Consider the following 114,208-nt stretch of genomic DNA (forward strand, 5'->3'; position numbering starts at 1 on the left):
GGGTTCAACGCCGTGGTGGGTCGGCCGGTGTCCGAGTACGGCTTCGAGCCGGCCAGATTCGACGAGATGCGCCGCGGCGCCTGGGATATCCACGCGCGCATCAAAGACATGGACCTCAACGGCGTATACGCCTCGCTGAACTTTCCCTCCTTCCTTCCCGGATTCGCCGGCCAGCGCCTGCAACTGACGACCGGCGACCGTGAGCTGGCACTGGCATCGGTGCGGGCATGGAACGACTGGCACCACGAGGTGTGGGCCGGTTCCTATCCCGACCGCATCATCGGCTGTCAGTTGCCCTGGCTACTGGATCCCGAGGTCGGCGCGGCCATGATCTACGAGAATACCGAAAGAGGCTTTCGCGCCATCACTTTCAGCGAGAATCCGGCGATGCTGGGGCTGCCGACCATTCACTCCGGGCATTGGGACCCGATGATCGCCGCCTGCGCCGAAACCGGCACCGTGATCAATCTGCACATCGGTTCGTCGGGCACCTCACCGTCGACCACCGATGATGCGCCGCCCGATGTCGCCGGCGTCCTGTTCTTCGCCTATGCCATCTCCGCTGCGGTCGACTGGCTGTACTCCGGGTTGCCCAGCCGCTTCCCCGAGTTGAAGATCTGCCTGTCCGAGGGCGGGATCGGCTGGGTCGCAGGGCTGCTGGACCGCCTCGACCACATGCTGAGCTATCACGAAATGTACGGAACCTGGAAGGCGCTCGGCGAGACGCTGTCGCCGGCTGAAGTGCTGCAACGCAACTTCTGGTTCTGCGCGGTCGAAGATCAGTCGTCGTTCTGCCAGCACGAACGCATCGGCACCGACCACATCATGCTGGAAGCCGACTACCCGCACTGCGATTCGACCTGGCCGAACACTCAACAGGTGATCCATGAGGAGATCGGCAACCTTCCTCCCGAGGTGATCCGGAAGTTGACCTGGGAGAACGCCTCTCGCCTCTATCAGCATCCGGTTCCCGAGTCGGTCCAGCAGAACCCGGATGCGTTCTGAACGTGGCAGCCTCCCCGTCACCACTACGTGTCGCGGTGCTCGATGACTACCAGGGCATCGCCGCCACGGTGGACTGGTCGCCCGTCCCCCGGCCCGTTGATCTGTTGGCGATCCGCGAACACCTTGCTCCCGGTGACGAACTGGTGGCCCGGCTGGCCGACTGTGAGGTGGTGGTGGCGATGCGCGAACGCACTCCGATCGGCGCCGATCTGCTGTCTCGGCTGCCGGCGTTGAAGTTACTGGTCACCACTGGGCCGTTCAACGCCGCCATCGACGTGGCCGCGGCCCACCGGCTCGGAATCACCGTGTGCGGGACCGGCGGCACCATCACGCCCACGGTCGAACTAACTTGGGCGTTGATCCACGCCTTGCAACGTCATCTGATCGCCGAGGACGCGGCGCTGCGGGCCGGTCGGTGGCAGCAGACCGTCGGCGCTGATCTGGCCGGCGCGACGCTCGGACTGGTGGGGCTGGGCCGCATCGGCCGGCTGGTCGCCGCGGTGGGCCACGCCTTTGGCATGCGAGTGACGGCGTGGAGCCCACACCTGACCCCAGAGCGGGCCGCCGAGGCGCAGGCGCAGCTGCTGGACCGGCGCAGTCTCTTCGAGAGCGCCGACGTCGTATCGATCCACATGGTGCTCTCCGAGGCGACCCGCGGCATTGTCGGTCGTGACGAGCTGGCCGCGATGAAATCCAGCGCGATCCTGGTCAACACCTCCCGCGGCGGCTTGATCGATGAGGCCGCACTGATCGACGCGCTGCGCACCAACCGGATCCGCGGCGCGGGGCTCGACGTCTTCGACCAGGAGCCGCTGCCGGCCGGGCACCCGCTCACCACGCTGGGCAACACCGTGCTGACCCCGCATCTGGGCTACGTGACCGAGAACTGCATGAACGTGTTTTATCGCGATATCGTCGACGACATCGTCGGTTACTGCGCCGGCACTCCACGCCGGCTGGTGAAACCGTGATCGCGCCGTTGAAGCCGTTTCCAATAACAGCCTTTTGTAACGGCGCAGTCGCACCGCAATAACGGTTCTACAAATAAATTCCTGTCAGGCAATTTCAGAATGAATTCGCAACAGAAAAAGACCCGCGAACACAATGTTCGCGGGCCCTCTTCCGGCACGTTTTATTTAGTGCCGCCAGCCAGGCCGATAGGGGCACTGGCGGCGTCCGCCGCCAGCCCCACGATAGGACTGGCTGCGGCGGCCCCGGCCGGTCCCGGCGCCACCAGCGGCACGGGCGGCGGCAGTCCGGGAACCACCGGAATCGGGGCTATCGGGATCGGGGGCACCGGTCCCGGCAGTCCCATCGGCACAGGGCCAGCAAGAGTGGTCAGGTCAGCCGCAGCTGGCCCACAAGGCACCCCGGCGGCAGCCGCCAACGTCGCGTCGGCCGGCGCGGCAATGGGCGCCGCGCCGTCGGCGGACGAGAGAGCGACCACACCACCCGCGCACACCGGCCCCCCAAGGGGAAGGTGCGCGACGGGAACAGCACCCGCCTGTGCGCTGAGAATCAACCCGCTTGCATAAAAGCCGATACCGGCGAATATCGCTTTACCGAGTCTCCCGAGGCTCTTCACGTAAACTCCGATGATTAGTAACCAGTCCCCCCGGACACGCAATCCTCTGACTGCAAAAAGAACCGTATCACAGGCGTGTAAGTTACCGGGCCGGCCAATTGACTCGTTACCGTAACGATGCGGCTCATGCTTTGTGACTCTATGTTCACCAAGTGGCCTAGCCGCAATTCCGCGCAATCAGCGCAGACCGAACGGGATACCCATCGAAATGAGTGGAGCTAAGGGGACTCGAACCCCTGACCCCCACACTGCCAGTGTGGTGCGCTACCAGCTGCGCCATAGCCCCGCGTTGTCGTGCTCATCGAAGCTACACCACAGCCACACCAAGGTTCAAAACAGCTCCTCAGTTGCCCTGTGTTCAGGCCGGATGCTGGGTCTGATGCAGCCCGTAGGGCACCGCGTCGAGCAGCGTCACCGTCACGTTGGCCCCACTGGGCACCTGGTAGGTGCGCTCCTCCCCGGGCCGGGCTCCGGTGATTGCCATGCCGAGCGGCGACTGCGGCGAGTAGACCTCCAACCCACTCTGGTCGTCGTCGCGCACCCCGAGCAGGAAGGTCTCGGTGTCCCCGTCGCTGTAGCGGACGGTCAGTACCATGCCGGGCTCGGCGACCCCGTCGTCCGGCGGATCCTGGCCGACCACTGCGACCGCCAGCAGGTCGTGGATCTGGTGGATCCGAGCCTGGCGGGCCTGTTGGTCACTGATGTCCTCACCACCCGGAACATCTTGCGGTGCAGACAGTTCCGCCAGCTCCGCCAGAAGCCGGTCCTTGGTCTGCTGGGTCATCCAGACACCGTGCGTATCAGTCATCGACAGTTCTCCTTTGCAACAGCATTTGATTCGAAAATTCACCGACCCGAGTGGGTCAGCGCAAGGGATCGAGGTCACGCAGCACGGCGGACTGCTTGCCGGTGGTGATCTGCTCGGCCAACAATCGGCCCGTCACCGGACCGTGCGTCATGCCCCACATGCCGTGCCCACCGGCGACGTAGACGGTGCGCGGACACACCTCCCCCACCAGGGGCCGCCCGTCGGGGCTGACCGGGCGTGGACCCACCCACACGTCGGTGCGCTCATCCCAGCGGACACCGTCGAGCAGGGGGCGGGTGGCGGCGACGATGGCTTCGACGCGGGCCGGGACGATCGGGGCGTCGGGGTCGCCGAACTCCATGGTGCCGGCGACCCTGAGCCGGGCATTCAACGGCGTGCAGGCCACCCGGGCATCGGGCAGGTAGATCGGCCCGGTGACCGGACCATCGACCGGCACCGAGAAGGAGTAGCCGCGCCCAGCGCGCACCGGCACCCGGATCCAGCGCGCTGCCAGCCGGGACAGCCAGGCTCCGCTGGCGATCACCGCTGCATCGGCCGTCAAAGTGCCGCCGTCGCTGCTGGTCACGGCCACCCCGTCACCGCGAGGCGACACGTCGGCGACGTCGAGAACGTGGAAAACGGCGCCGCGCTGCACCACTGTGCGACCCAGTGCGGTCACGAACCGGCCCGGGTCGAGGAAGCGCTGGCCGTCGATCTGCACCCCGGCAGCGACCGCCGAGGACGCCAGCGGCACCCGCTCGGCCAGTGCGGCACCGGTCAGTTCGGTGCCGAACACCGGCTGGCCGGCCTCGGAGAACCGGCGCAGCTCGTCGAGCAATCGCTCCGCGTCTGCCGAGGTGCGGAAAATCGCGGTGATCGGGGCATCGGTGACCGGGGCGTCCACCCCGTTTGCGAGCAGAACGTCATAGGCCTCAATGCATTCCGCGCTCAGAGGCGCGTTGGCCCGTACCGCGCGGCGCCAGGCCGCGGGACGGCTGTTCGCCGCGAAGCGCGCCAAGAACGCCCACAGCGCCGGGCCGGCGTTCAGTGGCACCTGCAGCGGCGCGGTCCGGCTCAACAGGGACCGCAGCCCGAAGCGCAGGTTGGCCGGCTCGTTGAGCGGAATCGCCAGAGCCGGCGAGATCCAACCGGCGTTGCCCCACGAGGACCCGGCCGCCACTCCGACGCGGTCGACCACGGTGACTTCGACGCCGCGCTCCTGCAGAAACCAGGCGGTGGACAGGCCAACGACGCCGGCACCCACCACGATCACCGTTCGTGGTGCGCCGTCGATTCGGTTGGCTGCACCCATCACTCCATGATGCGACTGCCCTCAGACACCTGGTTTAACCGAATCGCACAACAGCGGCGTCAGTGTTTGTCGAGTTCCGACATCTCACCCGCCGCGAGCTCGATCATTGCCGCGAATCGGGTCCGCGGATCCTCCAGCCCCAGGGGCGTCACCTCGGCCATCTTGCGCAGCCGGTAGCGGACTGTGTTCTCGTGCACGCCCAGCTGCTCGGCAGCCCGGGCCAGGTCACCTTGCGCGTCGAGCCAGGCCCGCAGCGTGGACACATAGGGCGTGTTGTGGGCCGCATCGTGGTGACGTAGCTCTGCGACCGGCCCGCGGGTCGGCACCCGTCCGGCTCGCGCCGCGGTGTGCAACCGGCGCAGCACGATCTCGTCCCAGGACTCGTCGTAGGCCGGCGGAACGCTCTCGGGCGGGCCGGCTTCGTGCAGCACGAGGCATTCCTCGGCCTCGCGGCCCGCCGCGGCCAGCTCGGCGACCGTGGCAACCGCACTGATCCCGGCCCACACGCTCGCGTGCGGCGGCAGGGCGCCCGCCAGGCCGCGCACCCACTGCCGGGCCGCAGCGGCGTCCTCAGCGGGCAGCAGGGTGTAGACGGTGTTGGCGGCCAGTGCGCTGCGACCTGGACGCGACCAGCCGAATCCCGTGGTGACCGCCTCGAAAGCCAACAGCAGCCCGGCATGGGGCTGCGTAGCGATCCGGGTGTGCACCGCAATCACCCGCAACGGGGCCTGCGGCAGTCCGAGCCTGGCAACCAAGGCGAGGGCATCGTCGGGTTCCGTCTGCTCATCCAAAAGCCTGGTCACCCAGTCGGATTCGACTTGACGCTCCAAGTCAGCACTAGCCCGCGACCGCAACATATGCAATGCCACCGTGCGGGCACCGTCGGCCAGTGCGGTCAGCCGCTCACCACTCAACGGGTTCGGGCAGGCCACCCATACCGCACCCAGCGTTTCGCGGCCGGCACGCACCGCCACCACCATCCGGCCGGTCAAGCCGTACTCAGGATCGGCAGCGACGAACAGCGGCTCGTCGTGGATATCCAAATGCGCTAAAACGCCGCGCTTTTCGAATAGCTCCCGAAGCGGCTCGGACTCCTGCCGGTTCAAGATCGTCGCCGAACGCGCCGGGTCGGCATGCCGCTGGCCGCGCGAGTAGGCCAGCACCCTGCCCAGCTGATCCTCGATGGTGACCGCACCGCCCACCGCTTCGGCGAGACTGTCGGCCACAGCGAAAAGATCCGTTGGCCCACGGCCGGATTCGGTCTCGCGGCCTTCGAGCACCAGGCCGTAGACCACCGCGGCCAGCTCGCTCCAGGACACCGCCGCGTCCACCACGAGCACGGCAAGCGACTCACCCTCGCCGGCGAATGAGGTTTTGTCTTCGACGTCGCGCACCAATACAGCGACCGCCTTGGCGGCCACCGCCCAGCGCACCGCCTCCTTTACCGAGCGGGCGCCGACCGCCAACAGGACGTCGCCGACAACGACACGCTCACCGGTCACCTCGTGCATCACGACACTGCTCAGCTGCGTCGTCCTCGGAATGGAGCAGAACCTCAGCCGAACCCCGTAGCTGCCCACCACGTTGACCAGCCGGTCCAGTGTCACCATCAACCGAGCCTAGCCACGTCTCGTCGGCGAGCCCTCCGATCGGGCTGCTCTCCCTGGTCTCCGGCGCCCACAGCCACGTGAGCGCCGCCACCAGCAACACCCCACCGCTGATCGCAAAACCCCACTCGAAGGACATCCGCTCGGCGATCTGGCCGACCGCAACCGAACCCACGATCGACCCGAAGTCGGCCATCATCTGATAGGTCGCCACCGCGGTGCCCGCCCGGGCTTGGTTTCCGACCAGGTCGGAGATGACGGCCTGCTGCGGCGACCCGTAGATCCCCGAGGCCACCCCGGTCAGATATGACACCAACAAGAACACCACCAGCGATGCGCTCGCGCCCAGCAAGACGGTGGTGACGCCAGATGCTGCCAGGCCGGCGATCAATAGCCCCTTGCGGCCAATGCGGTCGGAGAGCTGGCCGCTGGGCAGCACCGCACAGACATTGCCGATCCCGATCATGGCCAGCGTCAGTCCGGCGAAGGAGGGCCCGCGGTCCAGGACTTCGGTGACGAACAACGGCACCAACGCAACCCGCAGACCAAAGACCGACCAGCCGGTGGCGAAGTTCGACAGCAGGGCCGAGCGGTACGCGCGATTCCCCAGCGCTGTCCGTACCGACACCGTGGGCCCGGTCGACTCGGCCGCTTCTGCCAAGTGCGAGTGACGCAGGCTGACGAAGACGCCGGTGGCCGTCACGATCAGCACCGAACCGTAGAACAAGAACGGTGCGCTGAGACCGAAACCCGCTGTCAGACTGCCCAATATCGGTCCGCCGACAGTACCCAACAGGAACGCCGTGGCGAACAGTCCGGCGACTCGGCCGCGTGCGTCTTCCGGGCTGATCCGGATCATCAGGCCCACCGCGGCGATGAAGAACATCGTCGATCCGACGCCGCCGAGGGCACGGAAGAACAGCAGCTGCCCGTAGGTCTGCACGAAGGCGCAGGCCGTGGTGGACACCGAGACGATCAAGAGGCCGGCCACATAGACCCAGCGCTCCCCCAGCCGTTGAACCAGCAGACCGCTCACCGGCGCGAAGAGCAGCCGCGTCAGCGCGAACGCGGTGATGAGGAACGTCGTCGCGGAGATGCTCACGCCGAAATGACGCGCGTAGACCGGCAGTACCGGCGACACCAACCCGTAGCCGAGCGCGATCAAGACGTTGGCGATGAGCAGTACCCAGATCTCCCGCTGCAGCCGCGGTCGGGCGGCCGGGGAGTCGTTGGTCACCCGATAACTTTAGACAGCCTCGGTAATCTCTGAATCGGGAGGCTTGATCATGAACGACGCCGTCGATGCGGCCCGTGCCGCCGGCCCGAACGACTCGTCGCCGCGGCCGGTGTTGCCGCAGCTGGCCGAGCAGTGGGCTGCGGTCAAACCGTTCGCCCTAGCCGGCGCCATCGCGATCGTGGTCGGTGGCGCGATAGCCGCCGCCATCGCGGCCCCGGCGCCCACCCGTCACGGGGTCTGGGCGGTGGCCTACCTGGTCCTGGTACTCGGGGCCGGCCAACTGGCGATCGGGGCCGGCCAAGCACTGCTGCCGGCCGCCTCGCCGTCGCCGCGCGAGGCAATGCTGGGTGCCGCGGCGTTCAACCTCTCCGGCGCCGCCGTCGTGCTCGGTGTCGTCACCGACCACGTGGCGGTGTTCTACGCGGGTTCTGCGCTGTTGTTCGCCGTGCTGGCCTGGTTGCTCTACCGGGTTCGGCGCAGCGGACGTCGGGGTTGGGCGCTGCTCACCTACCGGCTTTTCCTGGCGGGATTGGTGGTGAGCATCCCGATTGGGATGGCGATCACCACCGCGGGTCGCAGCTAGTCACTGTCGGGCCAGCAGCTTGGCCAACACCGCCGCCTGACTTCCGTCCACGTCCCGGCTCGCCGTCACCAGCGTGACGGTCTTCTTTCCGCGGGCCAGCGCGCGCAGGCCGGCGAACCCCGCGGCGCCCTTCTCGGTCTGCAGTTCGTCTTCGTAGCGGGCGACGAACTCGTCGAAACGCTCGGGCTGATGGTTGTACCAACGGCGTAGCTCGCTCGACGGCGCGGCATCTTTGTACCAGTGGCCCACCCGGGGATCGTCCTTGCGGAAGCCCCGCGGCCACACCCGATCGACGAGGATCCGCTCACCGTCCTGCGCACCGGGTTCGTCGTAGACCCGGGCGACCCGGAACGTGGTTTTGGGACTCATACCCCAGGCTATCGCCGTCCCGCGGCGCACGTCAGCCGCCGTTCACCCCACCCACGACACCAAGAAATTAGGTTAGGCAATGCTATCTTGTTGTTATTTACAGTTTCGCTCGTAGAAATTGGTGTTGGCGTGAACGGTGGTTGGATCGCATCTCCCCCAGAGGTGCATTCCGCGCTGCTGAGCGCCGGGCCCGGTCCTGGTGCCCTACTGGCTGCCGCCGGCGCCTGGTCCACGCTGAGCACCGAATACGCGGACGCAGCCACCGAACTGATCAGCGTGCTGAGCACCGTCGGGTCAGCGGTCTGGCAGGGCCCCAGCGCGGATAACTACACCGCGGCGCACGCGCCGTACCTGCAGTGGCTGATCCGCGCCAGCATCGAGAGCTCCCACGCCGGAACCCAGCACGGAGTCGTCGCGGCCGCCTACAGCACCGCCCTGGCCGCCATGCCCACCCTGCCGGAGCTGGCGCTCAACCACACCGTCCACGGCGTCTTGATCGCCACGAATTTCTTTGGCATCAACACCATCCCGATCGCCATCAATGAGGCCGACTACGCCCGCATGTGGGTGCAGGCCGCCACCGCCATGGCGACCTACGAGGCCATGGCCGGCGCTGCCGTGACGTCGCTACCCGGCACGGACTCGCCGCCGCCGATCCTGGCTGCAGACACCGGAACCGGTGGCGACGACGAGCCGACCGATCCGATCGAGGAGGCCAACCGCTGGTTCTGGTTCATCTTCTGGAACATCGTGTTCTGGTCGACGTTCCTGTTCATCGTGACGATTCCGGTTCGGGTCCCGATCGTGCTGCCGCTGCTGATCGACGCCATCAACGACTTCATCGCATCCATGCAGGTGCCACCACCGGAGCCGGTCATCGAACAGCCCGCGCCACAACCCCTCCCCTTGGTGCACCCGGCCGTGGCCCGACCGGCGCACGAGCCGGTCGCCGTTGCCGTCGGTCTCGGGGGCGGTATCGCCGGTTCGGCGGGGACCTCCGCCGGCCCGGCCGCTGCGACGACCACCGGGCCGGCATTACCGGTGAGCGGCGCCGAGACGTTGGCCTATCTGGTGATCGGGGACCACGCCGAAGGCTTCGGGCCCACCCTGAGCGGCCGCGACCAGTCCAGGGCTCCGGCCACCGGCGTTTCGTCGACGGTCTCGGCTCGGGCGCCGGCAGCTCGCGCACCGCTGCGGTCTCGGCGGCGGCGCCGCGCCCAGATGAAGGAATACGCCAACGCCACCATGACGCCTGGCGTCGCCGACGACGGCGAAACACCTGACGAGACAACGACACCCACCTGCTCGGAATCCGGGGCGGGAGCGCTGGGATTCACCGGGACAGCGCAACGCAGCGACGCGGGCGCAGCAGGACTGGCCCGGTTGCGCGGCAACGTATTCGGCGCCGGCCCGGTGGTACCGCTACTGCCCGAGACCTGGGATCACGACTCGGACGAGCGGTCGCCGTTCTAATTGCTTGGCCGCGAACCGAACCGGCGCCGGCCTCGCGCCGCGAAGGCACGCATGGCCCCCAGCGCCACCGCCATCCGGCGCTTCGACGACGGGTACCACAGCAGTTCGGACTTCTGGGTGGGCAGCCGCGGCGACGTAATGGCCTGCTGCCGACAGTATTTGATGATTCCGGAGGCGCCCCCGGCGCGGTAGCCGATGCCGGACTCTTTCCAGCCGCCCATCGGCAGCCCCGGACAGAAGACATTGACCAAAGCATCGTTGACGTTCACCGCGCCGACTTCCAGCCGACGAGCCAGCCGCTCGCCGCGGCGGTTGTTGCCCGTCCAGACCGTGGCCGACAATCCGTACGGCGAGTCGTTGGCCAGCCGGATGGCCTCGTTCTCGTCGGCGACCTTGATCACGGGCAGGGTCGGCCCGAAGGTCTCTTCGGTCATGCACGTCATGGACGGGTTCACATCGGCGATCACGGTCGGAGCGAAGTAGGTCCCCACGCCGGTCGCTTTGCCGCCGGCGATGACCCGGGCACCGGCGGCGGTCGCCTCGTCGACGTGGCGCGCCACGATGTCGCGTTGCGCCGCGGTCGCCATGGCACCGGTGTCACCGTCCTGACCCTGCTGCACCTCACCGACCCGGGCCGCCAGCTTCGCGACGAATTCGTCATAGACCGGCGCTTCGACGTAGACGCGCTCCACCGACACGCAGACCTGTCCGGAGTTGAACATTCCGCCCCAGGCAATGCCGTTGGCGGCGCGGTCGAGGTCGGCGTCGGCCAACACGATCGCCGGGTCCTTCCCGCCGAGCTCGAGGCCGTAGGGAATCAGCCGCTGCGCGCAGGCCACCGCGACTTTGCGCCCGGTGGCCGTCGACCCGGTGAACTGCAGGAAGTCGGCGTGTTCGATCAGCGCCTGGCCGGTGTCGCCGTAGCCGGTGGTCAGGCCGAGCACTGGCGGTGCACCGATCTCGGCCCAGCCGCGCACGAACTCGACCGCCGACAGCGGCGTCACTTCGGAAGGCTTGAGCAGCACGGCCGCGCCGGCCGACAAGGCCGGTGGCACGTCGAGGCCGGGCATCGCGAACGGGAAGTTCCACGGTGTGATGATTCCGACCAGCGGGTAGGGACGGTAGGCGGTGGTGAACCGCTTGACGCGATAGAGCGGGCTGTGCGCCTTGGGATGCCGGTCGGCGAGAAACTCCTTGGCGTTCTTGGCCCAGTAGCCGATGGCGTCTGCCGTGGCGACCGCCTCCAGGCTGGCGTCGACGTGCGACTTTCCGGTCTCGGAGATCAACACCTCGGTGATGTGATCGGCATGGTCCAGAATCCAGTCCTGCCACGCCAGCAGCCACCGCTTGCGGCCGCTCGGCCCGAGCGCCTCCCATTCCGGTTGGGCTGAAATGAGTTGGGCGGCCTTGGCGGCCACCGTCTGGGGGTCGTCGATCGGCACGGTGCCCGACACGGCCCCGGTCGCGGGGTTGTGCACCGTGATCATCGACTCGGCCCTGGATTGCACTGCGGTCATGTTGCGCTCCCGATCTAGAACCTGCGGGGAGGCTGTGACCTCGCCGTATGTGATCGTCAGTTGCCGCGCGGGAGTTTGTCAAGGGTCCTGAACCTCGCCTAATGCAAGGGAAACCCCTGTAGCCGGTCTGCCCTGATCCGCCCTACCGTCCACACAGGCGAATTGCTACGCAGGTATTGGAGAGACCGATGGCCGATCAGAGGGCGACACTTCCTCATCGTTGGGTTACCGGCTTGGCCGGGACCGCGCTCAGGGCGGTCGTGATCGGTGCTGCCGCGGGCGTCGTGTTCGGCTTAGCGCCTGTTGCCTCCGCCGATCCAGAGCCCTCCACCCAACGGGAGCCGGCCGATAATCAGCAGGAACAGCAGGACGAACAGCAGCAACAGGGGTTCTCGCCGCCGCGGCCCGACGCCCCCAACAACAACCCGTCTAACAACAACCCGCCGAATAACAACCCGCCCAACAACAATCCGCCGAACAACCCCACCAACAATGACGCCTCCAAGAAGGGCGACCTGGCGGACAAGAACTGCTGGATGTACAGCACCGGCCCGGAATGGTTCGCGCCCGGTGCGATGCCCAGGCCGGGACTACCCGGGGAGAAGGTCTGGCCCTGCTATTACGTCGCGGGGCTGACGCCGCACTAGGGGTTCACCGTCCCGCACCATCCAGGCTATTGGGCGAGGTATCCCCCGTCGACGGGCAACACGGCGCCGGTGATGAAGGAGGCGTCGTCGGAAGCCAGGAAGAGGATGGCGCTGGCAACTTCGGCCGGTTCGCCGATACGGCCCATCGGGTGCATGCGTTCGACCGCCGCCAAATACGCTGAGCCACCCGGCTCCTCCGGGAACCGCTTGACCCGTTCGGTGCGAATCGTCCCGGGTGCAACGGCGTTGACTCTGATTCCCCGGTCGGCCCACTCGACTGCCAAGTGTTTGGTCAAACCGCTGGCGATGAACTTAGCGGGCCCGTAGGCCGCCTGCCGCTTCTGCCCGGCCAGTCCCGAGATCGACGAGAGGCACACGATCGCGCCGCCGCCGGTTGGCAACATTGCCTCGATTGCGAATTTGCACGTGAGGAACATGCCGCGGCCATCGATGGCCATCACGTTGTCCCAGTCGGCGGCGGTCACCTCTTGCGCATCGCCGAGCGGGATGATGCCGGCGTTGGCGACCAGCACATCGAGTCGTCCGAAGCGGTCGACCGCCGCGCCGATCATTCGCTGCGCGTCATTCTGAACCGAGACGTCGCCGACGACTGCCTCAACCTCCGCCCCGGCGTGCCGCAATTCCTCAGCGAGCGCCAGCAGCGGCTCGCCTTGAATATCAGTCACGACCAGACGCGCACCTTCGCGTGCGAAGAGCACGGCGGTGGCCCGGCCTATGCCAAAGGCTGCCCCGGTGATCACCGCCGACTTTCCCAGGAGGCGTCCTCGCCCTTCGGTTAAGCCGCCCGTCATCTGCGCATCATCCCGGTCACCACTGCCCCTACTTCCTTGCGCGCCGAGCTTTCTAACGCGGTAGATGGCCACATTGCAATCGAGGCCTCGCCACAGGGCGGGACGCGACCAGGATAAGTCCGAGCGAATGATCTCCCGGCGCAATCGCCACCGTGAGGCGAGAAGCGAGAGCCCGGCGCCTCGGTTGGGGTTGAGCTGAAACGGGAACGGGCCAGGACTTTTCGTCCTGGCCCGTTCCGCTTCGGTGGAGCTGCCGGGAATCGAACCCGGGTCCTACGGCATTCCCTCAAGACTTCTCCGTGCGCAGTTCGCTATGTCTCTACTTGGATCTCTCGGTCACGCGAACAAGCCAAGATGACGATCCCAGTCGCTGTTGGTGTCCCGATACATCCCGCGACCGGACGTATCGGTGGATCCCTCTAGTCGATGCCAGGGTCCGGGCCGAGGGAGCTCCCGGTCTGACAGGCCCGCCTCGCTTAGGCAGCGAGGGCGAAGTCGCTCTGAAGAGCGACCTTAGCCGGCGTAAGTGCCTTGGCGCTTACTTGTTTACAGCGACGCTTACGGTGGTCTCCTGCCTGCACCGGCACGCTTCCCTTGATTCGACACACGCAGTCGAAACCTTTCAGCCCCCTGTCTTGGGTAATTGCCACCGAACCTCGGCAGACACTTCATGGTACGCGGTTCCAACGACAGACCCACGCCCGTTCATTCCTTCGGCGTCGCACCGTCACCGCGCGGTGATCATGGCCACCGCCACCGCAGCCAGCACCATGCCGAGCACTTGTCCGCGGTGCACCCGCTCGCGCAGCACCACAATGGCCAGCACCACCGTCACCGCGGGGAACAGCGAGATCAGCACGCTGGCCAACGCCAGGTCCGATCCGCGCAGCGCAAGCAGCATCGCGACATTGGCTGCGGTGTCCGACAGGCCCGCCACCAGCGCCAGCTTCAACGGCGGGCCGGTGGGCACGTGCAATTCACGCGCCCCGGTCGCCGCGGTGAACACCAGCACGGCGGCGGCCACCCGCGCGAACGCCAACGGCCACAGCCCGGAGTCCGCCGGCGCCTCGTGGATGAACACGAAGTCCAACCCGAACGCCACACCGGCTCCCACGGTCAGCCAGGCCACCTTGCGGGTGAATCGGTGCGGCCGGATGTCCTCGTCGGTGGCTTGGCGGCTCACCAGGACCACCGCCAAAAGCGCCAGCACGATCCCGCCGTCGGCCACCGGCCCGGGCCGCTCCCCCATGACGAAGCCGACCCCCACCGGAACCCCGGCCGTCAGCACCGCCGAAATCGGGGACACCACCGAGATCGGCCCGGCACCCAGCGCGGCGTAGAACCACCAGCCGCCCAGCCCGAGCGCGACACCGGAGGCCAGGCCCCACCCGATCGCACCCGCGGGAATCGGTCCGCCCACCGCGATGGCGAGCGTGCCCAGCAACACCAGCGCCACCGGGTAGGAGACCAACACCACCCGCAGTGCGGGCACGCGGCGCGCAGCGAGGCCCCCAGCGAAATCGCTGACCCCGAAGCCGGCCGCTGATAACAGCGCTAGGACGGCGCCGGTCACATGCCCTTGGCGCGCCGGCCCAGCGCCCGAGTGACTTCCCGTTGCGCGTCGCGCTTGGCGAGGTCCTGCCGCTTGTCGTGGGCCTGCTTACCGCGCGCCAGCGCCAATTCGACCTTCACCTTGCCCTCGGTGAAGTACACCGACAACGGCACCAGGGTGAGATTGCCGTCGCGGATCTTGCCGATCAGCATGTCGATCTGGCGCCGATGCAACAGCAGCTTGCGGGTGCGTCGCGGCTCGTGATTGGTCCAGGTCCCGTGGTGGTACTCGGGAATGTGCATGTTGCGTAGCCACACTTCGCCGTCGTCGACGGTGGCGAACGCATCGACCAGTGAGGCCTGCCCGGCTCGCAGGCTCTTCACCTCGGTGCCTACCAGCGATACCCCAGCCTCGTATACGTCGAGAATCGAGTAGTTGTGGCGTGCTTTGCGATTCGACGCAACGATCTGTTTGTCCGGCTTCTTCTTGCTGCCCTTGTCCGCCGCTTTCTTAGCCATCGCTACCGCCGCACATACAGCCGAAGCGTCACGTATGCGGTCGCTCCGGCCATCGCCGCGCCCAGCAGCAGCAGGATCGGCGAGATGTAGAGGATGTCGGCGTAGTCGATTCGCGCGATCAGGTGTGCTTGATAGAACTGGCTGAGCGCATTGTCGAGGAACGCCGCTCGCACCACGAGTAGCCCGATGATCGCGATGATCACGCCCACCGTCGCGGCCAGCACCGCCTCCACCAGGAACGGCAGCTGGGTATACCAGCGACTGGCGCCCACCAGGCGCATGATCGAGACCTCGGTGCGCCGCGTGTAGGCAGCGACCTGAACCATGTTGGCGATCAACAGCACCGCCCCCACCGCCTGCACCAGGGCGACCGCAAACGCAGCACTGCTCAGGCCGTCGAGCACGGCGAACAGCCGGTCGATCAGCTTCTTCTGGTTGAGCACGCTGAGCACGCCCGGCTGGCTCTGCATCGTGGCGTCGAAATCCTTGCTCTGCTCCGGATTCTCCAGCTTGACGATGAACGACGCCGGGAAGGAGTCCTTGCTCGCCACGTCCTTGAACTCGGGGAACTTGCGGATGGCGTCGGCATACGCGTCATCAGAGTTGAGGTAGCGCACCGACTTCACGTCGTTGCGGGTCTCGATCTGCTCGCGCAGCGCCTTACACGCCTGGCCCTCGCAGTTCGGGTCATCGGCGGCGACGTCAGGGTTCAGGAATACCTGCGATTCCACCCGGTCCAGGTAGATGCTGCGGGACTGGTCGGCCAGGCGCACCACCAGCAGACCACCGCCGAACAGCCCGATCGAGATGGCCGTGGTGAGGATCATCGCCACCGTCATGGTGACGTTGCGACGCAGGCCGGTCAGGACCTCGTTGAACAGGAATCCAAAGCGCACGTCAGCGGTCCATTCCGTAGACGCCGCGCTGTTCGTCGCGCACCAGCCGTCCCAGTGATAGTTCGACGACGCGCTGGCGCATCGAGTCGACGATGTGGTGGTCGTGGGTCGCCATCAGCACCGTGGTTCCGGTGCGGTTGATCCGCTCCAGCAGATCCATGATGTCCTCACTCGTTTCCGGGTCAAGGTTTCCGGTCGGCTCGTCGGCCAGCAGCACCAGGGGCCGGTTGACGAAGGCCCGGGCGATAGCCACCCGCTGTTGCTCACCGCCGGACAGCTCGCCCGGCAGCCGGTTCGCTTTGCCGGACAACCCGACCATCTCCAGAACCTCGGGGACAACCCGGTTGATCATCTCCGGCTTCTTGCCGATGACCTCGAGGGCGAATGCGACGTTTTCGAACACGGTCTTCTGTTGCAACAACCGGAAGTCCTGGAACACGCAGCCGAGCACCTGCCGCAGGCTGGGGATGTGGCGTCCGGCCAGCTTGTTGACGTGAAACTTCGACACCTGAATGTCACCCGAGGTGGGTGTCTCCTCGGCCAGCAGCAGTCGCATGAACGTCGACTTGCCCGATCCGGACGGGCCGATCAGGAACACGAACTCGCCCTTGTCGATCTTGACATTGACATTGTCCAGCGCCGGACGGGCCGACGATTTGTACTGCTTGGTGACATGGTCGAGCGTGATCATCACGGCACGCAGTTTAGCCGTGCGAGGCGCCCGGACCGGGCGGGGACGCGGGTGTAGGCGGCCCCGGCACGGGTTGACGTGCATCCGGCGGTGCCGCAGCGGGCGCCTCGGGCGCCGGTGGGATCGGTCCGGGTTCCTCCGGCGGAGGCGGGGCCGGCGGCGGACACAGCGGCGGGCAGAACGGGAATCCCGGCACCGGTGTCGGGGTCGGCGGCTCGCTGGCCGGCAACTCCGTCGGCGCGGGAGGCTCGGTGGTGGTGGGTGTGGGTGTGACGGTCTCGGTGATGGTCACCGGCGGCTGTTGCAGCTTGGTGCGCGGCACCCAGGTATAGGCCGGGTCGGGGATAAATCCCGGCGGCACCACCTGCGGGGCCGGCGGCGGCGTCGGCTCCTGCCGGTAGGTGTCGTAGACCCACCAGACCGCGACGAAGGCGATGATCAGCGCCACCGTCGAGGTGCGGACCCGGCCGCCGAACAGGTGCGCCGGCAGTTTCCATCGCTTGGCGTCTGCCGGCTCTGGCTTCGCCGGGGCCTCATCGGGCTTTCTGATACTGAGTTTCACAGCGTCTCCACCGGCTTCACATCGCCGGCGGTGACCACCCCGGCCGAGGCCAGAGCCCGCACCACCTGGATGCGCAGCCGGCGTCCCACCTCGAATTGCTTGCCGGGCAGGGTGCGGGCCACCATCCGCAGGTTGACGACACCGAGCTCGATACTCTCCACCCCCATGATCGACGGCTGGTCCAGCAGCAGATCCCGCAGCGGGGCGTCGGCCTCGCGGGCGTTCTCACACACCTGGTGCAGCACCTCGTTGACCCGGGTCAGGTCGGCGCTGGTGGGCACCGGGATGTCGACGACGGCGCGTGCCCAGTCCTTGGACAGGTTCAGGGACCGGACGATGTTGCCGTTCGGGACGTTGTAGACCTCGCCGTTGGGGGTGCGCAGCTTCGTCACCCGCAGCGTGACCTCCTCGACGGTCCCGAGCGCTTCGGTCGGCGCTCCCGCCATCGACAGCTGCACCAGATCGCCGAAGCCGTACTGCTTTTCGGTGATGATGAAGAAGCCGCTCAGCAGGTCCTGCACCAGCTTTTGGGCGCCGAAGCCGATCGCGCCACCCAGCACCGCGGCCGGTCCCACCAGAGAGCCGACCGGAATGTCGAGGATGCTGGTGATCTGGACGGCGACCATCACGCACAGCAGCACCACCGAGACCCAGGAGATCACCGAGGCGACGGCCTGGCGGTGCTTGGAGGCTTCGGAACGCACCAGGGCGTCGCTGGCCGCAAAACCGCGTTCCAGCCGACGGGTGACGCGACGTGCCGCCCAGGTGATGAACCGCGAGGCGAGCGCCGCACCGATCAGCAGCAGGACGATCCGCAAGCCTTTGGTGATGACCCACTCGCCGATCTGACCGCGCCACAGCTCGTGCCAGCGCTGTCCCGGGGCGAAGGCCAAGACCATGCGCTTAGTCGCCTTCAGGCCTGTTGCGCCAGCGGATTCCGGCCTCGAGGAACCCGTCGATGTCACCGTCGAGCACCGCGGCCGGGTTGCCGACTTCGTACTCGGTGCGCAGGTCCTTGACCATCTGGTACGGGTGCAGCACGTAGGAGCGCATCTGGTTGCCCCACGAGCTGCCACCGTCGCCCTTGAGCGCATCCATCTCGGCGCGCTCCTCGGACCGCTTACGTTCCATCAGCTTGGCCTGCAGCACCCGCATCGCCGAAACCTTGTTCTGCAGCTGCGACTTTTCGTTCTGACAGGTGACGACGATCCCGGTGGGGATGTGGGTGAGTCGCACCGCCGAGTCGGTGGTGTTCACCGACTGTCCGCCCGGCCCGCTGGAGCGGTACACGTCCACGCGGACATCGCCCTCGGGAATGTCGATGTGGTCGGTGGTCTCCACCACCGGCAGCACTTCGACCTCGGCGAACGACGTCTGGCGGCGCCCCTGGTTGTCGAACGGGCTGATCCGCACCAGCCGGTGGGTGCCCTGCTCCACCGAGAGGGTGCCGTAGGCGAACGGCGCGTGCACCGCGAACGTGGCGCTCTTGATCCCGGCCTCTTCGGCGTAGGAGGTGTCGAACACCTCGACGCCGTACTTGTGCTGCTCGGCCCAGCGGATGTACATCCGCATCAGCATCTCGGCCCAGTCCGCAGCGTCCACGCCGCCCGCACCGGAGCGGATCGTGACCAGCGCCTCGCGCTCGTCGTACTCACCCGACAGCAGGGTGCGGACTTCCATGGCGTCGATGTCCTCGCGCAGCTTAGCCAGTTCAGCGTCGGCATCGGCGACCGCTTCAGTCTGGCTGGCGCCGGTTTCTTCAGCCGCCAACTCGTAGAGCACCGGGAGGTCGTCGATGCGTTGGCGCAGCTCCTCTACCCGGCGCAGCTCGGCCTGGGCGTGTGACAGCTCGCTGGTGACCTTCTGGGCGCGCGTCTGGTCATCCCACAGATTCGGGTCGGACGCGTCGCGTTCGAGATCGGTGATACGGCTGCGCAGTCCGTCGACATCCAGCACCCGCTCCACCGTGGTCAAAGTGGTGTTGAGGGCGTCGATGTCGGGCTGGCGGTCTGGTTCCACGTTTATCGAGGTTACCGGCGGCCGTCGGCGAGCTACCTCTAGCATCGGGGTTACGCGGGTGCATGAACGACTTCCGACTCCGAAAGAAGGTTCGAGGATGCGGCCCTACCACGTCGCGATCGTCGGCTCCGGTCCCTCCGGCTACTTCGCTGCAGCGTCGCTGCTCAAGCTGGCTGCCGGCGGCGAGGTCGACGTCCGCGTCGACATGCTGGAGATGCTGCCGACACCGTGGGGCCTGGTGCGCTCGGGCGTGGCGCCGGATCACCCGAAGATCAAGTCGATCAGTGCGCAGTTCGAGAAGACCGCCGCCGATCCCCGGTTCCGGTTCTACGGCAACGTCACCGTCGGCGAGCACGTGCTGCCCGAGGAACTGGCCGAGCGCTACGACGCGGTGATCTACGCCATCGGCGCGCAGTCGAATCGGCAGTTGGGCATTCCCGGGGAGGACCTGCCCGGCAGCGTCGCCGCGGTGGACTTCGTCGGCTGGTACAACGCCCACCCGCACTTCACCGACCATGCACCCGATCTGACCTGCAAGCGCGCCATCGTGGTCGGCAACGGCAATGTGGCCTTGGATGTGGCCCGCATTCTGGTCAGTCAGCCCGGCGAGCTGCGCCGCACCGACATCGCCGACCACGCGCTGGACGTGCTGGGCCCGCGCGGCATCGAAGAGGTGGTGATCGTCGGTCGGCGCGGCCCGCTGCAGGCCACGTTCACCAGCCCGGAGCTCCGCGAACTCGGCGATCTCAAGGGACTCGACGATGTCGACGTGGTGATCGACGCCGGCGAGTTCGCCGGCATCTCCGACGCGGACATCGAGGCTGCCGCCAAACATCCCAAGCAGAACGTCAAGGTGCTGCGTACCTATGTCGGACGCGAATTGCGACCGGGCCATCGACGAATCGTGTTCCGGTTCTGCACCTCTCCGATCGAGATTCGCGGCGACGGCCGGGTCGAGGAAATCGTGTTGGGGCGCAACGAGCTGACGACCGACGAGCAGGGCCGGGTCAGCGCGCACGACACCGGTGAACGCGAGGTGCTGCCGGCTCAGCTGGTGGTGCGCTCGGTCGGTTATCGCGGCGTACCGATGCCCGGACTGCCGTTCGACGAACGCAGCTGCACCATCCCACACACCGACGGGCGCATCGAAGGCACCAGCAATCAGTACGTGGTCGGGTGGATCAAGCGTGGACCTTCAGGGGTGATCGGTTCCAACAAGAGCGACTCGCAGGCCACCGTCGACACGCTCGCCGCGGATCTGGCCGCCCGGGCAGCGCAAGCCGGGCTGCCCGACGTCGACACCGACTACGACGCGCAACTGCACCGGTGGTTGCTGTCTCGCCAACCGGACCTGGTCACCGCCGAGCACTGGCAGCTGATCGACGCCCACGAGCGGTCCACCGGTGAGCCGCATGGCCGGCCGCGGGTCAAACTGGCCAATGTCGCCGAGATGCTGCGGATCGGGCATGGCCAGGGCGCCAACGAGTCCTGCCCCGACTGTGATGACGCGGGCCTGACGTCCTACCCCGTGCCGTTACCGGAATCGCAGTCGCACTAAGCGGGACCGTCAGTTCCCGGAGCAGCGGTCCGACTCCAATTGTCCGGATTGCGCGGTGAATACCGCACCGGCAGCAGGTCGCCCACACTCGGCCAGTTGCTGACGTCGACCGCGTAGCGCTGGTAGACCTCGTGCTCATCGACCGTGGGCCCATGCAGGACACCGGTGATGGTGACGTATTGCGCGCCGGTCGCCTCGGGCCGGGGGCTGACACCGGTGACCAAGACGGTGCCCTCTTGGGCTCCCCCGCCCGGCCCCGACCGGAGGAACCGCGGCGCCAGGAACACCGCGAGAATGGCCAGTAGCAACAGCAGTGCCCCGAACTCCCACATGCGGTCATGGTAGGACTTTCGCCATGGCGCAGATCAACGACAATCTCGACTCGCAGCTCCACGAAGACCTCACGCTGGCCCTGAGCCTGGCCGACCGGGCGGATGAAATCACGCTGGCCCGGTTCGGCGCACTCGACCTGCGGGTCGACACCAAGCCCGACCTGACCCCGGTGACCGACGCCGACCAGGCGGTCGAAACCGCCCTGCGCGAGGTGCTGGTCACCGAGCGTGCCGATGACCAGATCCTCGGCGAGGAATTCGGTGGCACCGCCACTTTCACTGGGCGCCAATGGATCATCGACCCGATCGACGGCACGAAGAACTTCGTGCGCGGGGTGCCGGTGTGGGCCACCCTGATCGCGTTGCTCGAGGACGGCGTGCCGATCCTCGGGGTGGTCAGCGCCCCGGCGTTGCACCGGCGCTGGTGGGCGACGCGCGGCCAGGGCGCGTTCGGGTCCGTCGCCGGCGGCCCGGCCCGACCACTGTCGGTGTCCTCGGTGGCCGACGTGGGCTCCTCCAGCCTGACGTTCGCCGGACTGAACTACTGGGCCGCGCGCGGCCTGCGGGAGCAGTTCCTTGGACTGACCGAGGCGGTGTGGCGGGCCCGCTCCTACGGCGACTTCTGGGCGTACTGCTTGGTCGCAGAGGGCGCTGTGGACGCCGCCATCGAGCCGGCGGTGTCGGTCTGGGATCTGGCCGCCGTCGACATCCTGGTGCGCGAAGCGGGCGGGGTGTTCACCGACCTGTCCGGTAACCCGGGCCCGCACGGCCACTGCGCCGTGGCCGCCAACCCCGCCCTGCACCAGCAGGTGCTGGCGGCCTTGACCCCGCAGTAGACGGGCGTCCGGCGGGGGCCGCTGACGACTTCGTCACACCTTACTTCTGAGTTAACTTACTTCGGAGTAAGGTGGTCTCATCGATACCTTCCATCGAGTGAGGCTCTGACATGACTGATATCGCCCCCGCCACCAACGGCTCGAAGGTTCGGCTCAACAGCCGCGCCCGCGGCGTCGGGTCGGTTCCGCACAAGCGCAGCCCGATGGCGGCCGCCCTGTCGCTGGTCACGCCACTGGTGAGCCAGGACTTTCTGGACCGTTACGGTTTGCGGCAACCGCTCAACCGAGGACTGAACTACGGCGTGAAGACGGTGTTCTCCGTCGCCGGAGCCTCTACCCGCCAGTTCAAGAAGGTCCAGGGCCTGGGCAAGGCCCCGGCGCGGCTCAGCGCCCCCGCCGGCGGCAAGGGTGGCGATTATTTCGACCTGACCCCCGATGACGACCAGCAGATGATCATCGACACGGTCGAGGAGTTCGCGGCCGAGCTGCTGCGCCCGGCCGCCCACGACGCCGACGAGGCCCTCGACTACCCGCGTGAGCTGCTCGGCAAGGCCGCCGAGCTGGGCATCACGGCGATCAACATCCCGGAAGACTTCGACGGGATCGCCGCGCACCGTTCCGCGGTCACCAACGTGCTGGTCGCCGAGGCGCTGGGATACGGCGACATGGGTCTGGCGCTGCCGATCCTGGCCCCCGGCGGGGTGGCTTCGGCGTTGACCCACTGGGGCAGCGCGGACCAGCAGGCCACCTACCTCCCCGATTTCGCCGGCGAGAAGGTCCCCCAGGCCTGTGTCGCGATCGTCGAGCCGCAGCCGTTGTTCGACCCGACCAACCTCAAGACGACCGCGGTGCGCACCCCCAGCGGCTACCGGATCGACGGCGTGAAGTCGCTGGTGGTGGCCGCCGCCGACGCCGAGCTGTTCATCGTTGCGGCCCAGCTGAACGGCAAGCCGGCGCTGTTCATCGTCGAGTCCTCGACGCCGGGCCTGACGGTGAAGGCCGACCCCAGCATGGGTCTGCGCGCCGCCGCCCTGGGCCAGCTCGAGCTGAACCAGGTGTCGGTGCCGCTGAGCGCTCGCCTCGGTGAGGAGGCCGCGACCGATGCCGATTACTCGCAGGCCATCGCGCTGTCCCGGCTGGGCTGGGCCGCGCTGGCGGTCGGCACCAGCCACGCGGTGCTCGACCACGTGATGCCCTACATCAAGGAGCGTGAAGCGTTCGGCGAGCCGATCGCCAACCGCCAGTCGGTGGCGTTCATGTGCGCCAACATCGCCATCGAGCTCGACGGGCTGCGGCTGCTGACCTGGCGCGGCGCGTCGCGGTGCGAGCAGGGACTGCCCTTCATCCGGGAGGCCGCGCTGGCCAAGCGGATCGCGACCGACAAGGGCATGCAGATCGGTCTGGACGGGGTGCAGCTGCTCGGCGGCCACGGCTACACCAAGGAACACCCGGTCGAGCGCTGGTACCGCGATCTGCGGGCACTCGGTGTCGCCGAGGGCGTCCTGGTCATCTGAGTCATCCAAGACATCAAGCAAACTCCGCTGCGAACACGAAAGTCTGATCATGGCAATCAATCTGGAACTGCCCCGCAAGCTGCAGGAAGTCATTGAGATGACCCATGCCGGGGCCGCCGAACTGTTGCGCCCCATCTCGCGCAAGTACGACGCGCGCGAGCACGCCTATCCGGTCGAGTTGGACACTCTGGAAACCCTGTTCGACGGGGTGTCCGGGGCCGGCGGTAGCGCGATGGCCGGCGCCGAGGCCTTCCGCGACGCCGGCGCGCAGACCGGAAACCGCAACGCGTCCAACATGGCGGCAATGCTGCAGGTGCTCGAGATGAGCTGGGGCGATGTGGCTTTGATGCTGTCGGTGCCCTACCAGGGTCTTGGCAATGCGGCGATCTCCGGTGTGGCCACCGATGAGCAGCTCGCTCGGCTGGGCAAGGTTTGGGCCGCAATGGCCATCACCGAGCCGAGCTTCGGCTCCGACTCGGCGGCGGTGACCACGACGGCCACCCTCGACGGCGACGAGTATGTGATCAACGGCGAGAAGATCTTCGTCACCGCCGGTTCGCGCTGCACCCACATCGTGGTGTGGGCAACGCTGGACAAGGCGCTGGGGCGGGCGGCGATCAAGTCGTTCGTGGTGCCGCGCGAGCACCCTGGTGTCATCGTCGAGCGCCTGGAGCACAAGCTCGGCATCAAGGCCTCCGACACCGCGGTGATCCGGTTCGACAATGCCCGCATCCCCAAGGACAACCTGCTGGGCAGCCCGGAGATCAACACCGAGAAGAGCTTCTCCGGAGTCATGGAGACCTTCGACAACACCCGGCCGATCGTGGCCGCCATGGCGGTCGGGGTCGCGCGCGCCGCGCTCGAAGAGCTGCGCAAGATGCTCACCGCCGCCGGCATCGAGATCTCCTATGACAAGCCGGCACACGCCCAGAGCGCACCGGCCGCGGAATTCCTGCGGATGGAGGCTGACTGGGAGTCGGCGAACCTGCTGACGCTGCGCTCGGCGTGGCAAGCCGACAACAGCATCCCCAACTCCAAAGAGGCGTCGATGGGCAAGGCCAAGGCCGGCCGAGTCGCCAGCGACATCACCCTCAAGGCCGTCGAAATGGCCGGCACCCTGGGCTACTCCGAGCAGATGTTGCTGGAGAAGTGGAGCCGTGACTCGAAGATCCTCGACATCTTCGAGGGCACCCAGCAGATCCAGCTGCTGGTGGTGGCCCGCCGGCTGCTGGGCCTGTCGTCGGCCGAACTGAAGTAGCTCCTTACGCCGGCGGTTGAATCAGCGGGCCGAAGCTGGCGCTGACGGCCTCGAGCGCCCGGGTGTCGCGTGCGGACAGCGCAATGACGAACGCGCCCTGGATGAGTGCCAGCACGCTGTGCGAAAGCTCTTCGGCGGAACGATCGTCGCGCACGTCGCCGCGTTTCTGACCGGCCTGCATCAGCGCGGTCAGAGCGCTGTGCCAACCGTCCAGCGCGGCGCCGAGGCAGGCCCGGAACGGCTCGGAGTCGGCCGCCAGCTCGGTGGAGAACTTGCCGGCCAGACAAGCCCGCTGGAAGCCCGACCGTACGAACGCCTGGGTGAGTTGGGCGAAGTAGCCGGTGAGCTTCTCGGTGGTACTGAGGGTTTCGTCGTCGGACCACGAAGCCAGCGCGTCTAGCTGCATGTGCATGTAGCGGTCCAGCACCGCCAGGCCGAACGCATCCTTGGAACCGAAGTGGTGGTAGAAGGAGCCCTTCGGCACCCCGGAGGCAGCCAAGATGGCATCGACAGTGGTGCCGTGAAACCCGGACGCATAAAACGACCTCATGCCCTGGCGAAGAAGTCGCTCCTTGTGCGTCAGCGCTTTTGCTGGAGCCGCCATCGAATCCTCCACTCTTGACGATCTGGTCTAGACGATTTAGTCTAGCCGACGCACCCCGGCATTCAGGGAGGACACGAGTGAGCTACCAGAACCTGACCGTCCGCCGCGACGGCCATGTGCAGATCATCGGCCTCGACCGGCCCGACAAGCGCAACGCGTTCAACTCCGCAATGCTGCGTGAACTGGCCTGCGCCTACGGGGAATTCGACGCCGACGACAGCCTGCGCGCCGCCGTGCTCTACGGCGAGGGGCCGATGTTCACCGCCGGCCTGGACCTGGCCAGTGTCGCCGGGGACATCGCCAACAACGTCTCGCACGTGCCCGACGGCGGCATCAACCCGTGGCAGGTCGACGGCCGGCAACTGTCCAAACCGGTCGTCACCGCCGTGCACGGCAAGGTGCTGACACTGGGAATCGAGCTGATGCTGGCCGGCGACATCGCCGTCGCCGCCGAGTCGGCCACCTTCGCGCAACTGGAAATCGCCCGTGGCATATACCCGTTCGGAGGGGCCACGATCCGATTCCCTCGGGCGGCCGGCTGGGGTAACGCCATGCGGTGGATCTTGACGGCCGACACCTTCGACGCCCGCGAGGCCCATCGCATTGGCATCGTGCAGGAGGTGGTGGCCGACGGAGAGCAGTTGACCCGCGCCATCGAGATCGCCCACACCATCGCCCGGCAGGCACCGCTGGGCGTGCAGGCCACCTTGGGCAGCGCCCGTCAGGCGGTACGCGACGGCGACGCGGCGGCCGAGGCTGCCCTGGTGCCCACCGTGCAGAAGCTGTTCGCCAGCGAGGACGCCGCCATCGGGGTGCAGGCGTTCCTGACCCGCAGCACCGCGGAGTTCCTCGGTCGCTGAGTTCCCGGGGGCTCTTGCCCAGGGCCAAAACAAAAAGTAACGTTACTTTTAGTTCTGACCCGTTATCCGCATGAGTTCTCCGGGAGTCGCCGATGGAATCCTTCGTCCACCTGCGCAAAGGCACCACGCCGCATCGCCTGCACGCCGATCTCGACGGCCTCAAGGACGACGAGCTGGGCCGTGGCGGCTTCACCGGCCGCACCGCCAACATGTACCGGCGCAACGACCCGACCGCCTACCGCGCCGAAGGGCCGCTTCGGCCCGTCGATGTGCTGGCCGCACTCCTGCAGCCGACCGACGCCACCGACGCCGCCGGTGATCCGCTACTGCTGTTCAGCAACGCCGACTGCCGCATCCGGCTGTCCCGGCGCTCGGCCCCGATGCCGTTCCACATCCGCTACGTCGACGGCGATCTGCTCTGCTTCGTACACGCCGGATCCGGGCGGCTGGAGACCGAATTCGGCCCGCTGGACTACCGCGAGGGCGACTGGCTGTATCTGCCCAAGGCGACCACCTGGCGACAGCTGCCCGCAGCCGAAACCACACTGCTGATGATCGAGGCCACCGATGAGTTCCGGGTTCCACCGCCCGGTCCGCTGGGCCGGCACTTCCCGTTCGACCCTTCCCTGATCGTCATCCCGGATCCGGCCCCCTTCAACCCAGATCCGTTCGACGATGGGCGCGAGAGCTACGAGGTCCGGCTGATCCACGATGGCGGACCGACAACGCTGCACTACCAACACAATCCGATCGATGTCGAGGGTTGGCGCGGCGACAACTTCGCGTTCTCGTTCAACATCGCCGACTACAACGTGGTGACGTCTGACAGCGTGCACCTTCCCCCGACGGTGCACCTGTTCATGCAGTCCACCGGGGTGTACGTGATGAACTTCCTGCCCAAGCCGGCCGAAGGGGTGGCGGGCACCGAACGGACGCCGTGGTATCACCGCAACGTCGACTTCGACGAGATCGCGTTCTTCCATGGCGGGTCGCTCTACGGAATCCCGATGCCGCCCGGCCTGATCAGCCACGCGCCGCAAGGCGTACATCATGGTGCGCCGGAGAAGGCCCGCGAACGGTCACGCCGAAAATTCGACGACTATCAGCGGGTGGACTGGCAGGTCATCGCCATCGACACTCGCCGCCGCCTCATCCCCTCCCCCGCAGTTCTCGCCGCCGACCTAGGACAGCACGCATGAGCGCCAAACACGATTACGAGCGAATCCCCTACCTGATTGCCTACCAGAACAATTCGGGTGTCCGTGACGTCTACGGCGGAGTCGCCGAGCTGGTGGTGCTGGAGAGCTACCTGTTGCGGCCGAAGGACGCGCCGAGCGACACCGTGCTGGTGTTCATGCACCCGATCGGCGGCGGCGCCTACCTTCCGATGGTCAATGCCCTGGCCCGCGCCGGGCACCACGTCATCTACTGCAACAGTCGATTCCGCGGCACCGACTCGGCGCTGCTGATGGAGAAGGTGGTCGAAGACCTCGGCCAGTGCATCTCCGACGCCAAGAACCGGCTCGGCTACGCCAAGGTGGTGCTGGCCGGCTGGAGCGGCGGAGGCTCGCTGTCGCTGTTCTACCAACAGCAGGCACAGCACCCGACGGTGACCGCCAGCCCATCCGGCGACGGACCCGACCTGACCAAGCTGAACCTGATCCCGGCCGACGGCGTGATGCTGCTGGCCGCCCACATCAGCCGCCACGGCACGCTGACCGAATGGCTGGACGCCTCGATCCTCGACGAGTCCGACCCGACCAAACGCGACCCGGAACTGGATCTCTACAACCCGGACAACCCCAACCAGCCGCCCTACAGCGCGGAGTTCCTGGACCGCTACCGGGCCGCCCAGATCGACCGCAATCGCCGGATCACCGCCTGGGTCAAGGCGAAGCTCGCCGAGTTCACCGAGGCCGGCCTGCCCGATCAGGAATTCGGGTTCGTCGTGCACGGCACCATGGCCGACCCGCGCTGGCTGGATCCGACGGTCGACCCCAACGACCGCACCCCCGGCAGCTGCTACCTGGGCGAGCCCGCGGTGGTGAACATGAGCCCGGTCGGGTTGGCACGGTTCTGCACGCTGCGCAGCTGGCTGTCACAGTGGAGCTACGACGACGCCCACGGCGACGGAGTGGACTGCGGCCGCGACATCGCAGTGCCCACCCTGGTGATCGGCAACATGGCCGACGACGCCTGCACGCCCAGCCATACCCGCCGGCTCTTCGAGGCGATCGGCACCAGCGACAAGGCGATGCACGAAATCCCCGGAGCCAACCACTATTACGCCGGGCCGGATCAGCGTGATGCACTGCGACAGGCCGTGACGATCGTCAGTGATTGGCTGGCCCAGCATGATTTCGTAGGCTCGTCGGCATGACACCTACCGGCGCGCTCGACGGCATCCGGGTTCTGGAGCTCGGCACGCTCATCTCCGGGCCGTTCGCCGGGCGACTGCTCGGCGACATGGGCGCCGAGGTCATCAAGATCGAGCTGCCCGGCAAACCCGACCCGCTGCGCACCTGGGGACAGGCCGAACTCGACGGGCACCACTTCTTCTGGACCGTGCATGCCCGCAACAAGAAGGCCGTCACCCTCGACCTGCGTACCGAACGCGGCCGGGAGCTGTTCCTCGATCTCGTCGACAAGTCCGACATCATCGTGGAGAACTTCCGCCCCGGCACACTGGAGCGCTGGGGATTGGGTTTTGACACCCTGCGTCAGCGCAACCGGGGAATCATCCTGGTGCGGGTCTCCGGCTACGGACAGACCGGACCGGACGCCCACAAGGCCGGCTACGCCTCGGTCGCCGAGGCAGCCAGCGGACTGCGGCACATGAACGGTTTTCCCGGCGGTCCGCCGCCACGGCTGGCCCTGTCCCTTGGCGACAGCCTCGCGGGCATGTTCGCCGCCCAAGGTGCCCTGGCCGCCCTCTACCGTCGCACGGTCACCGGCGAGGGTCAGGTGGTCGATGTCGCCCTCACCGAATCCTGTTTGGCCATCCAGGAATCCACCATCCCCGACTACGACGTCGGCGGTGTGGTACGCGGACCGTCAGGCACCCGGCTGGAAGGCATCGCCCCGTCGAATATCTACCAGTCGGCCGATGGCAGCTGGGTGGTGATCGCCGCCAACCAGGACAGTGTGTTCGCCCGGCTGTGCCAGGCCATGGGACGGCCGGAGCTGGCGACCGACCCGCGGTTCGCCGACCACGGTGCGCGCGGCCGCAATCAGGATGAATTGGACTCGATCATCGGCGACTGGGCGTCGCAGCGGGCACCCGATGCCATCATCGCGACGCTCAGCGATGCCGGGGTGATCTCCGGGCCCATCAACACCGTCGCCGAGGTCGTCAAAGACCCGCAACTGTGGGCGCGCGGCATGCTCGCCGAGCACTGGGACGAAGGCGCCGAGCGCACCGTGCTGGGGCCCGGTGTCATGCCCGTGCTCTCGGAGAGCCCTGGCACAATCCGCAACGCCGGATCGGCACGCCCCGGCCAGCACAACGACGAGGTCTACGCCGGTCTGCTCGGCAAGACGAGCGCGGAGTTGGACGCCCTACGCACCGAGGGGGTGCTGTGAGCACACTGCCCAGCCAGGTCACGATCCGCGAGGTGGCGCTGCGCGACGGTCTGCAGATCGAGGCACCGATCCCGTTGAGCGCCAAACTCGAACTGCTGGCCGCAATTGCCGCCACCGGCGTGCGCGAGGTCGAGGTGACCTCGTTCGTCTCCCCGACCAAAGTCCCGGCCCTCGCCGATGCCGCCGAGCTGGCCGCCGAGCTGTGGCGCTACCCGGAACTGGAGTTCTCCGCGCTGGTCGCCAGCCCCGGTGGCGCAACCCGAGCGGTAGCCGCCGGCCTGAAGTCCATCGAATACGTGGTGTGCGCCTCGGATGCCTTCAGCACCGCCAACGTAGGGCGCCGCACGGCACAGGCCGTCGCAGCGATCGCCGACATCGCCGGTATCGCCCATGACGCCGGCGCGTCGGTGGAGGTCATCATCGCCACCGCCTGGGACTGCCCCTTCGACGGGCCGACCGAGCCCGGCCGCGTCACCGACATCGCCGCCTCGGCAAGCGCTTTCGGGATCGACCGGCTGGCCATCGCCGACACCATCGGCACGGCCACTCCCCGGCGCGTCACCGACCTGATCGCGGCGGTGCAGCCGATCATCGGCGACATCCCACTGGGAGCGCACTTCCACAACACCCGAGGCTCCGGGCTGGCCTGCGCCTACGCGGCGATTCAGGCGGGAATCACCCGGCTCGACGCCTCGGCCGGCGGCCTGGGCGGCTGCCCGTTCGCCCCGGGCGCCACCGGCAATATCGCCACCGAAGACCTGGTCTACCTGCTCGGCGACAGCGGCATCGACACCGGTATCGATCTGGATGCCGCCATCACCGCGGCCGGCGTGGCCAGCACGGTGGTCGGCCACGGGCTGCCCAGCGCCCTGCTGGCCGCCGGAGACCGGAAGCGGGTCTGAGCGCCTCGATGTCCACCCAGCGTGAGCTCAGTTCGAAGGGACGCCTGACGCGCGGTGCGATCGAGCAGGCCGCCCGAGAACTGTTTGCCGAACGCGGATTTCACGGCACCACACTGGCCGACATCACGTCGGCGGCCGGAAAGTCCACGGCGGTGTTGTACCGGTACTTTCGCGACAAGGAAGATCTGCTGGCCGCGTTGGCCGAGTCGTTTCTCACCCAGGTGGTCGAGCCGTCCGGATTCAAGATGCGACTGCCGGAGTCCCCGGAGGACACCGAGTTCTTCTCGTCGGTGGTCAGCGCCTACTGGGCCATGTTCAAGCCGAACATCGGCGTCATGATCGCGGTCGCGCAGCTGGCGGCGACCAGCGAGCGATTCGCCGCACTGCAGAACGAGTTCCGCCGGTTCGGCATGGATATCGTCGCCGCCTCGGTACGGCGCGCACAGCAGCAAGGCTACGGCGTCGAGCTCGACCCCGACCACATCGCGGCGGCCATCGCGCTGCTGTTCGAGAATTTCACCGTTGTGTTCGTCGGCCCGTCCGGGCCGGGATGGCGGATCAGTGACAGCGACGCCATCGAGACGCTGTCGACCATCTGGAGAAAGACCCTGTACGGCCGTTGATCGCTGACAACTGAAGGAATCGCCATGGATTTCACACTGCCCGAACATCTTCCCGGTGTCCTCGCCGAGATGGACGACTTCATCGAGCGCGAGATCGCACCGCTGCAAGCCGAGCACATGCAGTATTTCGACCACCGGCGCGAGTTCGCCCGCACCGACGTTGAACGTGGCGGCATCCCGCGACGTGAGTGGGAAGAGCTGCTCGATGAGATGCGCCGCCGCGCTGATGCGGCCGGCTGGCTGCGGTACGGGTTGCCCGCCTCCCTGGGCGGGCGAGATGGAACCAACGTCGACATGGCGGTGATCCGGGAACACCTGGCCCACAAGGGGCTCGGCCTGCACAACGACCTGCAGGACGAGTCGTCGATCGTCGGGAACTTCCCGCAGGTGATCATGATGGAGCGGTTCGGCACCGACGAGCAGCGCCGCGAGTTCTCCCAGGCCATGATCACCGGCGAGCGGTCGATGGCCTTCGGCTTGACCGAACCCGAGCACGGTTCGGATGCGACGTGGCTGGAAACCCGCGCCGAACTCGATGGCGACACCTGGGTGATCAACGGCGCCAAGCGGTTCAACACCGGAGTGCATCGGGCCACCCATGACCTGGTGTTCGCCCGCACGTCCGGCGAGGCCGGCTCGGCGCGCGGCATCACCGCGTTCCTGGTCCCCACCGATACCCCAGGATTCACCATCCCGTTCTACTGGTGGACCTTCAACATGCCCACCGACCACGGCGAGGTCGAACTGCGCAACGTACGGGTGCCGGCCGATGCGGTGCTCGGCGAGGTCGACGGCGGGTTGGACGTGGCGCAGACCTTCCTGCACGAAAACCGGATCCGCCAGGCCGCATCCAGCCTGGGCGCCGCGCAGTACTGCATCGACCGCGCCGCCGAATACGCCCGGCAACGCATCGTGTTCGGCAAGCCGCTGTCGGTCAACCAGGCGGTGCAGTGGCCGCTGGCCGAACTGCAGACCGAGGCCCAGATGGTGCGACTGCTGGTGAACTACGCGGCCTGGCACCTGGACCGCGACCACCACCTGGAGGTCTCAGACAAGGTGTCGATGGCCAACTACCGCGCCAACCGGCTGGTGTGCGAAGCCGCCGACCGCGCCATCCAGATCCACGGCGGAATCGGCTATACCCGCCACGAGCAGTTCGAGCACATCTACCGACACCACCGCCGCTACCGGATCACCGAGGGCGCCGAGGAGATCCAGATCCGCCGGGTCGCGCAGCGACTGTTCGGGTTCGACCGCCGGCGATGACTGCCGATCAGCTCGCCGACCGGCTGACCGATGTGCTGACGCCGGTGTTGGGCCCCGTTGCAGTCGAGGGCCTGCGCGCCCTGACCGGCGGCGCCAGCCGGATCACCTGGGCTTTCGATGTTGTCGGCGGCAACCGCGAGCGACGGTCACTGATTCTGCGGACCGGGCCGCTCGAGGAGCTCTACGCCAGCATGGAACTCGAAGCGCAGGCGCAGCGCGCCGCAGGCCAGGCCGGCGCTCCGGTTCCGAACGTGCTGGTGGCCGATAATTCCCCTGCAGCACTGGGGAATCCGTATTTGATCTGCGACCTGATCGACGGCGAGACGGTCGTTCGCCGCATCGAACGCCAACTCGATGACGAAGGACGCGAACAACTGCTGGGCCAGTGCGCGCAGGCGCTGGGCGCCATCCACCGGGCCGACCCGGGCGGCATCGCGCTGAGCACCGAAGACCAGCTGTCCGCATGCCGCGCCCAGCTCGATGCCATGCCCGATACCACCGCCGTCTTCGAGTGGGCGTTTCGGCGGTTGGCCGCCGATCGTCCACCGCCGGTGCCGACGCAGCTGGTCCACGGCGATTTCCGGATGGGCAACCTGATGGTCTCCGGCGACGGTGACCTCGCCGCCGTGCTGGACTGGGAGCTGGTGCACCTCGGCGACGGCATCGAGGACTTGGCCTGGTTCTGCCTGCGAGCCTGGCGCTTCGGTGCGCCGCTGGAGCGCGCCGCCGGTGGACTCGGCGATATCGACGCCCTTCTGGCCGCATATGAGCAAGCCAGCGGGCACCGCGTCGATCCTGACCGGTTCGACTGGTGGCTACTGCTGGGCACGCTGCGATGGGGCATCATCTGCCGCTACCAGGCACAGCGTCACCTCAGCGGTCAAACCCGCTCAGTGGAACTGGCGACCATCGGCCGGCGGGTCTCCGAATCCGAATGGGACGTGCTGCGCCTGCTCGATGGAGTCCGGCCATGAGCGCCGGGCGCCGTCCCACCGCGGCCGAACTGGTCGGCGCGGTCACCGAGTTCCTGGACACTGCGCTGGTCAATCGCGACGAACATGCCGCCACCGACAGCCAGGTCAGGTTTCACGCGCGGGTGGCGGCCAACGCACTGCGTATCGTCGAACGGGAATTACGCGATACCACCGGTGGCGTCGTCGCCGAGGCCCTGGCCGAGCTGGGATTTGCCGACGAGGCAGAGCTGGCCGCCGCCATCCGAGCCGGTGACCTCGACGACCGACCCGAGGCGCTCACCGCGTGCCTGTACACCCTGGTGGAGCATCGGCTGGCCATCGACCACCCGGGATACACCCAATAGCCCCTAGAGTTACTGCGCGACAATCACTTCGACGGCGCTCTCCAAACCCGATGTATCGGCAGGACCTGCGCAGTAGCATCTGGACCGTGTCCGACACCAATGCCGCGCTGCGAATCCTTGTCTACAGTGACGACGCCGCGACCCGTGCACGGGTTACGACCGCGTTGGGCAAGCGGCTGCACCCGGACCTACCTGAGATCAGTTATGTCGAGGTCGCAACCGAGCCGGTGGTGATCCGGCAGATGGATGCCGGTGGCATCGACCTGGCCATCTTGGACGGCGAAGCCGCCCCGGCCGGCGGGATGGGCATCTGCAAACAGCTCAAAGACGAGATCACGCCGTGCCCGCCCATCGTGGTGCTCACCGGCCGCGCCGACGACGTCTGGCTGGCCAAATGGTCACATGCCGACGCCGCCGTGGCCCACCCAATTGACCCGATGGAATTGAGCCGCGCGGTGCTGGGCCTGCTCCGCACGCCGACACCGGGTTGATCCGGCGGTCCCAGCCTCACCTCTCCTTCGTCGAGCCTCGCTGAACCGCTGCGTTCATGCGCCGGTCCCAGCTTCACCTCTCCTTCGTCGAGCCTCGCTGAACCGCTGCGTTCATGCGCCGGTCCCAGCTTCACCTCTCCTTCGTCGAGCCTCGCTGAACCGCTGCGTTCATGCGCCGGTCCCAGCTTCACCTCTCCTTCGTCGAGCCTCGCTGAACCGCTGCGTTCATGCGCCGGTCCCAGCTTCACCTCTCCTTCGTCGAGCCTCGCTGAACCGCTGCGTTCATGCGCCGGTCCCAGCTTCACCTCTCCTTCGTCGAGCCTCGCTGAACCGCCGGGGTTAGGGCAGCCTCAGGAGCGAATTCCCCTGTCGCCGTTACCGCTACAGGTGATGCCCGTCACAGTTGTCAGCAATTTCGGATTCTTCCCAACCGCCTCGTGGCAGCGGACTAGGCTGTGCCTGAAGTCACATCGGCGCCCGGAAGGGAACTACGTCACTGAGCATGAACCTCTACCTGCCGATCCTGGTCCTCGCCGCGCTCGCCGCCGGTTTCGCCATATTTTCCGTGGTCGCCACCGCTCTGGTGGGCCCCTCGCGCTACAACCGGTCGAAACTAGAAGCCTACGAGTGCGGCATCGAACCCACAGACCAACCGGTCAGCGGGCCGCACGCCCCGTCCGGGCAGCGATTCCCGGTGAAGTACTACCTGACCGCCATGCTGTTCATCGTCTTCGACATCGAGATCGTTTTTCTCTACCCCTGGGCAGTTGCCTTCGACGGGCTCGGAGTATTCGCCCTCATCGAAATGGTGCTGTTCGCCGTCATCGTGTTCGTCGCCTACGCCTACGTCTGGCGGCGCGGCGGTCTGAATTGGGATTGAGTGGGAGTAGGCGGGCTTAGACATGGGATTAGAAGAGCAACTGCCGAGCGGACTCCTGCTGTCCACCGTGGAAGACCTGGCCGGATACTTCCGCACCGGGTCGCTGTGGCCGGCAACCTTCGGCCTAGCCTGTTGCGCGATCGAGATGATGTCGACGATGGCGCCCGACTACGACCTGTCCCGGTTCGGGATGGAGGTTTTCCGGGCCTCACCGCGCCAGGCCGACCTGATGATCGTGGCGGGCCGGGTCAGCCAGAAGATGGCACCGGTGCTGCGCCAGATCTACGACCAGATGGTGGAGCCCAAATGGGTGCTGTCGATGGGCGTGTGCGCGTCGTCGGGCGGAATGTTCAACAACTACGCGATCGTGCAGGGCGTGGACCATGTCGTCCCGGTCGACATCTACCTGCCCGGGTGTCCGCCCCGGCCGGAAATGCTGATGTACGCAATCCTCAAGCTGCACGAGAAGATTCGCTCGATGCCCCTGGGCGCCAACCGGGAACAGGTGATCACCGCGACCGAGGAGGCCGCCTTATCGGCCCCGTCCACCTGGCAGATGAGGGGGTTGTTGCGGTGAGCGAGGCAGGCGGTGGGGACCGAAACGGATCCGAAGACGTGATCAAGGTCCGCCACGGCCTGTTCGGCGCGACGGGCACCGGCGACACGTCCGGATACGGGCGCCTCGTGACCGAGGCCGCACTTCCCGGCGAGACCCCGCGGCCCTACGGCGGGTACTTCGACGAGCTCGTCGACACCCTCACCGCTGCCCTGCAGCGCAACGGAATCGAATTCGCCGACGCCATAGAGAAAGTCGTGGTGTACCGCGACGAACTGACCCTCTACGTCCCACGCGCGCAACTGCCCGCGGTCGCCCAGCTGCTGCGTGACGAGCCGGCGCTGCGCTTCGAGCTGAGTCTCGGGGTCTCCGGTGTGCACTACCCCGGCGACACCGACCGCGAGTTGCATGCGGTCTACCCACTGCGGTCCATCACCCACAACCGCCGCGTCCGTCTGGAAGTCGCTGCCCCCGATGCTGATCCGCATATTCCTTCGCTGTTCGCGATCTACCCCACCACCGACTGGCATGAACGCGAGACCTATGACTTCTTCGGGATCATCTTCGACGGCCACCCCTCGCTGACCCGGATCGAGATGCCCGACGACTGGCACGGCCACCCGCAGCGCAAGGACTACCCGTTGGGCGGCATCCCGGTGGAATACAAGGGCGCGCAGATACCGCCGCCGGACCAGCGGAGGGCTTACAAGTAATGAGCACCGACACACCGCACACCGTCCTGAACGTCGGTGGGCAGGAATGGGACCAGGTAGTGGAGGCAGCCAAGGCCGCCGACCCCGGAGAACGCATCGTCGTCAACATGGGACCCCAGCACCCGTCGACGCACGGCGTGTTGCGGCTGATTCTGGAACTCGAAGGCGAGACCGTGACCGAAGCCCGGTGCGGCATCGGCTATCTGCACACCGGTATCGAGAAGAACCTGGAAAGCCGCTACTGGACCCAGGGCGTCACGTTCGTGACGCGAATGGACTACCTGTCGCCGTTCTTCAACGAGACCGCCTACTGCCTCGGTGTGGAGAAGCTGCTCGGTATTACCGACGACATCCCCGAACGCGCCAGTGTCATCCGGGTTTTGATGATGGAACTCAATCGGATGTCCTCGCACCTGGTCGCGCTTGCCACCGGCGGTATGGAACTCGGCGCGCTCACCGTGATGCTGTTCGGCTTCCGGGAACGTGAGCTGGTGCTCGACATCTTCGAGGCCATCACCGGGCTGCGGATGAACCACCAGTACGTCCGCCCCGGCGGCGTGTCGGTGGATCTGCCCGATGACGCAGTCCCGCAGATCCGCGACTTCCTCAAGCTGATGCCCAAGCGACTCAAGGACATCGAGGACCTGCTGACCGAAAACTACATCTGGAAGGCCCGGACCAAGGGCGTGGGCTACCTGGACCTGACCGGATGCATGGCGCTGGGCATCACCGGCCCGGTGCTGCGCTCGACGGGCCTGCCCTATGACGTGCGACGTGCGGAACCGTATTGCGGCTACCAGGACTACGAGTTCGAGGTAATCACCGATGACGGCTGTGATGCCTACGGCCGCTACCTGATCCGCATCGCAGAGATCAAGGAGTCCCTCAAAATCGTCGAACAGTGTCTGGACAAGTTGCGGCCCGGGCCGGTGATGGTCTCCGACCGCAAGATCGCCTGGCCGGGCGACCTGACCATCGGCCCGGACGGGCAGGGCAACTCCCGGGAGCACATCGGCTGGATCATGGGCCACTCGATGGAAGGGCTGATCCACCACTTCAAGCGAGTCACCGAGGATCTGTGGGTGCCCCCGGGGCAGGTGTTCGTCTCGGTCGAGTCGCCCCGCGGCGAACTGGGGGTACACATGGTCAGCGACGGCGGTACCCGCCCCTACCGGGTGCACTACCGGGATCCGTCGTTCACCAACCTGCAGGCGGTGGCCGCCATGAGCGAGGGCGGGCTGATCGCCGACGTGATCGCCGCCGTCGCCAGCATCGACCCGGTCATGGGCGGGGTAGACCGGTGAGCGCGTCGGGCGGCGAGATCGACCAGGCCGGCGTCAACAAGACCGGGCGCGGCCGGTTGATGCCGCCGACCGCGGGGACCGACGGCAAGCGGGTCTTCCTTCAGTTAGGCCGGCAGCCAGAAGAACCCAATCAGTTCAACCATCCCGGCGCTCCGACCAGCTACTCCCCCGACGTGCGAGCCCAGCTGGAAGCCGACGCCAAGGAGATCATCGGCCGCTACCCACAGCCGCGTTCGGCGATTCTGCCGCTGCTGCACCTTGTACAGGCACAGGACACCTACGTCACGCCGGCAGGGCTGTCGTTCGTCGCGGAGCTGCTCGGGCTGACCAGCGCCGACGTCGCCGGGGTCGCATCCTTCTATTCGATGTACCGGCGTGACCCCACCGGCAAGTACCTGGTCGGCGTCTGCACCAACACGCTGTGTGCGGTGATGGGCGGCGACGCCATCTACGACGGCCTCAAGGAGCACTTGGGCGTCGGTAACGATCAGACCACCGCCGATGGATCGGTCACCCTGCAGCACATCGAGTGCAACGCCGCCTGCGACTACGCGCCGGTGGTGATGGTCAACTGGGAGTTCTTCGACAACCAGACACCGGAATCGGCACGCGAGCTTGTCGACAAATTGCGCGACGACGCCGAGGTGCGACCCACCCGCGGGATGCCGCTGTGCAGTTTCGCCGCCACCGAGCGGATTCTCGCCGGCTTCCCCGACGAACGCGCCGACGACGGCCAAGGCGGCGCCGGCTCAGCGACGCTGGCCGGCCTGCAGGTGGCGCGCGAGCACAAGATGACGGCACCGGAGCCCGGCAGCAACGCCGATAGGGGTGCGAAATGACCCTTACCAAAGGAACACCGCCCGAGGGCACACCGCTGACGCCGGTGCTGAGCAGCTACTGGGACGAACCCGAGTCCTGGACGCTCGAGACCTACCGCCGCCACGACGGCTATGTCGGGATGAAGCGTGCGCTGGCGATGACGCCGGACGAGGTCATCGAACTGGTCAAGGACTCCGGGTTGCGTGGCCGAGGCGGCGCCGGGTTCTCCACCGGGACCAAGTGGTCCTTTGTGCCCCAAGGCGACGAGGGGGCAGCGGCAAAGCCGCACTACCTGCTGGTCAATGCCGACGAGTCCGAGCCCGGCACCTGCAAGGACATGCCGCTGCTGATGGCGACACCGCATGTGCTCATCGAGGGCATGATCGTGTGCTGCTACGCGATCCGTGCCCGCCACGCCTTCATCTACATCCGCGGCGAGGTGCTGCCGGTGGTGCGGCGGTTGCAGGCGGCGGTCGCCGAGGCGTATGCGGCGGGGCTGCTGGGCAACGACATCGGTGGCAGCGGCTTCGACCTGGACATCACCGTGCACGCCGGGGCGGGCGCATACATCTGCGGCGAGGAGACGGCGCTGATCGAATCGCTGGAGGGCTATCGAGGCCAGCCCCGGCTGCGCCCACCGTTCCCCGCGGTGGCCGGGCTGTATGCCTCGCCGACGGTGGTCAACAACGTCGAATCGATCGCCAGTGTGCCGTCGATCCTGCGCAACGGGCCGGAGTGGTTCCGGTCGATGGGCACTGAGAAATCCCGTGGATTCACCCTGTATTCGCTGTCCGGGCACGTCAACCGGCCCGGACAGTACGAGGCGCCGCTGGGTATCACGCTGCGCGAACTGCTCGGCTACGCCGGCGGGATACGCGACGGGCATCGGCTGAAGTTCTGGACGCCAGGCGGCTCGTCGACCCCGATCCTGACCGAGGAACACCTCGACATCCCGCTGGACTACGAGGGCATGGCGTCGGTGGGGTCCATGTTGGGCACCAAGGCGTTACAGATCTTCGACGAGACCACCTGCGTGGTGCGCGCGGCGGGGCGCTGGTCGGAGTTCTACAAACACGAGTCCTGCGGCAAGTGCACGCCGTGTCGTGAGGGCACCTACTGGCTGGTGCCGATCTACCAGCGGCTGGAAGCCGGCCGCGGAACCCCGGAAGACCTCGACACCCTGCTCGACATCGCCGACGTCCTGTTCGGAAAATCCTTCTGCGCCTTGGGTGATGGCGCCGCGATGCCGGTGAAGTCGTCGATCCAGTACTTCCGTGACGAATACATCGCCCACCTCGAGGGCGGCTGCCCGTTCGACCCGAAAGCGAGCATGTTCGTGCCAGGTGGAGCAGCAGGCGGTGTGGCGTGACTCAAACTTCCCAACCGGACGGTCAAGAGTCGGTGACCCTCACCATCGACGACCAACAGATCACGGTTCCCAAGGGCACCTTGATCATCCGTGCCGCGGAGCAGTTGGGCATCGAGGTCCCTCGGTTCTGCGACCACCCGCTGCTGGACCCGGTGGCCTGGTGCCGGCAGTGCATGGTGGAGGTGGAGGGCCAACGCAAGCCGCAGCCGTCATGCGCGGTGGCCGCCACCGACGGCATGGTGGTGCGCACCCAGCACACCTCCGCCGAGGCCGATCGGGCCCAGCATCTGGTGATGGAACTGTTGCTGATCAACCACCCGCTGGACTGCCCGACCTGCGACAAGGGTGGTGAATGCCCGCTGCAGAACCAGGCGATGTCGCACGGCCGCACCGAGACTCGCTTCGAAGAGACCAAGCGCCACTACCCCAAGCCGATCAACATCTCCTCCCAGGTGCTGCTGGACCGAGACCGCTGCATCTTGTGCGCGCGCTGCACTCGGTTCGCCAACGAGATCGCCGGGGACAAATTCATCGAGATGATGGATCGCGGCGCACTGCAGCAGGTCGGTATCTACACCGACACGCCGTTCGACTCCTACTTCTCGGGCAACACCGTGCAGATCTGTCCGGTGGGCGCCCTTACCGGCGCCTCCTACCGGTTCCGGGCCCGCCCGTTCGACCTGGTCTCCACACCGACCGTCTGCGAGCACTGCGCCGGCGGCTGCGCCGAACGCACCGACCACCGTCGCGGCAAGGTGATGCGGCGGATGGCCGGCGAAGACCCGGACGTCAACGAGGAGTGGAACTGCGACAAGGGTCGCTGGGCCTTCACCTACGCCACCCAGGGCGACCGGATCACCACACCGATGGTCCGCGACGACAGCGGGAACCTGGTCCCCACCTCCTGGCCGCACGCGGCGGCGGTGGCGGCGCGTGGCCTGGCCGCGGCACGTGGACGCACCGGCGTGCTGGTCGGCGGGCGGATGTCGGCCGAGGACGCCTACGGCTACGCCAAGTTCGCTCGGGTGGCGCTGCACAGCGATGACATCGACTTCCGAGCGCGCGCGCAGTCCGCCGAGGAAGCCGCGTTCCTGGCGGCCCGGGTGGCGGGCCACGGGAGCTCAGGGCCGTCCGCGGTCACCTACGCCGACCTGCAGGCCGCGCCGCTGGTGTTGCTGGCCGGTCTGGAGCCCGAGGAAGAGGCACCGATGGTCTTCCTGCGGCTGCGCAAGGCGGCCCGCAAGAACGCCACCAAGGTGTTCAGCCTGGCGCCGTTCGCCGATCGCGGGCTGACCAAGATGTTCGGCACCCTGCTGGCAGTCGTTCCCGGTGGCGAGGCCGCCGCGCTGGACGACCTGCACACCGGTGATATCGGACAGGCGCTTCGCCAACCCGGCGCAGTGGTGCTGGTCGGCGAACGGCTGGCCGCCTCGCCCGGAGCGCTTTCGGCGGCGATTCGGCTGGCCGATGCCACCGGCGCGAAGCTGGCCTGGGTGCCCCGCCGAGCCGGGGAGCGCGGCGCGCTGGACGCCGGTGCGCTGGCCGGCCTGCTCCCCGGTGGACGTCCGCTGGGTGATCCGGCGGCGCGGGCCGAGGTTGCGCAGAGCTGGGGTCTCGGCAGCCCCGACGACCTGCCGTCGCAGGCCGGGCGCGACACCGACACCATCCTGGCGGCCGCGGCCGACGGAACGTTGGGAGCACTGGTGGTCGGCGGCGTGGAGCCGACTGACTTGGCCGACCCGGCGGCGGCATTGGCGGCCCTGGACGAGGTCGAGTTCCTGGTCAGCCTCGAGCTGCGGCACAGCGAAGTCACCGAGCGCGCCGATGTGGTGCTGCCGGTCGCTGCCGCAGCCGAGAAGTCCGGCACGTACGTCAACTGGGAGGGCCGCCACCGGCGGTTCGGTGTCGCACTGGGTGACACCGGCGCCCTGCCCGACCGGCGGGTGCTCGACGTGATCGCCGAGGAGATGGGCGTCACGTTGGGACTGTCCACGCTGGAAGCGGCGCGCGACGAGCTGGCGGGGCTGGGCGCTTGGTCCGGCGAGCGAGTCACCGGACCCGACGTCGCCGCGGGCTCACCGCCGCAGCCCGGCGCCGGCGAAGCCGTGCTGGCCGGCTGGCGAATGCTGCTGGACGAGGGGCGGATGCAGGACGGTGAGCCGAACCTGGCCGGCACCGCGCGCACTCCGGTGGCACGCATGTCGGCGGCCACGGCTGCCGACATCGGCGTGGCCGAAGGCGAGCCGGTCACCGTCAGCACCGAACACGGCAGTATCACCCTGCCGCTGGTCACCACCGAGATGCCGGACAACGTGGTGTGGCTGCCGATGAATTCGCACGGCTGCGCAGTGCATCGGGATCTGGGGGTCACCCTCGGCGCGACGGTACAGATTGGACGCAGATCATGACCGATCCCTGGTGGCTGATGCTGGCCAAGGCGCTGGGCGTCTTCGTGTTTCTGATTCTGACGGTGGTCCTGGCGATCGTCATCGAACGAAAAGTCGTGGGTCGCATGCAGATGCGGCCCGGCCCCAACCGGGTCGGACCCAAAGGTTGGCTGCAGAGCCTGGCCGATGCGATCAAGCTGGCGCTCAAGGAGGACATCACCCCCTTCAACGTCGACCGGGCGATCTACACGTTGGCGCCGATCATCTCGACGGTGCCGGCGATCACCGCATTCGCAGTGATCCCGCTCGGGCCGGAGGTCAGCATCTTCGGTCACCGCACCGCTTTGCAGCTGGCGGACCTGCCGATCGCGGTGTTGTTCGTCCTGGCGATGTCCTCGATCGGGGTGTACGGGATCGTCCTGGCCGGCTGGTCGTCCGGATCCGCATATCCACTGATCGGCGGAATCCGCTCCACCGCCCAGGTGATCTCCTACGAGGTCGCGATGGGTCTGGCATTCGCGTCCGTGTTCCTCTACGCCGGGACGATGGCAACCTCGGGCATCGTGGCGGCCCAGGATCGGGTGTGGTTCGCGTTCCTGTTGCTGCCGTCGTTCATGGTGTATCTGACCGCGATGGTCGGTGAGACCAACCGGGCACCGTTCGATCTGCCCGAGGCCGAAGGCGAGCTGGTCGGTGGCTTCCACACCGAATATTCGTCGCTGAAGTTCGCGCTGTTCTTCCTCGCCGAATACATCAACATGACCACGGTTTCGGCCGTCGCCGTCACGTTGTTCCTCGGTGGCTGGCACGCTCCGTTCCCGTTCAACATGTGGCCGGCCGCAAACACCGGCTGGTGGCCGCTGCTGTGGTTCACCGTCAAACTGTGGGGCTTCATCTTTGTCTACATCTGGCTGCGGGGCACCCTGCCCCGGCTGCGTTACGACCAGTTCATGGCGCTGGGCTGGAAGATCCTGATCCCGGTGGCGCTGGCCTGGGTACTGCTCGCGGCGGTGATGCGCAGCCTGCGCAACGACGGCTACGAGCACTGGCAGCTGGTACTGGCCGGGATGAGCACGCTGACCGCGGTGGTGCTGCTACTAGCACTGCATCGCAAGTTCAGTGCGCTGAACAGTCGCCTCGACGAACCAGCGCCGCCGGCTCCGGCCGTTGCATCCGAAGGCTCATTCCCGATACCACCGCTGCCACAACGCAGTTCATCGCGGGTCAAGGAGGACGTCAATGGCTAGTCTGCGAGACGCCCTGGCCGGGTTCGGCGTCACCTGGAAGACGATGTTCAAACGGCCGATCAACGACGGCTATCCCGAACACAAGAAGCCGACGGCGCCGCGCTACCACGGCCGCCACCAACTCAACCGGCACCCGGATGGGCTGGAGAAGTGCATCGGCTGCGAGTTGTGCGCGTGGGCCTGCCCGGCCGACGCCATCTATGTTGAGGCCGCGGACAATACCGATGAGGAGCGCTTCTCCCCCGGTGAGCGCTACGGCCGCGTCTACCAGATCAACTACCTGCGCTGCATCGGCTGCGGCCTGTGCATCGAGGCCTGCCCCACCCGCGCGCTGACCATGACCAACCAGTACGAAATGGCCGCCGACAACCGTGCCGAGCTGATCTTGGAACGTGACCAGTTGCTGGCGCCGCTGGAACCCGACATGATCGCCCCGCCGCACGCGATGCCACCCGGCGCCACCGAAAAGGACTACTACTTGGGCAGAGTCAGCCCGGCCGGGCTCGATGCGGACCCGGACCTGTTCGTGATGCTCGACCGGGTCAAGCAGGGCAAAGCCTGATGGGCACCACCCTGCTCGCCACCGACATCGTCGTCCGCACCTCCACCGGGGAGGCGGTGGCGTTCTGGATTCTGGGCGTCATCGCCATCGTCGGTGGCATCGGCGTAGTCAGCGCCGCGAAGGCGGTGTATTCGGCACTGTTTCTGGCGATGACGATGCTGATCCTGGCGGTGTTCTACTTCGTCCAGGACGCGATGTTCCTCGGCGTGGTGCAGATCGTCGTCTACACCGGCGCGGTGATGATGCTGTTCCTGTTCGTGATGATGCTCATCGGTGTCGACTCCGCCGAGTCCCTGGTGGAGACGCTGCGCGGCCAGCGGGTCGCCGCCACCCTCGCCGGGATCGGCTTCGGGATGCTGCTGATCGCCGGGATCGGCAGCGCGACAATGCACCTGAGCAGCATCGGCACGCCGACGGCGACCGGTACCGGCTCGGCGGACCTGAGCCAGCACAACGTCGAGGGACTGGCGGCACTGATCTTCACCCGCTATCTGTGGGCGTTCGAGCTCACCAGTGCGTTGCTGATCACCGCGGTGCTCGCCGCGATGGTACTGACGCACCGCGAGCGGCTGCGGCCGCGAATGACCCAGCGGGAGCTGTCCATCCAGCGCTTCCAATCCGGCCGGCGGGCCACGCCGCTGCCCACCCCCGGCGTCTACGCCCGGCACAACGCCGTCGACATCGCCGCGCGCCTGCCCGACGGGACCTACTCCGAGCTGTCGGTGTCGGACACCTTGACGCACCGCTGGGTCGGCGCCACCGGCAATGCCGCGCACGCGAACACCGAGGAGTCGGACCAATGAATCCGGAGAACTACCTGTACCTGTCGGCGATGTTGTTCACCATCGGCGCCACCGGAGTGCTGTTGCGGCGCAACGCGCTGGTGATGTTCATGTGCGTCGAGCTGATGCTCAACGCCGCCAACCTGGCGTTCGTCACCTTCTCGCGCCTGCACTCCCAGCTTGACGGCCAGATGGTCGCGTTCTTCACCATGGTGGTCGCCGCCTGTGAGGTGGTGATCGGCCTGGCCATCATCATGACGATCTTCCGGGCCCGGCGATCCGCCTCGGTCGACGACGCGAACCTACTGCGCGGCTAGGAGTTGGGGAGCTCTATGACGAATCTGAGCCAGCTGAGCTGGCTGCTGGTGGCCCTGCCGACGGCCGGTGCACTGATCCTGTTGCTCGGCGGGCGCCGAACCGACCGGTGGGGACACCTGCTGGCTTGCGCCACCGTGCTCGGCTCGTTCGGGATCGGGCTGGTACTGCTGGCCGACATGCTCGGCCGTGACGGCGAAGACCGGGCGATTCACACGCACCTGTTCAGCTGGGTTCCGGTCGGCGCCCTGCACGTCGACTTCGGGGTGCTGATCGATCAGCTGTCGATCTGCTTCGTGTTGCTGATCAGCGGCGTCGGCGCGTTGATCCACATCTATTCGACCGGCTACATGAAGCACGACCCCGACCGCCGGCGCTTTTTCGCCTACCTGAACCTGTTCGTCGCGGCGATGCTGCTGCTGGTGGTCGCCGACAACTACCTGGGCCTCTACGTGGGCTGGGAAGGTGTCGGTCTGGCGTCCTACCTGCTGATCGGCTTCTGGTACGCCAAGCCGGTGGCGGCAGCCGCCGGCAAGAAGGCGTTCGTGTCCAATCGAGTCGGCGACATCGGGCTGTCGCTGGCCATGTTCGTGATGTTCGCCGGATTCGGAACGCTGTCCTACGACGGCCTGTTCGGCGCGGTCGGCGACGCCGGCCCCAGCGGGCTGACCACCGCGATCGGTCTGCTGCTGCTGGTGGGTGCCTGCGCCAAATCCGCGCAGGTTCCGTTGCAGGCCTGGTTGTTCGACGCCATGGAAGGCCCCACCCCCGTGTCGGCACTGATCCACGCCGCCACCATGGTGACCGCCGGCGTCTATCTGATCGTGCGTTCCGGCCCGGTGTTCGATCTGTCCCCCGACGCCCGGTTGGCGGTGGTCGTAGTCGGTGCCGTCACGCTGTTGTTCGGCGCGGTCATCGGCTGCGCCAACGACGACATCAAGCGGGCACTGGCCGCCTCCACGGTCAGCCAGATCGGCTACATGGTGCTGGCCGCGGGCCTGGGCCCGGCCGGCTACGCGGTGGCGATCATGCACCTGCTCACCCACGGCTTCTTCAAGGCCGGGCTGTTCCTGGGCTCCGGGTCGGTGATGCACGGGATGAACGACGAACAGGACATGCGCCGCTACGGCGCCCTGCGCAGCTTCATGCCGGTGACGTTCGCGACGTTCGGGTTGTGTTACCTGGCGATCATCGGGGTGCCGCCCTTCGCCGGCTACTGGTCCAAGGACGCCATCATCGAGGCCGCGCTGGCCTCCGGCGGCACTCGCGGCTGGGTGCTGGGGGCCGTCACCATCCTGGGCGCCGGCATCACCGCCTTCTACATGACCCGCGTGATGCTGATGACATTCGGCGGTGAACGCCGCTGGGCCGCCGACGAGAGCGAAGTGAGTGCGGATCTGGCATTGCAGCATCCGCATGAGTCCCCGCGGGTGATGACGTGGCCGATGATCGTGCTGGCTCTGGGCGCCGTGTTCGCCGGCGGCGTGCTGGCCATCGGCGGGCGCCTGGAGCACTGGCTGGAGCCGGTGGTCACTCGGGTAGCGCCGGTTGCCGAACACGCGCACGCCATCCCGGCCTGGCTCACCGGCGCGATCACCCTGGGAGTTGTTCTGTTCGGTGTTGCGGTGGCCTACAACATGTACGGCCGCAAGCCGATACCGATCACCGCGCCCACCGACGTTTCGGCGCTGACGGTGGCGGCCCGCAAGTATCTCTACGGCGATGCCTTCAACGAGGAGGTGCTCATGCGTCCCGGTAACCGACTGGCACAAGGCCTGGTCGCCGTCGACGACCGGGTGGTGGACGGCTCGGTCAACATGACGGCCGGCCTGGTAGCGATCGCGTCATACCTGGTGCGGCGCCTGCAGACCGGGTTCGTGCGCTCCTACGCGCTGACGATGCTGGCCGGTACGGTCCTGGTTGTCGCACTCGTGCTGGCGGTGCAGCTATGAACAACAATGTGCCCTGGCTGAGCCTGCTGTGGCTGGTACCGCTGGTCGGTGCCGGATTGGTCATCGTGTTGCCCGCCCGCGCGGCAGCGCTGGCGAAGTGGACCGGTCTACTGGTGAGTCTTGCGACGCTGGCGGTGGCGATCGTGGTCACCGTCGGGTTCGACACCACCCCGGTGGCCGCGCCCTATCAGTTCGTCGAATCCCATACCTGGATACCGGCATTCGGCGCGAGCTACACGCTCGGGGTGGACGGCATCGCGGTGATCCTGGCGTTGTTGACCGCCGGGCTGGTGCCGCTGCTGATGCTGGCCGGCTGGAATGACGGAGAGGGCGTGCGCAGTGTGTTGCGCAGCCGAGGCCCGCACGCATTCGCGGCGTTGACGCTGACCGTCGAGGCGATGGTGCTGATCTCGCTGGTCTCGCTGGACGTGCTGCTGTTCTACGTGTTCTTCGAGGCGATGCTGATCCCGATGTACTTCATGATCGGCGGTTTCGGGAACGGCGCCAAGCGTTCCCAAGCGGCCCTGAAGTTCCTGCTGTACAACCTGTTCGGCGGTCTGATCATGCTGGCCGCGGTGATCGGGGTGTACGTGGTGAGCTCCGGCGAAGGCGCCTCCGGTGGCACATTCGACTTCCGCGAATTGGTATCGATCTTCTCCCCGGCGACCACCACGGTGGATCCGGGCGTACTCAAGCTGCTGTTCGCCGGCTTCATGTTCGCGTTCGCGGTCAAGGCACCGCTATGGCCGCTGCACCGCTGGCTGCCCGACGCGGCGGTGGAGTCCACCCCGGCGACCGCGGTGTTGATGATGGCGGTGATGGACAAGGTAGGGACGTTCGGGATGCTGCGGTACTGCCTGCAGCTATTCCCCGACGCCTCAACGTATTTCCGTCCGACCATCATCGTGCTGGCAGTCATCGGCGTGGTCTACGGCGCCATGGTGGCCATCGGCCAGCGCGACATGATGCGGTTGATCGCCTACACCTCGATCTCGCACTTCGGGTTCATCATTCTGGGCATCTTCGTGATGACCACCCAGGGGCAGAGCGGTTCAACGCTGTACATGCTCAACCACGGGTTGTCCACGGCGGCACTGTTCCTGATCGCCGGGTTCCTGGTGGCCCGGCGCGACGGTGCCCGGGCGATTTCGGACTACGGCGGCGTGCAGAAGGTGGCGCCGGTGATGGCCGGCACGTTCATGGTCGCCGCCATGGCCACCCTGTCGCTGCCCGGTCTGGCCCCGTTCATCAGTGAGTTCCTGGTCTTGATCGGCACGTTCAACCGGTATTGGGTGGCGGCGGCGGTCGGCTCCACGGCGCTGGTGTTGTCGTCGATCTACATGCTGTGGCTGTATCAGCGGGTGATGACCGGCCCGGTCACGGCGGGCAATGAGCGCATCCGCGATCTGGTGCCACGGGAGTTGCTGGTCGTCACACCGTTGATCGCGCTGCTGCTGTTCCTCGGCTTCTACCCCAAACCCGCGCTGGACATCATCAATCCGGGCGTCGAGCACACCCTGACCACGATCGGTCAGACCGATCCGGCACCGCTGACCGCTGAGGGGGCGCACTGACCATGGCGGGCATGCCAGTTCCATCCGTCGAATACAGCCTCCTGCTGCCGCTGCTGATCGTCTTCGGCACCGCGGTGACCGGCGTGCTCTTCGAGGCGTTCATCGGGCGCCGGGCGCGTTACGTGATGCAGGTCCTGCTCGCTGTCGGCGGTCTGGCCGCCGCGTTCGCCGCCATCATCGAGGTGGGCCGCGACCTGCCGACCGGCGGGCGCATCGCGGTGCTGGGCGCGATGGCCGTCGACGGGCCGGCACTGGTGCTGCAGGGCACCATCGTGCTGGTCGGGATCATGGCCGTGCTGTTCATCTCCGAGCGCAACATCGGTGCCGGCGTTCCCGAAGGTCCGGGCGCGGCGACAGCAACCGCGCATGCGGGCCTGGACGCGTTCACTCCGCAGGCGTCGGCGGTGCCGGACAGTGTCGCCGAACTCGACGCGGCGCGCGCCGGGGTGACCCAGACCGAGGTGTTCCCGCTGACCGTACTGGCGGTCGGCGGCATGATGGTGTTCCCCGCCGCCAACGACCTGGTCACCATGTTCGTGGCGCTAGAAGTGCTCTCACTGCCCCTGTATCTGCTGTGCGGGCTGGCCCGCTACCGCCGTCTGCTCTCGCAGGAGGCGGCGCTGAAGTACTTTCTGCTAGGCGCCTTCTCCTCGGCGCTGTTCCTGTTCGGCGCCGCTTTGCTCTACGGCGCCACCGGCACACTGACGCTGCCGGACATCGGTGAGCAGTTGTTCTCCCACCGCAGCGACCCGCTGGCGCTGATCGGCGCCGGGCTACTGCTGGTGGGCTTGTTCTTCAAAGTCGGCGCGGTGCCGTTCCATTCGTGGGTCCCCGACGTCTACGTCGGGGCGCCAACACCGATCACCGGTTTCATGGCGGCAGCCACCAAGGTCGCCGCGTTCGGGGCGATGCTGCGGATCCTCTACGTCGCACTACCCGCGCTGCATGACCACTGGCGCCCACTGCTGTGGCTCATCGCGGTACTGACCATGGTGGTCGCCACCATCGCGGCGGTCACCCAAACCGAGGTCAAGCGAATGCTGGCCTACTCCTCGATCGCCCATGCGGGCTTTGTACTGACCGGTGTGCTGTCGGCGATCCCGGCCGGTATCTCCGCGACGCTGTTCTATCTGGTCGCCTACAGCTTCTCCACGGTCGGCGCCTTCGCGGTGGTGAACCTGGTCCGCAGCGCCAGCGGCGAAGAGGAACTCGACATGTCCCGGTGGGCCGGGTTGGGCCGGCGTTACCCCGTTGTGGGCCTGCTGTTTTCGATGTTCCTGCTGGCGTTCGCCGGTATCCCGCTGACCAGTGGTTTCATCAGCAAGTTCGCGGTGTTCAAGGCCGCTGCCGAGGGTGGCGCGGCACCACTGGTGGTGGTCGGCGTGATCGCCAGCGGTGTCGCCGCCTACTTCTACGTCCGTGTGATCGTGTTGATGTTCTTCACCGACTCCCCCGCAGACCCGCCGCACCTGGTGCTGCCCAGCGTGTGGAGCAAGGCGGCCATCGCACTGTGCGCCGCGATCACCGTGCTGTTGGGGGTGCTGCCGCAGCCGCTGCTCGATCTGGTGGACGCCGCAACCCAATTCGCGCAGTAATCGCAGCGTGCCCGTCGCGCGGCGGGTACACATGGAGAGATGCACGACGAGTCATTTCAGCAATTGGTCACCATGCTGGACTACACCATGTTCGTGGTGACCACGGCTACCGATGAGCGTGCCTCGGGGTGTCTGGTCGGGTTCGCCACCCAGACCAGCATCGAGCCGCCGAGGTTTCTGGTGGGAATGTCCAAGCGCAACCACACCTTCGAGGTGGCTGCCGAATCCGAACACTTGGCCGTTCACGTCCTGGCGCGCCGCGATATCGAGCTGGCCCGGCTCTTCGGCGGTCAGACCGGCGACGACATCGACAAATTCGAACGCTGCTCCTGGCACAGCGGTCCCGCGGGAATGCCGATCCTCGACGATGCGCCGGCCTGGTTCGTCGGCAAGACGCTGCGTCGGATGGACCTCGGCGACCACATGGGCTATCTGTTGGAACCCGTGGCCGGATATGCCGCCCGGGGCGACGACGACCTGCTGTCGCTTTCCGACGTCGACGATCTCGAACCAGGCCACAAAGCCTGATGAGACAACTGGGCAGCGCTCAGCCCGGTTCGCGCAGCGGAAGACCGGCCGCGGTGTAGATCGCGTCGATGACGGTCATGTTCTCGATCGCGTCCTGCGGGGTGGTGCGCACCGGCACGCCGCGCAGCACGGCATCGGCGAACGCGTCGAGCTGGTAGGCGTAGGAGGCCCGGTGGGTGAAACGCTCGACGCGTTTGCCCTTCGGCGAGCTGACCCGCAAACGGTGGAAGTACTGCGGCATCAGCGGGTTGAGCGCCCGCAGTTCGCCGCGCTCGCCGATCACCCGCGCGCTGATCTGCAGCAGGTTCGATGACCACAGCGAGCAGCGGATAGTCCCGGCGTGCCCGGCGGGAAACCGCAGCTGTGCCGTCATGGCCCGGTCGACGAGCGGATCGCGCAATTTCGCCTGCGCGGAAACCACTTCCGGGGTAGCTCCCCCGAAGGTGCGGGCCATGTGGACCGCATAACATCCGGCGTCCATCAACGCCCCGCCGGCCAACGCATAGTGATAGCGGATGTCGGAGAAGCGCGGCAGCGGGAAGCTCAGCGCGGTGTCCACCTGCCGCAACTCCCCCAGTTCCCCCGAGGCGATGATCTCTTCGATGCGTGCCGTCATCGGGTGATAGCGGTAGTGGAACGCCTCCATCACCACCCGATCGGAGGCTGCGGCCGCCGTCGCCATCTCGCGGGCTTCCTCGGCGTTGGCGGTGAAGGGCTTCTCGCACAGCACGTGCTTGCCGGCGTCCAGTGCGGCGCGCGTCCATCTGCCGTGCAGGTGATTCGGGAGCGGGTTGTAGATGGCGTCGACCTCCGGGTCGGCGATCAGCTCGTTGTAGCTGTCATGCACCCGGGCGATGCCGTGTTTGGTGGCGAACGCCCGAGCCCGGCCGATGTCGCGCGCGGCCACTGCGCTCACCACGACCTCTGGGTTGGCGGCGGCCGGTTTGAGCAGTGCCTCCGGGGTGATCCGCGCCGCACCGAGCACGCCGATCCGGAGCGCCGCCGTGGTGCCGGTCACGCGTCGGTGCTCCGCTGCAGCCGGAACCCGGCCACCCGGCGGCCGGCGTGGGCCGGGTTGGTCATGTCAAGCACCCGGCGTGCCTGCTCGTGCACCGGCGTGGCGGGGTCGAGCACCGACAGGTAGACCTCGTGGGCGGCTAGGGATTCCACCGCGACGTCGAGGTAGCCGTCCACGTCCTCGACGTGGGTGGGCTCCGGGCCGCCTTGGAACAGCCAGCGCGGCGGGTCCGCCATGGTGTCCCAGGCGTCGGTGACCGCAGCGGCGAATTCCATGTGGTCGCGCTGGTTGGGCCTTCCCGGTGCGAACTCGGGACCGCCGTATATCGCGATCACCACATCGGGGCGCACCTCGCCGATCACCGAGGCGATCTTGGCGCGCAACTCCGGCGTGTTGCGGATGTCGCTGTCCGGGAAGCCCCAGAAGTCGACGTCAGGAACCCCCACGATGGCCGCCGCCCGGCGTTGCTCCTCCTCGCGCAACGGCCCGGCCTGCGCCGGCTCCATGCCGGCGATGCCCGCTTCCCCGCTGCTGGCCAGCGCGTAGCGGACGGTCTTGCCGGCGGCAGTCCATTTGGCCACCGCGGCGGCGGTGCCGTACTCGGGATCGTCGGGATGCGGGACCAACACCAGCAGCGACGCCCAATCCTGAGGGAAAGGCTGCGGCCCGGTGGGCCCGAACGGCTGAGCCATGGCTCTATGCCATCACACCGTGGGCGATGATGTCAGCGATCCGTTGCACCCAGTCGTCGCCGAGGTCTTCGTCGGGGCGCAGCATCATGGCCAGCAACGTTGCACCGCCGATAATTTCGACGAGCCGGTCGGGGTCCACGTCGGTTCGTGCATCGCCACGGCTCACCGAATCGGCCACCCAGTGGCGCATCACCTCGAACAGGCCCTGGAAGCGTTCCAGGATGCGCTCGGTCAACTCGGCGTTGCGGGCCATATCGGCGATCAGGCCAGGCAGAGCGGCCCGCACCACAGGGCTGGTGAAGGCGTCACGCGCGCCGGCCATCATCGCCGTGAGGTCGCCGGAAACATCGCCTGGCGGTGCCGTCACGGCACTCGGTGGCACCGAGAACGCGGCCTCGTGCACCAGTTCGGCCTTACTGGGCCACCGGCGGTACAACGCGGTCTTGGTCGTCCCGGCACGCTCGGCGACGGCCGCCAGGCTCAGATTCGAATATCCGACTTCGACAACCAGTTCCGCGGCGGCCCGCAATATGGCACCGTCGATGCGGGTATCACGCGGGCGTCCGGCGCCGGACCCCTTGTCAACGGCTGAAGGTTCTGCTTTCATAACGCTACCTGTCGTATCGTAATTACCTTAACGGAGGATACAACCGTGGTCGACCAACCGACTGTGGAAAAGGACGTCGGCCGGATCCAACGTTCTAGCCGCGATGTCACCACACTGCCCACGGTAATGTCTCGCTGGCTTGCCACGCAGTTGCCCGGCGCGGCCACGCCGGAGATCACCGTGGAAAGCGGCGTGGACACCAACGGCATGTCGTCGGAGACGATCATGCTAACCGGCCGCTGGACGGCCGACGGTGCCCCGATTGAGCAGCGTTGGGTGATGCGGGTGGGACCCGCAGCCGAAGACGTCCCGGTGTTTCAAAGCTACCGACTGGATCACCAGTTCGAGGTGATGCGCCTGGTGGGCGAGCTCACCGATGTCCCGGTGCCGAAGGTCCGCTGGCTCGAACCGACCGGAGACGTGCTGGAACGGCCGTTCTTCCTGATGGACCGCATCGACGGCGAGGTGCCGCCCGACGTCATGCCCTACACCTTCGGCGACAACTGGTTCGCCGACGCGACAGCCGAGCAGCAGCGGACCCTGCAGGACTCCACCGTCGAAGTACTCGCCAAGCTGCACGCAATCCCGAACGCCGAGCAGACCTTCGCCTTCCTCGACGAGGGGAAGCACGGGGCCACCGCGCTGCGCCGACACTTCGAGGGAGTGCGGCAGTGGTACGAGTTCGCGGTGCCCGACATGGGGCGCTCGCAGTTGTTGGACCGCGCGTTGGCCTGGCTGGAGGAGAACTGGCCGGACGACGTGGCCGCCGGCGAGACGGTGTTGTGCTGGGGCGATTCCCGGGTCGGCAACGTGCTCTACCGCGACTTCCAGCCGGTCGCCGTGCTGGACTGGGAGATGGTGGCGCTGGGGCCACGCGAGCTCGACGTGTCGTGGGTTATCTTCGCGCACTTGGTGTTCGAGGAACTCTCCGGACTGGCCGGGTTCCCTGGGCTCCCGCAGGTGTTGCGCGAGGACGATGTCCGCGCCACCTACCAGAAGCTCACCGGCGTCGAACTCGGTGACCTGCACTGGTTCTACGTCTACGCCGGCGTGATGTGGGCAATCGTGTTCATGCGCACCGGGGCCCGTCGGGTGCATTTCGGGGAGATGGAGAAGCCCGAAAACCCCGAATCGTTGTTCTATCACGCCGGATTGCTCAAGAAGTTGATCGGAGAACAGAGCTGATGCTGGGGCCACTCGACGAATTCCCGGTCCACCAACTGCCGCAGCCGATCGCCTGGCCGGGCTCCTCGGATCGCAACTTCTACGACCGCTGCTATCTGAACGCCCACGACCGCACCGGGGACATCTTCTTGATCACCGGGTGCGGCTACTACCCCAACCTCGGTGTCAAAGACGCCTACGTGCTCCTGCGCCGCGGCGACACCCAGACCGCGGTGCACCTGTCCGACGCCATCGACCAGGACCGGCTCAACCAGCGCATCGGCGCCTACCGCATCGAGGTCACCGATCCACTGCGCTCCCTGCGGGTGGTCATGGATGAGACCGAGGGCATCGCACTGGATCTGCGCTGGGAGGGCCTGTTCGACCCGGTGCAGGAGCAGCGGCACATCCTGCGGACCGGCAACCGGGTGACCCTGGACGCGCAGCGCTTCGCTCAACTGGGCTCCTGGAGTGGTCAGATAGTGGTCGACGGTGAGGAGATCGCCGTCGATCCCGCGGTCTGGATCGGGTCACGCGACCGCTCCTGGGGCATCCGCCCGGTCGGTGAACGCGAACCGGCGGGCCGGCCCGCCGACCCGCCGTTCGATGGCATGTGGTGGCTGTATCTGCCGATGGCGTTCGAGGACTTCGCGGTGGTGATGATCATCCAGGAGGAGCCCAACGGTTTCCGTTCGCTCAACGACTGCAGCCGAATCTGGCGAGACGGCCGTGTCGAACAGCTGGGCTGGCCACGGATCTCCACTCGCTACCGCTCTGGCACCCGTATCGCCACCGGAGCCACCATCGAGGCCGCCCGCCCGGACGGCACCCCGGTGGTGTTCGAGGTGGAATCCAAACTGCCGGTGCCTATTCACGTCGGCGGCGGCTACGGCGGCGACATCGACTGGCTGCACGGCGAGTGGAAGGGCGAGAAGTTCACCGAGCGCCTGACCTATGACATGACCGATCCGGGCATCCTCGGGCGCACCAGCTTCGGCATGATCGACCACGTGGGGCGCGCGGTGTGCCGCGAGGGCGACGCCGCCCCGGTCGAGGGTTGGGGACTCTACGAGCACGGTGTGCTGGGCCGGCATGACCCGACGGGATTCCCCGACTGGGTCACCATGGCTCCCTAGCTCTAAGCCAATTCGCTGACGATCGCCCCGACAACCGCCGGGGCGATCGGCGCCGCCTGGTAAACGCAGACGGTGTCGGCGATTCCGTCCACCCGGTCGCGGATGTGCGCGGCCACCTGCGCCGGCGTACCGCATGCGGCGATGGTGTGCAGGATCTCGTCGGTGATCCGTGCACCCATCTGCGCCCACTGCCCCTGCTTGGACAGCGCGTTGAGTTCGGGCTGCAAATCCTGCCAGCCGTGTGCAGCCAGCACCGGGGCGTACGCCGGAGTCGACGCGTAGAAGCCGAGCAACATCCGGGTGGCGGCTTCGGCGGCCTCCCGCTCGGCATCGGTGGCGCCGGTGGCCACGATGACTTCGGGCACCACCGCGAAATCCTCGGCACGCCGCCCCGCTTGGGAAAGGCCCGCACGTACCGCGGACATGGTGCTCTCATGCAGGAATCGCTTGGTGGAGAACGGCATCACCAGCAGGCCGTCGGCATGCGCGGCGGCAGCACGGGTCAGCCGCGGCCCCAGCGCGCCGACATAGATCGGCGGTGGGCCGTACGGGTTCGGCCCGGGACTGAACGTCGGCGTCATCAGCGTGTGCCGGTAGTAGTCGCCGCGAAAATCCAAGCGGGCGCCGGTGTTCCAGGATTCGAAGATCGCCCGCAGCGCCGCGACGAGTTCGACCATGCGGTCCACCGGGCGATCGAAGTCGGCGCCGAATCGCTTCTCGATCTGGGCACGCACCTGCGTGCCCAGCCCCAGAGCGAAACGGCCGCCACTGAGCAACTGGTGATCGTTGGCCTGGTGTGCCAAATGGATCGGGTTGCGGGGGAACGCGATCGCGACGTTGGTCATCAGGTCCAGGCCACCCACACCGGCGGCCAGCGCCAACGGTGCGAACACATCGTGCGGGCCTTCGAAGGTGAAGACCCCACTGACCCCGGCGTCGCGCAGCTCGCGCGCCTGATCGACGACACCGGTCAACCCGCTGAGGGCTGTGAGAACTTTCAACCCGACCGCAGCCTTACGAACTGATCTCGGAACCGACAGCCAAGCCGCCCGCGGATCCAGTGGCCAGATCCACCAGGTCGCGAAGCTCCCGGTTCACCACCACAGGGTGTTCGAGGATCGAACAGTGTCCCCCGCTGACCTCGACGAACCGTGCGAGATTGGGTGCGGTGTCGGCGATCCGCTGTGATGCCCGCAGTGGCAACAACCGGTCCCGGGTGCTGCCGATGACCAGGGTGGGCACGGTCAGCCCATCAAGGTTGATGAAGGACGCCGGACCGAGCGCGTCGATGAGCGCCCGCACCCAGTGGCCACGACTGGCGGCCGGCGTCTTGGCAAACAAGTCGCAGATCAACGAGGTAACCCACGGATCGGCCTCACCGCCGACGGCAAGCATGTGCACGAACCGCCGCACCGCCAGGTTCGCCGGGCCGACGATCGGCACGTTGCCAAAGGCCAGCAACCCGCGACGCGCCGCCTGCACCCGGGCCGCCTGTAGGGGCGGTGGCACCTGGAACAGTTCGACCTCGGCCAGCAGGTTGCCAACGGTGGTGTTGATCAGCGCTACCGCATCGGCACGTTCGTGCACTCGGTGCCGGTAGCGGTCCGACCAGGCACTGATCGCCATGCCGCCCATCGAATGTCCGGCGATGACCGCACGCTCCCCCGGCGCCAGGGTGGCCTCCAGGACCGAGTCCAGGTCGGATGCCAGGTGCGTCAGGCTGTATCCGCCGCGCTTGGGCACTCCACTGCGGCCGTGGCCGCGGTGGTCGTAGGCGATCACCCGGTGATCGACGCTCAGGTCGGCAATCTGCTGTCCCCACACGCCGATAGCGCAGGTGATGCCGTGCGCCAGCACGATCGGGTAGCCGTCCGCCGGCCCGAAGACCTGGGTGTGCAGCTTTGTTCCGTCGGCCGCCCGGACCGCTATGGTGCGGGCCGGCGGCAGCTCCGCCGGGAATTTGCCGACACTTCGCCGCCGAGCGGACCGTTGAGCACTCATCGCCACCTCATCGGAAATGCGGCAACGCTGCCGCATCGCGAGCATACGCCTGCGTGGACTAGGTTTTCACCGAAAGGACTACTGACGAAGGGTTCGCCCATGCGCGCGGTACAGATTTCCCAACTCGACGGACCGGCAGCTGCCCAGGTGGTCGATCTCGACGAGCCGGCCGGTGCGGGACTGGTGGTCATCGACGTCCATGCCGCCGGGGTGGCGTTTCCCGATGTGTTGCAGTCCCGCGGGCTCTATCAGCACAAGCCGGAGCTGCCGTTCGTGCCGGGCGGCGAGGCAGCCGGCGTGGTGCGCAGTGCCCCGGACGGCGCGCATGTGCGCCCAGGTGACCGCGTGGCGGTCTTGACCATGCTCAACGGCGGGATGGCGCAGGTGATCGCGGTGCCCGCCGCCCAGGTGTTCAAGCTGCCGGACACGGTGTCCTTCGAGGCCGGCGCCGGGCTGCTGTTCAACGACCTGACGGTGTTGTTCGCGCTGACCACGCGCGGCCAGCTGGCCGAAGGCGCCACGGTGCTGGTGCACGGCGCCGCCGGCGGGATCGGTACCTCGACGCTGCGGCTGGCCGGACCGCTGGGGGCCTCGCGGGTAATCGCGGTGGTCTCCACCGAAGCCAAAGCCGAGGTGGCCCGGGCTGCCGGTGCCACCGACACGGTGCTCGCCGATGGGTTCCGCGAGGCGGTGGCCGAGTTGACCGGCGGGCGCGGCGTGGACCTGGTGCTCGACCCGGTGGGCGGTGACCGTGTCACTGACTCGCTGCGCTCGCTGGCCCCCGGCGGAAAGCTGTTGGTGGTGGGCTTCACCGGTGGTGACATCCCGACGGTGAAGGTGAACCGGCTGCTGCTCAACAACGTCGACGTGGTCGGCGTCGGCTGGGGTGCGTGGGTGATGTCGCACCCGGGCGAGCTGGAGCGCCAGTGGGAAGCGTTGGAGCCGCTACTGGCCTCCGGGAAGGTGGCCGCGCCGCAGCCGGATGTGTTCGGCCTCGATCGGGCCGCTGATGCGTTGGCCGCGTTGGAGAATCGCACCGCGGCCGGCAAGGTCGTACTGCGGATGCGCGACTAACGGCCCTCCAAGTCATCGAAACGAGAGGAATCCGATGCCCGACCAGCGTTCTCCGCACAGTGCCAGTGCCCTGCTCGAGGCCGTCGAGCAATCACCGAAAGCTGTGGCGGTGCACGATAAGTCGGCGTGGGTCGGAATCTTCGCCGCCGACGGACAGGTCAACGATCCGGTCGGGTCGACTCCCCACGTCGGCACGGCTGCCATCGGGCGGTTCTTCGATACCTTCATCGCACCGAACACGATCGCTTTTGACGTGCAGAACGACGTGGTCGCGGGGATGTCGGTGCTACGAGACCTCACGGTGCACACCACCATGTCAACGGGTGTCACCATGCATATCCCGATGCACCTGCGCTACGACCTGGCCTCGCAGGGGCCAGATGGCTCGCTGAAGATCCAGAGGTTGTTCGCGCACTGGGAGCTACAGAAGATGGTCGGACAATTGCTGACCTCCGGTGGCCGCGGCCTGCTGGCCTCGGTGATCCTGGGCCCCCAGCTGCTTCGCCACCAAGGGCTTTCGGGCTGCGCTGGCTTCCTGCGCGGCCTATCCGGGGTGCGCAAGCGTGGGAAGCGTCGGGTCGAGAACCTTGTCGCGGCGCTGGCGCAGGGTGATGCGGCCGCGGTTTCGGCGATGCTGACTCCGAATGCCACGTTGAGCCTGGACGGTGTTTCAGAAGCCTCGGTTGCCGAGTTCGTCTCAACGGCACAGCATCTGGCGGCCGAAAAACTCTTGGCCGCAGGGCATACCGTCACTGCGACTGTTCACCTGGACGGCAGGCGCGGGGTGGGATTGTTCGAGTTCTCCAAAAAGGGCGCGGACCGGTGCGCGATTTCCGCTGTCCGCCTCTATATCTGAGGCGCACAGTTACAGCACGCCGGGAATGATCGCCTTGCGGTTCGGCGGGTAGTCGGGGAACTTCTGCTGGTACCACTTGTGGGTGGCCATTGCCCGAGGACCCAGATTGGCGATGGAGAAAAACACGAAGATCAGGCCCGGAAGAGTCCAGGCCATAATTGCCCAGCCGGTCCATAGGACGAGTTCACCGAAGTAGTTGCCCGACGACACCCAGCGATACACCCCGCCGTAGGGGATGCTGTACCCGCTGCTGCCATCGGCGCGCAGGCCGATAAGGATGCGATCGGCCTGAAAGTTGATCCCCCAGCCGACCACTGCCACGGCGAGGCCCAGGATGAAGCGTGGGTCGACAAACCAATGATCCTGCTGCAAGTGCGGGGCCAACGCCACGGCGTAGCCGTTGGCGAACCCATTGACCGCGTTGAAGATGAAGCCGAAGGCGATACCGGAGATGGGGAAGCGCTTGTCGTCGCCCTTGCGACTCAACGGATAGATCAGCCCCCGGTAGAGGTAATGGCACTGCCATAGCGCGTACAACACGATCGCCGGCGCCCCATGCTCATGTGCCACGAGCCAGAACGTCACGGTGAAAGCCCACCACTGGGGGCATTCGAACGTCAGCCAGCTGATCTTTCCCGGCAGCGTGAAGCGGTCGTCTGGACTGGCGAAGCGGCCATAAGGGTTGGTGAACCAAAAGCTGCTGGCGAAGGTGACGATCGTCAGGACGATCAGGAAGACGATCGCGGCGTGGTACAGACCGGCCATGGTGAGAACCCTTTCATCCAGGATGCTGGGAAGTAGTAGCACACGGGGCCGCTGCGATCGCGCTGCGGATGGACGACTAGCCCGCGGAATCGTCCCGTTTTCCCGGCGCGAAGTAGTCGAACGCGGCACGCATGTCGCCGAGGTTGCCGTCGGTGCCCTGTAGCGAGAGCGTCACGTGGCCAAAGGATTTGGCGCCTAGCCGCTTAGGGCTCGGGAACGCTGATGCGTCGTCGAGGAATAAGTGCGCCAACTGCACCCGGCCGGCATCCGCGGTCGTGATGCGCTCGATGGCGCTCCACGGGATCACCCGATTGCCGCTGCGCCGCCCGTAGACCCCTTCGGCGTCGATGCGGACCTCGGCGCCGGAGGAGAACAACCGCGATACCAGCACCGCCACACCAAAACCGAAGAAGACGATCGCGATCCACCCGAACACGTGCAGGGCCTGCGGCGACCAGCCACGGATCGGCCCGACCGGCCCGAACCCTCCGGCCAACCACACCCCGATCAGGACGAACGCGACTGCGATGGCGAGCAGCGAGGCAATTTTGCGCCGGTCTGGATGCGCTTCAAACGGCATGTGACCTCCCCTGTCGACGGGGATGACTCTAGTGTGCGACGGCGGAGGCACCCCTACAACTGACGAGCTGCTAGGTCTCGCTGATGCGCGCCTTGAACTCCGGGCACTCGACCAGTGGCGTATGGGTGCAGGTCACGGCGTGCGTGAGGCTGTCCCGCATCCGGGTGAGGCGGGAGATCTCCTCATCGACTTGGCGAGCCTTCTCAGCCATTCGCGCACGTAACTCGGTGTCACTGGGGGTGGCCCGCAGAAAGCGCTCGATCTGAGCAAGGGTGAATCCGGCCGCTTTGGCACAACTGATCAAGGCGAGCCGGTCAAGCACCGCCGGTTCGTAGGTGCGACGCAGGCCGTTGCGTTCACCGGAGCTGATCAGCCCGCGCCGCTCGTAGAACCGCAGCGCCGATGACGCCAGACCGGATCGACTCGCCACCTCAGCAATGTCCAGCATCACTCTCCCCTTGACTTGAAGCGTGGTTCAAGTCAGAGACTAGCGACGAAGCGCCGCCAAGGAAAGGACACCGAGCGCCATGCCACTACATCCGCAGGTCCAAGCCCATTTAGAACGACTGGCCGGCAGTAACTTTGCCGACCTGCACACGTTCGCCCCGGAGCAGGTTCGCCACGCCATGCGGCTGATGACCCAAGCCGCCGGCACCGGCGAAGCCGTCGCGAGCGTTTGCGACCGCATCATCTCCACGCGAGCCGGCGAACTGCCGGTTCGGATCTACCACCCACAGCCAGACGAACGGCGTCCGGTGATCGTCTTCTTCCACGGCGGCGGTTTCGTGCTCGGCGACCTCGACACCCACGACGGGCTGGCCCGGGCGCTGGCGAACCGCACCGGCCGCGTCGTCGTCTCGGTCGACTATCCCCTGGCCCCCGAGCACAAGTACCCGGCAGCGATCAACGCCGGCTTCGCGGCCACGCAGTGGGTGGGCCTGCACGGCGGCGAAATCGGCGCCGACGGCACAAACATCGCTGTCGCCGGTGACAGTGCCGGCGGAAATCTCGCTGCTGTGGTCGCGATGATGGCTCGCGACGCCGGCGCCCCGGCCATCACGCACCAGGTATTGATCTACCCGGACTTGGATTTTCGGCGATCGAATGTTTCCATCCAAGAATTCGCGGGACAGTACGGGAACATCAGTCGAGCGACCCAGCAGTGGTTCATGAACCACTACCTCAACGGCGATCACGAGAAGCTCGATGCTCACGTCTCGCCGCTGCTGGCACCGCGCCTCGAGCAGCTTCCTCCGGCGTTCATCGTCACCGCGGAATTCGACGCCCTGCGCGACGAGGGCGAACAGTACGGCGCCCGACTCCAGCAAGCGGGTGTCCCCACCACCATCAATCGCTACGACGGGATGATCCACGAGTTCATGCGCTGGCCGTTCGACGACGCGGCCCGGGCGCTCGAGGACATCGCCGCCGCTCTCCCGGTTCGGCACTGACGGCCGTCGAAGTGAGCCGAGGAATATACGTTGCGTCTGGCTAGCTATCGCCTAGTCTATTCACTGGACACTATGTCCAGTGAAATCTCGATGACGCAAGGAGCACGAGACGATGCCACCCACGGCCAGCTCCCTGGGACCGCAGCCGGCAAAGTACGACGCCGAGTGGGTGCGGGCGAAGTACGCGCTCGAACGCGACAAACGGATGCGCCCCGACGCTGTGGGCCAGTTCATCGAGGTCACCGCCGATTTCTCGCACTACGCCGATGACCCGTGGACCGAGCGCGTCGAGCGCGACCCGGTGCACGACCACGTCCAGGTGGCGATCATCGGCGCCGGCCTGGGCAGCCTGATCGCCGCCGCGCGGCTTCAGGAATCCGGGATCGACGACATCAGGATGATCGACACCGCCGGCGACTTCGGCGGGACCTGGTACTGGAACCGCTACCCTGGCGTGCAGTGCGATGTCGAGTCCTACATCTATCTGCCACTGCTCGAAGAGCTGAACTACGTGCCCACCGAGCGCTACGCGCACGGCCCGGAGATCCGCGATCACCTGCAGAACATCGCCAAGCACTACCGCCTGTACGACAACGCCTTGCTGAGCACCACGGTCACCGGCTTGCACTGGGACGCCGCCGCCAATCGCTGGCAGATCACCACCGATCGCGGCGACGCGTTCACCGCCACGCTGGTCGCGGTCTCGCCCGGTTCGCTCACCCGGCCGAAACTGCCGGGTATTGCGGGTATCAACGAGTTCCGCGGACACACCTTCCACACCAGCCGCTGGGACTTCGGCTACACCGGCGGCGACGAATCCGGTGGGCTGACCAAACTGGTCGACAAGCGCGTCGGCGTTATCGGCACCGGTTCCACTGGGCTGCAGTGCATCCCGCACCTGGGTGAGTGGGCGCAGCAGCTCTACGTTTTCCAGCGGACGCCGAGCACCGTCTCGGTGCGGGGCAACCGGCCCACCGATCCGGCGTGGGCGGCGAGCCTACAGCCGGGCTGGCAACGCGAACGCATGGAGAACTTCACCCGGGTCACCTGCGGCGTGGAGATGGACCTCGACCTCACCAACGACGGCTGGACGCAAAAGGCCCTCGAACTCAGTGAGCCCGCGGTGCTTCGAGAGAATCAGCGCCTCGGTCGGCAGATGACGCCGCCGGAGATCGCCGACTTCCTGTTCCACGCCGACTATGTGGCGATGGAGCGGCTGCGCACCCGGATCGATGAAACCGTGCGCGACCGCAAGACCGCCGAATCGCTCAAGCCGTGGTACCGGTTGAACTGCAAACGCCCCGGCTACCACGACCAGTACCTCGATACGTTCAACCGAGACAACGTCGCGTTGGTCGACACCGATGGGCGCGGCGTGGAGCGGTTCACCGACAACGCCGTTGTGGTCGACGGGGTCGAATACGAACTCGACGCACTGGTCTTCGCGACCGGGTTCGAGGTCGGCACCGAATTCACCCGCCGGCTCGGCTTCGAGATCGTCGGCCGCGACGATGTGCGCCTCAGCGACAAGTGGGCCAAAGGTATGCGGACACTGCACGGCCTGCAGACCCACGGTTTTCCCAACTGCTTCTTCTTGGGCTACACCCAGTCCGGGGTCTCCCCCAACTACACCCATACCGCCGAGGAACGGGCCCGTCATTTCGCCTACCTGGTCAGCACGTTCGTCCAGCGGGGCGCGGGCACCATCGAGGCCACCAAAGCCGCCGAGGACCAGTGGCTGGTCGCGATGGACCAAGCGTCGGAGAAACCCAAGGCCTTCTATGCCGAGTGCACGCCGAGTTACCTGAGCTCCGAGGGCGACCGGGAGAATCCACACGGCATGCTGTCGACCAATTTCGGCGGCAAGCCCGTCGAGTTCTTCGAGATGCTCAGCGCGTGGCGCTCCACCGGTCAATTGGAGGGGGTGATCCTGACATGACTACCACCGCACCAAAACTCACCATGCGTGACCGGCATCGTGCCATGACCCGCGACCACATCATGGCCGCCGCATTGGAGGCGTTCGCCGAGCGTGGATACGTCGCGGTGACCATCGACGACATCGTGCGCCGGGCCGGGATCGGGCGGGCGACGTTCTATCTGCATTTCGACTCCAAAGCAGCAGTGCTGCGCGAACTGCGCAATACCCGCATGACCGTCTGGTCTCAGCAGGATGCCCCGCGCGGCGGCAGATCGGGACGGCCGTCGATCAAGGCCTTCTTCGAGAAGGTGGTCGATTTCTACACCTCCGCGCCGCAGCTCTACATGGCACTGCATCAGGCGCGGGCGGCTGATCCGGAGTTCGCCGCCGCGCACCGAGCGACCATGGAGGCCAACGTCACCGAGTGGATCGAGGCCGACGCCATGCCCGGCGCCACCGAAGCTCAGCTGCGACTGGCCATCGCGATGATGTACACCATGGTCGATTCCTTCATGCACCTGTGGCTGGTCGACGGCTGGCCGCTGGAGCGCGAGGCTGCCATTGAGGCGATGACCGACGCGCTGCACGCCACCATGCGCTGAAAAACGCCGGCGTAGGCGCCCGCGGCATTTATCGTGGCACACGCACGAGCGACCGCGGTGCGAGCGGTTTTCCGACGAGAGGCTGCGCAATGACCGAGCTACGGGCAGACGGCGCGATGACCGAGCAGCCGACGCAACGCCGAGGCGCCATGCAATCGCTCACCGGGCTCAGTGTCCGCTATGTCGAGCGCCTGATGCCCGACCCGTATCTGTTCGCGGTCATCCTCACCCTGATCGTCGCCGGGCTGGTCGCCGCGCTGGTGCGCGGAGCATCGGCCAGCGGCATGTTGGCGGCCTGGTACGCCGGGGTGTGGGGCCCGCAGAACATCTTCACGTTCGCCTTCCAGATGGTGCTGATCCTGGTGACCGGCTACACGCTGGCCGAAGCGCCCGTGCTGAAACGGGCCATCGTCCGCGTTGCGGCAGCGCCGCGCAGCCAGGTGCAGGGGGCGCTGCTCTGCTTCACCGTCAGTGCCGTTCTATCGCTGCTGAATTGGGGCCTGGGACTGGTGGCCGGCGCACTGGTCGCCCGGCAGGTGGCGCGACGCTTCCCCGACTCGCATTTCGGCTACCTGATCGCCGCGGCGTTCATGGGCTTCATCGTCTGGACGCAGGGGCTCTCGTCGTCGATCGCGCTGGCAAACACCGACGCCGACAGCCCCATCAACGTGATCCACAAGATCGCCGGGTTCACCGTGCCGTTGAGCCAGACCATCTTCCAGCCATACAGCTGGCTGGCGGCGATCATCGTGTTGGGGGTGCTCGCACTCGCAGTGTGGCGAATGGAGCCGGCTGATGCTCTTGTGCCGGATCCCGCTGTGTTCGAGGAAGAACCGGAGATTGCCGCCCAGCGCAGCGCAACGTTCGCCGAACGGCTGGAGAACCAGTGGATCCTCAACGTGCTGCTGTTCGCCGCGGGCATCACGTATTTCGTGGCCAGTGGTTTCGCGCTGAACATCTCCTCGATGATCATGCTGTTCACCATCACCGCCGCCCTGCTGCACCGCACACCGATTCGCTTCATCCGGGCGTTCACCGGTGCCGCGAAGGTCTCGGGCCCGCTGCTGCTGCAATATCCGCTCTACGGCGGCCTGGTCGGGCTGCTGGCGTATCAGGGCGCCGAAGGGTCCAAGCCACTGCAGACACTGCTGGCCCAGACGCTGGTCAACGGCGCCACGGAGTACACGTTGCCGTTCCTGACGTTCATCGGGTCGGTGATCATCAGCCTGTTCGTGCCGTCCGGCGGCGGGCACTGGGCGGTGCAGGGCCCGATCGCAGTCGACTCTGCGCTGGCGATCGGCCAGCAGTCGCCGGCCTATCTCGGGCTGGTGTCGATGGCCGTTGCCGTCGGCGAGGGTGTGGCGAACATGATTCAGCCATTCTGGCTGCTGCCACTGCTGGCGATCGCGAAGCTCAATGTCCGCCAGGTGATGGGGTTTACCATCGTGGCGTTCTTCATCGGGTTGGTGGGCCTGGGGGCGATGACGTTGATCGCACCGTGGGTGATCTGAGGGCACGCGGCGTCGCCATTCCTTGATATCTGCTCATGCTTGTCGGATGCTCGTGACGGACGCACAGCGCCCTGGTCGCGAAGGAGAACGGCGTTGAACACACCAGAAGCCGGCAGCGCGGGCAGAATCTCCGCCGCCCTGCGGGACTGCTACGGCGCGATAGAAGCCCTCTGCACCGATCTCAGCGACGCCGAGTGGGGCGCTCAGTCACTGTGCCCGGACTGGACAGTCCGCGACGTGATCAACCACGTCACCAGCATCGAGGCGGCAATGGCGGGGTGGCTGCCCGACGACGACCGCACCCCGCCGCCATTCGACAAGGCCGCGGACTTCCTGCGCGACGCCGACACCGACACCGCCGCGTACCGCGAACTGGTGCGCGCGATCTACGACCGTCGCCGACGCGACCTGGCCGCGTTGTCCGACGCGGATCTGATGCGACCGTCGTGGACTCCGGTCGGCCCGGCCACCTATGGCAGGTTCCTGGAGATCCGGGTCTTCGACTTCTGGGTGCACGAACGAGACATCACCACCCCGCTGGGCCGCACCACCGATGACGGCGGCCTCGGCGCCGAGATCGCGCTGGCGGAGGTAGCCGGTTCCTTGGGCTACATCGTCGGCAAGAAAGTGGGCCTACCCGACCGAAAGAGCATCACCTTCGATCTCACCGGACCCATCGCGCGCCAACTGCACGTCGCAGTGGATGGACGAGCCAAAACTGTTGACCACCTGAATAATCCGGATGTCACGGTGGTCACCGATTCCACGACCCTCATCCAACTGGCCTGCGGACGCATCGACCCGCAGGCCCAGATCGACTCCGGCGCCATCACCTGGAAGGGCGATGGCGACCTCGGCGACCGCGCCGCCCGTAACTTGAGGTTCACGATGTGACGGGTCGCCCGGATTTCATCGACTTCCACTTCGACGTCATGTGCCCGTATGCGTACCAGACGTCGCGGTGGATCCGGGAAGTCCGCGACCGCACCGGCCTCACCGTGAACTGGCGCTTCTTCAGCCTGGAGGAGATCAACCGCCAAGAAGGCAAGAAGCATCCCTGGGAACGCGAGTGGTCCTATGGCTGGTCCATGATGCGCATCGGAGCACTGCTGCGTCGCCGATCGATGACCGACGTTGACGCCTGGTATGAGCGCGCGGGCCGCGCGCTACACGTCGAGGGCAGCAAGCCGCACGAGAAGGCGGTCGCCCGCCGGTTGCTCGAAGAACTCGGATTCGATCCCGAACTCGCCGACCAGGCGATCGCTGACCCGACAACCAGCGACGAAGTACTGGCCGACCATCAACGGGTGGTCGCCGCCAGCGGCTACGGAGTACCCACGCTGTTCTTTCCCGACGGGCAATGCTTGTTCGGGCCGGTGCTCATCGATCCGCCCACCGGCGACGCTGCCCTGCGCCTATGGGACGCCGTAGTCGGCTGGACCGAGTTTCCGCAGTTATACGAGCTGCAGCGACCGAAGACGCCTGCCGACGAGCAGCGCATCGCCGAAACCTTCCGCCCCTATCTGCAGGCGCGCGACTGGGTGTCGATCAACCGCGGAGAGGTGGTCACCTTCGCCGGCCGAGAACACGGGCGGCCTGCGTCAGATGAACCCTAGGCCAATGATCGCCATTGCGCCGGAACAGGATCCACCAGCGGCCTATGCTGCCCGATATGGCCGACTTCACCGCGTCGCTGCCCCCGGAACTGGACAACGTTCCGTCCGCCGGGGGACCACTGCCGCCGTCGTCTGACCTCGTCGGCCGTCCCTATGCACTGCCCATCGACATCCTCGGCGAGCTCCACGGGCCGCTCTTCTACGCCGACTACAGCGGCGTGCGGAAGCTGTACGCGTGCTCACGGGCGCTGGTCGAAGAACTGTGCGACGAGAACCGGTTCGCCAAGAACCCGATGCGCCCCCTGGAGCGGGTCCGCCAACTCGCCGGCGACGGTCTGTTCACCGCCTACCACGGCGAGCCGAATTGGCAGACGGCCCACGACGTCCTGATGCCCGGCTTCAGCTATGCCGGACTACGCAACTACCACGGCGCCATGCTCGACATCGGCACCCAGCTGATCCAGCGCTGGGATGGCTGCGTCGGGCATGGACCGGCGGACGCGTCGACCGACCTGCAGAAGCTCGCGATGGACACCGTTGCCCTTGCCGGCTTCGGGGCACGATTCGACTCGTTCAGCCACGAGGGCCTTGCCCCCATCCCGCAGAGTTTCACCGCGGCCTTGGCCAAGCTCGCCGAGACCGAGGGCACCGCCGACCTACACCACGAACTGGGGCATCTGCATCGCAGTTTCGACGAGCTGATCGAGCAACACCGAGCGACTGCCACACCCGAACTCGACGATCTGCTCTACGTCATGCTCGCGAGCGGCTCCGACGGCGGGCCACTCCTGAGTACGGAAAACATCCGCAACCAGATCATGACGTTTCTCATCGCCGGCCAGTTGACCACATCGGAACTGATGCCGACCACGCTCTACAACCTCCTGCGGCATCCGGCAGTGCTGTCCCGCGCCGTAGCCGAAGTCGATGCCGTGTTCGGGGCAGACGACGACTATCTGCCGACCTACGACGACATCGGAAAGCTCGAGTATCTGCGGCAGGTGATCAACGAGACGCTGCGGTTGTCCCCACCCGTACTTGGCTTCGACCGAACGGCGTTGGCGGACACAGTCATCGGCGATAGGTACCCGATCAAGCGGGGCGAGGCGGTTTCCGTGCTCACCGGTGCGCTACATCGTCAGCCCGAATGGGGTGACAACGTCGAACTGTTCGATCCGGGCAGGTTCGACGCCGCCCGATCCGCCGGCAGGCCCGGCGCAGTGTTCAAACCCTTCGGCACCGGAGCGCGATCCTGCATCGGACGCCAGTTCGCGCTGCACGAGGCCACCATGGCGATCGCCCGGCTGATCCACCGGTATCGCCTGATCGACTCGCAACACTATGTACTGCAGTTCGACAGCGAGCGCAGCCGGCGCCCGATGGGCTTCCACCTCGACCTGATCCGGCGAGCACCCGACGACCGCCGCAGCGCCGCAGCGTCGGCCCCTCCGACACCCGGGCGGAGCCCGTCGGGGGCCAGCTCCGCGGTCAGAACCGGCACCACGTTGGCCGTGCTGCACGGCTCGAATCTCGGAACCTGCCGCGCACTGGCCAAACAGCTTGCCGAAGAGGCCACCGATCTGGGCTGCATCGCCACGGTGGCACCGCTGGACGACTTCGCCGGCGCCCTGCCGAAGACCGATGCGATCGTCATCGTCGCCGCGTCCTACAACGGTCAGCCGACCGACGACGCACGCGCCTTCCTCGGCTGGCTGCTCGGCGCGGACGCCGCACTCGACGACGCCCCGTATTTCGCGGTACTCGGTGTCGGAGATCGCAACTGGGCCGACACCTATCAGGCAGTACCCAAGCACATCGATGCACGCCTGACCGAGCTGGGCGCCCAGCCGCTGATCCCGCTGACCTCCGCCGACACCTCAGGGGATCTCAACGGCACGGTCGAAGAATTCTCTGTGGCGTTGCACGAAGCGCTTTGCGAGCACTTCGGCGATCCGGACGCGGCGCCGGTCACCGACACCGACGAACCGCTCTACGACATGCATCCCATCATCGGCCCGGTCACCGCTGCGCTCGACGCCCGCTTCGCAGTGACACCGATGACCGTCCTGGACAACACCGCACTGGTGGGCGATGACGCGATCCTCGGCGGAGCAAAACACTTTGTCCGCGTTGTTCTTCCCGAGGGCATCGAATACCAGACCGGTGATCACCTGACGGTCCTCGCGGACAATCCGCCAGATCTCGTCAGCACAGTGCTCGATCTTCTCGGTATCGAAGCCGAACGGCGGTTGTCGATCAATCCGCGGCGCACTTCGCGCCGGTTGATCGCACTCGATCGGGAGGTCAGCGCGCACGAACTGCTCACCCACTTCGTGGAGCTGCGAAAACCGGTTACGCCGAGCCAATTGCGGCGCCTGGCCGCATCCAACCCGTGCCTCCCGGAGCGCGAACGCCTCGAGCAGCTCGCCGCGTCGGACGATCCCTGCCCGCTGAGTCCATTCGAGTGCCTGGTGGAGTTCCCGGCGTGCGAACTGACGGGCGCCGAGCTACTGGAACTGCTGGAGCCGATGACACCCCGCCACTACTCCATCGCGTCGTCCTCGCGCCTGACACCGGGGCTGGTCGGGCTGGTGGTCAGCGTGCTCGATGCGCCGGCCCGATCCGGACATGGACTGTTTCAGGGCGTGGCATCCAATCATCTGGCCGCCGCCGAACCTGGCGCACAGATTCGGGCACGGGTCGACCCGGCCCGCCAGGCGTTCCGTGCCGGTGCCGACCCCGCGAAGAATGTGATCCTGGTCAGCGCCGGCACAGGTGTCGCCCCGTTCCGAGGGTTCCTGGGCGATCGCTTGGCGGCCAAAGAGGAAGGGGCGCCCTTTGCGCCGGCCCTGTGTTTCTTCGGCGTCCGAAATCCAGACGTGGACTACATCTTCCGCGAGCAGTTCGAGGCCGCCGAAGCGGCGGGGGTAGTCCGGATGCGGCCCGCCTTCTCCCGCGCACCGCAGGACGGTGTGCGCTACGTGCAGGACCGGATCGCCGCCGACGCCGACGAAGTCTGGGGGCTGCTCGGTGACTCCGCCAAGCACACCCACGTCTACGTGTGTGGTGACGGCGCGCAAATGGCGCCGGCGGTACGGCAGGCCTTCATCGACATCTACCGCGCGCGTACCGGCTGCGACGAGAGTCAAGCCCGCGACTGGCTTATCGGCCTGGTGGAGTCCGACCGCTACGTCGAGGATGTGTGGGCTGGGTGAGCACGGTGATCGCCGATCAAAGTGACTGCCGCCCTTGATATTCCGTCGACACCGGGGAGATGCGCCCAGCGCAAGCTCGACCCGCAAGCGGACCAAAGCGTCCACTCTCTACTCGTTGCACGGGAAAGGGCCGCGACCAGAAAGTCCCGTGCTACCGTCAATGACGCACATCTTTCTTGATGCGCTTGGAAAAATGAGAGAAGTTAAGTAATGGCACAGGGCACTGTGAAATGGTTCAACGGCGAAAAGGGCTTCGGCTTCATCGCCCCCGATGGCGGAGCGCCTGACGTCTTCGTTCACTACTCCGAGATCACTGGCGGCGGATTCCGCACGCTCGAAGAGAACGCTCGGGTTCAGTTTGAGGTAGAACAGGGCGCGAAAGGTCCACAGGCTGTGGGCGTTTCGGTAATCTGATCGAACACGCAGACTTCAAAGAGGCTGTCGCAGCGCAAGCTGCGGCAGCCTTTTTTGTGATCGGCGTACTGGCCGTTCAGCCATGACACCCGTGCACGGCGGGATCAGTGGCACTTGCGTGAGCCTGCCCGCCCAAGACCTGCAGATCCGAGTCATCAACGCCACGGCAGGCCAAGTGCTACCCGACTTCACCCTCGATCTCACCAGGGACTACTGACGGCACGAAAATGGCCCCCAGGCTTGCGCCTAGGGGCCACTTCTTTTGTAGCGGGGACAGGATTCGAACCTGCGACCTCTGGGTTATGAGCCCAGCGAGCTACCGAGCTGCTCCACCCCGCGTCGGTATCTACGAGATTACAGAAGGATGGCCCGGGCACCAAATCACCTGTTGCCGGCGCCACCGCCAGGAACGGCCGCCCACGATCAGGCGGTAACCCAAATTAACTACTGTCCGGTTTTGGCGCGTTCGGCACCGCTGCCGCGCCACCCCGCCACACCGTCCGACCCGACCGGCTCGCGGCATTATATTCCCAGGCCACAGCCCTGCATCTACGCAGGAATCGCGCATAGAGGGCTGCGACGCCTGACACGGCAGCAATCTTCGCGGTTCCTGCCAGCCCAGATTAGTGGGAAAGCAAAATTAACTTTTGTCTTGCAGGGCCCCACCCTCCGTGGCATGCTGCTCGCACAGCGCCAATTGAGTCCTGCATCACATCCCCGCCGGCCGCGGCGGGACCACAGAGTCGGGAGAGACTACGGATGCCTGGAATCGTCGACGGCATAGGTCGTCTACTGAGCTACCGGATGAGCGTCGGAGAACTGATCGGGCTGGGCCTGATCCTCGGTACGCCCTACCTGATCATCGGACTGGTCTGGTCGCTGACCCACACCGCGCACCTGCACGACATGCAAGGCCTGGACCTGGTGGTGTCCTTCCTTGGATCGATCGTGTCGTGGCCGGTGCTGCTGGTCTCCAACGTCTGCATGCAGTGACCCGATGTCTGTATCGGAATCCACCCGCCGCCTGCTCCACCTCGCTGATCAACAGATGGCCGGCCGGCCGGGCCTGCGGGCCGTGGTCGACTGGTTCCTGCAATACCTGAAGAACCACCCGATCCAGTCGCTGGGCACCGGTGGCAGCCAGGTGGTGCTCGGGGTCCGGGCCATCCAGTACCTGTTCGTCGACCTGTTTCGCGGGCGCTTCCTGGTCGGTGAATTCATCGATCAAACGGCGTTTGTGGCCAGCGCTGCTTTCCTGCCAACGGTTTTCGTCACCATCCCGGTGGGGGTGACACTCTCGATCCAGTTCAGCGTGCTGGCCGGGCAGGTCGGCGCCTCCTCGCTGGCCGGTGCGGCCACTGGACTGGTGATCATCCGCCAGGCCGCCCCACTGGTTGCCGCGATGCTGCTGGCGGTGGCTGTCGGCTCCGCAGTCTGCGCCGACCTGGGATCGCGGACCATGCGCGAAGAGATCCAGGCCATGGAAGTCATGGGGTCTCACCGGTGCGGCGCCTGGTGGTGCCCCGGCTGGCCGCGTTGATGACCGTCGGCGTACTGCTCACCGGCATCACGTTTTTCGTCGGCTATGTGGCCGGCTACATCTTCAACGTGTTCCTGCAGAACGGGACCGCGGGCTCGTTCATTGCGACGTTCTCCTCGTTCTCCGACGTCGGGGACATGTGGCTGGCATTCGCCAAATCCATCGTCTTCGGGATGATCGTCGCGATCGTGAGCTGCCAGAAGGGCCTCGACAGCCACGGCGGTCCAGCCGGAGTCGCCAACTCGGTGAACGCCGCAGTGGTCGAGTCGATCCTGCTGCTGATGTTCGTCAACGTCGTGATGAGCCAGCTGTACGTGATCCTGTTCCCCAGGCAGGCGCTGTAGAAGATGGTCATTCCCAGCGCCTTTGAGATCCCCGGGCTGCGACCGATCACCGACCTGTTCACCGGGTCCTTCGTAGCCGTGGCCCGCGCGGGCCACTTGGTGCACTTCTTCGGTCGCACACTCGCGTCCATCCCGACCATGCTCCGGCACTACCGGCGCGAGATGCTGCGGCTGCTGTCCGATATCGCCTGGGGCAACGGGTCGATCGTCGTCGGCGGTGGCACCATCGCCGTCGCGCTGGCACTCGGGGCGATCGCCGGCGCACTGGTCGCCGTCGAGGGCTACAACGTCCTGGATCTGCTAAGCCTGGGACCGGCCACCGGACTCATCTCGTCGTTCGCCACCACTCGCGAGCTCGCTCCGATCATGGTGGGAATGGCGTTCATCGCCCAGGCCGGTTGCCGCTTCACCGCCCAGCTCGGCGCGATGCGGATCAATGAGGAGATCGACTCTCTGGAAGCGATGGCGATCAACCCCATCCCGTACCTGGTCACCACCCGGGCGGTCGCCTCGGTGATCGCGGTCGTCCCCCTGTTCCTGGTGGCGCTGGGCATCGCCTACCTGTCCTGCCAGTTCTCGGTCATCCTGATCTCCGGCCAATCCAACGGGTCCTACCTGCACTACTTCTCACTGTTCGTCAACGGTCGTGACGTGCTGTACGCGACGTTCAAGGCCACCGTCTTCGTGTTCGTGTCATCGACCATCCAGAGCTACTACGGCTTTGTCGCCTCGGGGGGCCCGGCAGGTGTCGGTGTCGCGGCGGGGCGCGCGATGCGCACCAGTGTCACCGCCGTAGTCGTGGTGAACATGTTCTTGACCATGGCGCTGTGGGGCGTCGAATCCGGCGCCAGGTTCGGTGGTTAGGCGATGCCGAACTCGTTCGACACCGATCCGCGGGGGCCCTCCAACCTTCGGGTGTTCATGTTGGGTGTCGTCTTCATCGTCATCGCTGTTGCCACCGCGACACTGATGGTCGCCAAGTCCCAGGGGCGGCTGGACAACCTGGTCCGCATCGACGTGCGGCTGTCCAACATCGGCGACGGCCTACCGCCGCGCTCCGATGTGAAGTACCACGAACTGCTGGTCGGCTCGGTCGCCGACATCACCCCCTCGACGCACGGGCTGCCCAACGAAGTCCACGTCGTGCTCAAACCCGAACACGCCGCCAAGATCCCCAGCACGGTCACCGCACGCGTCGTGCCGGCCAACCTGTTCGCCGTCTCCGCGATCCAGTTGGTCGACAACGGCGCCGCCGAAAACCACCTGCGCTCGGGCTCAGTGGTCCTCGAAGACCAGTCGCTGCCCACCGTGCTGTTCCAGAACGTGCTGAACAAGCTCCGTCAGTTGATCAGCCCCCTGGGACGCAAACCTGACGACACCACCGTCGGTGTGATCGCCGCCCTGGGCACCGCGACCCACGGCCGCGGCCAGGAGCTGACCGACACCGGCCACAACCTGAACGAGATTCTGGCCCAGCTGAACTCCGTCGTCGCCACCGACGACATCGACCCAACGACGCTGTCGGCACTGTCGGCGGCGGCCGACGGCCTGCAGCGGGTCTCCCCCGAACTGTTCGACGCCCTGGGCCGATCGATACAACCGATGGCCACCATCGCCGAGAAGGGACCGCAGCTATCCAGCCTGCTCACCGGCGGCACCGACACCACGACCACCTTGGCACGCGCCCTGGAGAATCAATCCGACCGGATGATCACCATCACCAGCCAGTTCACCCCCGCCCTCGGGGTGATCGCGGATCATGCCGGCGAATTCCACGGAGTCTCAACCAAGTTGCAGACCCTGGCCAACCGGGTCTACGACGTCATCTGGGATCCCAATGAAAATCTTCTGCAGGTCAAGGCGGCCCTCGCTCTGACGCCCAGCCGCAGCTATGTCCGCGCCGACTGCCCCCGCTACGGCGAGCTGGCCGGACCGAGCTGCGCCACCGCACCGGAGGTGCCCACTGCTCCCGACCTGTTCCCCGCGTTGGAATCCCAGAGCGTCTCCCCCACCCCCGGCATGACCGAGAACCGGCCGAACCTCACCCCACCCCGGCATTCGATGCCCGGCGACCCGCAGGGACCACCGATCCCCCGCCCCCGGGTCAGCCCGCACCCCCCGAAACCCCCGGTGTCGCGCCGGCGGGCGCGGTCATCGGCGGCAACGTCGGCGTGGTGGGCAGCCCGCAGGAGAAACAACAGATCAGCCGGATCACCGGGCGCGCCGACACCCCCACGGTGCTGCTACTGGCGCCGCTGTTGCGCGGCAACACGGTGCACCTGAGCCAGATCGAGAAAGAAGGTGGCCGGTGAGGAGTCGTTCCAAATCGGTGATCGGCATGGCCCTGTTCACCAGCTTCGCCCTGACCGTCACGTGGATGGTGTACAACACCTTGCGCCGCGACATCGCCGGCCCCACCTACAGTTACTCGGCGATCTTCAGTGACGCGTCCGGCATGGCGCCGGGTGACGACGTGCGCGTCGCCGGGGTGCGAGTCGGGCGGGTCGACCGGGTGAAACTGCAAGGCACCGCGGCCCAGGTGCAATTCCGAGTGCAACGCAACCAACGGCTCTACCAGAACACGATTGCCTCGGTGACCTACCAGAGCATCATCGGTCAGCGTTACCTCGGACTGGCTCAAGGGCCCGGCGACAACCACGACATCCTGCCCCACCACGGCCAGATACCGATCGAACGCACCAACCCGTCGCTGGACGTCTCCTACATGCTCAACGGATTCGAGCCCCTGTTCGCCGAGCTGGACCCCGAACAGGTGGACAACATCAGCAACGCGACAGTTCTGGCGCTGCAAGGCAATCACGCCTCCATGCTGACGTTGATCACCCAGGCCTCGCAGATGGCCGAAACGTTCGCCGGGCCCGATGAAGTGCTCAGCGCACTCATCACCAACCTCAATCAGCTGATGACCGACCTGGCCAAACAGAGCACCAACATGGAGAAGATGATCCGCCAGTCGCGCGACACCATGGTCACGCTGGCGAATCACCGCGAACCGCTGGTCGACTCGGTGGGCTCGATCAACGCCACCATGGCACGCCTGTCCACCATCGTCGACAACATCACCCCCGATCTCGAAGAGTTCATCGGGCGCCAACCCGGCCTGCTCAACTACGGTGTCAACGACGGTCGCGAACGATTCGCCTACATGGCGGCAAACCTGCCGTACGTCCTGCAGGGGCTGGCGCGGATCACCCAGAGCGGCACCTACAGCGACGTCTACGCCTGCGAACTGGACTTCGGGCTGTGGCGCGGCCTATTCCACTGGTTCCGGTCCTTCGTCGGCGCGGCTACCGCCAGCGAAGGCCTGGCCCACCAGCATTCGGCGGCGTGCCGATGAGCCTGATCCCCGCCACACTCAAACGGCCCATCGAATCCTTCAGCCGGCCCTGGATGGGCGTCGTCTCGATCGCCATCATCGTCGCCGTGCTCACGGCCACCGTCGTCTATTCGGGTCTGGGCGTCGGAAAGACCCGCTACCAAGGCCAATTCGCCCAGGCCGCCCAGATCCGCTCCGGTGCGGTGGTGACCATCGCCGGCGTCAAGGTCGGCACCGTTGAACGCGTCACGCTCGCCGGCGACCACGTGGTCGTCGGATTCAACGTCGAGCGCGGCGTGCCGTTGGGCGCCGACACCCGCGCCGCGATCAAGCTGACCACCATCTTGGGATCGCGCTATCTCGAACTGTCACCGGCGGGCACCGGGCAGCTGGAGAACCGGACCATCACCTTGGCACACACCCAGGTTCCCTACGATCTGCAACGCACCCTCGCCGGGGCGACACGCACCCTGGGGCCGGTGGACGCCAACCGGTTCGTCGACTCACTGAACATGATCAACGCGAACCTCGGCGGGGTCGCCGCGGAACTGCCGCAGGCGCTCACCAACCTGCAGGCGATGGCCGACATCATCGCCGACCGCCGCGAGCAGCTCGGCACATTGTTGACTAACACCGAAACGCTCACCACCATGCTGCGCGACCAGCGGGCCAACCTCGGCGCCCTGGTCCAGCAGGGCCGTGATGTGCTGCGCGAAATCGCCACCCGCCGTGCGGCCGTGCAACAACTGTTCGCCAGCGCCACCCTGCTGGTCGATCGCACCCACGGCATCCTCGGCGACGAGGCGGCAGTCAACCAAATGATCCGCGACTTCGATGAATTCATGAAGATGACCGCCGATCACGACGCATTGCTGCGCAGCTTCCTGCAGTCGACCCCGGTCGCCCTGCGCAACTTCGCCAACGCCACCGGCAGCGGCAACGCAGCCGATGTCTTCTTGCCCGCCGGGATCTTCGTGGACTCCTGGATGTGCGCGCTGAGCGGGCGCGCCAGGCAGTTCAACCTGGTCGAGTACTTCAAGGACTGCGAATGAGCCGCGCCCTCAAGCTCTACGTGCTCGCCGGTGCGGCCGCACTCGTGTTGGCCGTGACCGGCGCCGCGGTGGCACCGCGGTTGATCCCCGACCTGCCGCGACTGTCCCTGCACAAGATCCGGGTGACCGCTCAATTCCAAGACGCCGTTGGGCTTTACGCCGGCAATGGGGTGTCGGTGCTAGGAATGGACGTCGGCAAGGTCACCAGCATCACCCCCAGAGGCGGCTACGTCGAGGTGAAGCTCGCGATCGACGCCGGGGTCGACATCCCCGCCGACGCCGAAGCCGTCACCGTCTCATCCTCGGTGCTCACCGACCGACACGTCGAGCTCACCCCGGCCTATCGCGGCGGACCCAAGCTGCGCAACGGCGACGTGCTGAGCCTGGACCGCACCCGCACACCGGTGGAGTTCGAACGGACCCTGGCGATGATGGACAAGCTGGGCAGCGCGTTGCGCGGCAACGACAACAATGCTGGCCCGCTGGGCGAATTCGTCGCGCTTGGCTCGCAGATCACCGTCGGCAACGGGCCAGACATCAAGGCGACGTTAGGCCGGTTATCCGAAGCCCTGCGCGTCGGGTCGGACAAGGGCGCGCGCAGCAAGAAGACCATCCAGACGATCATCGCCAACATCGCCGAGCTCAGCGAAGCAGCGTCGAAGAACGACTCCGCACTGCGCGAATTCGGTTCCTACGTACACCAGCTCAGCGACATTCTGGCCACGGAGAACCTGGGAGCCGGAAACACCGGAGCCAAGATCAACCGGCTGCTCGCCGAGACATCGCGGCTTCTCGAAGGCAACTCCGATCGGCTGCGAGAGGCGTTCACCGGTGTCCGGACGGTCGCCACGACGCTCACCGACAACGAACGTGACCTGCGCGAGATCCTCGACGTGGGGCCGCTGTTCATCGACAACTTCTACAACGTCATCGACGAGAACGCGGGCAGCCTGCGGTCGCACCTGCTGCTGGGCAAAACCTTGTTCAACAGTCAGTTCGGCAAGGAGGTCTGCAACCTGATGGGCCTCAAGCAGCTCGCATGCGCGACCGGAACGGCGCAGGACTACGGACCGGACTTCGGGCTGGGCAGCATGCTCGATCTGATGCAAGACGGGATCGGTACGCAGCCATGACGCGGCCGACCAGATGGGTGCACGGGGTTCGAGCGGCGCTGGCGATCGCGACCGCGCTGCTGACCGTCGGATGCGGCCTGGACCTAGAGAGCGTGGCGCTGCCCGCACCCGGCGGCGGCGGGCCGTACTACACCATTACCGCGGTCTTCTCCGACGCCTTGAACCTTCCGGAGAAGGCCAAGGTGCGGTTGTACGGGGCGCAGATCGGTGAGGTCGAATCCATTCGGGCGCAGGATTTCAACGCCTACATCACCATGCGGATCAAGTCGGCCGTACCGCTGTACGCCGGCAGCACCGCTGAGCTACGGTCGGCCACCCCGCTCGGTGACATCTTCGTTCAGATCTGGCCCGACAAGAACCGGCCCGACGACGCGCCACTGCTGCACAACGGCTCGGTACTGCCGCTGGAATCAACCGCCAACGCTCCGACCATCGAAGAGCTGATCAGCTCGATGGCGATGCTGGTCAACGGCGGTACGGTGCGCCACCTGGTGTCCATGCTCAATGGCGCGGGCAAGGCTGTCGGCGGACGCGGTGAGAAACTCGGTCTACTGCTGGACCAGACCGCGACCCTGCTCTCCCGGATGAGCGCCCGCTCGCAGCAGTTGGACCTGACGCTGCGGAGATCATCGGAGCTGGCCGCAACCATGTCGGCGCGTCAGAACACCTTCGACGATGCCCTCACCCACCTGGCGCCCGCGCTCAATGTCATCTCCGACAACACCTCCGACCTGATCGACCTGGTCGACACCGGCGCGCGGATCACCCGTCAGCTGTCCCGCTTCCCGTCTCTGCAGGGCACCGATACCCGCAGCCTCACCGCCGATCTGAACAAGATGGCGGGAATGTTCAACGAGATCGCCGTCGACCCCGACCTGTCGCTGATGCCGTTCAACCGATTCCTGGGCATCTTGATGAAGACCCTCAACGGCCCTGCCGCGCACGTCAAGGGAGAAATCGACAAGATCACGCTGGTTCCCTGGCCCGACAAGAACTACCCGGGCGATCCCGAATTCCACTGGACCGACGGCACCGACTGGCATCTGATGGTCGGTGACCTGCGCTACGAGTGGAACATGCTGCTGTCTCGGATCTACGGACCGCAGCGATGAGACCCCTCCTCGACCTCCTCGACCTGTTCGCGCGGCTGGGCGTGTGGCTGGTCCAAGCCGGATACCGCCGGCGGATTCTGTTGTCCGGCATCGGATTGGCATTGACCACGGCGGTGGCAGCGGCATACGTGACGATCTTCGGGGTCGGGATCAACCCCGCGCAGAGGACGATCTCCGTTCGAGTTCTGCTCCCGCAGTCCGGCGGGCTGCTGGTCAATCAGGACGTGACGCTGCGCGGCATCCCGATCGGCCGGGTCACCGATGTGCACCTGACCGCGGCGGGAGCCGAGGCGGTCGTCGCACTGCGGGCCGACCGCCCCATTCCGCGCGACACTCGGGTGCGGGTGTCCGGGCTGTCAGTCGCCGGCGAACAATACCTGGACTTTCGTCCCGAACACGAGAACGGGCCGTACCTCACCAACGGCTCGCTGATCGGCCAGGAGCAGACCAGCGTGCCGGTGTCGCTGCCCCAGATCATCGACGACAGCCGCGGCGCCCTAGGCCAGGTCGACGCCGACAAGCTGACGGCGGTCTTCAACGAGCTTCGGGTCAGCCCCGACGGCGGCAAGAAGCTGTCCGCCCTGTTGGACGGCACGGTGCTGCTCGCCTCGACGCTCGACGGCGTACTGCCCGAGACGGTCAGCATGCTGCGCAACACCCGGATCACGTTCACCACCTTCAGCGACGTCAGCCCGGGATTGAGCGCCACCAGCAACGACCTGCAACAGATCCTCGGCGGCGTCAACACCATGGACGGCGGATTCCGCACCCTGGTCGAACTCGGCGGCACTGAACTGGGACAGGTCGACAGCTTCATCGGCGACAACCGCGAGAACGTCTACGCCCTGCTGGGCAACCTGACCACCCTGTCGCAGATCTTCTATCTGCGTGTGCCCGCCCTGCAGGACCTGTGGCGCCCCGACCACGGTTCGCTGGTGGACCGCCTGGCCGGCACCGTGCACGACAGCGGCATCTGGGTGATCGCCGACATCTATCCCCGGCACCGCTGCGACTATGGCCTGCCCCGCAAACCGCCCTCCGCGGTGAACTTCCCAGCTCCGTACCGCTACACCTACTGCCCCGACGACGACCCGTCGCTGCTGGTTCGCGGCGCCCGCAATGCGCCGCGCCCGCCCGGCGACGACACCGCCGGGCCGCCCCCGGCCCACGACCCGTTGGCGACCCTGGAGCCACCGCCGGTCTATCCGCCCTACACGTTGCCCACCCCCGACGGCGGCCCACAGCTGCCCGCGTGGATCCCCAATTGATGAGAAAGCCGAGCCCCATGGGAAAAACAGCCGACCCAGACGTCTTCGACCAACTCGACAAACAACTCGAGACGGACCTGGAAACGGACTTGGCGACGGACTCAGCGACCGCCGAGACCGCCGACCGCGTCGAACCCGAACCCACAACGCCATCGGCCCCGGCGCCGCGGCGCCACCGCGTGAGAGTGGCGCTGGTGGCCGCCGTGCTGATCGCGGCGCTGGCCTACTCGGGATACGCCGGGTGGCGTCTGCATCAACTCGATGCGCGCGCTGCCGCGGGGCAGGCCGCCCTGGCGTCCGCCAAGGACTACGCGATCACCCTGACCACCCTGGACACCGCCGACATCGACGGCAATTACGCCCGTGCGCTCGACGGCGCGACCGGCCAGTTCAAGGATGCCTACAGCTTGGGCGCCAAGCAGTTACGCCAGATTCTGATCGACAACAAGGCCACCGGCAGGGGCATCGTTTTGGACGCTGCCGTCAAATCCGCCACCACAACCCGCGTGGAGGTGTTGCTGTTCGTCGATCAGTCCATCACCAACGCGGTGCGATCAGAACCACGGATAGACCGCAACCGAATCCAGATGACCATGGAACTCGTCGACCACCGCTGGCTGGCCAGCCAGGTCGACCTGACCTGACCGGCGAAGGCATCGAGATGACCGTTGTTGAGACACCCAGCGTTGAGGCGGCACGGGTGGTGCCCACCGATTCGCCGCAGTCCCGGCTACGGCGTGCGATACGGCCCGCCGCAATACTCTGCGCGGCCGCGGTTCTCGCGGGCAGCGGATACCAGAGCTGGCTGCTCTACCAACAGCATCGATCGACACTCGCCGGCCGTGAGGCTTCCGAGGCCGCAACGCAATACGCGGAGCTGCTGACAACAGCGAACCCCAGCACGGTCGATCGGCAGATCACCGAGCTGTTGGACCGATCGACCGGCACATTCCACGACCGCTACGCCAAGCAGAGCTCCGAGCTCCGAGCGATGTTGATCGCCAACCAGGTGACCACCAGGGGCACCGTCATCGACGCCGCGGTGAAATCAGCCGACGTCACCGACGCTACGGTGCTGCTGTTCGTCGAGCAGACCTTCAGCAGTGCGGTGCTGAAAAAGACTCCTGGAGGCCAGATCGCCCAAGCGCCGGCCGACGTCACCGCCATGGCGCTCACCTTGCACAAGGATTCCGGGCGGTGGCTGGTCAGCGATGTCGTGGCGGGACAGCAACAATGACGAGTATCGGTAAGGCGTTGGGCGCTCTGACGGCTCTGCTGGCCACCACCAGCACAGTGCTGGCCCCGACGGCCGTCGCTTCGGCGCCGGCCTTCTGCGACGAACTGCAGGCGAGCTGGGACGGTCAGCGTTGCACGACCCTGGTGGTTTCGGCTCGAAAGGCAGAGCGATACATCGCCTTTGACCTTCCCGCGGCCATGCTGGACGACGCGGCGGCCGGACCGGTGGTGCGCGACTTCTACCGCCGCCTGATGAGCGGCTGGCGCAGCTCGGGCGCCGAGGCGATGCGAGACAGCAGTGCGCTCGCTTACTACGAGAGCTTTCCCGGTCCGGGAGCGGTGCAGTCGCTGGTCGTCCATGAATGCCTGGAACCGTTTGGGATGCAGGCCAACAACGCCTACCGCACCTTCGTGTTCGACATGGCCACCGGGCGTCGCCTGACCCTTGGCGACCTGTTCAAACCGGACGTCGACCCGATGACCGTCATCGCAGGCGCAGCGGCCCCGGTGCTGCCGGCCGCACTCGACGCCGCGGCGCCCCCGCATGCGCCCAACACCTACCCGTTCACCGTCGAGGAATTTGCGCCCAACCCACGGGGCAGCGGATATTCCGGCGACTACCGGGCGTTCGCACTGACTACCGATCAACTGGTGCTGTACCTGCCCGACGCACCGTTGCTCCGAGAGAACCCGCAGCCCGCCGACCGGTTTGTGTGGTCCATGGATGGCGGGGCGGTGGTGGCCAGGGTGCCCTTGGCGTCGCTGTCGCCCACCCTGCTACCGGAATACGGTGGAACGTGAGGCCGGCCCTGATAGGAGGACCCCGCAGATGATGCTTCTGGTTCGGATCATCGATCTCGTCGTCAGCGTGCTGCGCTACCTGGCCACCCCCGAAGCCCGACTGCTGCGCGCCGGCGTGCTGGTTGTGCTGTTCTTCGGTGTCCTGGTCGGGGCGGCCGGGCTGATCTGGGGGCTCGCCCAGCTCCCGCACTATCTGGCCGGACCCTAGCCGTCACATGTCGCTGCATCGAGAGGACCGTTCATATGTCGACCTGCCATGAACAACACGGCCAGGATCAGGCCCGCCGCCGCACACTCACCACCGCCGAGACCCGCGTGCACGTCGACTGTTACACCCCGCGTTGGGACGACGACCCGGTCGATCTGACTGAGGCGCTGGACTTTTGGTCGGCTGCCGCGGCAGCGGCCAATGTCATCATGCAGTTGAGCCTGCCCGGCGTCGGCTACGGCGTGGTGGAGAGTCGCGTGGAATCCGGCTCGCTGATGCACCATCCGTGGAAGCGGTTGCGCACCACAGCCCAGTACATGGCCGTCGCAGTGCTGGGCACCGAGGAAGACCGCGCCGCCTACCGTGACGCGGTCAACGTCGCGCATCGGCAGGTTCGCTCCACGGCGAACAGCCCGGTCAAATACAACGCCTTCGACCGCGATCTGCAACTATGGGTCGCCGCATGCCTGTTCGTCTTCTATGAAGACACCTACCAGTTGCTGCGCGGCAAGATGACCGAAGAACAGGCGGAGATGTTCTATCGCCATGCCTGGCCGCTGGGCACCACCTTGCAGGTCACCGACGACCAGTGGCCGCCCACCCGCGCCGAGTTCGACACCTACTGGAACAGCACCTGTCAGACTCTTACGATGGACGACGCTGTCCGCGACTACCTCATGCGCCTGGTCGACTTGAAGATGGTTAACCCGATCTTCCGGGTGCTCCTCGGGCCGCTGCTGCGATTCCTGACGATCGGGTTTCTGCCACCGGTCTTTCGAGAGTTGCTCGGTGTGCAATGGTCGCGAGGCGAACAACGCCAGTTCGAGAATCTGTTCCTGTTCGTGTCATTTGTGAACCGCTTCATTCCGCGGTTCATCCGGACCGCCAACTATCACGTGCTGATGGCCGATGTTCGCCACCGCATCCGACGCCACAAGTCACTGATCTGACCATGGCGACTCACCACGACGACGGCCTAGGGCCCGACAGCCTGCTGTGGCATTTCCTGGCCGACCGGCGCTACCTGTTCGTGTTGCCCCGGGCGGTGTGTCTGCTGCTGCTGCATCCTGGCATCGCCGCCGGCATCAGCGAGCACGCCTTGATGCGCCAACGCATCTGGTTGCACAAGAAGCGCACCTTCACCCAAGCCGTCAACTACGCCTACGCCGACATCGACATGCGGCCCCAGATGCGCTTCTCCCACGAACACGTCAAGGGCGTCGACAGTTTCGGGCACAAGTACCACGCACTGAACCCCGACACATTCCATTTTCAGCACAGCGCGTACGTAGAGTCCCTCTTCGTCATGGTCAACACCTTCATCCGTCCACTCGACGCAGGCGAACACGAACAGCTCTATGCCGAGTGCTGCGCCTGGTACCGCCGATACGGCGTATCAACCCGACCGATGCCCGCGACCTGGGCGGAATTCGGCGAATATTTTGAGGACTACTGCCAGTCGCACCTGAAGGCCGGTGCCCACTTCGAGCCGTTCCGCGAGCAGATCTTCGCCCCCACCGACTGGTGGATGCGCACGGTGCCCCACCCCGCCATCCGCGCCCTGCAACACCCCCGCGCCCGCGAGCTGAGCGGCATCAACGTCAACGCCGCCGACCGTTGGTCGCTGCGCCAATTCGTCCGGTTGTCACAGCTGTCGGCGCTGACCCCCCGACACCACTGGAACGCCAGGGCGCGCGCGGCGCTACGCACGGCGGCACAGCACCGGCCGACCACCTCGCTGGGCGCCACGCGTGGCTGACACCGCGCGGACGACCCAGCGGCGCCCCAAAGATCGCAAAGACCAGATCGCCCGGGCTGCCGCTGAATCGTTCAGCACCCTGGGCTATCACGCGGTGAGCGTGGAGAACATCGCCACCGAGGTCGGCGTCTCGGCTCCCGCCCTCTACCGGCACTACGCCAGCAAGTACGACCTGTTCCGCGTCGCGGTGCTGGCACTGAGCCAACAACTGGTCGATGTCACCGACATCGCCATCGACCCCGCCGCGGGCCCCGCGGCAGCACTCGATCAGCTGATACACGCACTGATCGACGTCGCACTGCGCAACCGCGAATCCGGTGGCCTATACCGATGGCAGGCACGCTATCTGCGCGAAGCCGACGCCACTGCACTGTTGGATCAGCTACGGCTGGTGAACCGACGCCTCCAGCAACCGCTGGCCGAGCTACTCCCGGCCGCACCGCTGTTGCACCGACAGATGCTCTCCGCGGCGTTGCTCAGCGTCGCCGGGGGCATCACCGATCACCACCTACGTGCCACGGTCAGCGACATCACCGACCTGCTGACCGCGGCGTCATGGGCATTGCTGCGCACCGATTTGCCCACGCCGGACAACTTTGCATCCGGGGCGCGCGGGGCGCATATCTTCACCGCGGATGCCGGAATGTACGAGTCGGTGCTGCACGCCTCGATGATGCTGTTTCACCGCCACGGCTACGCCGAGACCAGCGTCGCCCAGATCGCCAAGGCCGCCGGACTGCGAATCTCGAGCATCTATCGTTACTTTCCCAGTAAGACCGACATTCTCAGTACCGCGCTGCGCCGCTCGTCCGATCGACTCTCCGCGGAGCTGGCGGTGGTCAACACCAACCGGTCCGAACCGCGAGAAGCGCTGGCACAGCTGGTCGACATCTACGTTGCCACCTCATTCGCCAACCCAGAATTGGCGGCGATCTACTACAGCGAACAGATCCACCTGTCCCCAACCGATCGGGCGCTGCTACGCAATGTGCAACGATCCACCATCGACTCCTGGGTCGGTCTGTTGCGATTAGTGCGGCCTGAACTCACCGCGACAGCCGCCCGATTCCTGGTGCACGCCGCGATGGGTCTGGTGGTCGATCTCGGCCGCCTGGTGCACTACGACCGGCCCGGTGCAGACCCGGCGCACGACTCAGCGCCGCACATGGCCTACGAGCAGGCCTGCGTACGCACGCTGATGCACGCCGTGCTCTTCGGCGCCTGAGCGCCGCGCACGCTTACTTGGCGCTGTTGAACTTGGCCATCGCGTCGTCGAGGCGTTGCAGCGCCGCACCGTAGGCAGCGAAGTCACCGCGGTGCTGGGTGTCGCGCACCGCATTGAGCGCCGACTCGACCTCGCGCAGCGCCGCGGCTTTGGCCGGGGACAACGCGACCTCGGCAGCCGGGGGCGTCGGCACCGCCGCAACCGGCGGGGTCGCCGAGGGTGGCGTCCCCTGCGCGGCAGCGCCGTTCTCGGTGGGTGCGATGTCGGTGGCAGCCGCGCCGGCACCGGGCCCGAACAGGCCGGTGAGTGCGTCGGAGACCGTCGGCCCGTAGCCGATCTTGTCGTTGTACATCATCGCCACCCGGATGAGGCGCGGGTACGACGACGAGGCATCGCTGGAACCTGGTGAGGCATAGACCGGTTCGACGTAGAGCAGTCCGCCCTGCGCCACCGGCAGGGTCAGCAGATTGCCCCACCGGATGCGGTTCTGGTTGTCGCGCCCGATCACGCCGAGGTCTTGGCTGACCGTGGTGTCGGTGGTGATCGCGTTATTGGCCAGCTTGGGCCCGTTGACCTGCCCGGGAATGGTGAGCACGGTGAGCTTGCCGTAGGTGTCCGGATCCGAGCTGGCACTGATGTAGGCGGCCAAGTAATCGCGCTTGAACCGGTTCATCGCGCTGGTCAGCTGGAAGGAAGCCGAATTGTCGCCCTTGGCAAGGTTTTTCGCGACGATGTAATACGGCGGCTGGAAGCTGCTCGCGGTCGGGTTGGGGTCCAGCGGCACGTCCCAGAAGTCCGAGGTGGAGAAGAAGGTCACCGGGTCGTTGACGTGGTACTTGGCCAAGAGCATCCGCTGCACCTTGAACAGGTCCTCGGGATAGCGCAGGTGCTCGGCGAGCTCGGGTGAGATCTCGGACTTCGGTTTGACCGTGCCGGGGAACACCTGCATCCACGCCCGCAGCACCGGGTCGTGCTCGTCCTGGGCGTACAGGCTCACCGTTCCGTCGTAGGCGTCGACGGTGGCCTTCACCGAGTTGCGGATGTAGGACACCCGCCGGTCCGGCAGCAGCCGGTTGAACTCCACCTCTTTGGAGTCCGCGGTCGCCGACGACAGCGACGTCAGCTCCGAGTACGGGTAGTTGTCCAGCGTGGTGTAGCCGTCGATGATCCACACCAGGCGCTTGTTCACGATCGCCGGATACACCGTGGAGTCGGTGGTCAGCCAGGGCGCCACCGCCTGCACCCGGCTCGCCGGGTCGCGGTTGAACAGGATCTTGCTGTCCGCGCCGATCACGTTGGAGAACAAGAAGTTGCGCTCGGCGAACTTCGCGGCGAACACGCTGCGGGCCAACCAGTTTCCGACACCTACACCACCGGTACCGGTGTAGGTGTAGTTCTTGGTCTCGGTGTTGGTCTCGTAGTCGTACTCACGGTCGGCACCGTTGCGACCGACGATCGCGTAGTCGGCGGCGGTGTCGGCGATCACCGGTCCGTAGTAAACCCGCGGCTGGTCGAGGCGTGCCGGCCCGTCGGAGACGACACCGCCGTTGGCACCGACGACGTTGGCCAAGAACTCCGGGTATCCACCGTTCTGGTTGGGGTCGTTGGCGATACCGCGCACGGTGTTGGCCGGCGAGGCGATGAACCCGTTGCCGTGGGTGAACACGGTGTGCCGGTTGATCCAGTCGCGCTGGTTGTCGATCAGTCGATCCGGGTTCAGCTCGCGTGCAGCGACCACATAGTCACGCAGCTGGCCCTCGTCATCGCGATAGCGGTCGATGGTGAGCTGGTCGGGGAAGAAGTAGAAGTTCTTGCCCTGCTGAAACTGGGTGAACGCGGGACTGACGATGGTCGGGTCCAGCAGCCGGATGTTGGAGGTGGTGGCCGCATCGGCGCCCACCTGCGCGGCGGTGGCGCGCGCGTCACCGCGGTAGTCGCGGTAGGTGACCACATCCTCGGTCAGGCCGTAGGCCTGCCGGGTCGCCGTGATCGAGCGGGAGATGTACTCGCTCTCCTTCTGCGCCGCGTTCGGCTTGACGCTGAACTGTTCGACGATCAGCGGCCAGCCTGCGCCGACCACGACCGACGACAGCAGCAACAGCACCAGACCGATCGCCGGAATCTGCAAGTCGCGCAGCACGATCGCGGAGAACACCGCGACCGCGCAGATCAGTGCGATCGCCAGCAGGATCATCTTGGCCGGCAGCACCGCGTTGATGTCGGTGTAACCGGCTCCGGTGAACGGCTTGCCGGTGCGGGTGTGGCTGAGCAGCTCGTAGCGATCCAGCCAGTAGGCCCCGGCCTTGAGCAGCACCAGGGTTCCGATCAGGCTGACCACCTGGATGCGGGCCGGGCGACTCAGGGCGCCCGCCCGGCCGGACAGTCGGATACCGCCGAAGATGTAGTGCGTGGTCAGGTTCGCGATGGTGGCCAGACACAGCGTCGCGAGCAGCAGCCCCACCACCAGCCGGTAGAACGGCAGGTCGAAGGCATAGAAGCCCAGGTCTTTGCCGAACTGCGGATCGGTGATCCCGAAGTCACCGCCCCGCAGGAACAGCTGAATACGCACCCAGTAGCTCTGCGCGACGATGCCGGCCAGCACACCGATGCCGGCCGGAATTCCGAATCCGAACAGCCGCAGCCGCGACAGCACCGTGGTCCGATACCGAGCCACCGGGTCGTTGACGCCGTTGCTGGGGACGAAGACCGGCCGGACCCGGAAGGCGGTGGCCATCGCGGCGAACACGATGCCGCCGACCAGCAGTGTCACCACGACAAAGGTGACCAGGCGGGTCAGCAACGTGGTGACGAACACCGAGCGGTAGCCCAGCTCGCCGAACCACAACCAGTCGACATAGCCGTCGATCAGCCGCGGCCCCAACAGCAGCAGCGCGATCACGACGAAGGCGCTGCCAACCATGATCCGGCTGCGCGCGGTCAATTTCGGCATCCTCGCAGTGGGCCGCATCCCCACGTGCCACGCTCCCTAGCTCAGTTGTTGCTGACGGCCCCACTGTAGCCAACGAACACTCAGCAAGAGGGTGGCTGACCACCGTCGGTGATGGTTCGCAGCGCGCCCACTGCCTGGGCGAGGCTGTCGACTTTGACCAGTTGCAGACCCTTGTCGTCGTTTCTGGCCTCGTAGCAGTTGTCGGCCGGGACCAGGAACACCGTCGCGCCGGCCTCGCGGGCCGCCATCATCTTGTGCGCGATCCCGCCGATGGCGTCGACCTGGCCGTTGGCCTTGATGACCCCGGTGCCGGCAACGAAATTCGGCCCGGCCAGGGTGCCGTTGGTCAGCTTGTCGACGACGGCCAGCGAGAACATCAGCCCCGCCGACGGGCCGCCGATGTTGGCCAGATTGAAGTCGATGGTGAACGGCGCCCACGGCGCATCGAGGACGGACACGCCGAGGAATCCGTTGGCGCGGTCCTTGTTCTCTCCGAGCGTAATCCGCGCCGTGCCGGGTGCGGCGTTCTTGCGCCGGTAGTCGATGACAACCGTCTCGCCGGGCTTGGTGTCGGCCAGCCGGGCGGTGAACTGCGCCGTGGTGTACACCGGTTCGCCGTTGACGGCGTCCACGGCGTCGCCGCGCTGCAGCGCGCCGGCCGACGGCCCCGGGTCTTGGACGTCGGCGAGGGTGACCGCCGAGGGGTAGCGCAGGTAGCCGAGCGCGGCGTACTCGGCACTCTGCTCGGACGCACGGAAGTCGGCGTCGTTGCTCTCGTCGACTTCCTGACGGGACTTGCCGGGCGGATAGACCAGGTCACGCGGCATGAGCTGCTCACGTCCGGACAACCACAGAGCCAACGCCTCCCCCAGTGTCAGACCGTCGCGCTGGGAAACCGTGGTCATGTTGAGGTGGCCGGTCGTCGGGTGTGTGGTGGTGCCCTCGATGTCGACCACCTGCTTGCCGTCGATCATGCCGAGGGTGTCGAACGTCGGACCCGGCCCCAACGACACGAAGGGCACCGTCACCGCCGTCAGCAGCACGCCGAACGCGACCACCGGCAGCACAGCCGCCAACAGCGTCAGAATCCGCCTGTTCACCCCGGGTATGGTAAACGGCCACTGCCCCGGCGGTAACGGCCCGACCTCTGGTGGCCGCGTGTCGTACCGCCGGACCTTGCCGATGGGTACGGTTGTGTCTATGGCTGATCTGCCCTTTGGTTTCTCTTCTGGGGACGACCCCGACCGCGAGCGAGGCTCCCGGCCCTCCGACCCGTTCGGGATGGGTGCTGGATTCAACATGGCCGATCTGGGCCAGGTCTTTACCCAGCTCGGGCAGATGTTCAGCGGCGCCGGCCGGGTGGGCGCCGACGGCCGACCGGCCGGGCCGGTGAATTACGACCTGGCACGACAGGTCGCGATCAAGTCGATCGGTTCGGTCGCGCCCGTCACCGCCTCAACCGCGACCGCCATCGGCGATGCGGTGCACCTGGCTGAAACCTGGCTCGACGGGGCGACTTCATTGCCGGCCGGCACCACCAGCGGGGTCGCCTGGACGCCCGTGAACTGGGTCGAGCACACCATGACCACCTGGCAGCGACTGTGCGACCCGATGGCCGAACAGGTTTCGTCGGTGTGGGCGTCGGCGCTTCCGGAAGAGGCCAAGAGCATGGCCGGTCCGTTGTTGTCGGTGATGTCGCAGATGGGCGGATTGGCGTTCGGCTCCCAACTGGGCCAGGCGCTGGGACGGTTGTCCGGCGAGGTGCTGACCTCGACCGACATCGGCCTGCCGCTGGGGCCCAGCGGAGTGGCCGCGCTGCTGCCCGGCGCGATCGAGGAATTGGCCGGCGGCCTGGAGCAGCCGCGCAGCGAGATCGTCACCTTCCTGGCCGCCCGCGAGGCCGCCCACCACCGACTGTTCACCCACGTGCCCTGGCTGTCCAACCAGCTGCTCAGCGCGGTGGAGGCCTACGCCCGAGGCATGAAGATCGACATCCGGGGCATCGAGGAACTGGCCCAGGGCTTCGATCCGGCGGCGATGACCGATCCCTCGGCGATGAATGAACTGCTGAACCAGGGCGTCTTCGAGCCCAAGTCGACCCCGGAGCAACTCGCCGCCCTGGAGCGCCTCGAGACCCTGCTGGCCCTGATCGAGGGCTGGGTTCAGACCGTGGTCAATGCGGCGCTGGGCGACCGGATCCCGGGCACCGCCGCGCTCTCGGAGATGCTGCGCCGCCGGCGCGCCACCGGTGGCCCGGCCGAGCAGACCTTCGCCACGCTGGTCGGTCTGGAACTGCGCCCGCGCAAACTGCGCGAGGCCGCGGTGCTCTGGGAGCGGTTGACCACGGCGGTCGGGGCCGACGCGCGCGACAAGGTGTGGCAGCACCCCGATCTGCTGCCCGAATCCGCCGATCTAGACGAACCGGCCGCCTTCATCGACCGGATCATCGGCGGCTCCAGTGACATCGACTCGGCCATCGACCAGGCGATCGCGGAGTTTCAGCGCGAAGCCGGTAATCCCGACGACGCCGGCGACTGAGGCCCGGTGGCTTCCGGCGGTGAGATTGCTTGCCGCCAAGCCAAGGGATTGAGGTGGCGGTAGGGGTCCTCGGCGCGGACGTCGAGCAGCTCGGCCAAGATCGCCTCGAGCGACTGTTGAGTCTTCTCCCGCACGGTGGCAACCCATTTCTCGTTCGAGACGCGGTCCGGCTGGGTGGTCTCAATGGGGGCGCCGAAGCGCAAGTACATCCGCTGCGGTCGAGGGATCAGAGTCGGACCGATGCCGTGCTGCAGGGGTATAGCCATCTCCGGCGGCCCTGAAAACCGACTCGACAGAGCCACACTGAAGCGCTCCCAGCTGCCACCGCGACGACTCAGGCTCCGGTAGACGTCGTCGCCACCCACCAGTCCGACCGGCACGATCGGATAGTCGTGTTCGACTGCGAGACGGGCGAATCCGGCGCGGCCCTGCCAGCGCAGGGTGTACTCCTCCCCCTTGAACTTGGGAATCTCGCGACCACCGCCCGGGAACACCAGGATGGGCTCGTTGCGGCGCATCAGTTCGCGGACGGGCTCCGGGGCGCCCACCAGCGCCCCCGCAGCGGCGAGCAGATCTCGGGCCGGGCCCCGCATGCGCCCGAACTGTCGATCCGTCAACGGCCGCACTCGTTGGCCGATTGCTCGCCGGACATGGAAGGGAATCAGCAGGGCTTCCACACTGACCTGAGTGTGGTTGCCCACCAAGAGAAATCGGCCATCTCGGGGAAGATTTTCGAGCCCTTCGACGTAGGGGCGGTACGCCTCGACGACGGGTGTGACCGCGTCGGCGACGGCCTCCACGGCGCGCCGCATGGCTTCGACTCGCGGCGGATGGTTCAAGATCGCGTGAGTGTCTTGGAGGACGTGCATGTTCTCACATTACAGAACGAACTAGTTCGTATGGTTATGATCTTGCTGTGAGAAGGAGCGCCACCGAGCTGCGCGGTCAGATCCTCGACGCTGCCCGCGCCGAGTTCGCTCGCCATGGTCTTGCCGGGTCACGCATCGATCGCATCGCCCGCGAGGCACACGCCAGCAAGGAACGTCTCTACGCCCACTTCGGCGACAAGGAAACACTGTTTCGCGAAGTGGTGGACACCGACGTGACGGCCTTCTATCGGTCGGTCACCCTGCGCCCCGACGCGGTGCCCGAATTCGCCGGCGACGTCTACGATTTGGGCAGAAACAGCCCCGAACACCTGCGCATGATCACCTGGGCCCGCCTGGAAGGACTGGCCCTCGACGAGCCCCACGCCGACGGGCAGGCGCTCTTCGAGCACGCGGTCACCGCCATCGAAACCGCCCAGGCCGACGGGCACGTCGACAGCTCCTGGGAGCCTCTCGATCTGCTGGCGCTGCTGTTCGGTATCGGCCTGGCCTGGGCGCACTCCCCCGAGCCGTACGAGACCCTCACCGACCGCACCGTGATCGCACGCCAACGCCGCGCCGCTGTGGAGGCCGCGCGGCGCATCGTTTCTGGCCCCTGTGGATGACGGGAGGATCGTCGCCGCCGGGCATGGCAGGGTCGCCTGCGTGACCAGGGTTGGTTCCGAGACCACCACCTACACCCTCGATCCGGCGCTACCGGTGTTGCTGCGCCCCGACGGTGCCGTCCAGGTCGGCTGGGACCCGCGGCGCGCCGTGCTGGTGCGACCGCCTCGCGGGCTGAGCACGGCGGCACTGGCCACCGTCCTACGCACGATGCAGATCCCGACCACCGTGGCCGCGCTGCGCCATGAAGCCGCCCAACACGGCCCGGTGGACACCGCGGACCTCGACGACCTGCTGGCCGCGCTGGTGGCGGCACGTGTCGCCGTCCGCGGCGCCGCCACCGGCCGTCAATGCCGCACGGTCTCGCTGCGGGTGCACGGCCGCGGGCCGTTGTCGGATCTGTTGGTCGAGTCGCTGCGCTGCTCGAGCGCCGTGGTCCGGCGCAGCAGCCATCCGCACGCCGCGGTGAGCGCCGCCGGGACCGATCTGGTGGTGCTGGCGGACTACCTGGTTCCCGAGCCGCGGTTGGTACGTGAGCTGCACGCCGCGCGGGTGCCGCACCTGCCGGTACGGGTGCGCGACGGCACCGGCGTGGTCGGTCCGCTGGTCCTGCCGGGAGTCACCAGTTGTTTGCGATGCGCCGATCTGCACCGGCGAGACCGGGACTCCGCGTGGCCCGCGGTGGCCGCGCAGCTACGCCACACGGCCGCCCACGCCGACCGGGCAACCGTGCTGGCGACGGCGGCGCTGGCGCTGAGCCAAGTCGACCGGGTGATCGCAGCGGCGCGCGGCGTTGCAACCGGCCCGGACCTGGCTGCTCCGCCGACACTGGATGCCACCCTGGAGCTGGATCTGGCCGCCGGATCGATGCTGACGCGGCGCTGGGTCCGCCACCCGCTCTGCGATTGCTGAGGTCACATCCGGTACCGAAGATTGTCACCGCGGTGACCGGCACCACAACGACGTCATGGATGATGGACACGTGTCAGGCGTCATATTCCACAGATACAGGATGGAGAGGTGCGGGATGGATATGGAGAACGAACTGGTTTCAATCGCGGATGCAGCAGATGCGCTGGGTATCAGGCTGTCAGCGCTGCTCAGTCGGATGGCGGCAGATGGGTTGCTGCTCGTCGTACCTGGTACCGAAGATCCGCGTTGCGGCAACAAGGGCCGTGACGGGGTTCTCTACCACCGAGACGACTGCGATTGTGGTTTCACCGCCACCCCGCACCCTGACATCGTTGAAATGGACCCCTCGTGATCCGGCCTTATTGGATCGTCACCATCTCCATCGCAATGGTGGGTCTGCCCGCACCAACAGCGTCGGCAGACCCCACGCCGGCTTACTGCTTCGATGACCGGCTGTGTGGCAACGATTTCGGGGGTACCTACTACTGCCCGGACACGGGTGGGTGGGTTGGCCCGTTTGTGGCTTGTGACGGGCTGGTAGCTGGACCGTATGCGCCTGGTGGGCAACGGCCTAACCGAAGTAACCGATCCGATCAGGGATCGGATCTTGAAGGCCCCGGCTCACGCGGGGGCCGCTGGGACGAGGAGGACGACTGGTGATCTCTACGGCATGTGGCGTTCGCCACAATCCCCGCCAGATTTCACCGAAACTAGAAAAGTTTCAGGCATATACATATGAAGGTGAATCGCCCCGGTGAGTCCGGAGGCTCCACTTCTTGTGAAGGATGGAGTCATGTCAGAAGGTTCTCCGCGTAGGTACCCGGCCGAGTTGCGTTCTCGTGCGGTGCGCATGGTTGCCGAGGTCCGTCACGAGTATCCGTCGGAATGGGCAGCGATCGAGTCGGTGGCGTCCAAGCTGGGGATCGGGACGGCGCAGACGTTGTTGAGCTGGGTCCGCAAGGACCAGGTCGATGGGGGCAAGCGCCCTGGTGTCACCTCCGAGATGGCGGAGGAACTGCGGAGGCTTCGAGCCGAGAACCGGGAGCTCAAGCGGGCTAACGAGATTCTGAAGTCGGCGTCGACTTTTTTCGCGGCGGAGCTCGACCGCCGGCCTCGTTGATCTGCACCTATATCGACCAGAACAAGGATCGCTTCGGTGTCGAGCCGATCTGCCGGGTGCTGAGCGCGCACGGCGTCAAGATCGCACCGAGCACCTACTACGACGCCCATGCCCGGGGCCGCTCGGCCCGAGCTGCCGCCGACGAGGACCTCAAACCCCAGATCCGGCAGGTGTTTGAGCGCAACTACCGCGTTTACGGGGCCCGTAAAGTGTGGCTGGCCCTCAACCGTGACGGTGTGGCGGTGGCCCGCTGCACTGTGGAACGGCTGATGCGCGACATGGGCCTGCGCGGGGCGCACCGGGGCAAGGTGCGGCGCACGACCATCCCTGATCCGCAAGGCGTCAGGGCCCGTGATCTGGTCCTGCGCCAGTTCAACCCGCCCGCACCGAACCGGCTGTGGGTGGCCGACATGACCTACGTGTCGACCTGGTCAGGGTTCGTCTACGCCGCGTTCGTCATCGACACCTACTCCCGGCGGATCGTGGGGTGGCGCACCTCGACCACGATGACCAGCGCGTTGGTGCTTGATGCGATCGAGCACGCCATCTGGACTCGCCAGCGCGATGGGATCAGCGACCTGACCGGCCTGGTGCAACATCACGACAGAGGCAGTCAATACACCTCCATCGCCTACACCGAACGTCTGGCCGCAGCCGGAATCGACGCCTCAGTCGGCCGGGTCGGTGACAGTTACGACAATGCCGTCGCCGAAACCATCAACGGCCTCTACAAGACCGAACTGATCAAGCCCCGCGGCCCGTGGCGCACCATCGACCAGGTCGAAGTCGCCACCCTGGAATGGGTGGACTGGTTCAACCACCGCCGCATCAACAGCTACTGCGCCGACATGCCACCGGCCGAATATGAAGCCCTCTACTACAGTCAGCACCGAACCCAGAAAGTCACTGAGTTCTCAAACCCGTGAGCGTCCGGAAACTCCGGGGCGATTCATGTCATCCAAAACCCCGAGGGCTACACCTCCGAGACTGACGGAGACTACACCTACCAGTTGAACTACCAACTGGCCTCTGGGGAGCTGGAGATCACTCGGAAAGAATGGTCATTGTTGGGGGTGGGTTCCGGGGTGTTTCTCATCCACCCGTTGCTCTCTACTCCGTTTCTGCGCTACCGCCCGGACCCTCGGTTCAGGTTCCCTGTGTGGTCGGGCGGGTCTGGTTAACGGCGGGACGGCCTAGCCTTATCCCAACGGTCGATAGACTCCACCGTCCACCCCCGAACGGTGCCGATCATGGCATCAGGTTCGGGCAGGTTGTACCTGCCCAGAGTGTCGGGCTTGACGCCGATACGCTCGGCCACCTCAGCTCGACTCAAGTAGCGGATCACCGGCTAACCATACGAAAACACCCCGCCGTAGCGGGGTGTCTCGGTGGTCATGCTCGTCACGTGTAGTCCAACAGGTAGAGGTACTGGACCAAACTTGCCTCGTCGTCGGACAACACCCGACCGAAGAACCGCTCAAGGTTCGCCTTGGTGGGCGAGGTGAACTCGTGAGCCACCTGCTCATCAACGACGGCCAGGACGAACTCACCGGCCATCCTGTCAGCCAGTTGGTAGTCCTCATCCGAGGTGCGCCAAAGCAGCGCGGTTACCGGTGAGCACGCGACTGCGGTGGTGCTCATCGCTGGACCTCATCGGTCATCGGGCCACAAATCAGGTTGCCCATGGTGTGGCAATCCCAGCGCGGGTCATCTTCGGTGATGTCGATCCACCCATCACCATCTGAATCGGCAGCCTTGCCGCAGTAGGGGCCGGCGGTCTCGGGCGCTGAGACACACGGTGAGTTGTCGGGTGCGTCAGCGTGTGAGGCCCCTGCGCCGAGGGCAGCAGAGGTGGCAATGGCTAGGGCTACGAGTGGACGTGTGAGTGGGTTCATGGTGGAGACAGTACACGCCGAGCGTGTAGACAGCAAGCGGGGCGTGTATGCCTACCTGCCTCTCTAGCCCCCTCCCTCTACGTGCCCCCTCTACCTGTAGGGGGTGTGGGTGTGGCACTAGGCGTGCGTGCCTCTCTCGCACGCCGGCCCTCGCTGCCCTCCCCTGTGCGCCCTCTCGCTCGCTGCGTGTCGCGCAGCTCCCCCTCTGCCTCCTCCCGCACCCCTGGGCGGGCACCCCCACCCCGCGTACCCCGACCGGGCTGGTATGCGGAACCAAGGCCCGATGCGACGCATGAGCGCCGGGATTTGCCAGTTGGACGGGTTCAAACTGCCCGCGGTGGAACGCCGGGAAGTGGTAGCCGAGCTGGCCGGCGCTGGGATGTCGAACAGGGCTATCGCTGATGCGGTAGGGGTCAGCCGGCAGCAGGTGATCCTGGACAAGAAAGCACAGGGGGTAAATAACTTACCCCCTGTCATCGGCCAGGACGGGAAAACCTACAAACGGCCACAACCCAAGAACAAACCTCGGCTAGGTGGGCAAAGACCGGGTGCTACGCAGTTCTCGCGTGCAATCCCGTGTTTTTTACACGTCGCAGACGCCCAATTTAGCGGGTGACCTGCGACAAGACTATTTAGAGCAGGTCTAAAACCTGCTCATTTTCGTATCGAAACGAGGTGTATATGCCTGAAAAACAGGCAGAAATCCCCAAAATCCCTAAAGGTTTGAAAGCTGCTGGGCGGCGATTCTGGCGGGATATCCACGCCACCTACGAGATTGTTCACGCCCCCGAGGTGTCGATGCTCCTAGAAGACGCCGCGAGGACGGTAGATGTCGTTGCCCGACTTCAGGAAGTAGTCGACAACGCCCGCACCTTGAGGACACCAGGCAGCCAGAAGCAAGACGTGGCTATTCCTGAGCTGTCCGAACTACGGCAGTACCGAGCGCAGTTCGCCGCGCTCATCAAGCAATTGAATCTTCCCGATGTTGCCGGTGAAGAAAGCCCAGACGGCCCTATGTCCCGCAGTGATGCCGGTCGCCTCGCTGCCGCTAAACGATGGAGTCACAACTAATGCCCAAGATCCGCAACCGTTTCACCCCCGTACAGCAGCCATCCGAGCCTGCCAGCTCGGAGACCATAGCCGACATGTTCAAGCGCAAGCTCGGCTGGAAACCGATCACCGAATTACGTAATCCCAACACTAAAACATGACCACCCAAACCGACCTTAATAGAACAGGCCCGTATTGCCCTCTAATTGCCACGCTCCCGGACGAATTACTATCTTCGGACAGTTGGGTATACCCAGGGGGATTATCGGCCTATATGGGCGCACTGTCCGATTTTATCGGCGGTGACCGCCGGGTTGGCCCGGTTATGAACGCAGCGGGAGTGTCAGTAGCCGATTGGCACAGACGGGCATTGTCGAGCGAAATCGCAAAGAATCAACCAAAGGAGAGTCCACATGCCGTGGCACCCCAATGAAGGCGGTCATAACAACCCTCCACTAATCAGACATAAACGCACCGGGCGCACTATGTAGGTACCACCATGGACTGCTGCCCAGTATGTGCAGATTGTTATGAAACATAAACAACCGAATATATCTACCGTTGTGCCGATGCCTGATCATTACATCCAGGAGGTGCCGTGCATCCCTTGCAGGCACTTTTACACCTCTGCTGATCAAGAATACGAACAGCGGCTAGGCAAGTGGCGGGAGGATTATAAAGCCGGAAAGGCTACGTGGGCTGATATGCCTATCCGCGACATGGGTTTCAATATTTAGTAGCTGCACCAGTCGTCAGTGTGAAATTGCGTCTTGGCCTTAACCGGGTATTGCTACGCGGACCGTCAGGCATTTATCCTCACTCGTTCCTAGCATAACGCAAATCATCGTTCCATCAGCTCGAAATTCTGAGCTAGTTTGTTGCACATAGTCGTCTGGTATCAGTATCTGAAGTAACCCGCCACCGCCCGGAGGGAGGACATCCGGGCACAGCGTCCAGGAATTGCTCATGGTGAACGCACACTCTTGGCTGACTTGCGGATAATAATCGATGTAGGGGTATTTATCCTTGCTGGTGGGCAGCAAGTATGTAGTTATATATGCATCCCGCTTGCCGTTGTTATACATCTTCGTTGTAATGTAGCGTTGGGGCGAGTTGGCCCACTTGTCCGCAGGTATCTGCACTACAGGTTCAGCATCGTCCCGGCTAGCCCAGTAATACATCCAACGGTCATTCTCTGGTTCCCAAAGTATGATTGCGCCAGAAGATAACGCCAATTTGCCGTAGTCCTGCCCGGCCACTTCCTTTGCGGTCTTATTTGCATCACAAGAGTAAAGCAGGGCAATTCCGGCAATGACTACGCCAACTACGGTAGCGGCAGCTTGAATCTTTGACGACCAATCGGATTTCATTTGGTAACTTTCCGATAGTGGATGATGTTTGGTTACGCGCCTCGGTTGAACCGTAACCAGGATAGATGTCAGTCCGATGTTGTAGAACTGTTTCCATGAGACCACTACTCGTCGCCCTGGCCGTTCCTGCCGCTGTCCTGCTCGCTGCACCGGCCCACGCCGGCCCGACTGAGTTTGAAAACGAAGTCCGGGAACGGGGGATCAACACCGGCATGATGGTGTTCAACCCCGGAGGGGTTGCCTCGTCGGGGATGGAGACCTGTAACAGGCTTCGCAACGGCCAAAGCCTCAGTGAGGTTCTAGCTGCATACCCGAATGGGATGTTCGGGGACGGTGCCCAGCTGGTCCCACTAGCTCAGCAGATGATCTGCCCGGACACGCTGCACTGACGTGGGTTAGTGATCACATAGGGCTGTCGGGATCTTTCAGCGCTCCTGGTATTCGAATGCTGAACTCTCGCGCCTTACTCCCCCTGCCACCGACGACGCGGGCTTCAAAGGTGATCCCAGACCGCTCTAGTAATCGGCGGCGTTCCTCGGGGTCATCCGCCGCAGACCGCCAGCGGTCGCCGTATGTGCCGCCCGTCTCCTGCCATTCCCAGTGCGCCTCGCGTAGCGGCTGTGTTTCGAGTTCCGCAATCCGAGCATCAAGGGCAGCAAGTTGCCGCTGTAGTCGGTCTCTCATCGTGGCCGACACAGCCCGCCCCGCGGCGGTGGTCAGTTCGTCCACCGCCTGAAGGGCTTCGGCCATGGCTTCGGTGTTGTCATCGCCGGGTACCCACACGCGCTCACGGGCAGGGCGGTCCCCAAGCTCTTGTAGAAAAGTCTCTTCGGCCAATAGGTCAAGTTCTCCAGCTGGGAGCATCGGGGAGCAACGGTCAGCACACGAGTAGTAGCGGTATGTGCGCCGTTCGCCGGCGCTGTTTCGGCGGCTCGTGTTGCTCTCTGAGTGGAGAACCTTCTCGCAGGTCTTACAGAATGCGAGCCCTGACAGCAGCGCGGTAGGGGCGCGCCGAGCATCCTTGCGGGCGTTGGAATTGCCGTCTAATACAACCTGTACGCGCTCCCAATCGGATGGGCTAATCAATCCATCCGATAGTTGCACAGGTAGGCCGTCGTCGTCGCGGACGGCCCTGCCCTCGTGGTGTAGCTGACCCAACAGTGTTCGCCCCCGGAGAATCTGCCGGATCGGGGTCACCTGCCATTTACGGCCTAGCGGTTCAAGGCCCCGGTTGACCCGGTGCCGATCCGATGGGCTGTGGACCCCGTCGGCAGTGAGCCGCGAGGCGATTCCGTTCATAGAGGCCCCATCGAGCAGTTCCCGAACTATCCGGCGGATAACCTCGGCCGCCTCGTGGTCCACTTCCAGCAGCCACCCGCCGCCTACGAGTTCGACGGGCCGGAACCCGTACGGAGCCGTTCCACCGCCCCAGCGTCCAAGTTCACGAAGCTTTGCCCTACTCGCCTTAGTTCGCTCTCGAATCGCTTCTAGCTCACCTTCGGCCAGAAATCCGATTACCGAGGCGATCAACCGGCCAACCGGCGTTGCGAGGTCTATCGCCTCCGAGCAAGACACCACCGTTTTGTCATGCTCGATGCACCATCCGAACAGCTTGTTGAGGCTGATCGTGTTCCGCGATAGACGGTCGAGCTTCCACGCGACAAGGGTGTCGAACTCGTGGGGCCTGTTCTTCAGCCAGTCCCCTAGCTGTGCCGTATCGAATGGATCTACAGACCCGGACACGTCGGTGTCCTCGGCCCATCCCACGATGCTGTGACCGTTCGCAGCCGACCACTGCTCGATTAGTTCCCGTTGCCGCTCCACCGACGTCGACTCGTCGGTCGCTCGGGACAGCCGGACACGGCCTAGCACACGTTGTGAGGCAGACTTCGTCATAGGTAGCCACCGTATCCCGTTTCGGGTAACATGAGGAGTGACGTGTCAGAAATCAAACGCGGAAGCGCAGCGCGCAATGCGAAGCTGGCCAGCCTGCCCGTCGGCTTTGCCGGCCGGGCAGCACTCGGGCTCGGGAAGCGGCTGACCGGCAAGTCCAAGGACGAGGTCACCGCCGAGCTCATGGAGAAGGCGGCCAACCAGCTGTTCACCGTCTTGGGCGAGCTCAAGGGCGGGGCCATGAAGGTGGGCCAGGCCCTGTCGGTGATGGAGGCGGCCATCCCCGAGGAGTTCGGCGAGCCCTACCGGGAGGCGCTGACCAAGCTGCAGAAGGATGCGCCGCCGCTGCCCGCGGACAAGGTGCACCGGGTGCTCGACGCCCAGCTGGGCACCAAGTGGCGGGAGCGCTTCACCGAATTCGATGACACCCCCATCGCCTCAGCCAGCATCGGACAGGTGCACAAGGCGGTGTGGGCCGACGGCCGTCCCGTGGCGGTCAAGATCCAGTACCCCGGCGCCGATGAGGCGCTGCGCGCCGACCTCAAGACGATCCGCCGGTTGACCGGCATCTTCAAGCAGCTCGCCCCCGGCGTGGACGTCAAGGGTGTCATCGACGAGCTGATCGAACGCACCGAGATGGAGCTGGACTACCGGCTGGAAGCCGACAACCAGCGCATTTTCGCCAAGGCCTACGCCGGCCACCCGCACTTCCATATCCCCAACGTGGTGGCGAGCGCCCCCAAGACGGTGATCCAGGAGTGGATCGACGGCGTCGGCATGGCCGAGATCATCCGCAACGGCACCGTCGAGCAGCGCGACCTGATGGGCACCCGGCTGGCCGAGTTCACCTGGGACGCCGCCCGCCGGCTCGAGCTGATCCACGGCGACGCCCACCCGGGCAACTTCATGCTGCTGCCCGACGGCCGGATGGGCATCATCGATTTCGGCGCGGTGGCGCCGATGCCGGGCGGTTTCCCCCCGGAGCTGGGCGCCTCGGTGCGCTACGCCCAGGTCAAGGACTACGACAAGGTCATCGCGGTCATGCGCCAGGGCGGCTTCATCCAGAAGGGCCAGGACGTCTCGGTGCGCGAGATCGACGAGATGTTCCGTCAGTACGTCGAACCGGTCGAGGTCGAGGTGTTCCACTACAGCCGCAAGTGGCTGATGCGGATCGCCGGCAAGCAACTGGAGCGCCCCGTCGAGCAGATCAAGACCGCGCGGCAGCTGGACCTGCCGCCCAAACTCGCGATGCCGATGCGGGTGCTCGGATCCACCACGGCGATCATGTGTCAGCTCGATGCCCACGTGCCGATCAAGCGGCTCTCCGAGGAATTGGTGCCGGGCTACGCCAATCCCGACGACGTCGCGGTCGGCCCGTCCGCCTGATGCTGCGGCCGCTCACGCGGCCACCGGCTCCTTACGCGGACGGCCGCGCGGCCGCTTGCGGCCGATGACGCTGCCCCGATCGAGGATCTCACCGCCCCACACCCCCCACGGCTCGGCGCGCTGCAGCGCCGCCGCCAGGCACTGCTGACGGATCGGGCACTGAGCACACCGTGCCTTGGCCCGCTCCAGATCGGCCGGGTCGTCGGCGAACCACAGGTCGGGATCGCTGTTACACGGCAACTTCAGGGTTCTCGACATGGTGTGTACCTGCTTTCCGGTCGGTTCGTGGGGTTCGAATCCGGGCCGGTCGGCGGGCTGCCGAGCAAAAAATAATGGCCACGGATCCTGGTTGGTCCGTGGCCATCGGGGGCGGGGGCTGCTGTTAGGGCGAACCCCGATGCACGGACGCATCTACGGCGGCGGCGGCATGGCGCACCGCCGCCTCGGCAGCGGCGGCATGGCGCGCGCCGGCTACCCGCAGGACGCTGATCGTGGTCATGGCATCCGAGGCTAGCCGCTCGGCCCACCAACCCACAACCGAATTACCGCGGGCAGCGGCGGGACCCCGGTTTCAACCCCGGTTGCGGACCAGCTCCAGCACATCAGAGCCGAACTGTTCCAGCTTGCGCGCGCCGATGCCCGGGATAGCCACCAGGGCTGCCTCGTCACCGGGCAGCATCTCGGCGATCGCGGTCAGGGTATTGTCGGAAAAGACGATGTAGGCGGGCACTTTCAGCTCGGTGGCGGTGCGCAGCCGCCAGTCCTTGAGCGCCACCAGAAGCTCGGTGTCGACGTCGGCGGCGCAGGTCTCGCAACGGTTGAGCATGATGGCCGCCGGGGTGGCCAGCGCCTTGTTGCAGATGCGGCAGTGCTTCGGGGCGCCCCGGGCCCGGCGCTTGGTGGGTGTACGCGAATCCGACTGCGGCACCGCGCCATCAATACCGCTCAAGAACCGCGACGGCTTGCGGCCGGCCCGCCCGCCCGGGGCGCGGGCCAGCGCCCAGCTCAGTGTCAGGTGGATCCGGGCCCGGGTGACGCCGACATAGAGCAGTCGGCGTTCCTCTTCGACGGCCTCGCTGTCCGCGCCGTGCGCCAGCGCGTGCGAGATGGGCAGGGTGCCGTCGGCAAGGCCCACCAGGAACACGGCGTCCCACTCCAGACCCTTGGCCGCATGCAGCGACGCCAGGGTGACGCCCTGCACCGTCGGCGGATGCCGGGAGTCAGCGCGCATGCGCAGCTCGGTCAACAGCTCGGGCAGGCTGAGGTCGGGGCGTTGGGCCACCTCGTCGTCGACCAGTTCGGCCAGCGCACCGAGCGCCTCCCAGCGCTCGCGCGCCTTGGCTCCGGTCGGGGGTTCGGTGGTCAGACCGAGCGGTTCCAGCACGCCACGCACCACCTCAGGGAGCGGCCCAACACCGTCGGCATCGCGCGCCGCTGCTCTTTCGGCGGCGCGCTGCAGGGCAACCAGCGCCTGGCGGATCTCCTGGCGGGTGAAGAAACCCTCGCCGCCGCGCACCTGATAGGCAATGCCGGCCTCGGTGAGCGCCTCCTCGTAGACCTCCGACTGCGCGTTGATCCGGTACAGCACGGCGATCTCGGCCGGCGAGATGCCGTCGTGGATCAGCCGGGCGATGGACTTGGCGACTGCCGCGGCCTCGGCGACCTCGTCGGGATGCTCCCGGAAAGTCGGCGTCGGGCCGGATTCGCGCTGGCCGATCAGCTTCAGCTTGCTGCCGGCCACCCGTCCACGTGCGGCGGCGATCACCCGGTTGGCCAACGACACCACCTCGGGCGTGGACCGGTAGTCCCGTTCCAGGCGCACCAGCGCGGCCTCGGGAAATCGGCGAGTGAAGTCCAGCAGATAGCGCGGCGAGGCGCCGGTGAACGAATAGATGGTCTGGTTGGCGTCGCCGACCACGGTCAAGTCGTCGCGCTCCCCCAGCCAGGCCGACAACACCCGCTGCTGCAGCGGCGTGACGTCCTGGTATTCGTCGACGACGAAGCAGCGGTAGCGGTCCCGGAATTCGGCGGCCACTGCCGCGTCATTCTCGATCGCGGCGGCCGTGTGCAGCAGCAGATCGTCGAAGTCGAGCATCGCCACTTCGCCGCGGGCCTTCAGCGCCTCGTAACCGGCGTAGACGTCGGCCAGCTTCGCCGCATCCAACGGGATGTCCCGGCCGTCCGCAGCCACCGCCGCGGGGTACTGCTCCGGCCCGATCAGGGATGCTTTGGCCCACTCGATCTCGCCGGCCACGTCGCGGACGTCGTCATTGCTCAGCCGCAGACCCGCGTGGCCGGCGGCGCGGGCGACCACCCCGAATTTGCGGTCCAGCAGTTCCCAGCCGGTGTCGCCGACCACCCGCGGCCAGAAGTAACGCAACTGCCGCCGGGCGGCAGCGTGGAACGTCAGCGCCTGCACTCCGCCGACCCCGGCGGCGGCACCCGCGCCGGCCGCCGAGCCCAGTGCACGCAGCCGCGACCGCATCTCGCCGGCGGCGCGCTGGGTGAATGTCACTGCCAGCACCTGTCCGGGCGCGACGTGACCGCCCGCGACCAGCTGGGCGATGCGGTGGGTGATGGTGCGGGTCTTGCCGGTGCCGGCGCCGGCGAGCACGCACACCGGGCCCCGAGGCGCCAGTACCGCAGCGCGCTGCTCCTCGTCCAGCCCGGCGATGAGCGCATCCATGGCGTCCATCTTGGCAGGCGCCCCCGACGGGCCCCGACGCCGATTCGGGAATCATCGGGCGACCTATTAGGTTTGGGGAGTTATGAACCAGCTCGTCATGTACACGACCCAGTGGTGCGGTTACTGCCGGCAGCTCAAAGCGTCGCTGAAGAAGCTCGAGATCGACTTCGAAGAGATCGACATCGAGCTGGACCCCACCGCAGCGGAGTTCGTCAGCTCAGCCAACGGCGGCAACCGCACGGTGCCGACGCTGCGTTTCCCCGACGGATCGACGCTGACGAACCCGACCGGGCGTGAGGTCAAGGCGAAGCTGGAGCGCCTCGGCGGGTAGACCCGTCAGCTCGATTCAGCCCAGGACTCGATGATGGTCCGGGCGATCGAGATCGAGCCGGGCAGCAGCAGTTTGGCCTCCGGATCGCCGCTGTTCCAGGCCCCCGCGGACAGCGCAGTGCGCACTTCGTCGCGGGTGAACCACGCCGCCTCGGTGATCTCGCCGTCGTTGAAGACGAAGGTCTGCCCCGGGTCGGCAACCGCGTGGAAGCCGACCATCAGCGACCGCGGGAAGGGCCAGGGCTGGCTGCCCAGATAGGTCACGTCACGCACGGCCAGCCCGACCTCTTCGTGGACCTCGCGGATCACGCAGGTCTCGAACGATTCGCCGGCCTCGACGAACCCGGCCAGCAGCGAGAACATCCGGACCGGCCAGTTGTGCTGGCGGGCCAGCACTACGCGGTCGGCGCCGTCGTGCACCAGACAGATCACCGCTGGGTCGATGCGCGGAAACTCTTCGGCACCGGTGATGGGGTTGGCCCGGGCCCAGCCGCCGCGCACCGGCTTGGTCGGCGTGCCGTCGACGGCCGAAAACCTGGCGTGGTCATGCCAATTCAGCAGCGCGATGGCCGACGACACCAATTGGGCGCTGACGTCATCGAAGATGTCGCCGGTGGCACGGATATCCAGCACCGAGACGTCGGCGCCGGTCGGCGCCTGCAGCGCGCCGCGGACCGCCCAGACGTGCCGACCGTCCTCGACACGGCCCAGGAACACCGCGTCCGATGGCGGCGTGTCGCCCAGGTCGCCGGCCTCGTGCAGCACCACCCGGCCGCCGGCGACCAATACCTGGTTACGGGGATCGACCCGCAGCAGCGCGGCGGACGACCAGCCGGCGACGGCCGCGTCCGTGTCGGTACGCAACTGGTCGGCTCGATCCGCCCCGACCCGCGACAGCAGGGGCACCTGGCGCAGCTGGAAGTTGCCCATCAGTCCTCCCCGCGCCGCGGCGCCGCGATCGTCACTGGTTGGCCACCGTACGCACGTAGAGCAGCCGGTCACCGGCCTCGATCACATCGACTTCCGGTGCATCCAGTCGCAGCAGCCGGCCCTCGCGCACCAGCGCGAGGACTATCTCGTTGAGGTGCTTGGCCGATCCGCCGACTTCCTGCTGCTCCACCTCACGCTCGGCGATCGCGTAGCCGGCGTCGGGGGTGAGCAAGTCCTCGATGATCTCGACTACCCGGGGCGTGGTGGTGGCGATGCCGAGCAACCGTCCGGCGGTCTCCGAGGACACCACGACCGAGTTAGCGCCGGATTGCTCCAGCAGGTGCTGGTTCTCGGCTTCCCGAATGGACGCCACAATGGTGGCCTGCGGGGCGATCTCGCGGGCGGTCAGCGTCACCAACGCCGCCGTGGCGTCGGAGCCGGTGGCCACCACGATCGCTGACGCGCGCTGGGCGCTGGCCAGCCGCAGCACATCCGAGCGGGTCGCATCGCCGTCGACGGTCACCAGCCCGGCCGTCTTGGCGCGTTCGAGCACGGCTCGGTCGTTGTCCACCACGACGATGTCGCTCGGGGTGGTCTCGTCGTCGCCGAGCATCGCCGCGATCGCGGTCTTACCCTTGGTTCCGTACCCGATGACGATGGTGTGGTCTTTCACTCTCTTCCTCCAACGCTGAATGCGGAACGCCTGCTGGGAGGTCTCGGTGAACGCCTCGACGGTCGTTCCGACCAGCAAGATCAGGAAGGCGATCCGCAGCGGGGTGATGACCAGCACGTTGATCATGCGGGCGAACTCGGTGACAGGCGTGATGTCGCCGTATCCGGTGGTCGACAGCGTCACCGCCGAGTAGTAGAGACAGTCCAGGAAGCTCAACCGGTCGCCCTGCACGTCCTGGTAGCCGTCGCGGTCGACGTAGACGAACAGCGTGGACACCAGTAGTGCCCCTAGCGCGATCAGGCTTCGGCGGTAGACGGTGCGGCCGGGACTGGACTGCCCGTGCGGCATGCGTAACACGCCGACGAGCGCATAACTGGGTTGGGCGGTCAGCGTCTCGTCAAGACGCCGCAACCGCCGCCAGCTAGCTCCTGCCACGACGGGCGGTCATCGGTCAGCCTGACGCACGGACCCACTGTAACCACACCCGTCGTCAGCCGTTGAGCAGCGCGGCCAGGTCAGCCAGTTCGGGCAGCTCGTCGGCGACGACGGTGGTCCCGGAACGCACATAGTGGAAGGCGGCTCGTACCTGCGATGCCGGGCAGCCGGTCAACGCGGCCCAGGCCAGCCGGTAGACGCCGAGCTGGACGGCGGCGTGCCGGCGCGCCTCAGGCCCGTCGGGGGGCGTTCCGGTCTTCCAGTCCACCACGGTGACGCCGCCGTCGCGCTCGACGAACACCGCGTCGATCCGGCCACGCACCACCCGGCTGCCGATGGCCATCTCGAACGGCACCTCGACGGCGGTGGGAGTACGGGCGGCCCAGGGCGATTCCAGGAACGCCTCCTGCAGACGGGCCAGCTCCTGCGCATCGGCGCGCGCGGTGTCGGCGTCGGCCGCGCCGGGTAGATCTTCGAGTTCGAAGAGCCGCTCGGCGCCGTAGAGTCGCTGAACCCAGTCGTGAAATGCGGTGCCCAACAACGCATGCGGGTCTGGCCGAGCCGGAAGCCGGCGACTCAGACGCTGCCCAGCACCGTCGGGGTCACGGCTCAACTCAACCAGGCCGCTCACCGAGAGCTGGTTGGGCAGAGCGCGGGCCTGCTGCGTTGCGGCCGTGGCTCGCTCTGCCAGCAGGGCGTCCACGTCGGCGGCCCACGGGCTGACCGAGGGAGTGCCGTCCTGGGGCTCGCCGGCCTGCAACTGTGCGGAGACCAGTGCAGCCCCGCGTTCGACATCACCGCGCCGGCCGATCAGCGGGTCGACTGGCCAGGTTCCTTCGTTTACGTTGTCGCACAACGGGTTCTTCTCTCCGTCGGCCGGAGCCTGCGCCCAGTGCTCGACCACCCCGCAGGGCGTCCCGGCCTCGGCCGAGTGATCCATCACCGCCTTGATCTCGGTGAGGAAGTCCGACGGGCCGCGCGGCTTGGCCTCGCCCTGTCCCCAGTGGTGGCCAGAGACCAGCAGGGTGTCCTCGGCGCGGGTGACAGCGACGTAGAGCAGCCGGCGCTCTTCGTCGACGCGCCGCTGATCCAGGCGGCGTTGATGTTCGGAGATGGCGTCGGACAGCTGCTTTCGGTTGGTGACCGCGTCGGTGTCGAGCAGCGGGACGCCGTGATCGCCCGGCCCATGCGGTTGGGCCCGATCGCCGCGCAGCAGCGGCGGCAGTTCGGCGGCGTCGGAGAGCCAGCTGCGTCGCGACGCGGTCGACGGGAAAACCCGCGCCACCAGGTGCGGTATCGCGACCACCTGCCATTCCAGCCCCTTGGCGGCATGCACGGTGAGGATCTGGACGCGGTCGGCAGCGACCGCCGGTGCCGCCGGCGCCAGCCCGTTCTCCACCACGGCGGCGGCGTCCAGGTAAGCCAGCAGACCCGGCAGCGCGGCCTGGGCCCCGGCACCCTCGGCGTAACCGGCCACCACATCGGCGAAGGCATCGAGTTGTTCGGTGCCCGCCGCACTTGCCACCACCGGCTGCGCGGCGAGCACCTCGCAGTCCAGGCCCAGCACCCGGCGTACCTCGGCGACCAGATCGGGCAGCGGATGCCACAGGTGACCGCGCAGCAACGTCAGTTCCTCGGCGAGCATGACGATGCGCCGGTACCCGACCGCCGAGTAGCGCCCTGCCGGACCGGGATCGGCCAGCGCGTCGGCCAGACATGCGGTCTCGGAATCGGACCTGGCCGTGGCAGCGATCTCCGCGGCCGATACTGACGCACTGGATTGTTCGGGCCGGGCCAGCTCCGCGGCGCGTCGCCACAGGGCGGCCAGATCAGCGGCACCGAGCCGCCATCGCGGACCGGTCAGCACGCGCATCGCCGCCGCACCGGCGGTCGGCTCTTGGATCAGCCGCAGCATCGCCACCAGGTCGGCCACCTCCGGCACAGCCAGCAGCCCGGCTAGCCCCACTACTTCCACCGGGACGCCTCGGGCGCGGATCGCCTCGGCAAGTGGCGCGGCGTCGGCGTTGCGCCGCACCAGCACAGCGGCGGTGGGTGGGGCCACCCCGTCGGCGTCGGCCTGCCGGTAGCACCGCTGCAATGCCTCGGCCACCCACTCGTCTTCGGTGACGACATCGGGCAGCAAGGCGACCCGCACGTCGCCGGTGGGCGCGGCCGGGCGCGGCCGGAGCGATTGCACCGTCACGGAACGCTGGCGTGCTTCCGCGGAGATCTCATTGGCCAGGTGCAGCACCTCTGGCGGATTGCGCCAGCTGGTCCGCAGCTCCAAGGTGGGTGCCGGGCTGCCGTCTGAGAGCGGGAAGTCGGTGGCGAATCGGGGCAGGTTGGTCGCCGAGGCACCACGCCAGCCGTAGATCGACTGGATCGGGTCACCCACCGCGGTCAGCGCCAGGCCGTCGTCGGCGCCGCCGCCGAACAGTGACGACAGGGCGATGCGCTGGGCATGCCCGGTGTCTTGATACTCGTCGAGCAGCACCACCCGATAGGTGGCACGCAACCGGGCGCCGACGGCCTCGTTCGACTGCGCCAGGCGAGCGGCAGTGGCCATCTGCGCACCGAAATCCATTGCCCGTTCCGCCCGCATGCGCTGGTGTAGGGCCTCAATCAGCGGCACCAGTTCGGCACGTTCGGTCTGCGTGTCGAGCATCTTGAGCAACGACTGGTTGGGTTCGGCGCGCTGGCGTGGGCCCGGTGGCAGGGTGTGCACCAGCCGCTCCAACTCCAGGTGGGTGTGGCGCAGTGCGTCGGTGTCCACCAGGTGTTCGGCGAGCTCGCCGGCCAGCCGCAACACCATCGCGGTGACCGCGGCGGGATCCCGGTCGGTGTGCAATTCCCCGGGATAACCGCTGACCACGTCGAACGCCAGCTGCCACAGTCCGGTCTCGGTGAGCAGCCGGGTGTCGGGCTCGATGCCGAGCAGCAGCCCGTGCTCGCGCAGCAGCGCACCGGCGAAGGCGTGATAGGTGCTCACCACAGGCGTCGTGGCAGGGGCGCCGTCGATGCCTTTCGCGCCGGGTTTGTTCGGGTCGGCTGCCACCAGTCCGGCACCGGCCAACCGCGCCAACCGCGACCGAACCCGGCGCAGCAGTTGACCGGCCGCCTTGCGGGTAAACGTCAGACCCAATACCTGGCCCGGATCGGCGTAGCCGTTGGCAACCAGCCACACCACCCGGGCGGCCATCGTCTCGGTCTTGCCGGCACCCGCGCCGGCAATGACCACCAGGGGGCCCGGCGGGGCGGCGATGACCGCGGCCTGCTCGTCAGTGGGCTGGTGCAACCCGAGCGCGGACGCCAGCTCGGCGGGGTCGTAGCGGTTACTCATGCGCCGCACCCGCCGTTGTGGGCCGGGCAGATCGGCCGGACCGGGCAGTGCCGGCACCCGTCGTTGACGCGGGCGGTGAACTGCGGGCCGGCGGTGGCTGCGGCCGCCTGCGCGATCCGCTCCCGCCATTGCTCACCAGTCTCGGGTGTGAGGGGGTCTTGTTCGCGCTCGGTGGCGCCGACCGTTCCGGGTTTGGCGGGATAGACCAGCCGGCCGCCGCCGGGCTGCTCGTCGGGCCCGATGAGCCCGGCTTCGACCGCCAGCTGGTAGACGGCCAACTGGGCGTGCTGTTGCGCGTCGTCCTTGCTCGCCGGGGTCTTCGCGGTCTTGACGTCGACGACCACCAGCCGACCGGCGGCGTCACGTTCGACCCGGTCGATCCGGCCGCGCAGCCGAACCCCGTCGTCGCCTGCCTCGATCACTCCGTCGAAACCGACCTCGGTGCCGACTTCGGTCAGTTCGCCGCGGGTTTGCGCCCGCCATGTCAGGAACGTCTCGATGATGACGCGATGCCGGTCGAGTTCATTGGCCGAGTACCACTGCGACGCGAAAGGCAGCTGCTGCCATGCCCGGTCCAGCTCGGCCTGCAGCTCCTGCGGGCTGCCCGCCGATTGGGCGACCAGCGCGTGTATCACCGATCCGATCGTCGAGCGCAGGTCGCGGCCGTCGGTTCCGCCGTGGCGTTCGGCCAGCCAGCGCAGCGGGCAGTCCAGCAGGCTCTGCAGAGCCGACGGCGACAAGGTGACCGGGCCGTCGCCGGGTTGTCGAAGTGGCTCCTCGGTGCTCAACGGGGCCGTGCCGTACCAGCTGCGTGGATCGGCACCGGGCACCCCGGCTCGGGCAAGTCGCGCTAATTGCGTTGCCGCGTCAGCGCGTTCGGAGTCGCTTACCTCGGTTTCCGGTGCGCAGACGACGGCACGCAGTCGGCCCACCAGCCCGGCCGCGGACAGCACCGGCGGGGCCACGACCGGTGTTGCCGGCGCTGTTGCGGCATCGCCGGTGGCGCACGCCGCGAGTTCGACGAAGAACTCCGACGGGAGCTGTTCCTCGGTGCCGCCGTCCCCGTCGCCGTCGACGGCGGTGATCACCAGCCTCCGGCGGGCCCGGCCCAGCGCCGCCACCAGCAGGCGCCGCTCCTCGGCGAGCAGCGGGGCCCGAGCCGAGACCTCTTCCCCGAAGCCGTGCAGGGTGTCCAGGAGCCGCTGAGTTCCCAGCACGCCGCCGCGCGGAACGGTGTTGGGCCACAGTCCTTCCTGGACTCCGGCGATGACCACCAGATCCCATTCACGCCCGAGTGCGGCGTGCGCACTGAGCACACCGACCGCCTCCGTGCCCGTCGCGGACTCGGCGCGGGGCGCCGCCAGTTGCATGGCGGTGACGTATTCGATCAGCCCGGTCAGGGTGGCACCGGCGGTGCGCGCCGCGTACTGCTCGGCGAGGTCGAACAGTGCGGTCACCGCGTCCAGATCCCGACCGGCTTGAGCCCCGGCCGTACCGCCGCGCTCGGCGGCCGACAGCCAGCGTTGTTGCAGCCCTGAGCGATTCCAGGCCTGCCAGAGCGTGTGGTGCGGGTCGCGGCCGGCGGCGTGGCTGCGGGCCGCGGCCTGCAGCACCCCGCGAACCCGGCGCAGCGCGCGGCCGTGTGCGGCCGGCAGCTCACCCGGCGCGCCGGTGAGCACTGCCGCGAGACGGTCGCGGGGATCATGCGCCGGTCCCAGCTTCGCCTCTCCTCCGTCGAGCCTCGCTGAACCGCCGGGATCATGCGCCGGTCCCAGCTTCGCCTCTCCTCCGTCGAGCCTCGCTGAACCGCCGGGATCATGCGCCGGTCCCAGCTTCGCCTCTCCTCCGTCGAGCCTCGCTGAACCGCCCGGTTCATGCGGTTCCTGCGGGCTTCCCGGGCGGGCTGCACCGCGGCGCAGGGTGCGTTGTAGTTGCCGCAGCGAGATCGGGTCCACGCGCCCGATCGGCCCGCTGAGCAACGCCAGCGCCCGAGCTCCGTCCACGGCGTCAGCGGTGCACTCCAGCACCGTGAGCAGGGCGGCCACCGCGGGCTGTTCGGCCAGCAACCCACCACTAGCCGGCAGCGCGACCGGGATCCCGGCGGCGGCCAGGGTTCGGGGCAGCCGCGCGGCCGCCCGCGGCACCGACCGGACAATCACCGCCATCTGCGACCACGGCACCCCGTCGATCAGGTGGGCGCGCCGCAAGGTGTCGGCGATCAAGGCGGCCTCGGCGTGGCTGCTGGCCGCGGTGCGCACGCTCACCGCCCCGGTGTCGGGTCCGGTGCCCTCGATGCGACGCGTGCCGCTGGTCCCGGGCAGCCGCCCGGCGACGGCGCTGATGGCCTTGGCCACCGCCGGGGCGCAGCGGTGCGACGTCGTCAGCGTCACCACGGGCACCGCGGCGCCGTCGGGTTGCGCGTCGTCGCCCAGCAGGACGGTGGGTTCGGCACCGCGGAAACCGAACACCGCCTGATCGGGGTCGCCCGCGATCACCGTCCGGTGCACGCCGGCGGCAAGCACCCGCACCAACCGGGCCGCCTGCGGGTCGAGCTGCTGGGCGTCGTCGACCAGCAGCAGCCGGATCCGGCTGCGTTCGTCGACCAGCAGATCCGGATCGGTCGCAAACGCCTCCAGCGCCGCCCCGACCAAT

General features: G+C 66.7%; 107 protein-coding genes, 2 tRNA genes, 1 other RNA gene, 2 pseudogenes and 1 other annotated feature (2 of these 113 running past the window's edge). Of the genes and pseudogenes, 72 read left to right on the plus strand and 40 right to left on the minus strand.

Annotation, left to right across the window (positions count from 1 at the left end):
- Window positions 1–1,005: the 3' portion of an amidohydrolase family protein gene (locus RCP37_RS14775; RefSeq protein WP_308483808.1), read on the plus strand. It extends 264 nt beyond the left edge of the window; the window shows 1,005 of its 1,269 coding nt (coding positions 265–1,269); the start codon falls outside the window, past its left edge; the stop codon is at window positions 1,003–1,005.
- Between the two features lie 2 nt (window positions 1,006–1,007).
- Window positions 1,008–1,976 carry a D-2-hydroxyacid dehydrogenase family protein gene (locus tag RCP37_RS14780; RefSeq protein WP_308483809.1) on the plus strand — a complete coding sequence of 323 codons (969 nt, stop codon included), beginning with the start codon at window positions 1,008–1,010 and terminating at the stop codon, window positions 1,974–1,976.
- A gap of 161 nt (window positions 1,977–2,137) precedes the next feature.
- Here RCP37_RS14780 and RCP37_RS14785 read toward each other — a convergent pair whose 3' ends face one another.
- The 6 genes from RCP37_RS14785 to RCP37_RS14810 all read right to left on the minus strand — a co-directional run bounded on the left by RCP37_RS14785 (window position 2,138) and on the right by RCP37_RS14810 (window position 7,554).
- Entirely contained in the window at window positions 2,138–2,452 is a 315-nt protein-coding gene (locus RCP37_RS14785) for a hypothetical protein (RefSeq protein WP_308483810.1), read from the minus strand.
- 351 nt (window positions 2,453–2,803) lie between these two features.
- Window positions 2,804–2,876 (minus strand) — tRNA-Ala (locus tag RCP37_RS14790).
- A gap of 72 nt (window positions 2,877–2,948) precedes the next feature.
- On the minus strand, window positions 2,949–3,398 hold the full coding sequence (locus tag RCP37_RS14795; protein ID WP_308483811.1) for a GreA/GreB family elongation factor: 450 nt from the start codon (window positions 3,396–3,398) through the stop codon (window positions 2,949–2,951).
- Window positions 3,399–3,453: 55 nt separating this feature from the next.
- Entirely contained in the window at window positions 3,454–4,710 is a 1,257-nt protein-coding gene (locus RCP37_RS14800) for an NAD(P)/FAD-dependent oxidoreductase (RefSeq protein WP_308483812.1), read from the minus strand.
- Window positions 4,711–4,769: 59 nt separating this feature from the next.
- The gene (locus tag RCP37_RS14805) at window positions 4,770–6,320 is read right to left on the minus strand and encodes a PucR family transcriptional regulator (protein ID WP_308483813.1); all 1,551 of its coding nucleotides are present in this window, start codon (window positions 6,318–6,320) and stop codon (window positions 4,770–4,772) included.
- Window positions 6,202–7,554: an MFS transporter gene (locus RCP37_RS14810; RefSeq protein ID WP_308483814.1), complete on the minus strand. Its 1,353-nt coding sequence runs from the start codon at window positions 7,552–7,554 to the stop codon at window positions 6,202–6,204. Before RCP37_RS14810 ends, RCP37_RS14805 begins: the two co-directional genes overlap by 119 nt.
- Before the next feature lie 49 nt (window positions 7,555–7,603).
- On the opposite strand from RCP37_RS14810, the gene RCP37_RS14815 reads away from it, so the two are divergent.
- Complete coding sequence (locus tag RCP37_RS14815) at window positions 7,604–8,137, plus strand: hypothetical protein (protein ID WP_308483815.1); 534 nt, start codon at window positions 7,604–7,606, stop codon at window positions 8,135–8,137.
- Here the strand turns inward: RCP37_RS14815 and RCP37_RS14820 are convergent, their stop codons facing one another.
- The gene (locus RCP37_RS14820) at window positions 8,138–8,506 is read right to left on the minus strand and encodes a DUF488 domain-containing protein (RefSeq protein WP_308483816.1); all 369 of its coding nucleotides are present in this window, start codon (window positions 8,504–8,506) and stop codon (window positions 8,138–8,140) included.
- Between the two features lie 129 nt (window positions 8,507–8,635).
- On the opposite strand from RCP37_RS14820, the gene RCP37_RS14825 reads away from it, so the two are divergent.
- Entirely contained in the window at window positions 8,636–9,979 is a 1,344-nt protein-coding gene (locus RCP37_RS14825) for a PPE family protein (protein WP_308483817.1), read from the plus strand.
- On the opposite strand, the gene RCP37_RS14830 is transcribed toward RCP37_RS14825, so the two are convergent.
- Window positions 9,976–11,496: an aldehyde dehydrogenase family protein gene (locus RCP37_RS14830; RefSeq protein WP_308483818.1), complete on the minus strand. Its 1,521-nt coding sequence runs from the start codon at window positions 11,494–11,496 to the stop codon at window positions 9,976–9,978. The genes RCP37_RS14825 and RCP37_RS14830 overlap by 4 nt on opposite strands.
- Before the next feature lie 233 nt (window positions 11,497–11,729).
- Between RCP37_RS14830 and RCP37_RS14835 the strand changes: the two genes are divergently transcribed.
- Window positions 11,730–12,143, plus strand: a complete 414-nt coding sequence (locus RCP37_RS14835; RefSeq protein WP_308483819.1) for a hypothetical protein — start codon at window positions 11,730–11,732, stop codon at window positions 12,141–12,143.
- Window positions 12,144–12,169: 26 nt separating this feature from the next.
- Here the strand turns inward: RCP37_RS14835 and RCP37_RS14840 are convergent, their stop codons facing one another.
- The 9 genes from RCP37_RS14840 to prfB all read right to left on the minus strand — a co-directional run bounded on the left by RCP37_RS14840 (window position 12,170) and on the right by prfB (window position 19,193).
- A complete protein-coding gene (locus RCP37_RS14840; protein WP_465270688.1) occupies window positions 12,170–12,955 on the minus strand; it encodes an SDR family NAD(P)-dependent oxidoreductase in 786 nt (261 codons plus the stop codon).
- Window positions 12,956–13,197: 242 nt separating this feature from the next.
- Window positions 13,198–13,585, minus strand: a transfer-messenger RNA (tmRNA) gene (gene ssrA, locus RCP37_RS14845).
- Between the two features lie 97 nt (window positions 13,586–13,682).
- Entirely contained in the window at window positions 13,683–14,447 is a 765-nt protein-coding gene (locus RCP37_RS14850; protein WP_308483821.1) for an EamA family transporter, read from the minus strand.
- A 77-nt stretch (window positions 14,448–14,524) separates the two neighbouring features.
- Complete coding sequence (gene smpB, locus RCP37_RS14855; RefSeq protein ID WP_024442487.1) at window positions 14,525–15,025, minus strand: SsrA-binding protein SmpB; 501 nt, start codon at window positions 15,023–15,025, stop codon at window positions 14,525–14,527.
- 2 nt (window positions 15,026–15,027) lie between these two features.
- A complete protein-coding gene (ftsX, locus tag RCP37_RS14860; protein ID WP_308483822.1) occupies window positions 15,028–15,921 on the minus strand; it encodes a permease-like cell division protein FtsX in 894 nt (297 codons plus the stop codon).
- Between the two features lies 1 nt (window position 15,922).
- Window positions 15,923–16,612 (minus strand): cell division ATP-binding protein FtsE, encoded by a 690-nt coding sequence (gene ftsE, locus RCP37_RS14865; RefSeq protein ID WP_046284564.1) that lies wholly within the window; start codon window positions 16,610–16,612, stop codon window positions 15,923–15,925.
- A 13-nt stretch (window positions 16,613–16,625) separates the two neighbouring features.
- Complete coding sequence (locus tag RCP37_RS14870) at window positions 16,626–17,162, minus strand: Rv3103c family proline-rich protein (protein ID WP_308487099.1); 537 nt, start codon at window positions 17,160–17,162, stop codon at window positions 16,626–16,628.
- A gap of 8 nt (window positions 17,163–17,170) precedes the next feature.
- On the minus strand, window positions 17,171–18,073 hold the full coding sequence (locus RCP37_RS14875) for a mechanosensitive ion channel family protein (protein ID WP_308483823.1): 903 nt from the start codon (window positions 18,071–18,073) through the stop codon (window positions 17,171–17,173).
- A 4-nt stretch (window positions 18,074–18,077) separates the two neighbouring features.
- On the minus strand, window positions 18,078–19,193 hold the full coding sequence (gene prfB / locus RCP37_RS14880; protein ID WP_308483824.1) for a peptide chain release factor 2: 1,116 nt from the start codon (window positions 19,191–19,193) through the stop codon (window positions 18,078–18,080).
- A gap of 97 nt (window positions 19,194–19,290) precedes the next feature.
- Between prfB and RCP37_RS14885 the strand changes: the two are divergent.
- Window positions 19,291–20,664 (plus strand): annotated as a pseudogene (locus RCP37_RS14885) (FAD-dependent oxidoreductase); the annotation flags it as partial.
- 83 nt (window positions 20,665–20,747) lie between these two features.
- Here the strand turns inward: RCP37_RS14885 and RCP37_RS14890 are convergent.
- Entirely contained in the window at window positions 20,748–21,083 is a 336-nt protein-coding gene (locus RCP37_RS14890; RefSeq protein ID WP_308483825.1) for a hypothetical protein, read from the minus strand.
- Between the two features lie 23 nt (window positions 21,084–21,106).
- On the opposite strand from RCP37_RS14890, the gene hisN reads away from it, so the two are divergent.
- The 3 genes from hisN (at window position 21,107) to RCP37_RS14905 (ending at window position 24,691) form a co-directional block, all read left to right on the plus strand.
- The gene (gene hisN, locus RCP37_RS14895; RefSeq protein ID WP_308483826.1) at window positions 21,107–21,919 is read left to right on the plus strand and encodes a histidinol-phosphatase; all 813 of its coding nucleotides are present in this window, start codon (window positions 21,107–21,109) and stop codon (window positions 21,917–21,919) included.
- A 110-nt stretch (window positions 21,920–22,029) separates the two neighbouring features.
- Window positions 22,030–23,433, plus strand: a complete 1,404-nt coding sequence (locus RCP37_RS14900) for an acyl-CoA dehydrogenase family protein (protein WP_308483827.1) — start codon at window positions 22,030–22,032, stop codon at window positions 23,431–23,433.
- A 49-nt stretch (window positions 23,434–23,482) separates the two neighbouring features.
- Entirely contained in the window at window positions 23,483–24,691 is a 1,209-nt protein-coding gene (locus tag RCP37_RS14905) for an acyl-CoA dehydrogenase family protein (RefSeq protein ID WP_308483828.1), read from the plus strand.
- A gap of 4 nt (window positions 24,692–24,695) precedes the next feature.
- On the opposite strand, the gene RCP37_RS14910 is transcribed toward RCP37_RS14905, so the two are convergent.
- Window positions 24,696–25,295, minus strand: coding sequence for a TetR/AcrR family transcriptional regulator (locus tag RCP37_RS14910; RefSeq protein WP_308483829.1), 600 nt, complete (start codon window positions 25,293–25,295; stop codon window positions 24,696–24,698).
- Window positions 25,296–25,372: 77 nt separating this feature from the next.
- On the opposite strand from RCP37_RS14910, the gene RCP37_RS14915 reads away from it, so the two are divergent.
- The 25 genes from RCP37_RS14915 (at window position 25,373) to RCP37_RS15035 (ending at window position 50,920) form a co-directional block, all read left to right on the plus strand.
- Window positions 25,373–26,155: a crotonase/enoyl-CoA hydratase family protein gene (locus RCP37_RS14915; protein ID WP_308483830.1), complete on the plus strand. Its 783-nt coding sequence runs from the start codon at window positions 25,373–25,375 to the stop codon at window positions 26,153–26,155.
- A gap of 92 nt (window positions 26,156–26,247) precedes the next feature.
- Complete coding sequence (locus tag RCP37_RS14920) at window positions 26,248–27,354, plus strand: homogentisate 1,2-dioxygenase (protein ID WP_308483831.1); 1,107 nt, start codon at window positions 26,248–26,250, stop codon at window positions 27,352–27,354.
- The gene (locus tag RCP37_RS14925; RefSeq protein WP_308483832.1) at window positions 27,351–28,535 is read left to right on the plus strand and encodes an alpha/beta hydrolase family protein; all 1,185 of its coding nucleotides are present in this window, start codon (window positions 27,351–27,353) and stop codon (window positions 28,533–28,535) included. Before RCP37_RS14920 ends, RCP37_RS14925 begins: the two co-directional genes overlap by 4 nt.
- Window positions 28,532–29,737, plus strand: coding sequence for a CaiB/BaiF CoA transferase family protein (locus RCP37_RS14930; RefSeq protein ID WP_308483833.1), 1,206 nt, complete (start codon window positions 28,532–28,534; stop codon window positions 29,735–29,737). The genes RCP37_RS14925 and RCP37_RS14930 overlap by 4 nt, the downstream gene beginning before the upstream one ends.
- The gene (locus RCP37_RS14935; RefSeq protein ID WP_308483834.1) at window positions 29,734–30,639 is read left to right on the plus strand and encodes a hydroxymethylglutaryl-CoA lyase; all 906 of its coding nucleotides are present in this window, start codon (window positions 29,734–29,736) and stop codon (window positions 30,637–30,639) included. Before RCP37_RS14930 ends, RCP37_RS14935 begins: the two co-directional genes overlap by 4 nt.
- A gap of 8 nt (window positions 30,640–30,647) precedes the next feature.
- Window positions 30,648–31,262, plus strand: a complete 615-nt coding sequence (locus tag RCP37_RS14940; RefSeq protein WP_308483835.1) for a TetR/AcrR family transcriptional regulator — start codon at window positions 30,648–30,650, stop codon at window positions 31,260–31,262.
- Between the two features lie 24 nt (window positions 31,263–31,286).
- The gene (locus RCP37_RS14945) at window positions 31,287–32,528 is read left to right on the plus strand and encodes an acyl-CoA dehydrogenase family protein (protein ID WP_308483836.1); all 1,242 of its coding nucleotides are present in this window, start codon (window positions 31,287–31,289) and stop codon (window positions 32,526–32,528) included.
- The gene (locus RCP37_RS14950; protein ID WP_308483837.1) at window positions 32,525–33,502 is read left to right on the plus strand and encodes a phosphotransferase family protein; all 978 of its coding nucleotides are present in this window, start codon (window positions 32,525–32,527) and stop codon (window positions 33,500–33,502) included. Before RCP37_RS14945 ends, RCP37_RS14950 begins: the two co-directional genes overlap by 4 nt.
- A complete protein-coding gene (locus tag RCP37_RS14955; RefSeq protein WP_308483838.1) occupies window positions 33,499–33,846 on the plus strand; it encodes a DUF6285 domain-containing protein in 348 nt (115 codons plus the stop codon). Before RCP37_RS14950 ends, RCP37_RS14955 begins: the two co-directional genes overlap by 4 nt.
- A gap of 50 nt (window positions 33,847–33,896) precedes the next feature.
- Window positions 33,897–34,337, plus strand: coding sequence for an Rv3143 family two-component system response regulator (locus RCP37_RS14960; RefSeq protein ID WP_373693027.1), 441 nt, complete (start codon window positions 33,897–33,899; stop codon window positions 34,335–34,337).
- A 502-nt stretch (window positions 34,338–34,839) separates the two neighbouring features.
- Window positions 34,840–35,217: an NADH-quinone oxidoreductase subunit A gene (locus tag RCP37_RS14965; protein ID WP_308483840.1), complete on the plus strand. Its 378-nt coding sequence runs from the start codon at window positions 34,840–34,842 to the stop codon at window positions 35,215–35,217.
- 22 nt (window positions 35,218–35,239) lie between these two features.
- Window positions 35,240–35,794, plus strand: a complete 555-nt coding sequence (locus RCP37_RS14970) for a NuoB/complex I 20 kDa subunit family protein (RefSeq protein WP_024442466.1) — start codon at window positions 35,240–35,242, stop codon at window positions 35,792–35,794.
- The gene (locus tag RCP37_RS14975) at window positions 35,791–36,486 is read left to right on the plus strand and encodes an NADH-quinone oxidoreductase subunit C (protein WP_308483841.1); all 696 of its coding nucleotides are present in this window, start codon (window positions 35,791–35,793) and stop codon (window positions 36,484–36,486) included. Before RCP37_RS14970 ends, RCP37_RS14975 begins: the two co-directional genes overlap by 4 nt.
- Window positions 36,486–37,790, plus strand: a complete 1,305-nt coding sequence (gene nuoD / locus RCP37_RS14980; protein WP_308483842.1) for an NADH dehydrogenase (quinone) subunit D — start codon at window positions 36,486–36,488, stop codon at window positions 37,788–37,790. The genes RCP37_RS14975 and nuoD overlap by 1 nt, the downstream gene beginning before the upstream one ends.
- 59 nt (window positions 37,791–37,849) lie before the next feature.
- Window positions 37,850–38,629, plus strand: coding sequence for an NADH-quinone oxidoreductase subunit NuoE (nuoE, locus tag RCP37_RS14985; RefSeq protein WP_308487100.1), 780 nt, complete (start codon window positions 37,850–37,852; stop codon window positions 38,627–38,629).
- Window positions 38,626–39,978, plus strand: a complete 1,353-nt coding sequence (nuoF, locus tag RCP37_RS14990) for an NADH-quinone oxidoreductase subunit NuoF (protein WP_308483843.1) — start codon at window positions 38,626–38,628, stop codon at window positions 39,976–39,978. Before nuoE ends, nuoF begins: the two co-directional genes overlap by 4 nt.
- Window positions 39,975–42,386, plus strand: coding sequence for an NADH-quinone oxidoreductase subunit G (locus RCP37_RS14995; protein ID WP_308483844.1), 2,412 nt, complete (start codon window positions 39,975–39,977; stop codon window positions 42,384–42,386). Before nuoF ends, RCP37_RS14995 begins: the two co-directional genes overlap by 4 nt.
- Window positions 42,383–43,612, plus strand: coding sequence for an NADH-quinone oxidoreductase subunit NuoH (nuoH, locus tag RCP37_RS15000; RefSeq protein ID WP_308483845.1), 1,230 nt, complete (start codon window positions 42,383–42,385; stop codon window positions 43,610–43,612). Before RCP37_RS14995 ends, nuoH begins: the two co-directional genes overlap by 4 nt.
- Complete coding sequence (gene nuoI / locus RCP37_RS15005) at window positions 43,605–44,174, plus strand: NADH-quinone oxidoreductase subunit NuoI (protein ID WP_308483846.1); 570 nt, start codon at window positions 43,605–43,607, stop codon at window positions 44,172–44,174. Before nuoH ends, nuoI begins: the two co-directional genes overlap by 8 nt.
- Window positions 44,174–44,977 carry an NADH-quinone oxidoreductase subunit J gene (locus tag RCP37_RS15010; RefSeq protein WP_308483847.1) on the plus strand — a complete coding sequence of 268 codons (804 nt, stop codon included), beginning with the start codon at window positions 44,174–44,176 and terminating at the stop codon, window positions 44,975–44,977. Before nuoI ends, RCP37_RS15010 begins: the two co-directional genes overlap by 1 nt.
- Window positions 44,974–45,273: an NADH-quinone oxidoreductase subunit NuoK gene (nuoK, locus tag RCP37_RS15015; protein ID WP_308483848.1), complete on the plus strand. Its 300-nt coding sequence runs from the start codon at window positions 44,974–44,976 to the stop codon at window positions 45,271–45,273. The genes RCP37_RS15010 and nuoK overlap by 4 nt, the downstream gene beginning before the upstream one ends.
- Window positions 45,274–45,288: 15 nt before the next feature.
- Complete coding sequence (gene nuoL, locus RCP37_RS15020; RefSeq protein WP_308483849.1) at window positions 45,289–47,223, plus strand: NADH-quinone oxidoreductase subunit L; 1,935 nt, start codon at window positions 45,289–45,291, stop codon at window positions 47,221–47,223.
- Window positions 47,220–48,797, plus strand: a complete 1,578-nt coding sequence (locus RCP37_RS15025; protein WP_308483850.1) for an NADH-quinone oxidoreductase subunit M — start codon at window positions 47,220–47,222, stop codon at window positions 48,795–48,797. The genes nuoL and RCP37_RS15025 overlap by 4 nt, the downstream gene beginning before the upstream one ends.
- A gap of 2 nt (window positions 48,798–48,799) precedes the next feature.
- Window positions 48,800–50,392 carry an NADH-quinone oxidoreductase subunit NuoN gene (gene nuoN, locus RCP37_RS15030; RefSeq protein WP_308483851.1) on the plus strand — a complete coding sequence of 531 codons (1,593 nt, stop codon included), beginning with the start codon at window positions 48,800–48,802 and terminating at the stop codon, window positions 50,390–50,392.
- Between the two features lie 39 nt (window positions 50,393–50,431).
- Window positions 50,432–50,920 carry a flavin reductase family protein gene (locus RCP37_RS15035; RefSeq protein WP_308483852.1) on the plus strand — a complete coding sequence of 163 codons (489 nt, stop codon included), beginning with the start codon at window positions 50,432–50,434 and terminating at the stop codon, window positions 50,918–50,920.
- A 19-nt stretch (window positions 50,921–50,939) separates the two neighbouring features.
- On the opposite strand, the gene RCP37_RS15040 is transcribed toward RCP37_RS15035, so the two are convergent.
- The 3 genes from RCP37_RS15040 to RCP37_RS15050 are packed head-to-tail and all read right to left on the minus strand — an operon-like array spanning window position 50,940 to window position 53,237.
- A complete protein-coding gene (locus tag RCP37_RS15040) occupies window positions 50,940–51,938 on the minus strand; it encodes a Gfo/Idh/MocA family protein (protein ID WP_308483853.1) in 999 nt (332 codons plus the stop codon).
- Entirely contained in the window at window positions 51,935–52,630 is a 696-nt protein-coding gene (locus RCP37_RS15045; RefSeq protein ID WP_308483854.1) for a PIG-L deacetylase family protein, read from the minus strand. The genes RCP37_RS15040 and RCP37_RS15045 overlap by 4 nt, the downstream gene beginning before the upstream one ends.
- 4 nt (window positions 52,631–52,634) lie before the next feature.
- Window positions 52,635–53,237: a TetR/AcrR family transcriptional regulator C-terminal ligand-binding domain-containing protein gene (locus tag RCP37_RS15050; RefSeq protein ID WP_308483855.1), complete on the minus strand. Its 603-nt coding sequence runs from the start codon at window positions 53,235–53,237 to the stop codon at window positions 52,635–52,637.
- 45 nt (window positions 53,238–53,282) lie between these two features.
- On the opposite strand from RCP37_RS15050, the gene RCP37_RS15055 reads away from it, so the two are divergent.
- On the plus strand, window positions 53,283–54,422 hold the full coding sequence (locus tag RCP37_RS15055; RefSeq protein WP_308483856.1) for a phosphotransferase family protein: 1,140 nt from the start codon (window positions 53,283–53,285) through the stop codon (window positions 54,420–54,422).
- Complete coding sequence (locus RCP37_RS15060; RefSeq protein WP_308483857.1) at window positions 54,422–55,537, plus strand: Rv3169 family protein; 1,116 nt, start codon at window positions 54,422–54,424, stop codon at window positions 55,535–55,537. The genes RCP37_RS15055 and RCP37_RS15060 overlap by 1 nt, the downstream gene beginning before the upstream one ends.
- A 2-nt stretch (window positions 55,538–55,539) precedes the next feature.
- Here RCP37_RS15060 and RCP37_RS15065 read toward each other — a convergent pair whose 3' ends face one another.
- Together RCP37_RS15065 and RCP37_RS15070 are read right to left on the minus strand one after the other, a co-directional pair.
- Window positions 55,540–56,538, minus strand: a complete 999-nt coding sequence (locus tag RCP37_RS15065) for a TIGR03617 family F420-dependent LLM class oxidoreductase (RefSeq protein ID WP_308483858.1) — start codon at window positions 56,536–56,538, stop codon at window positions 55,540–55,542.
- A 13-nt stretch (window positions 56,539–56,551) separates the two neighbouring features.
- Window positions 56,552–57,538, minus strand: coding sequence for an alpha/beta fold hydrolase (locus tag RCP37_RS15070; RefSeq protein ID WP_308483859.1), 987 nt, complete (start codon window positions 57,536–57,538; stop codon window positions 56,552–56,554).
- Window positions 57,539–57,637: 99 nt separating this feature from the next.
- On the opposite strand from RCP37_RS15070, the gene RCP37_RS15075 reads away from it, so the two are divergent.
- Window positions 57,638–58,612 carry an NADPH:quinone oxidoreductase family protein gene (locus RCP37_RS15075; RefSeq protein ID WP_308483860.1) on the plus strand — a complete coding sequence of 325 codons (975 nt, stop codon included), beginning with the start codon at window positions 57,638–57,640 and terminating at the stop codon, window positions 58,610–58,612.
- Window positions 58,613–58,646: 34 nt separating this feature from the next.
- Complete coding sequence (locus RCP37_RS15080) at window positions 58,647–59,468, plus strand: nuclear transport factor 2 family protein (RefSeq protein ID WP_308483861.1); 822 nt, start codon at window positions 58,647–58,649, stop codon at window positions 59,466–59,468.
- 9 nt (window positions 59,469–59,477) lie between these two features.
- Here RCP37_RS15080 and RCP37_RS15085 read toward each other — a convergent pair whose 3' ends face one another.
- The 3 genes from RCP37_RS15085 to RCP37_RS15095 form a co-directional block, all read right to left on the minus strand.
- Window positions 59,478–60,233, minus strand: a complete 756-nt coding sequence (locus RCP37_RS15085; RefSeq protein ID WP_308483862.1) for a DUF1295 domain-containing protein — start codon at window positions 60,231–60,233, stop codon at window positions 59,478–59,480.
- Window positions 60,234–60,309: 76 nt separating this feature from the next.
- A complete protein-coding gene (locus RCP37_RS15090; RefSeq protein ID WP_308483863.1) occupies window positions 60,310–60,813 on the minus strand; it encodes an STM3941 family protein in 504 nt (167 codons plus the stop codon).
- Window positions 60,814–60,883: 70 nt separating this feature from the next.
- Window positions 60,884–61,261, minus strand: a complete 378-nt coding sequence (locus RCP37_RS15095; protein WP_308483864.1) for a MerR family transcriptional regulator — start codon at window positions 61,259–61,261, stop codon at window positions 60,884–60,886.
- 79 nt (window positions 61,262–61,340) lie between these two features.
- Between RCP37_RS15095 and RCP37_RS15100 the strand changes: the two genes are divergently transcribed.
- The 9 genes from RCP37_RS15100 (at window position 61,341) to RCP37_RS15140 (ending at window position 71,760) form a co-directional block, all read left to right on the plus strand.
- Window positions 61,341–62,264, plus strand: coding sequence for a LipP1 family hormone-sensitive lipase (locus tag RCP37_RS15100; RefSeq protein ID WP_308483865.1), 924 nt, complete (start codon window positions 61,341–61,343; stop codon window positions 62,262–62,264).
- A 112-nt stretch (window positions 62,265–62,376) separates the two neighbouring features.
- Window positions 62,377–64,203, plus strand: a complete 1,827-nt coding sequence (locus RCP37_RS15105; RefSeq protein ID WP_308483866.1) for a flavin-containing monooxygenase — start codon at window positions 62,377–62,379, stop codon at window positions 64,201–64,203.
- Window positions 64,200–64,787, plus strand: coding sequence for a TetR/AcrR family transcriptional regulator (locus RCP37_RS15110; protein WP_308483867.1), 588 nt, complete (start codon window positions 64,200–64,202; stop codon window positions 64,785–64,787). The genes RCP37_RS15105 and RCP37_RS15110 overlap by 4 nt, the downstream gene beginning before the upstream one ends.
- An 89-nt stretch (window positions 64,788–64,876) precedes the next feature.
- On the plus strand, window positions 64,877–66,298 hold the full coding sequence (locus RCP37_RS15115) for a TIGR00366 family protein (RefSeq protein ID WP_373693028.1): 1,422 nt from the start codon (window positions 64,877–64,879) through the stop codon (window positions 66,296–66,298).
- Window positions 66,299–66,391: 93 nt separating this feature from the next.
- Window positions 66,392–67,192, plus strand: a complete 801-nt coding sequence (locus RCP37_RS15120) for a maleylpyruvate isomerase family mycothiol-dependent enzyme (RefSeq protein ID WP_308483868.1) — start codon at window positions 66,392–66,394, stop codon at window positions 67,190–67,192.
- Complete coding sequence (locus tag RCP37_RS15125) at window positions 67,189–67,914, plus strand: mycothiol-dependent nitroreductase Rv2466c family protein (protein ID WP_308483870.1); 726 nt, start codon at window positions 67,189–67,191, stop codon at window positions 67,912–67,914. The genes RCP37_RS15120 and RCP37_RS15125 overlap by 4 nt, the downstream gene beginning before the upstream one ends.
- 56 nt (window positions 67,915–67,970) lie before the next feature.
- Complete coding sequence (locus tag RCP37_RS15130) at window positions 67,971–71,129, plus strand: bifunctional cytochrome P450/NADPH--P450 reductase (RefSeq protein ID WP_308483871.1); 3,159 nt, start codon at window positions 67,971–67,973, stop codon at window positions 71,127–71,129.
- A gap of 210 nt (window positions 71,130–71,339) precedes the next feature.
- Entirely contained in the window at window positions 71,340–71,543 is a 204-nt protein-coding gene (locus RCP37_RS15135) for a cold-shock protein (protein ID WP_308483872.1), read from the plus strand.
- Between the two features lie 82 nt (window positions 71,544–71,625).
- A complete protein-coding gene (locus tag RCP37_RS15140) occupies window positions 71,626–71,760 on the plus strand; it encodes a hypothetical protein (RefSeq protein WP_308483873.1) in 135 nt (44 codons plus the stop codon).
- 48 nt (window positions 71,761–71,808) lie between these two features.
- On the opposite strand, the gene RCP37_RS15145 is transcribed toward RCP37_RS15140, so the two are convergent.
- Window positions 71,809–71,882, minus strand: a tRNA-Met gene (locus RCP37_RS15145).
- A gap of 420 nt (window positions 71,883–72,302) precedes the next feature.
- On the opposite strand from RCP37_RS15145, the gene RCP37_RS15150 reads away from it, so the two are divergent.
- The 16 genes and pseudogenes from RCP37_RS15150 to RCP37_RS15225 all read left to right on the plus strand — a co-directional run bounded on the left by RCP37_RS15150 (window position 72,303) and on the right by RCP37_RS15225 (window position 86,558).
- The gene (locus tag RCP37_RS15150; protein WP_373693030.1) at window positions 72,303–72,536 is read left to right on the plus strand and encodes a hypothetical protein; all 234 of its coding nucleotides are present in this window, start codon (window positions 72,303–72,305) and stop codon (window positions 72,534–72,536) included.
- A 55-nt stretch (window positions 72,537–72,591) separates the two neighbouring features.
- A pseudogene (locus RCP37_RS15155) lies at window positions 72,592–73,427 on the plus strand (MlaE family ABC transporter permease).
- A gap of 3 nt (window positions 73,428–73,430) precedes the next feature.
- Entirely contained in the window at window positions 73,431–74,291 is an 861-nt protein-coding gene (locus RCP37_RS15160) for an ABC transporter permease (RefSeq protein WP_373693031.1), read from the plus strand.
- 3 nt (window positions 74,292–74,294) lie between these two features.
- A complete protein-coding gene (locus RCP37_RS15165; RefSeq protein ID WP_308483874.1) occupies window positions 74,295–75,710 on the plus strand; it encodes an MlaD family protein in 1,416 nt (471 codons plus the stop codon).
- A 25-nt stretch (window positions 75,711–75,735) separates the two neighbouring features.
- Window positions 75,736–76,785, plus strand: a complete 1,050-nt coding sequence (locus tag RCP37_RS15170; protein WP_308483875.1) for an MlaD family protein — start codon at window positions 75,736–75,738, stop codon at window positions 76,783–76,785.
- Window positions 76,782–77,816: an MCE family protein gene (locus RCP37_RS15175; protein ID WP_308483876.1), complete on the plus strand. Its 1,035-nt coding sequence runs from the start codon at window positions 76,782–76,784 to the stop codon at window positions 77,814–77,816. The genes RCP37_RS15170 and RCP37_RS15175 overlap by 4 nt, the downstream gene beginning before the upstream one ends.
- Complete coding sequence (locus RCP37_RS15180) at window positions 77,813–78,949, plus strand: MCE family protein (protein ID WP_308483877.1); 1,137 nt, start codon at window positions 77,813–77,815, stop codon at window positions 78,947–78,949. The genes RCP37_RS15175 and RCP37_RS15180 overlap by 4 nt, the downstream gene beginning before the upstream one ends.
- Complete coding sequence (locus RCP37_RS15185) at window positions 78,946–80,061, plus strand: MlaD family protein (RefSeq protein ID WP_308483878.1); 1,116 nt, start codon at window positions 78,946–78,948, stop codon at window positions 80,059–80,061. Before RCP37_RS15180 ends, RCP37_RS15185 begins: the two co-directional genes overlap by 4 nt.
- Window positions 80,058–81,329: an MlaD family protein gene (locus tag RCP37_RS15190; protein ID WP_308483879.1), complete on the plus strand. Its 1,272-nt coding sequence runs from the start codon at window positions 80,058–80,060 to the stop codon at window positions 81,327–81,329. The genes RCP37_RS15185 and RCP37_RS15190 overlap by 4 nt, the downstream gene beginning before the upstream one ends.
- Window positions 81,330–81,346: 17 nt before the next feature.
- Window positions 81,347–81,973: an Rv1363c family protein gene (locus RCP37_RS15195; RefSeq protein ID WP_308483880.1), complete on the plus strand. Its 627-nt coding sequence runs from the start codon at window positions 81,347–81,349 to the stop codon at window positions 81,971–81,973.
- 17 nt (window positions 81,974–81,990) lie between these two features.
- Window positions 81,991–82,566, plus strand: a complete 576-nt coding sequence (locus RCP37_RS15200; RefSeq protein ID WP_308483881.1) for an Rv1363c family protein — start codon at window positions 81,991–81,993, stop codon at window positions 82,564–82,566.
- Window positions 82,563–83,366, plus strand: a complete 804-nt coding sequence (locus RCP37_RS15205) for a mannan-binding protein (protein ID WP_308483882.1) — start codon at window positions 82,563–82,565, stop codon at window positions 83,364–83,366. Before RCP37_RS15200 ends, RCP37_RS15205 begins: the two co-directional genes overlap by 4 nt.
- 28 nt (window positions 83,367–83,394) lie before the next feature.
- Window positions 83,395–83,574 (plus strand): hypothetical protein, encoded by a 180-nt coding sequence (locus RCP37_RS15210; RefSeq protein ID WP_308483883.1) that lies wholly within the window; start codon window positions 83,395–83,397, stop codon window positions 83,572–83,574.
- Window positions 83,575–83,609: 35 nt separating this feature from the next.
- The gene (locus tag RCP37_RS15215) at window positions 83,610–84,524 is read left to right on the plus strand and encodes an oxygenase MpaB family protein (RefSeq protein ID WP_308483884.1); all 915 of its coding nucleotides are present in this window, start codon (window positions 83,610–83,612) and stop codon (window positions 84,522–84,524) included.
- A 2-nt stretch (window positions 84,525–84,526) separates the two neighbouring features.
- Window positions 84,527–85,333, plus strand: coding sequence for an oxygenase MpaB family protein (locus RCP37_RS15220; protein WP_308483885.1), 807 nt, complete (start codon window positions 84,527–84,529; stop codon window positions 85,331–85,333).
- Complete coding sequence (locus RCP37_RS15225; protein WP_308483886.1) at window positions 85,326–86,558, plus strand: TetR/AcrR family transcriptional regulator; 1,233 nt, start codon at window positions 85,326–85,328, stop codon at window positions 86,556–86,558. The genes RCP37_RS15220 and RCP37_RS15225 overlap by 8 nt, the downstream gene beginning before the upstream one ends.
- A gap of 13 nt (window positions 86,559–86,571) precedes the next feature.
- Here RCP37_RS15225 and RCP37_RS15230 read toward each other — a convergent pair whose 3' ends face one another.
- Both RCP37_RS15230 and RCP37_RS15235 read right to left on the minus strand, forming a co-directional pair.
- Window positions 86,572–89,532 carry a UPF0182 family protein gene (locus RCP37_RS15230; RefSeq protein ID WP_308483887.1) on the minus strand — a complete coding sequence of 987 codons (2,961 nt, stop codon included), beginning with the start codon at window positions 89,530–89,532 and terminating at the stop codon, window positions 86,572–86,574.
- A 56-nt stretch (window positions 89,533–89,588) separates the two neighbouring features.
- Complete coding sequence (locus RCP37_RS15235) at window positions 89,589–90,608, minus strand: YlbL family protein (protein ID WP_308483888.1); 1,020 nt, start codon at window positions 90,606–90,608, stop codon at window positions 89,589–89,591.
- A gap of 100 nt (window positions 90,609–90,708) precedes the next feature.
- On the opposite strand from RCP37_RS15235, the gene RCP37_RS15240 reads away from it, so the two are divergent.
- A complete protein-coding gene (locus RCP37_RS15240) occupies window positions 90,709–92,046 on the plus strand; it encodes a zinc-dependent metalloprotease (RefSeq protein ID WP_308483889.1) in 1,338 nt (445 codons plus the stop codon).
- On the opposite strand, the gene RCP37_RS15245 is transcribed toward RCP37_RS15240, so the two are convergent.
- Entirely contained in the window at window positions 92,007–92,915 is a 909-nt protein-coding gene (locus RCP37_RS15245) for a lysophospholipid acyltransferase family protein (RefSeq protein WP_308483890.1), read from the minus strand. The two genes, RCP37_RS15240 and RCP37_RS15245, sit on opposite strands and share 40 nt — an antisense overlap.
- A gap of 47 nt (window positions 92,916–92,962) precedes the next feature.
- Here RCP37_RS15245 and RCP37_RS15250 point away from each other — a divergent pair, with 47 nt between their 5' ends.
- The 5 genes from RCP37_RS15250 to RCP37_RS15270 all read left to right on the plus strand — a co-directional run bounded on the left by RCP37_RS15250 (window position 92,963) and on the right by RCP37_RS15270 (window position 96,749).
- Window positions 92,963–93,538 (plus strand): TetR/AcrR family transcriptional regulator, encoded by a 576-nt coding sequence (locus RCP37_RS15250; protein WP_308483891.1) that lies wholly within the window; start codon window positions 92,963–92,965, stop codon window positions 93,536–93,538.
- A gap of 40 nt (window positions 93,539–93,578) precedes the next feature.
- A complete protein-coding gene (locus tag RCP37_RS15255) occupies window positions 93,579–94,448 on the plus strand; it encodes a TOMM precursor leader peptide-binding protein (protein WP_308483892.1) in 870 nt (289 codons plus the stop codon).
- A gap of 121 nt (window positions 94,449–94,569) precedes the next feature.
- Entirely contained in the window at window positions 94,570–94,800 is a 231-nt protein-coding gene (locus tag RCP37_RS15260; RefSeq protein ID WP_308483893.1) for a hypothetical protein, read from the plus strand.
- Between the two features lie 441 nt (window positions 94,801–95,241).
- Window positions 95,242–96,494 (plus strand): IS3 family transposase gene (locus RCP37_RS15265; protein ID WP_308483768.1). Its coding sequence is split into 2 segments (ribosomal slippage): window positions 95,242–95,530 and window positions 95,530–96,494, totalling 1,254 coding nucleotides; the frame shifts between segments, so codons are not numbered across the junction.
- Window positions 95,529–95,657 (plus strand) — a sequence feature (AL1L pseudoknot). It overlaps the preceding gene by 129 nt.
- A 30-nt stretch (window positions 96,495–96,524) precedes the next feature.
- Window positions 96,525–96,749 carry a Gp19/Gp15/Gp42 family protein gene (locus RCP37_RS15270; protein WP_308487104.1) on the plus strand — a complete coding sequence of 75 codons (225 nt, stop codon included), beginning with the start codon at window positions 96,525–96,527 and terminating at the stop codon, window positions 96,747–96,749.
- A 220-nt stretch (window positions 96,750–96,969) separates the two neighbouring features.
- Here the strand turns inward: RCP37_RS15270 and RCP37_RS15275 are convergent, their stop codons facing one another.
- Complete coding sequence (locus RCP37_RS15275; RefSeq protein ID WP_308483894.1) at window positions 96,970–97,209, minus strand: hypothetical protein; 240 nt, start codon at window positions 97,207–97,209, stop codon at window positions 96,970–96,972.
- A gap of 935 nt (window positions 97,210–98,144) precedes the next feature.
- Between RCP37_RS15275 and RCP37_RS15280 the strand changes: the two genes are divergently transcribed.
- Complete coding sequence (locus RCP37_RS15280; protein WP_308483895.1) at window positions 98,145–98,534, plus strand: hypothetical protein; 390 nt, start codon at window positions 98,145–98,147, stop codon at window positions 98,532–98,534.
- A gap of 755 nt (window positions 98,535–99,289) precedes the next feature.
- Here RCP37_RS15280 and RCP37_RS15285 read toward each other — a convergent pair.
- A complete protein-coding gene (locus RCP37_RS15285; RefSeq protein ID WP_308483896.1) occupies window positions 99,290–99,883 on the minus strand; it encodes a hypothetical protein in 594 nt (197 codons plus the stop codon).
- A 402-nt stretch (window positions 99,884–100,285) separates the two neighbouring features.
- Entirely contained in the window at window positions 100,286–101,779 is a 1,494-nt protein-coding gene (locus RCP37_RS15290) for a recombinase family protein (RefSeq protein WP_308483897.1), read from the minus strand.
- 30 nt (window positions 101,780–101,809) lie between these two features.
- On the opposite strand from RCP37_RS15290, the gene RCP37_RS15295 reads away from it, so the two are divergent.
- On the plus strand, window positions 101,810–103,162 hold the full coding sequence (locus RCP37_RS15295) for a macrolide-binding ATPase MABP-1 (RefSeq protein WP_308483898.1): 1,353 nt from the start codon (window positions 101,810–101,812) through the stop codon (window positions 103,160–103,162).
- Between the two features lie 12 nt (window positions 103,163–103,174).
- Here the strand turns inward: RCP37_RS15295 and RCP37_RS15300 are convergent, their stop codons facing one another.
- Together RCP37_RS15300 and RCP37_RS15305 are read right to left on the minus strand one after the other, a co-directional pair.
- Window positions 103,175–103,420, minus strand: coding sequence for a WhiB family transcriptional regulator (locus RCP37_RS15300; RefSeq protein ID WP_046285740.1), 246 nt, complete (start codon window positions 103,418–103,420; stop codon window positions 103,175–103,177).
- Window positions 103,421–103,733: 313 nt separating this feature from the next.
- Entirely contained in the window at window positions 103,734–105,857 is a 2,124-nt protein-coding gene (locus RCP37_RS15305) for an ATP-dependent DNA helicase UvrD2 (protein WP_308483899.1), read from the minus strand.
- A 73-nt stretch (window positions 105,858–105,930) separates the two neighbouring features.
- Here RCP37_RS15305 and RCP37_RS15310 point away from each other — a divergent pair, with 73 nt between their 5' ends.
- Window positions 105,931–106,179, plus strand: coding sequence for a mycoredoxin (locus tag RCP37_RS15310; protein ID WP_308483900.1), 249 nt, complete (start codon window positions 105,931–105,933; stop codon window positions 106,177–106,179).
- A 5-nt stretch (window positions 106,180–106,184) separates the two neighbouring features.
- Here the strand turns inward: RCP37_RS15310 and nudC are convergent, their stop codons facing one another.
- The 4 genes in view from nudC to RCP37_RS15330 are tightly spaced (at most 55 nt apart) and all read right to left on the minus strand, a layout consistent with a single transcriptional unit that may run on beyond the window.
- Entirely contained in the window at window positions 106,185–107,108 is a 924-nt protein-coding gene (gene nudC / locus RCP37_RS15315; RefSeq protein ID WP_308483901.1) for an NAD(+) diphosphatase, read from the minus strand.
- A gap of 31 nt (window positions 107,109–107,139) precedes the next feature.
- A complete protein-coding gene (locus RCP37_RS15320; protein ID WP_308483902.1) occupies window positions 107,140–108,216 on the minus strand; it encodes a potassium channel family protein in 1,077 nt (358 codons plus the stop codon).
- Window positions 108,217–108,271: 55 nt separating this feature from the next.
- On the minus strand, window positions 108,272–111,556 hold the full coding sequence (locus RCP37_RS15325) for an ATP-dependent helicase (RefSeq protein WP_308483903.1): 3,285 nt from the start codon (window positions 111,554–111,556) through the stop codon (window positions 108,272–108,274).
- A protein-coding gene (locus tag RCP37_RS15330; protein WP_308483904.1) for an ATP-dependent helicase crosses the window boundary here: on the minus strand, window positions 111,553–114,208 show its 3' portion. It continues 665 nt past the right edge of the window; only the last 2,656 of its 3,321 coding nucleotides appear in the window; its start codon lies beyond the right edge, outside the window — the gene reads right to left on this strand; the stop codon is at window positions 111,553–111,555. The genes RCP37_RS15325 and RCP37_RS15330 overlap by 4 nt, the downstream gene beginning before the upstream one ends.

The organism is Mycolicibacter sp. MU0102 (genome assembly GCF_963378105.1).
GTDB classification, from domain to species: domain Bacteria; phylum Actinomycetota; class Actinomycetes; order Mycobacteriales; family Mycobacteriaceae; genus Mycobacterium; species Mycobacterium holstebronense.

What these genes read in the sequence shown, in the direction of transcription:
- ftsE (WP_046284564.1), bottom strand. Translation starts at nt 16,612, where the DNA reads ATGATCACGCTCGACCATGTCACCAAGCAGTACAAATCGTCGGCCCGT.
- RCP37_RS15280 (WP_308483895.1), top strand. Translation starts at nt 98,145, where the DNA reads ATGCCTGAAAAACAGGCAGAAATCCCCAAAATCCCTAAAGGTTTGAAA.
- RCP37_RS15095 (WP_308483864.1), bottom strand. Translation starts at nt 61,261, where the DNA reads ATGCTGGACATTGCTGAGGTGGCGAGTCGATCCGGTCTGGCGTCATCG.
- RCP37_RS14955 (WP_308483838.1), top strand. Translation starts at nt 33,499, where the DNA reads ATGAGCGCCGGGCGCCGTCCCACCGCGGCCGAACTGGTCGGCGCGGTC.
- RCP37_RS14890 (WP_308483825.1), bottom strand. Translation starts at nt 21,083, where the DNA reads ATGTGGGAGTTCGGGGCACTGCTGTTGCTACTGGCCATTCTCGCGGTG.
- RCP37_RS15175 (WP_308483876.1), top strand. Translation starts at nt 76,782, where the DNA reads ATGAGCCTGATCCCCGCCACACTCAAACGGCCCATCGAATCCTTCAGC.
- RCP37_RS15060 (WP_308483857.1), top strand. Translation starts at nt 54,422, where the DNA reads ATGCTGGGGCCACTCGACGAATTCCCGGTCCACCAACTGCCGCAGCCG.
- RCP37_RS15160 (WP_373693031.1), top strand. Translation starts at nt 73,431, where the DNA reads ATGGTCATTCCCAGCGCCTTTGAGATCCCCGGGCTGCGACCGATCACC.
- RCP37_RS15220 (WP_308483885.1), top strand. Translation starts at nt 84,527, where the DNA reads ATGGCGACTCACCACGACGACGGCCTAGGGCCCGACAGCCTGCTGTGG.
- RCP37_RS14815 (WP_308483815.1), top strand. Translation starts at nt 7,604, where the DNA reads ATGAACGACGCCGTCGATGCGGCCCGTGCCGCCGGCCCGAACGACTCG.
- RCP37_RS15100 (WP_308483865.1), top strand. Translation starts at nt 61,341, where the DNA reads ATGCCACTACATCCGCAGGTCCAAGCCCATTTAGAACGACTGGCCGGC.
- RCP37_RS15075 (WP_308483860.1), top strand. Translation starts at nt 57,638, where the DNA reads ATGCGCGCGGTACAGATTTCCCAACTCGACGGACCGGCAGCTGCCCAG.
- RCP37_RS14925 (WP_308483832.1), top strand. Translation starts at nt 27,351, where the DNA reads ATGAGCGCCAAACACGATTACGAGCGAATCCCCTACCTGATTGCCTAC.
- RCP37_RS15275 (WP_308483894.1), bottom strand. Translation starts at nt 97,209, where the DNA reads ATGAGCACCACCGCAGTCGCGTGCTCACCGGTAACCGCGCTGCTTTGG.
- nuoK (WP_308483848.1), top strand. Translation starts at nt 44,974, where the DNA reads ATGAATCCGGAGAACTACCTGTACCTGTCGGCGATGTTGTTCACCATC.
- RCP37_RS15050 (WP_308483855.1), bottom strand. Translation starts at nt 53,237, where the DNA reads ATGAAAGCAGAACCTTCAGCCGTTGACAAGGGGTCCGGCGCCGGACGC.
- nuoI (WP_308483846.1), top strand. Translation starts at nt 43,605, where the DNA reads ATGGCTAGTCTGCGAGACGCCCTGGCCGGGTTCGGCGTCACCTGGAAG.
- RCP37_RS15165 (WP_308483874.1), top strand. Translation starts at nt 74,295, where the DNA reads ATGCCGAACTCGTTCGACACCGATCCGCGGGGGCCCTCCAACCTTCGG.
- RCP37_RS14970 (WP_024442466.1), top strand. Translation starts at nt 35,240, where the DNA reads ATGGGATTAGAAGAGCAACTGCCGAGCGGACTCCTGCTGTCCACCGTG.
- RCP37_RS15150 (WP_373693030.1), top strand. Translation starts at nt 72,303, where the DNA reads ATGCCTGGAATCGTCGACGGCATAGGTCGTCTACTGAGCTACCGGATG.
- RCP37_RS15200 (WP_308483881.1), top strand. Translation starts at nt 81,991, where the DNA reads ATGACCGTTGTTGAGACACCCAGCGTTGAGGCGGCACGGGTGGTGCCC.
- RCP37_RS15105 (WP_308483866.1), top strand. Translation starts at nt 62,377, where the DNA reads ATGCCACCCACGGCCAGCTCCCTGGGACCGCAGCCGGCAAAGTACGAC.
- nuoD (WP_308483842.1), top strand. Translation starts at nt 36,486, where the DNA reads ATGAGCACCGACACACCGCACACCGTCCTGAACGTCGGTGGGCAGGAA.
- RCP37_RS15025 (WP_308483850.1), top strand. Translation starts at nt 47,220, where the DNA reads ATGAACAACAATGTGCCCTGGCTGAGCCTGCTGTGGCTGGTACCGCTG.
- RCP37_RS14830 (WP_308483818.1), bottom strand. Translation starts at nt 11,496, where the DNA reads ATGACCGCAGTGCAATCCAGGGCCGAGTCGATGATCACGGTGCACAAC.
- RCP37_RS15300 (WP_046285740.1), bottom strand. Translation starts at nt 103,420, where the DNA reads ATGTCGAGAACCCTGAAGTTGCCGTGTAACAGCGATCCCGACCTGTGG.
- nuoE (WP_308487100.1), top strand. Translation starts at nt 37,850, where the DNA reads ATGCCGCCGACCGCGGGGACCGACGGCAAGCGGGTCTTCCTTCAGTTA.
- nuoH (WP_308483845.1), top strand. Translation starts at nt 42,383, where the DNA reads ATGACCGATCCCTGGTGGCTGATGCTGGCCAAGGCGCTGGGCGTCTTC.
- nuoN (WP_308483851.1), top strand. Translation starts at nt 48,800, where the DNA reads ATGGCGGGCATGCCAGTTCCATCCGTCGAATACAGCCTCCTGCTGCCG.
- RCP37_RS14840 (WP_465270688.1), bottom strand. Translation starts at nt 12,955, where the DNA reads ATGACGGGCGGCTTAACCGAAGGGCGAGGACGCCTCCTGGGAAAGTCG.
- RCP37_RS15135 (WP_308483872.1), top strand. Translation starts at nt 71,340, where the DNA reads ATGGCACAGGGCACTGTGAAATGGTTCAACGGCGAAAAGGGCTTCGGC.
- smpB (WP_024442487.1), bottom strand. Translation starts at nt 15,025, where the DNA reads ATGGCTAAGAAAGCGGCGGACAAGGGCAGCAAGAAGAAGCCGGACAAA.
- RCP37_RS15180 (WP_308483877.1), top strand. Translation starts at nt 77,813, where the DNA reads ATGAGCCGCGCCCTCAAGCTCTACGTGCTCGCCGGTGCGGCCGCACTC.
- RCP37_RS15130 (WP_308483871.1), top strand. Translation starts at nt 67,971, where the DNA reads ATGGCCGACTTCACCGCGTCGCTGCCCCCGGAACTGGACAACGTTCCG.
- RCP37_RS15045 (WP_308483854.1), bottom strand. Translation starts at nt 52,630, where the DNA reads ATGGCTCAGCCGTTCGGGCCCACCGGGCCGCAGCCTTTCCCTCAGGAT.
- RCP37_RS14940 (WP_308483835.1), top strand. Translation starts at nt 30,648, where the DNA reads ATGTCCACCCAGCGTGAGCTCAGTTCGAAGGGACGCCTGACGCGCGGT.
- nuoL (WP_308483849.1), top strand. Translation starts at nt 45,289, where the DNA reads ATGACGAATCTGAGCCAGCTGAGCTGGCTGCTGGTGGCCCTGCCGACG.
- RCP37_RS14910 (WP_308483829.1), bottom strand. Translation starts at nt 25,295, where the DNA reads ATGGCGGCTCCAGCAAAAGCGCTGACGCACAAGGAGCGACTTCTTCGC.
- RCP37_RS14960 (WP_373693027.1), top strand. Translation starts at nt 33,897, where the DNA reads ATGTATCGGCAGGACCTGCGCAGTAGCATCTGGACCGTGTCCGACACC.
- RCP37_RS15295 (WP_308483898.1), top strand. Translation starts at nt 101,810, where the DNA reads ATGAGGAGTGACGTGTCAGAAATCAAACGCGGAAGCGCAGCGCGCAAT.
- RCP37_RS15185 (WP_308483878.1), top strand. Translation starts at nt 78,946, where the DNA reads ATGACGCGGCCGACCAGATGGGTGCACGGGGTTCGAGCGGCGCTGGCG.
- RCP37_RS15205 (WP_308483882.1), top strand. Translation starts at nt 82,563, where the DNA reads ATGACGAGTATCGGTAAGGCGTTGGGCGCTCTGACGGCTCTGCTGGCC.
- RCP37_RS15035 (WP_308483852.1), top strand. Translation starts at nt 50,432, where the DNA reads ATGCACGACGAGTCATTTCAGCAATTGGTCACCATGCTGGACTACACC.
- nuoF (WP_308483843.1), top strand. Translation starts at nt 38,626, where the DNA reads ATGACCCTTACCAAAGGAACACCGCCCGAGGGCACACCGCTGACGCCG.
- RCP37_RS15080 (WP_308483861.1), top strand. Translation starts at nt 58,647, where the DNA reads ATGCCCGACCAGCGTTCTCCGCACAGTGCCAGTGCCCTGCTCGAGGCC.
- RCP37_RS14965 (WP_308483840.1), top strand. Translation starts at nt 34,840, where the DNA reads ATGAACCTCTACCTGCCGATCCTGGTCCTCGCCGCGCTCGCCGCCGGT.
- RCP37_RS15305 (WP_308483899.1), bottom strand. Translation starts at nt 105,857, where the DNA reads ATGGACGCCATGGATGCGCTCATCGCCGGGCTGGACGAGGAGCAGCGC.
- RCP37_RS14875 (WP_308483823.1), bottom strand. Translation starts at nt 18,073, where the DNA reads ATGGTCTTGGCCTTCGCCCCGGGACAGCGCTGGCACGAGCTGTGGCGC.
- RCP37_RS14930 (WP_308483833.1), top strand. Translation starts at nt 28,532, where the DNA reads ATGACACCTACCGGCGCGCTCGACGGCATCCGGGTTCTGGAGCTCGGC.
- RCP37_RS15190 (WP_308483879.1), top strand. Translation starts at nt 80,058, where the DNA reads ATGAGACCCCTCCTCGACCTCCTCGACCTGTTCGCGCGGCTGGGCGTG.
- nudC (WP_308483901.1), bottom strand. Translation starts at nt 107,108, where the DNA reads ATGGGCAACTTCCAGCTGCGCCAGGTGCCCCTGCTGTCGCGGGTCGGG.
- RCP37_RS15195 (WP_308483880.1), top strand. Translation starts at nt 81,347, where the DNA reads ATGGGAAAAACAGCCGACCCAGACGTCTTCGACCAACTCGACAAACAA.
- RCP37_RS14945 (WP_308483836.1), top strand. Translation starts at nt 31,287, where the DNA reads ATGGATTTCACACTGCCCGAACATCTTCCCGGTGTCCTCGCCGAGATG.
- RCP37_RS15310 (WP_308483900.1), top strand. Translation starts at nt 105,931, where the DNA reads ATGAACCAGCTCGTCATGTACACGACCCAGTGGTGCGGTTACTGCCGG.
- RCP37_RS15090 (WP_308483863.1), bottom strand. Translation starts at nt 60,813, where the DNA reads ATGCCGTTTGAAGCGCATCCAGACCGGCGCAAAATTGCCTCGCTGCTC.
- RCP37_RS15140 (WP_308483873.1), top strand. Translation starts at nt 71,626, where the DNA reads ATGACACCCGTGCACGGCGGGATCAGTGGCACTTGCGTGAGCCTGCCC.
- RCP37_RS15115 (WP_373693028.1), top strand. Translation starts at nt 64,877, where the DNA reads ATGACCGAGCTACGGGCAGACGGCGCGATGACCGAGCAGCCGACGCAA.
- RCP37_RS15010 (WP_308483847.1), top strand. Translation starts at nt 44,174, where the DNA reads ATGGGCACCACCCTGCTCGCCACCGACATCGTCGTCCGCACCTCCACC.
- RCP37_RS15245 (WP_308483890.1), bottom strand. Translation starts at nt 92,915, where the DNA reads ATGCACGTCCTCCAAGACACTCACGCGATCTTGAACCATCCGCCGCGA.
- RCP37_RS15290 (WP_308483897.1), bottom strand. Translation starts at nt 101,779, where the DNA reads ATGACGAAGTCTGCCTCACAACGTGTGCTAGGCCGTGTCCGGCTGTCC.
- RCP37_RS14800 (WP_308483812.1), bottom strand. Translation starts at nt 4,710, where the DNA reads ATGGGTGCAGCCAACCGAATCGACGGCGCACCACGAACGGTGATCGTG.
- RCP37_RS14795 (WP_308483811.1), bottom strand. Translation starts at nt 3,398, where the DNA reads ATGACTGATACGCACGGTGTCTGGATGACCCAGCAGACCAAGGACCGG.
- RCP37_RS15110 (WP_308483867.1), top strand. Translation starts at nt 64,200, where the DNA reads ATGACTACCACCGCACCAAAACTCACCATGCGTGACCGGCATCGTGCC.
- hisN (WP_308483826.1), top strand. Translation starts at nt 21,107, where the DNA reads ATGGCGCAGATCAACGACAATCTCGACTCGCAGCTCCACGAAGACCTC.
- RCP37_RS15070 (WP_308483859.1), bottom strand. Translation starts at nt 57,538, where the DNA reads ATGAGTGCTCAACGGTCCGCTCGGCGGCGAAGTGTCGGCAAATTCCCG.
- RCP37_RS14820 (WP_308483816.1), bottom strand. Translation starts at nt 8,506, where the DNA reads ATGAGTCCCAAAACCACGTTCCGGGTCGCCCGGGTCTACGACGAACCC.
- RCP37_RS15210 (WP_308483883.1), top strand. Translation starts at nt 83,395, where the DNA reads ATGATGCTTCTGGTTCGGATCATCGATCTCGTCGTCAGCGTGCTGCGC.
- RCP37_RS14905 (WP_308483828.1), top strand. Translation starts at nt 23,483, where the DNA reads ATGGCAATCAATCTGGAACTGCCCCGCAAGCTGCAGGAAGTCATTGAG.
- RCP37_RS14900 (WP_308483827.1), top strand. Translation starts at nt 22,030, where the DNA reads ATGACTGATATCGCCCCCGCCACCAACGGCTCGAAGGTTCGGCTCAAC.
- RCP37_RS15085 (WP_308483862.1), bottom strand. Translation starts at nt 60,233, where the DNA reads ATGGCCGGTCTGTACCACGCCGCGATCGTCTTCCTGATCGTCCTGACG.
- RCP37_RS15240 (WP_308483889.1), top strand. Translation starts at nt 90,709, where the DNA reads ATGGCTGATCTGCCCTTTGGTTTCTCTTCTGGGGACGACCCCGACCGC.
- RCP37_RS14920 (WP_308483831.1), top strand. Translation starts at nt 26,248, where the DNA reads ATGGAATCCTTCGTCCACCTGCGCAAAGGCACCACGCCGCATCGCCTG.
- RCP37_RS15285 (WP_308483896.1), bottom strand. Translation starts at nt 99,883, where the DNA reads ATGAAATCCGATTGGTCGTCAAAGATTCAAGCTGCCGCTACCGTAGTT.
- RCP37_RS15215 (WP_308483884.1), top strand. Translation starts at nt 83,610, where the DNA reads ATGTCGACCTGCCATGAACAACACGGCCAGGATCAGGCCCGCCGCCGC.
- RCP37_RS14805 (WP_308483813.1), bottom strand. Translation starts at nt 6,320, where the DNA reads ATGGTGACACTGGACCGGCTGGTCAACGTGGTGGGCAGCTACGGGGTT.
- RCP37_RS15325 (WP_308483903.1), bottom strand. Translation starts at nt 111,556, where the DNA reads ATGAGTAACCGCTACGACCCCGCCGAGCTGGCGTCCGCGCTCGGGTTG.
- RCP37_RS15260 (WP_308483893.1), top strand. Translation starts at nt 94,570, where the DNA reads ATGGAGAACGAACTGGTTTCAATCGCGGATGCAGCAGATGCGCTGGGT.
- RCP37_RS14950 (WP_308483837.1), top strand. Translation starts at nt 32,525, where the DNA reads ATGACTGCCGATCAGCTCGCCGACCGGCTGACCGATGTGCTGACGCCG.